Source organism: Micromonospora sp. NPDC048986 (assembly GCF_040649335.1).
GTDB lineage: Bacteria > Actinomycetota > Actinomycetes > Mycobacteriales > Micromonosporaceae > Micromonospora > Micromonospora alfalfae.
In genome coordinates this window covers 56,226-170,993 of record NZ_JBEZFJ010000012.1, presented here as the reverse complement: position 1 = coordinate 170,993, position 114,768 = coordinate 56,226, and the positions used below count along the sequence as shown (strand labels likewise).

At 71.4% G+C, this 114,768-nt stretch carries 99 protein-coding genes and 1 pseudogene (2 of these 100 running past the window's edge); 61 read left to right on the top strand and 39 right to left on the bottom strand.

All coding sequences use genetic code 11. From position 1 onward, the window contains the following. The 3 genes from AB0B94_RS23980 to AB0B94_RS23970 form a co-directional block, all read left to right on the top strand. Window positions 1–312: the 3' portion of a hemolysin family protein gene (locus AB0B94_RS23980; protein WP_357284236.1), read on the top strand. 1,044 nt of this gene lie to the left of the window's left edge; only the last 312 of its 1,356 coding nucleotides appear in the window; its start codon lies off the left edge, out of view; its stop codon occupies window positions 310–312. Continuing rightward, window positions 309–1,373 (top strand): hemolysin family protein, encoded by a 1,065-nt coding sequence (locus AB0B94_RS23975; RefSeq protein ID WP_238671794.1) that lies wholly within the window; start codon window positions 309–311, stop codon window positions 1,371–1,373. Before AB0B94_RS23980 ends, AB0B94_RS23975 begins: the two co-directional genes overlap by 4 nt. Before the next feature lie 132 nt (window positions 1,374–1,505). Then, window positions 1,506–2,435, top strand: coding sequence for a sporulation protein (locus tag AB0B94_RS23970; RefSeq protein WP_357284231.1), 930 nt, complete (start codon window positions 1,506–1,508; stop codon window positions 2,433–2,435). Window positions 2,436–2,664: 229 nt separating this feature from the next. Here the strand turns inward: AB0B94_RS23970 and leuE are convergent, their stop codons facing one another. Both leuE and AB0B94_RS23960 read right to left on the bottom strand, forming a co-directional pair. Then, window positions 2,665–3,336, bottom strand: a complete 672-nt coding sequence (gene leuE / locus AB0B94_RS23965) for a leucine efflux protein LeuE (protein ID WP_357284228.1) — start codon at window positions 3,334–3,336, stop codon at window positions 2,665–2,667. After that, complete coding sequence (locus AB0B94_RS23960; protein ID WP_357284225.1) at window positions 3,336–4,580, bottom strand: bifunctional pyridoxamine 5'-phosphate oxidase family protein/GNAT family N-acetyltransferase; 1,245 nt, start codon at window positions 4,578–4,580, stop codon at window positions 3,336–3,338. Before AB0B94_RS23960 ends, leuE begins: the two co-directional genes overlap by 1 nt. A gap of 36 nt (window positions 4,581–4,616) precedes the next feature. On the opposite strand from AB0B94_RS23960, the gene AB0B94_RS23955 reads away from it, so the two are divergent. The 9 genes from AB0B94_RS23955 (at window position 4,617) to rny (ending at window position 14,392) form a co-directional block, all read left to right on the top strand. Continuing rightward, window positions 4,617–5,957 carry an aminotransferase class I/II-fold pyridoxal phosphate-dependent enzyme gene (locus AB0B94_RS23955; RefSeq protein ID WP_357284222.1) on the top strand — a complete coding sequence of 447 codons (1,341 nt, stop codon included), beginning with the start codon at window positions 4,617–4,619 and terminating at the stop codon, window positions 5,955–5,957. Between the two features lie 306 nt (window positions 5,958–6,263). Further along, window positions 6,264–6,968 carry a UdgX family uracil-DNA binding protein gene (locus tag AB0B94_RS23950; RefSeq protein ID WP_357284218.1) on the top strand — a complete coding sequence of 235 codons (705 nt, stop codon included), beginning with the start codon at window positions 6,264–6,266 and terminating at the stop codon, window positions 6,966–6,968. Between the two features lie 56 nt (window positions 6,969–7,024). Then, window positions 7,025–7,621 carry a hypothetical protein gene (locus tag AB0B94_RS23945; protein WP_357284215.1) on the top strand — a complete coding sequence of 199 codons (597 nt, stop codon included), beginning with the start codon at window positions 7,025–7,027 and terminating at the stop codon, window positions 7,619–7,621. A gap of 166 nt (window positions 7,622–7,787) precedes the next feature. Next, the gene (locus tag AB0B94_RS23940; RefSeq protein ID WP_357284211.1) at window positions 7,788–9,179 is read left to right on the top strand and encodes an MFS transporter; all 1,392 of its coding nucleotides are present in this window, start codon (window positions 7,788–7,790) and stop codon (window positions 9,177–9,179) included. Window positions 9,180–9,184: 5 nt separating this feature from the next. Further along, a complete protein-coding gene (locus AB0B94_RS23935; protein ID WP_030489422.1) occupies window positions 9,185–9,385 on the top strand; it encodes a DUF3046 domain-containing protein in 201 nt (66 codons plus the stop codon). A gap of 184 nt (window positions 9,386–9,569) precedes the next feature. Further along, window positions 9,570–10,616, top strand: coding sequence for a recombinase RecA (gene recA, locus AB0B94_RS23930; RefSeq protein ID WP_007456801.1), 1,047 nt, complete (start codon window positions 9,570–9,572; stop codon window positions 10,614–10,616). Between the two features lie 14 nt (window positions 10,617–10,630). Beyond that, complete coding sequence (locus AB0B94_RS23925) at window positions 10,631–11,329, top strand: regulatory protein RecX (RefSeq protein WP_357284206.1); 699 nt, start codon at window positions 10,631–10,633, stop codon at window positions 11,327–11,329. Window positions 11,330–11,366: 37 nt separating this feature from the next. Next, window positions 11,367–12,071, top strand: coding sequence for a 3-keto-5-aminohexanoate cleavage protein (locus tag AB0B94_RS23920; protein WP_357284203.1), 705 nt, complete (start codon window positions 11,367–11,369; stop codon window positions 12,069–12,071). A 554-nt stretch (window positions 12,072–12,625) separates the two neighbouring features. Beyond that, window positions 12,626–14,392, top strand: a complete 1,767-nt coding sequence (gene rny, locus AB0B94_RS23915) for a ribonuclease Y (protein ID WP_357284198.1) — start codon at window positions 12,626–12,628, stop codon at window positions 14,390–14,392. A 1,789-nt stretch (window positions 14,393–16,181) separates the two neighbouring features. Here the strand turns inward: rny and AB0B94_RS23910 are convergent. The 4 genes from AB0B94_RS23910 to AB0B94_RS23895 all read right to left on the bottom strand — a co-directional run bounded on the left by AB0B94_RS23910 (window position 16,182) and on the right by AB0B94_RS23895 (window position 19,582). Further along, window positions 16,182–17,063, bottom strand: a complete 882-nt coding sequence (locus AB0B94_RS23910; protein ID WP_357284194.1) for an amino acid ABC transporter permease — start codon at window positions 17,061–17,063, stop codon at window positions 16,182–16,184. A gap of 34 nt (window positions 17,064–17,097) precedes the next feature. After that, window positions 17,098–17,754 carry an amino acid ABC transporter permease gene (locus tag AB0B94_RS23905; RefSeq protein ID WP_357284191.1) on the bottom strand — a complete coding sequence of 219 codons (657 nt, stop codon included), beginning with the start codon at window positions 17,752–17,754 and terminating at the stop codon, window positions 17,098–17,100. A 79-nt stretch (window positions 17,755–17,833) separates the two neighbouring features. Further along, window positions 17,834–18,769 (bottom strand): glutamate ABC transporter substrate-binding protein, encoded by a 936-nt coding sequence (locus AB0B94_RS23900; RefSeq protein ID WP_238671806.1) that lies wholly within the window; start codon window positions 18,767–18,769, stop codon window positions 17,834–17,836. 57 nt (window positions 18,770–18,826) lie between these two features. Further along, window positions 18,827–19,582 carry an amino acid ABC transporter ATP-binding protein gene (locus AB0B94_RS23895; protein WP_238671807.1) on the bottom strand — a complete coding sequence of 252 codons (756 nt, stop codon included), beginning with the start codon at window positions 19,580–19,582 and terminating at the stop codon, window positions 18,827–18,829. Window positions 19,583–19,777: 195 nt separating this feature from the next. On the opposite strand from AB0B94_RS23895, the gene selD reads away from it, so the two are divergent. Together selD and AB0B94_RS23885 are read left to right on the top strand one after the other, a co-directional pair. Further along, on the top strand, window positions 19,778–20,767 hold the full coding sequence (selD, locus tag AB0B94_RS23890) for a selenide, water dikinase SelD (RefSeq protein ID WP_357284185.1): 990 nt from the start codon (window positions 19,778–19,780) through the stop codon (window positions 20,765–20,767). A gap of 230 nt (window positions 20,768–20,997) precedes the next feature. Continuing rightward, entirely contained in the window at window positions 20,998–21,477 is a 480-nt protein-coding gene (locus tag AB0B94_RS23885; protein WP_357284181.1) for a hypothetical protein, read from the top strand. A 48-nt stretch (window positions 21,478–21,525) separates the two neighbouring features. Here the strand turns inward: AB0B94_RS23885 and AB0B94_RS23880 are convergent, their stop codons facing one another. Next, window positions 21,526–21,774 carry a DUF2277 family protein gene (locus AB0B94_RS23880; RefSeq protein ID WP_112676127.1) on the bottom strand — a complete coding sequence of 83 codons (249 nt, stop codon included), beginning with the start codon at window positions 21,772–21,774 and terminating at the stop codon, window positions 21,526–21,528. Window positions 21,775–21,913: 139 nt separating this feature from the next. On the opposite strand from AB0B94_RS23880, the gene fxsA reads away from it, so the two are divergent. From fxsA to miaB, 8 genes are all read left to right on the top strand, one after another. Then, complete coding sequence (gene fxsA / locus AB0B94_RS23875; protein WP_357284177.1) at window positions 21,914–22,102, top strand: FxSxx-COOH cyclophane-containing RiPP peptide; 189 nt, start codon at window positions 21,914–21,916, stop codon at window positions 22,100–22,102. 63 nt (window positions 22,103–22,165) lie between these two features. Beyond that, a complete protein-coding gene (locus AB0B94_RS23870) occupies window positions 22,166–24,442 on the top strand; it encodes an FxsB family cyclophane-forming radical SAM/SPASM peptide maturase (protein ID WP_357284174.1) in 2,277 nt (758 codons plus the stop codon). Then, on the top strand, window positions 24,426–25,250 hold the full coding sequence (locus AB0B94_RS23865; RefSeq protein WP_357284170.1) for an AAC(3) family N-acetyltransferase: 825 nt from the start codon (window positions 24,426–24,428) through the stop codon (window positions 25,248–25,250). Before AB0B94_RS23870 ends, AB0B94_RS23865 begins: the two co-directional genes overlap by 17 nt. A gap of 311 nt (window positions 25,251–25,561) precedes the next feature. Continuing rightward, a complete protein-coding gene (locus tag AB0B94_RS23860; protein WP_357284167.1) occupies window positions 25,562–26,179 on the top strand; it encodes a TIR-like protein FxsC in 618 nt (205 codons plus the stop codon). Continuing rightward, window positions 26,176–27,420, top strand: a complete 1,245-nt coding sequence (locus tag AB0B94_RS23855; RefSeq protein ID WP_357284163.1) for a TIR-like protein FxsC — start codon at window positions 26,176–26,178, stop codon at window positions 27,418–27,420. The genes AB0B94_RS23860 and AB0B94_RS23855 overlap by 4 nt, the downstream gene beginning before the upstream one ends. Further along, window positions 27,410–31,273: an FxSxx-COOH system tetratricopeptide repeat protein gene (gene fxsT / locus AB0B94_RS23850; protein ID WP_357284159.1), complete on the top strand. Its 3,864-nt coding sequence runs from the start codon at window positions 27,410–27,412 to the stop codon at window positions 31,271–31,273. Before AB0B94_RS23855 ends, fxsT (AB0B94_RS23850) begins: the two co-directional genes overlap by 11 nt. A gap of 49 nt (window positions 31,274–31,322) precedes the next feature. After that, entirely contained in the window at window positions 31,323–35,183 is a 3,861-nt protein-coding gene (gene fxsT / locus AB0B94_RS23845; RefSeq protein ID WP_357284155.1) for an FxSxx-COOH system tetratricopeptide repeat protein, read from the top strand. A 157-nt stretch (window positions 35,184–35,340) separates the two neighbouring features. After that, on the top strand, window positions 35,341–36,834 hold the full coding sequence (gene miaB, locus AB0B94_RS23840) for a tRNA (N6-isopentenyl adenosine(37)-C2)-methylthiotransferase MiaB (protein WP_357284150.1): 1,494 nt from the start codon (window positions 35,341–35,343) through the stop codon (window positions 36,832–36,834). Window positions 36,835–36,875: 41 nt separating this feature from the next. On the opposite strand, the gene AB0B94_RS23835 is transcribed toward miaB, so the two are convergent. The 3 genes from AB0B94_RS23835 to AB0B94_RS23825 form a co-directional block, all read right to left on the bottom strand. Further along, entirely contained in the window at window positions 36,876–38,225 is a 1,350-nt protein-coding gene (locus AB0B94_RS23835; protein ID WP_357284146.1) for a cellulose binding domain-containing protein, read from the bottom strand. Between the two features lie 236 nt (window positions 38,226–38,461). Continuing rightward, the gene (locus AB0B94_RS23830) at window positions 38,462–40,069 is read right to left on the bottom strand and encodes a cellulase family glycosylhydrolase (RefSeq protein ID WP_357284516.1); all 1,608 of its coding nucleotides are present in this window, start codon (window positions 40,067–40,069) and stop codon (window positions 38,462–38,464) included. Window positions 40,070–40,699: 630 nt separating this feature from the next. Further along, a complete protein-coding gene (locus tag AB0B94_RS23825; protein WP_238671818.1) occupies window positions 40,700–41,908 on the bottom strand; it encodes a DUF349 domain-containing protein in 1,209 nt (402 codons plus the stop codon). A 150-nt stretch (window positions 41,909–42,058) separates the two neighbouring features. On the opposite strand from AB0B94_RS23825, the gene AB0B94_RS23820 reads away from it, so the two are divergent. From AB0B94_RS23820 to dapF, 3 genes are read left to right on the top strand one after another with little or no spacing between them, the layout of a single operon-like run. Continuing rightward, entirely contained in the window at window positions 42,059–42,826 is a 768-nt protein-coding gene (locus AB0B94_RS23820; protein ID WP_357284141.1) for a hypothetical protein, read from the top strand. Further along, window positions 42,823–43,734, top strand: coding sequence for a tRNA (adenosine(37)-N6)-dimethylallyltransferase MiaA (gene miaA / locus AB0B94_RS23815; protein ID WP_357284138.1), 912 nt, complete (start codon window positions 42,823–42,825; stop codon window positions 43,732–43,734). Before AB0B94_RS23820 ends, miaA begins: the two co-directional genes overlap by 4 nt. A 7-nt stretch (window positions 43,735–43,741) precedes the next feature. Then, window positions 43,742–44,587, top strand: a complete 846-nt coding sequence (gene dapF / locus AB0B94_RS23810; RefSeq protein ID WP_357284135.1) for a diaminopimelate epimerase — start codon at window positions 43,742–43,744, stop codon at window positions 44,585–44,587. A gap of 159 nt (window positions 44,588–44,746) precedes the next feature. Here dapF and AB0B94_RS23805 read toward each other — a convergent pair whose 3' ends face one another. Beyond that, window positions 44,747–46,213, bottom strand: a complete 1,467-nt coding sequence (locus AB0B94_RS23805) for an NAD-dependent malic enzyme (RefSeq protein WP_357284132.1) — start codon at window positions 46,211–46,213, stop codon at window positions 44,747–44,749. A 183-nt stretch (window positions 46,214–46,396) separates the two neighbouring features. Here AB0B94_RS23805 and hflX point away from each other — a divergent pair, with 183 nt between their 5' ends. Continuing rightward, window positions 46,397–47,851: a GTPase HflX gene (gene hflX, locus AB0B94_RS23800; RefSeq protein ID WP_357284129.1), complete on the top strand. Its 1,455-nt coding sequence runs from the start codon at window positions 46,397–46,399 to the stop codon at window positions 47,849–47,851. 50 nt (window positions 47,852–47,901) lie between these two features. Then, entirely contained in the window at window positions 47,902–49,644 is a 1,743-nt protein-coding gene (locus AB0B94_RS23795) for a hypothetical protein (RefSeq protein WP_357284125.1), read from the top strand. Window positions 49,645–49,717: 73 nt separating this feature from the next. On the opposite strand, the gene lexA is transcribed toward AB0B94_RS23795, so the two are convergent. After that, a complete protein-coding gene (lexA, locus tag AB0B94_RS23790) occupies window positions 49,718–50,503 on the bottom strand; it encodes a transcriptional repressor LexA (protein ID WP_121654997.1) in 786 nt (261 codons plus the stop codon). A gap of 539 nt (window positions 50,504–51,042) precedes the next feature. On the opposite strand from lexA, the gene nrdR reads away from it, so the two are divergent. Further along, a complete protein-coding gene (gene nrdR / locus AB0B94_RS23785) occupies window positions 51,043–51,543 on the top strand; it encodes a transcriptional regulator NrdR (RefSeq protein ID WP_238671825.1) in 501 nt (166 codons plus the stop codon). Between the two features lie 34 nt (window positions 51,544–51,577). Further along, window positions 51,578–54,475, top strand: a complete 2,898-nt coding sequence (locus AB0B94_RS23780; protein ID WP_357284118.1) for a vitamin B12-dependent ribonucleotide reductase — start codon at window positions 51,578–51,580, stop codon at window positions 54,473–54,475. 94 nt (window positions 54,476–54,569) lie between these two features. Here the strand turns inward: AB0B94_RS23780 and AB0B94_RS23775 are convergent. Then, window positions 54,570–54,791 (bottom strand): annotated as a pseudogene (locus AB0B94_RS23775) (DUF397 domain-containing protein); the annotation flags it as partial. A gap of 197 nt (window positions 54,792–54,988) precedes the next feature. Then, the gene (locus AB0B94_RS23770; protein ID WP_357284114.1) at window positions 54,989–55,888 is read right to left on the bottom strand and encodes a bifunctional 5,10-methylenetetrahydrofolate dehydrogenase/5,10-methenyltetrahydrofolate cyclohydrolase; all 900 of its coding nucleotides are present in this window, start codon (window positions 55,886–55,888) and stop codon (window positions 54,989–54,991) included. Window positions 55,889–56,115: 227 nt separating this feature from the next. Here AB0B94_RS23770 and AB0B94_RS23765 point away from each other — a divergent pair, with 227 nt between their 5' ends. Continuing rightward, window positions 56,116–56,685, top strand: coding sequence for a sigma-70 family RNA polymerase sigma factor (locus AB0B94_RS23765; RefSeq protein ID WP_357284111.1), 570 nt, complete (start codon window positions 56,116–56,118; stop codon window positions 56,683–56,685). 18 nt (window positions 56,686–56,703) lie between these two features. Continuing rightward, window positions 56,704–57,669: a CU044_5270 family protein gene (locus AB0B94_RS23760; protein WP_357284107.1), complete on the top strand. Its 966-nt coding sequence runs from the start codon at window positions 56,704–56,706 to the stop codon at window positions 57,667–57,669. A 49-nt stretch (window positions 57,670–57,718) separates the two neighbouring features. On the opposite strand, the gene AB0B94_RS23755 is transcribed toward AB0B94_RS23760, so the two are convergent. Continuing rightward, on the bottom strand, window positions 57,719–58,831 hold the full coding sequence (locus AB0B94_RS23755) for an FAD-dependent monooxygenase (RefSeq protein ID WP_357284104.1): 1,113 nt from the start codon (window positions 58,829–58,831) through the stop codon (window positions 57,719–57,721). 143 nt (window positions 58,832–58,974) lie between these two features. On the opposite strand from AB0B94_RS23755, the gene AB0B94_RS23750 reads away from it, so the two are divergent. Continuing rightward, window positions 58,975–59,910 carry a DUF2332 domain-containing protein gene (locus AB0B94_RS23750; RefSeq protein ID WP_357284100.1) on the top strand — a complete coding sequence of 312 codons (936 nt, stop codon included), beginning with the start codon at window positions 58,975–58,977 and terminating at the stop codon, window positions 59,908–59,910. A gap of 33 nt (window positions 59,911–59,943) precedes the next feature. Here the strand turns inward: AB0B94_RS23750 and AB0B94_RS23745 are convergent, their stop codons facing one another. Genes AB0B94_RS23745 through AB0B94_RS23735 form a run of 3 tightly spaced genes read right to left on the bottom strand, consistent with a single transcriptional unit; the run spans window position 59,944 to window position 62,343 of the window. Continuing rightward, window positions 59,944–60,885, bottom strand: a complete 942-nt coding sequence (locus tag AB0B94_RS23745; protein ID WP_357284096.1) for a MerR family transcriptional regulator — start codon at window positions 60,883–60,885, stop codon at window positions 59,944–59,946. A 33-nt stretch (window positions 60,886–60,918) separates the two neighbouring features. Then, a complete protein-coding gene (locus AB0B94_RS23740; RefSeq protein ID WP_357284091.1) occupies window positions 60,919–61,776 on the bottom strand; it encodes an alpha/beta hydrolase in 858 nt (285 codons plus the stop codon). A 3-nt stretch (window positions 61,777–61,779) separates the two neighbouring features. Next, on the bottom strand, window positions 61,780–62,343 hold the full coding sequence (locus AB0B94_RS23735; RefSeq protein WP_357284086.1) for a dihydrofolate reductase family protein: 564 nt from the start codon (window positions 62,341–62,343) through the stop codon (window positions 61,780–61,782). A gap of 148 nt (window positions 62,344–62,491) precedes the next feature. Between AB0B94_RS23735 and AB0B94_RS23730 the strand changes: the two genes are divergently transcribed. Both AB0B94_RS23730 and AB0B94_RS23725 read left to right on the top strand, forming a co-directional pair. Further along, window positions 62,492–62,752, top strand: coding sequence for a DUF5522 domain-containing protein (locus AB0B94_RS23730; protein WP_357284083.1), 261 nt, complete (start codon window positions 62,492–62,494; stop codon window positions 62,750–62,752). Between the two features lie 92 nt (window positions 62,753–62,844). Further along, a complete protein-coding gene (locus AB0B94_RS23725) occupies window positions 62,845–63,393 on the top strand; it encodes a hypothetical protein (protein WP_357284078.1) in 549 nt (182 codons plus the stop codon). A 19-nt stretch (window positions 63,394–63,412) separates the two neighbouring features. Here the strand turns inward: AB0B94_RS23725 and AB0B94_RS23720 are convergent, their stop codons facing one another. Further along, window positions 63,413–64,102, bottom strand: coding sequence for a metal-dependent transcriptional regulator (locus AB0B94_RS23720; protein ID WP_091400569.1), 690 nt, complete (start codon window positions 64,100–64,102; stop codon window positions 63,413–63,415). Between the two features lie 100 nt (window positions 64,103–64,202). On the opposite strand from AB0B94_RS23720, the gene AB0B94_RS23715 reads away from it, so the two are divergent. From AB0B94_RS23715 to AB0B94_RS23705, 3 genes are read left to right on the top strand one after another with little or no spacing between them, the layout of a single operon-like run. After that, on the top strand, window positions 64,203–65,063 hold the full coding sequence (locus AB0B94_RS23715; protein WP_357284073.1) for a sulfurtransferase: 861 nt from the start codon (window positions 64,203–64,205) through the stop codon (window positions 65,061–65,063). Window positions 65,064–65,111: 48 nt separating this feature from the next. After that, a complete protein-coding gene (locus tag AB0B94_RS23710; protein WP_357284070.1) occupies window positions 65,112–66,293 on the top strand; it encodes an acetoin utilization protein AcuC in 1,182 nt (393 codons plus the stop codon). Between the two features lie 23 nt (window positions 66,294–66,316). Beyond that, complete coding sequence (locus AB0B94_RS23705) at window positions 66,317–68,872, top strand: GNAT family N-acetyltransferase (RefSeq protein WP_357284067.1); 2,556 nt, start codon at window positions 66,317–66,319, stop codon at window positions 68,870–68,872. 11 nt (window positions 68,873–68,883) lie between these two features. Here AB0B94_RS23705 and AB0B94_RS23700 read toward each other — a convergent pair whose 3' ends face one another. Both AB0B94_RS23700 and sigB read right to left on the bottom strand, forming a co-directional pair. After that, on the bottom strand, window positions 68,884–69,291 hold the full coding sequence (locus AB0B94_RS23700; protein ID WP_357284064.1) for a VOC family protein: 408 nt from the start codon (window positions 69,289–69,291) through the stop codon (window positions 68,884–68,886). Window positions 69,292–69,395: 104 nt separating this feature from the next. Continuing rightward, window positions 69,396–70,400, bottom strand: a complete 1,005-nt coding sequence (gene sigB / locus AB0B94_RS23695) for an RNA polymerase sigma factor SigB (RefSeq protein ID WP_357284060.1) — start codon at window positions 70,398–70,400, stop codon at window positions 69,396–69,398. A gap of 244 nt (window positions 70,401–70,644) precedes the next feature. On the opposite strand from sigB, the gene AB0B94_RS23690 reads away from it, so the two are divergent. Further along, a complete protein-coding gene (locus tag AB0B94_RS23690; RefSeq protein WP_357284513.1) occupies window positions 70,645–71,433 on the top strand; it encodes a sporulation protein in 789 nt (262 codons plus the stop codon). 117 nt (window positions 71,434–71,550) lie between these two features. Here AB0B94_RS23690 and dtd read toward each other — a convergent pair whose 3' ends face one another. Both dtd and AB0B94_RS23680 read right to left on the bottom strand, forming a co-directional pair. Continuing rightward, window positions 71,551–71,973: a D-aminoacyl-tRNA deacylase gene (dtd, locus tag AB0B94_RS23685; RefSeq protein WP_357284057.1), complete on the bottom strand. Its 423-nt coding sequence runs from the start codon at window positions 71,971–71,973 to the stop codon at window positions 71,551–71,553. After that, complete coding sequence (locus AB0B94_RS23680) at window positions 71,973–73,457, bottom strand: methyltransferase (RefSeq protein ID WP_357284053.1); 1,485 nt, start codon at window positions 73,455–73,457, stop codon at window positions 71,973–71,975. Before AB0B94_RS23680 ends, dtd begins: the two co-directional genes overlap by 1 nt. A gap of 95 nt (window positions 73,458–73,552) precedes the next feature. Here AB0B94_RS23680 and AB0B94_RS23675 point away from each other — a divergent pair, with 95 nt between their 5' ends. Continuing rightward, a complete protein-coding gene (locus AB0B94_RS23675; RefSeq protein ID WP_357284510.1) occupies window positions 73,553–74,143 on the top strand; it encodes an HhH-GPD-type base excision DNA repair protein in 591 nt (196 codons plus the stop codon). An 11-nt stretch (window positions 74,144–74,154) separates the two neighbouring features. On the opposite strand, the gene AB0B94_RS23670 is transcribed toward AB0B94_RS23675, so the two are convergent. Together AB0B94_RS23670 and AB0B94_RS23665 are read right to left on the bottom strand one after the other, a co-directional pair. After that, window positions 74,155–74,466 carry a hypothetical protein gene (locus AB0B94_RS23670; protein ID WP_124858894.1) on the bottom strand — a complete coding sequence of 104 codons (312 nt, stop codon included), beginning with the start codon at window positions 74,464–74,466 and terminating at the stop codon, window positions 74,155–74,157. A 13-nt stretch (window positions 74,467–74,479) separates the two neighbouring features. Then, on the bottom strand, window positions 74,480–74,767 hold the full coding sequence (locus tag AB0B94_RS23665) for a hypothetical protein (protein ID WP_124771959.1): 288 nt from the start codon (window positions 74,765–74,767) through the stop codon (window positions 74,480–74,482). A 104-nt stretch (window positions 74,768–74,871) separates the two neighbouring features. On the opposite strand from AB0B94_RS23665, the gene AB0B94_RS23660 reads away from it, so the two are divergent. Further along, window positions 74,872–75,231 carry a DUF3099 domain-containing protein gene (locus tag AB0B94_RS23660; RefSeq protein WP_030337423.1) on the top strand — a complete coding sequence of 120 codons (360 nt, stop codon included), beginning with the start codon at window positions 74,872–74,874 and terminating at the stop codon, window positions 75,229–75,231. A 65-nt stretch (window positions 75,232–75,296) separates the two neighbouring features. Here AB0B94_RS23660 and AB0B94_RS23655 read toward each other — a convergent pair whose 3' ends face one another. Both AB0B94_RS23655 and AB0B94_RS23650 read right to left on the bottom strand, forming a co-directional pair. Further along, the gene (locus tag AB0B94_RS23655; RefSeq protein ID WP_357284049.1) at window positions 75,297–76,196 is read right to left on the bottom strand and encodes a PfkB family carbohydrate kinase; all 900 of its coding nucleotides are present in this window, start codon (window positions 76,194–76,196) and stop codon (window positions 75,297–75,299) included. Beyond that, a complete protein-coding gene (locus tag AB0B94_RS23650; protein WP_357284046.1) occupies window positions 76,193–77,128 on the bottom strand; it encodes a pseudouridine-5'-phosphate glycosidase in 936 nt (311 codons plus the stop codon). The genes AB0B94_RS23655 and AB0B94_RS23650 overlap by 4 nt, the downstream gene beginning before the upstream one ends. An 88-nt stretch (window positions 77,129–77,216) precedes the next feature. On the opposite strand from AB0B94_RS23650, the gene AB0B94_RS23645 reads away from it, so the two are divergent. From AB0B94_RS23645 to AB0B94_RS23635, 3 genes are all read left to right on the top strand, one after another. Next, complete coding sequence (locus tag AB0B94_RS23645; protein WP_007456912.1) at window positions 77,217–77,435, top strand: DUF3039 domain-containing protein; 219 nt, start codon at window positions 77,217–77,219, stop codon at window positions 77,433–77,435. A gap of 40 nt (window positions 77,436–77,475) precedes the next feature. Beyond that, on the top strand, window positions 77,476–78,138 hold the full coding sequence (locus AB0B94_RS23640) for a trimeric intracellular cation channel family protein (RefSeq protein ID WP_357284041.1): 663 nt from the start codon (window positions 77,476–77,478) through the stop codon (window positions 78,136–78,138). A 190-nt stretch (window positions 78,139–78,328) separates the two neighbouring features. Then, window positions 78,329–80,062 carry a DEAD/DEAH box helicase gene (locus AB0B94_RS23635; protein ID WP_357284038.1) on the top strand — a complete coding sequence of 578 codons (1,734 nt, stop codon included), beginning with the start codon at window positions 78,329–78,331 and terminating at the stop codon, window positions 80,060–80,062. A gap of 818 nt (window positions 80,063–80,880) precedes the next feature. Here the strand turns inward: AB0B94_RS23635 and AB0B94_RS23630 are convergent. Continuing rightward, entirely contained in the window at window positions 80,881–81,114 is a 234-nt protein-coding gene (locus AB0B94_RS23630) for a hypothetical protein (RefSeq protein ID WP_091402071.1), read from the bottom strand. A gap of 245 nt (window positions 81,115–81,359) precedes the next feature. Next, a complete protein-coding gene (locus tag AB0B94_RS23625; RefSeq protein WP_238671847.1) occupies window positions 81,360–82,958 on the bottom strand; it encodes an RNA polymerase sigma factor in 1,599 nt (532 codons plus the stop codon). Window positions 82,959–83,625: 667 nt separating this feature from the next. Here AB0B94_RS23625 and AB0B94_RS23620 point away from each other — a divergent pair. Beyond that, a complete protein-coding gene (locus AB0B94_RS23620) occupies window positions 83,626–84,444 on the top strand; it encodes an inositol monophosphatase family protein (protein ID WP_357284035.1) in 819 nt (272 codons plus the stop codon). A 207-nt stretch (window positions 84,445–84,651) separates the two neighbouring features. On the opposite strand, the gene AB0B94_RS23615 is transcribed toward AB0B94_RS23620, so the two are convergent. Continuing rightward, complete coding sequence (locus AB0B94_RS23615) at window positions 84,652–85,164, bottom strand: LytR C-terminal domain-containing protein (protein ID WP_357284507.1); 513 nt, start codon at window positions 85,162–85,164, stop codon at window positions 84,652–84,654. Between the two features lie 432 nt (window positions 85,165–85,596). Here AB0B94_RS23615 and AB0B94_RS23610 point away from each other — a divergent pair, with 432 nt between their 5' ends. Both AB0B94_RS23610 and AB0B94_RS23605 read left to right on the top strand, forming a co-directional pair. Beyond that, entirely contained in the window at window positions 85,597–85,893 is a 297-nt protein-coding gene (locus AB0B94_RS23610) for a DUF4193 domain-containing protein (protein ID WP_007075406.1), read from the top strand. Window positions 85,894–86,012: 119 nt separating this feature from the next. Beyond that, a complete protein-coding gene (locus AB0B94_RS23605; protein WP_357284031.1) occupies window positions 86,013–86,891 on the top strand; it encodes a hypothetical protein in 879 nt (292 codons plus the stop codon). 112 nt (window positions 86,892–87,003) lie between these two features. Here AB0B94_RS23605 and AB0B94_RS23600 read toward each other — a convergent pair whose 3' ends face one another. Beyond that, on the bottom strand, window positions 87,004–87,531 hold the full coding sequence (locus tag AB0B94_RS23600; RefSeq protein ID WP_357284028.1) for a DUF3093 domain-containing protein: 528 nt from the start codon (window positions 87,529–87,531) through the stop codon (window positions 87,004–87,006). A gap of 90 nt (window positions 87,532–87,621) precedes the next feature. Between AB0B94_RS23600 and dut the strand changes: the two genes are divergently transcribed. The 4 genes from dut (at window position 87,622) to AB0B94_RS23580 (ending at window position 90,050) form a co-directional block, all read left to right on the top strand. Further along, window positions 87,622–88,158 (top strand): dUTP diphosphatase, encoded by a 537-nt coding sequence (dut, locus tag AB0B94_RS23595; protein ID WP_357284025.1) that lies wholly within the window; start codon window positions 87,622–87,624, stop codon window positions 88,156–88,158. Window positions 88,159–88,183: 25 nt separating this feature from the next. Further along, window positions 88,184–88,846 carry a DUF3710 domain-containing protein gene (locus AB0B94_RS23590; protein WP_357284021.1) on the top strand — a complete coding sequence of 221 codons (663 nt, stop codon included), beginning with the start codon at window positions 88,184–88,186 and terminating at the stop codon, window positions 88,844–88,846. A gap of 114 nt (window positions 88,847–88,960) precedes the next feature. Continuing rightward, window positions 88,961–89,341, top strand: coding sequence for an OB-fold nucleic acid binding domain-containing protein (locus tag AB0B94_RS23585; RefSeq protein ID WP_124816055.1), 381 nt, complete (start codon window positions 88,961–88,963; stop codon window positions 89,339–89,341). A gap of 25 nt (window positions 89,342–89,366) precedes the next feature. After that, entirely contained in the window at window positions 89,367–90,050 is a 684-nt protein-coding gene (locus AB0B94_RS23580) for a DUF3159 domain-containing protein (RefSeq protein ID WP_357284018.1), read from the top strand. A 41-nt stretch (window positions 90,051–90,091) separates the two neighbouring features. On the opposite strand, the gene AB0B94_RS23575 is transcribed toward AB0B94_RS23580, so the two are convergent. After that, window positions 90,092–90,781, bottom strand: a complete 690-nt coding sequence (locus AB0B94_RS23575; protein WP_238671855.1) for a TrkA family potassium uptake protein — start codon at window positions 90,779–90,781, stop codon at window positions 90,092–90,094. Window positions 90,782–90,784: 3 nt separating this feature from the next. Beyond that, on the bottom strand, window positions 90,785–91,450 hold the full coding sequence (locus AB0B94_RS23570) for a TrkA family potassium uptake protein (protein ID WP_112586756.1): 666 nt from the start codon (window positions 91,448–91,450) through the stop codon (window positions 90,785–90,787). Window positions 91,451–91,613: 163 nt separating this feature from the next. Between AB0B94_RS23570 and AB0B94_RS23565 the strand changes: the two genes are divergently transcribed. From AB0B94_RS23565 to dxs, 3 genes are all read left to right on the top strand, one after another. Then, entirely contained in the window at window positions 91,614–93,698 is a 2,085-nt protein-coding gene (locus tag AB0B94_RS23565) for an APC family permease (RefSeq protein ID WP_357284011.1), read from the top strand. A gap of 70 nt (window positions 93,699–93,768) precedes the next feature. Then, entirely contained in the window at window positions 93,769–95,010 is a 1,242-nt protein-coding gene (locus tag AB0B94_RS23560; RefSeq protein WP_357284504.1) for a TRAM domain-containing protein, read from the top strand. Between the two features lie 93 nt (window positions 95,011–95,103). Further along, complete coding sequence (gene dxs / locus AB0B94_RS23555; RefSeq protein ID WP_357284005.1) at window positions 95,104–97,050, top strand: 1-deoxy-D-xylulose-5-phosphate synthase; 1,947 nt, start codon at window positions 95,104–95,106, stop codon at window positions 97,048–97,050. 439 nt (window positions 97,051–97,489) lie between these two features. On the opposite strand, the gene AB0B94_RS23550 is transcribed toward dxs, so the two are convergent. Further along, window positions 97,490–98,656 (bottom strand): hypothetical protein, encoded by a 1,167-nt coding sequence (locus AB0B94_RS23550; protein ID WP_357284501.1) that lies wholly within the window; start codon window positions 98,654–98,656, stop codon window positions 97,490–97,492. A gap of 389 nt (window positions 98,657–99,045) precedes the next feature. Here AB0B94_RS23550 and AB0B94_RS23545 point away from each other — a divergent pair, with 389 nt between their 5' ends. Both AB0B94_RS23545 and AB0B94_RS23540 read left to right on the top strand, forming a co-directional pair. After that, the gene (locus tag AB0B94_RS23545; protein WP_357284498.1) at window positions 99,046–100,809 is read left to right on the top strand and encodes a hypothetical protein; all 1,764 of its coding nucleotides are present in this window, start codon (window positions 99,046–99,048) and stop codon (window positions 100,807–100,809) included. Beyond that, window positions 100,809–102,605 (top strand): hypothetical protein, encoded by a 1,797-nt coding sequence (locus AB0B94_RS23540; RefSeq protein ID WP_357284002.1) that lies wholly within the window; start codon window positions 100,809–100,811, stop codon window positions 102,603–102,605. Before AB0B94_RS23545 ends, AB0B94_RS23540 begins: the two co-directional genes overlap by 1 nt. Here the strand turns inward: AB0B94_RS23540 and AB0B94_RS23535 are convergent, their stop codons facing one another. Continuing rightward, a complete protein-coding gene (locus tag AB0B94_RS23535) occupies window positions 102,606–104,492 on the bottom strand; it encodes a hypothetical protein (protein ID WP_357284495.1) in 1,887 nt (628 codons plus the stop codon). Window positions 104,493–104,601: 109 nt separating this feature from the next. On the opposite strand from AB0B94_RS23535, the gene AB0B94_RS23530 reads away from it, so the two are divergent. Further along, window positions 104,602–105,900: a PQQ-binding-like beta-propeller repeat protein gene (locus AB0B94_RS23530; protein ID WP_357283999.1), complete on the top strand. Its 1,299-nt coding sequence runs from the start codon at window positions 104,602–104,604 to the stop codon at window positions 105,898–105,900. Further along, window positions 105,897–107,180 carry a PQQ-binding-like beta-propeller repeat protein gene (locus tag AB0B94_RS23525; RefSeq protein WP_357283996.1) on the top strand — a complete coding sequence of 428 codons (1,284 nt, stop codon included), beginning with the start codon at window positions 105,897–105,899 and terminating at the stop codon, window positions 107,178–107,180. Before AB0B94_RS23530 ends, AB0B94_RS23525 begins: the two co-directional genes overlap by 4 nt. On the opposite strand, the gene AB0B94_RS23520 is transcribed toward AB0B94_RS23525, so the two are convergent. Beyond that, window positions 107,181–108,332, bottom strand: a complete 1,152-nt coding sequence (locus AB0B94_RS23520; protein WP_357283993.1) for a peptidase C39 family protein — start codon at window positions 108,330–108,332, stop codon at window positions 107,181–107,183. Window positions 108,333–108,474: 142 nt separating this feature from the next. Here AB0B94_RS23520 and AB0B94_RS23515 point away from each other — a divergent pair, with 142 nt between their 5' ends. The 4 genes from AB0B94_RS23515 (at window position 108,475) to AB0B94_RS23500 (ending at window position 111,298) form a co-directional block, all read left to right on the top strand. Next, window positions 108,475–109,143 carry a response regulator transcription factor gene (locus tag AB0B94_RS23515; protein ID WP_357283989.1) on the top strand — a complete coding sequence of 223 codons (669 nt, stop codon included), beginning with the start codon at window positions 108,475–108,477 and terminating at the stop codon, window positions 109,141–109,143. Then, the gene (locus AB0B94_RS23510) at window positions 109,140–110,315 is read left to right on the top strand and encodes a HAMP domain-containing sensor histidine kinase (RefSeq protein ID WP_357283985.1); all 1,176 of its coding nucleotides are present in this window, start codon (window positions 109,140–109,142) and stop codon (window positions 110,313–110,315) included. Before AB0B94_RS23515 ends, AB0B94_RS23510 begins: the two co-directional genes overlap by 4 nt. Before the next feature lie 147 nt (window positions 110,316–110,462). After that, entirely contained in the window at window positions 110,463–110,882 is a 420-nt protein-coding gene (locus AB0B94_RS23505; protein WP_357283980.1) for a VOC family protein, read from the top strand. Next, entirely contained in the window at window positions 110,879–111,298 is a 420-nt protein-coding gene (locus AB0B94_RS23500) for a VOC family protein (RefSeq protein ID WP_357283977.1), read from the top strand. Before AB0B94_RS23505 ends, AB0B94_RS23500 begins: the two co-directional genes overlap by 4 nt. A gap of 161 nt (window positions 111,299–111,459) precedes the next feature. Here the strand turns inward: AB0B94_RS23500 and AB0B94_RS23495 are convergent, their stop codons facing one another. The 3 genes from AB0B94_RS23495 to AB0B94_RS23485 form a co-directional block, all read right to left on the bottom strand. Beyond that, window positions 111,460–112,278: a hypothetical protein gene (locus tag AB0B94_RS23495; protein ID WP_357283972.1), complete on the bottom strand. Its 819-nt coding sequence runs from the start codon at window positions 112,276–112,278 to the stop codon at window positions 111,460–111,462. A gap of 171 nt (window positions 112,279–112,449) precedes the next feature. After that, on the bottom strand, window positions 112,450–114,510 hold the full coding sequence (locus AB0B94_RS23490; RefSeq protein WP_357283969.1) for a 3-hydroxyacyl-CoA dehydrogenase NAD-binding domain-containing protein: 2,061 nt from the start codon (window positions 114,508–114,510) through the stop codon (window positions 112,450–112,452). Next, window positions 114,507–114,768, bottom strand: the end of a protein-coding gene (locus AB0B94_RS23485) for a thiolase family protein (protein WP_357283965.1). 935 nt of this gene lie beyond the right edge of the window; the window shows 262 of its 1,197 coding nt (coding positions 936–1,197); its start codon lies beyond the right edge, outside the window; its stop codon occupies window positions 114,507–114,509. Before AB0B94_RS23485 ends, AB0B94_RS23490 begins: the two co-directional genes overlap by 4 nt.

Here is a 114,768-nt window from a genome sequence, read left to right as displayed (position 1 = left end):
CGGGCACCGGCCCGGCAGGACGACGGGTCCTGGGTGGTGCCGGCCCGCTGGCGGATCGACGAGGTCGCCGACAGCACCGGCATCGCCCTGCCCGAGGCCCCCGAGTACGACACCCTGTCCGGGTTGGTGATGCGGGAGCTGGGCCGGGTGCCCGAGGTCGGTGACCGGCTGGAGATCAGCCTGCAGCCCGAGGGTGCGGACGGCGAGGACAACGAGATGGAGCCCCGGGCGTTGGTCGAGGTGCTGGCCGTGGACCGGCACGTGGCCGACTCGGTGCGGTTGCAGCTGACCAAACCCGAGGTGACCTCATGAGCCCCGGGATCGCACTGTTCAGTTCGGTGATCCTGCTGGCGCTGAACGGGTTCTTCGTGGCCGCCGAGTTCGCCCTGGTGGCCAGCAAGCGCTACCGCCTGGAGCAGGCGGCGGCGAACGGTGGCCGGGCGGCACGCGCCGCGCTGGACGGCGTCCGCGAGTTGTCGCTGATGCTGGCCGGCGCGCAGCTCGGCATCACGTTGTGCACACTGGGTCTCGGCGCGCTGGCCGAGCCGGCGATCGAGCACCTGCTCAGCCCCCTGCTGCACGCGGTGGGCATACCGGACGCGGCCAGTCACCTGATCGCCCTGGTCTTCGCCCTCGGGGTGGTGACCTTCCTGCACCTGGTGGTGGGGGAGATGGCACCGAAGTCGTGGGCGATCACCGACGCGGAGCGCTCGGCGACGCTGCTCGCGTTGCCGTTCCGCGCCTTCGCCCGGGTTTCCCGGCCTGTGCTCTCCGCGCTGAACGCCCTGGCCAACGCGATCCTGCGGCTGTTCGGCGTCAATCAGCAGGACCAGCTCGCCCAGGTGCACGGCCCGGACGAGCTGCGGATCCTGCTGGAGCAGTCCCGAGAGCACGGGCTGCTCGGCGCCGAGCAGCACCAACTGCTGACCAGCATGCTGGAGTTGCAGGGCACCTCGGTGGCGCAGGTGATGGAACCGTTCTCGACCATGGTCACCGTCCGCCGGGACGACCCGGCCGAGCGGATCGAAGAGGTCAGCCGGGGCAGCGGCCGATCCCGGCTCGCGGTACTCGACGAGGCGGGCGACGTGTGCGGGCTCGTGCACGTGCGGGAGGCGGTACGGGTGGTGACCACCGGCCGGGTCGCCACCGCCGGGGAGCTGATGACCCCCGCGTTCACCCTGCCGGCGACGTCCTCGGTCACCGAGGCGGTGGCGGCGATGCGGGCCCGGCAGTCGCAGCTCGCGCTGGTCCGCAATGGCGGTGGCCCGGCCCGGCCGATCGGGTTCGTGGCCCTGGAGGACCTCCTCGAGGAGGTCATCGGGGAGTTCGACGACGAGACCGACACGGTTCCGCGCGGGCGTCGGTTGCGCTGACCTGCCGACCCGGCCGCACTGATGAAGTGCGGCCGGGTCAACGCTCGGCCCGGCGGCGGGCTTGAGCCGACCCCGACCGGGTAGGCGCGCCTGGTGGGGCCGGCGGGGCCCCGTCCCGGGAGGGGGCGCGCGGTGCGGCTGACGGGAGTGTCCCCGCAATCCGGTGGCACCGGGCTCTCCGTGCAGACCACGCTGCCCAACCCGAGTACCCGCCCGGGCCTTCGCCTGCCGGGGCGGGTGACCCTCGCGGCCGGCCCGGAGGACGTGCTGGTGCGGCACATCCGACTTGGCCTCGTCACCACTGTCGAGCCGGACGATCCGGCCGCGGCCCGACGTCTCGTGCAGTTTCACCACCTGCCGATCGCTGGCCGGTTCGTCGTACCGGCCGGTCGGCGGCGGGCTGTCGACTTCGCGTTCCCGCTGCCGTGGGAGACCCCGCTGACCACCTTCGGTGGGGTGCCGCTGCTGAGCCTGCGGATGGGCCTGCGGACCGAGGTGTCACTCGACCCCGACCTCGACCAGGGGGCCATGGTGCCGGTGTTCGTGCATCCGATCCCCACCCAGCAGCACGTGCTGGCGGCGCTGGACACGCTGGGCTTCATGATCCGCCAGTCCGGGTTGCAGGAGGGCGGGTTGCCGGGGGTGGAGCACACCCTGCCGTTGCACCAACGCTGGGGCTACTGGGTGGGGCCGCTCTACGCCGGCCCGATCACCGAGCTGGAAGTGATCTTCGTGACCAACTCGGCGGGCCTGGAGGCGATCCTCTGGATGGATCGCCGGCTGGCGCTGGCCGGAATCACCCACCAGAGCATCAGCCGGTTCCGGATCTGGCACGAGGACGCCGACCGGCGGGACTGGGTCGCCACCGTCGACGGCTGGATCCGCCAGGCGATCAACCGGCACGCCGCCGCGGCCGCGCACGCCGACTGGTCCGCGCAGATCGCGGGGTCGGCCCACGTCAGCCGCCATCCCGACGAGCCGATCCGCCCAGGCTACGGCCTAGGCGGCACCGCCGGCGGCGCGGGCGTGGGAGGCGGCGGCTCCGGCGGCGACGGCACCTGACCCCCCACCCCGCAGCACCCTCCCCCCGCCCACCCTGCGCGCCCCCGCCCTCCCGCCCGCCCCCGCGCCCCCGCCCTCCCACCCCCGCGCCCCCGCCCTCCCGCCCCCGCGATCTTGCAGTTTCTGCGGCGACGAACCGGCTTAGAGCGCGCGTTTCGACGACCGAAAGTGCAAGATCGCGGGGGTGGGAGGGGTGGCGGTGGCGGGCTGGTCGGTGCTGACGGGCGGGTTAGCCGGCGTTGGCGGTGGCCAGCTTGAGGCTGAAGGCCAGGAACAGGGCTGCCACGGCCGTGGTGCCGCCCGCCGCCAGGCGGCGGCGTTGGCGGAACTGGGCGGCCAGGAAGGTGCCCGCGAAGATCAACGCGGTCAGGTAGAGCGCGCTGGTCACCTGCGCAATCAGCCCGAGCAGCAGGAACGACAGCGCCGGCCAGGCGTAGCCGGGGTCGACGAACTGGATGAAGAACGAGATGAAGAACAGGATCGCCTTCGGGTTCAGCAGGCTGATCACCAGCGCCTTGCGGAACGGGCTGCGCATCGCCGCCGGCTCCGCGGCGTCGATGAGCCGCGGCGTACTCGGGTCGTTGCGGTCGCGCCAGCGCCGCACGGCGCCGAGCAGCATGGTCACCCCTACATAACCGAGGTACGCGGCACCGGCGTACTTGATCACCATGAACAGCGGCGGGTAAGCCTTGAGCAGCGACGCCACCCCGGCGGCGGAGAGGAACATCAGCACCCCATCGCCGACGAACACGCCACCGGCGGCCCGGTAGCCGACCGCGACGCCCCGCTTGGCCGCCGTGGAGAGCACGAAGAGTGAGTTCGGCCCGGGCAGCAGGATGATGGCCACTGTGCCCAGCACGTACGTCCAGATGTCGGTGATCCCCAGCACGCCCGCCATCATCACGCCACCGGTGCCGTCCGCAGAAGTCTTTCTCGCAGCCTGGCCTGTGCGTTCGGCCACTCGTCGACTGTCATCGCGTACTGCACGGTGTCCCGCCAGGAGCCGTCCGGGCGTTGCCGGTGCATCCGCAGCACCCCTTCCCGGGTCGCGCCGAGCCGTTCGATGGCCGCCTGGGAGCGGACGTTGCGGATGTCGGTGTGCCAGGCGACCCGTACCGCGCCCAGGTCGTCGAAGGCCCGGCTGAGCAGCAGCAGCTTGGCCTCGGTGTTGATTCCGGTACGCCACCACTGCCGGCCGAGGAAGGTGTGGCCGATGGCCACCGCCCGCCGCTCCGGGTCGATGTCGTAGTAGGAGGTGCTGCCCACCACCGACCCGGTCGTGGCGCACCGCTGCACCCAGGCCACCCGTTCGCCCCGGTGCTGGGCGGCCAGGGCCGCGCCGATCACCTCGGCCGTTTCGGCGGGGGCGGTGGGCGGCGCGACGCTGAGGTGCCGCCACACCACGGGGTCGGCTGTGGCGGCGTGCAACTCGTCGGTGTGGGCCAGCTCCAGCGGCTCCAGCCGAACGTGTTCGCCGTGCAGCGGCACCGGGTCGTGCCAGGGCGTGCGGGGCGTGCGCAGGTACGCCGGCAGCGGCGCGGTGACTCCGGCGTCCGGCTCGGGTGCCCCGGCGGTCAGTCGCAGCGGCAGTACGCCGGCCCAGTGCGGCAGGTCCAGGTCGGTCTCGTCCTCGCGGACGCCGCCGGTGCGGGCCCGGACGGACACCTCGCGCAGTGGCAGCGCCAGTACGGCGGTCTCGGCCAGTTCGCGACGGCTGGGCGGACGGGTGGCGGTGCTGCGTCCCGCGCCGACCTTCTCGACCAGCGCGGTGAGCATGGCGAGCTTCTCCCGCTCGTCGGTGACCAGTCGGGCGGTGCCGTGCGCGACGACCGAGCGGTAGTTGGCGCTGTGGTGGAACTGGGAGCGGGCGTAGACGAGCCCGTCGAGCAGTGTCACCGCGACGCAGACCGGCAACCCGTCGTCGCCGCGGGCGGCGAGCAGCGGCCGACTGCCGGTGGAGCCGTGCAGGTAGAGCGTGTCGCCGATGCGGACGTGCAGGGTGGGCAGCACCCGTGGCTGGCCGTCGACTGTGAAGCTGAGCGCGCAGTCGTACGCCTCGTCGAGCACGGCGTGGGCGGCGGCCTGGTCGTAGCTCATCTTGTCGCGGGAGCGGTGGGGTGTGGTCCGGGCGGTGGGTGGATACATGCGCGCGCCCCTTTGTTCTAGTACAATCTCTTGTTTGTGTCAGCACGCTATCAGCTCACCGGTACGACAGCCGTCGAGATTTCGGCCAGCATCGAGTCGGGCATCCGTACCGGCGCCCTGCCACCGGGGGCCGCGCTGCCGCCCGTGCGGGCACTCGCCGCCGAGTTGGGGGTCAGCCCCGCCACCGTCGCCCGCGCCTACCAGGAGTTGCGCCAGCGCGGCCTGCTCGCCACCGCCGGTCGGCACGGCACCCGGGTACGCCCCCGCCCGCCGGTGGCCGCCCGCCGCTCCGCGCTGCGCCCCCCACCGTTGCCCGGCGCCCGAGACCTGTCCCGGGGTGAACCCGACCCCCGTCTGCTGCCCCCGCTGGGCCCGCACCTGGCGGCGCTCGCCATCGAGAACGGCCCGTCGGTCGGTTACTCCGATGCCGGAGTGCTGCCCGAACTGGCCGAGGTGGCCCGTGCCCGGCTGCGCGCCGACGGCGTACCGGCCGGGGAGTTGACGCTCACCGGCGGTGCGCTGGACGGCATCGAACGGTTGCTCGGCGCCCACCTGCGCCCCGGCGACGCGGTGGCGGTCGAGGACCCGGGCTGGGCCAATCTGCTCGACCTGGTCGCCGCGCTGGGCCTGCGCCCGATCGGCGTACCACTGGACGACGAGGGGCCGCTGGTCGCCGGGGTGGCCGCGGCGCTCGCCGCCGGAGCGCGGGCGCTGATCGTCACCAGCCGGGCGCAGAATCCGACCGGCGCCGCCGTCTCCGCGGCCCGCGCCGAGGCGCTGCGGACACTGCTCGCCGGCCGACGGGACCTGCTGCTGATCGAGGACGACCACGCTGCCGAACTGGCCCGGGTACCCCTGCACCCGCTCGCCGGTGCGACAGCGAGTTGGGCCTTCCTCCGTTCGGTGAGCAAGCCCTTCGGCCCGGACCTGCGGATGGCGGTGCTGGTCGGCGACGAGACGACAGTGGCCCGGGTGAGCGGCCGTACCCGGGTCGGCGCCGGCTGGGTCTCCACGGTGCTGCAACGCCTGGTACTCGCCCTGTGGCGGGACCCGGCGGTCACCGAGTTGGTGCGGCGGGCGGCACAGAGCTACGAGCAGCGCCGCGATGGCTTGCTCGCCGCGCTGGCCGAGCACGGCCTGACCGCACACGGTCGCAGCGGCATCAACGTCTGGCTGCCGGTCGCGGACGAGACCAGCACTGTGACAGCGCTCCGCGACGCGGGTTGGGCGGTGGCCCCCGGCGCGCTCTACCGGATCGCCGCCCCGCCGGCCCTGCGCATCACCGTCAGCTCCCTGGACGCCGCCGACCTGGCCCCGCTGGCCGCCGCCCTGGCCCGTGCCGAAAACCCACCCCAATTCCAGGGCTTTCCCGCCTGATCCCGCGATCTTGCGGGTTGTGGTGGCGAAATGTCGGGCCTGTCCCAGGTTGGCTGGCGCAGAAAGTGCACGATCGCGAGGATTCGGGGCGGCGGGGACGGGTATGCGGGCGCCCGGAGGTGGGGGACATGGCGTCTGGTGGGGCTCGTAAGGGGATCTGGATCGCGGTGGCGGTGGCGATCATCATCGTCATCATCGTGCTGATCGCGATCGCGTCCGGCGGCGACGGAGGCGGAAACGGGTACTGACGCGTAGCGGCCGGGGCGTATCCGGCGGCGAGCATCGAACGGGTATATAACAGTCGGCATGGCCGAGCAGACCGGGAGCGCTCCGGGCGCCCAGCGGTTCATCCCGCCCGACGCCGACACCATCGACGACCTGCGTACCGCCGCCGGCGCCTGCCGGGGCTGCGAGCTGTACCGGGACGCCTCGCAGACGGTCTTCGGTCGCGGCGACGAGAGCGCCCGCGTGGTGCTGGTCGGCGAGCAGCCCGGCGACATGGAGGATCAGAAGGGGCTGCCCTTCGTCGGCCCGGCCGGACGCCTGCTGCGCCGCGCGGTCGACGACGCCGGGCTGGACCCGGGTCACCTCTACCTCACAAATGCCGTAAAACACTTCCGTTTTGAGCTGCGCGGCAAGCGGCGGATCCACCAGACCCCGGACCAGGTGCACATCACCGCCTGCCGCCCCTGGTTGGTCGCCGAGTTCGCCCGGCTGCGTCCGGAGGTCGTGGTGGTGCTCGGCGCTACCGCCGCCAAGGCGCTGCTCGGCCCGTCCTTCCGGGTCACCCGGCAGCGGGGCGAGCTGCTGCCCTGGCCGGAGTCGGCCCAACATCCCGCGGACTTCGAACAGGTGCCGGTGGACAACGCCGGAAAGCGGGCCGACGCGCCGCAGGCTCGGCTGCTGGCCACCATCCACCCGTCCGCCGTCCTGCGGGCCGACGACCAGGACAAGGCGTACGAGGGCCTGGTCGCCGACCTCACCGTCGTCACCCGCGCCCTGCCCGGCTGACCGGCGACCGCCAGCGACAGTGCGTCGCGGATCGCGTGCGTGGGTAACGGGGGTCGATGGGCGTAGACAATGTGGAGCGTCGTGCGGATGTGCCGGCAGTGGCCGCCGCCGGGCATCGCGGAAGAGGGAAGCGGTTCTTCGAGCGGGCGACCGGCTTGCAGCTCATGGCCGTGTACTGGGTGCCGATGACGGTGCTCATCGGGCTGCCGGTGCGCTGGCTCTTCGACCGACAGGAGTCACTTGTCGAGGCCGTACTGGGCGCCGCTCTGAACACCGTCTGGATCGGCCCCTCGATCTATCTGGGGCAGCGCGTGGTGGGCGAGGCCCGGCAGGATCCCGAGGGGTACCCGCTACGCCAGGCAGTGCGCACCGGCACCGTGCCCGAGGACGACGCGGTACGGGCCGACCTGCCCGGCTATCTCGCCGGGCAGCGGCGGGCCACCTGGGCGGCGCTGCTGTCCGTCCTGGGCATCTCCCTCGGGCTGATCCTGCTGGCTCTGCTCGCCGCCGACAACGAGGGCTTCGCGGTGATCTTCGGCGCGGTCGCCGCCGTCAGTGCGGCCGTCGCCGCGCTCACACTGACTCGGATCGGTCGACTGGCATCCCTGCTGGACGCTCCCGACCCACCGGAAACACCAGGATCGCGTGGGTAGGACGGCTCAGCCGCTCGCCGTGATCCCGCTGAACACGTCCTTGACGGTGATCAACAGTGCCGCTCACCCGGCACATCGGTGTGGGTGACCCCGTTCCGGCGAAACCCACTGCCGCTGGTCGGTGTGGGTGCGCGAGGATGAGGCACCCCTTCCGACAGGAGCGCCGATGGCGACCGACCTGACCGCGCCGCGTACCGCAGCCCGACCCGACGTCGCGTCGATCCAGCGGCGTACCCTGCGGCTGCTCTTCACCACCCAGATCATCGGCGGAGTCGGTGTGACCATCGGCATCGCCGTGGGCGCGCTGCTCGCGGCCCGGATCGCCGGGACCGCGGTGGCCGGTGTCGCGCAGAGCGCCGGGGTGGTCGGCGCCGCGCTGCTCGCCGTCCCGGTCACCCGGATCATGGCGCGGCACGGCCGCCGGCCGGGTCTGGTGCTGGCGTACGCGGTAGGCGCCGTCGGTGGCCTGCTGGTGGTGCTGGCCGCTGCCACCCGCTGGGTGCCGCTGCTCTTCCTCGGCATGCTGCTCTTCGGCGGGGGCACCGCAGCGAATCTCCAGGCCCGCTACACGGCGGTGGATCTCGCCGAGCCGGCCCGCCGGGGGCGGCAGCTCTCCCTGATCGTCTGGGCCACCACCATCGGTGCGGTGGCCGCGCCGAACTTCGCCGCGCTGGCCGACCGGGTCACCACCGGCTGGGGGTTGCCCCCGCTGGCCGGACCGTTCGCGTTCAGCGCGGCAGCGTTCGTGCTGGCTGCCGTCGTACTCCTCGGGTTGCTCCGGCCCGACCCGTTGCTCACGGCGCGGCGGCTCGCGGCGGCCGACGCACCGGCCGCCGATCTGCCGCCGGCCGCCGACGCGACGGCGACAGCGGTGGCAGCCGAGGCGCCGGCGACAGGTGGCGGCGCGACCCCGGCCGCCGCGCCGGTCACTGTGCGCGCGCCGCGCGGCGCCGGGATGCGTGCGGCCTGGTCGGTGGTACGCGGACAGCCCGCCGCCCGACTCGGCATCGCCGCCGTGGCGGTGGGTCACCTGGTGATGGTGGCGGTGATGGCGATGACTCCGGTCCGGCTCGGTGAGTCGCACGCCGACGCCGACGTGTTGCGGCTGGTCGGCATCGTGCTGAGCCTGCACATCGCCGGCATGTACGCGTTCTCCCCGGTGGTCGGTTGGCTCACCGACCGGCTCGGTCGACGGACGGTGATCCTCGGTGGGGTCGGGCTGCTGCTGGCCGCCTGCGCTGTCGCCGGCACCGCCGGGCACCACACGCCTCGGCTCTCGGTCGGTCTGGTTCTGCTCGGGTTGGGCTGGTCGGGGACGATGGTGGCCGGCTCGACCCTGCTGTCCGAGTCGGTGGCGGCGGAGGTGCGCCCGAGCGTCCAGGGGCTGTCCGACCTGATCATGGGGCTGGCCGGGGCCGGCGCCGCAGTGGTCAGCGGGTTTGTCATGCAGTTCGCCGGATATCCCGTGCTCACCCTGCTCGCGGCGGTCGCGGCGGCGCCCCTGGTGGCGCTAGCGTTGCGCCCGGTGCCGACCGGGGCACCGGACGAGGAGGGCTGATCACTGTGCGGCTGACCGACTTCTGGACGCGGCTGGACGAGGCGTTCGGGCCCGGCTATGCGGCCAGCATCGCCCGCGATCAGGTGCTGTCCCAGCTCGGTGGGCGGACCATCGAGCAGGCCCTGGCATCGGGGGAGCAGACGCACGTGGTGTGGCGGGCGGTGTGTGCCGCGTACCCCGACCGAGTGCCCGCTCGACTACGCTGAGCAGCCTTTTCGCCGGTTCCGCGTGTCGCTTGTCCAGTCGTACACCTGTTCGGCTATTGTCCACAGCGGGGTGCTCGTCCACAGCTCGCGGCCCGTCGGCTGGTTTTCTGTCGGACCTAGCGCCTAGCGTGTCCGCGTGACGCGAAGCTCAGCAAAGACGCCGGCGAAGGCAGGGGTGGCAACCATGGCAGCAGGGCCTGACCGGGAGAAGGCACTCGACCTTGCTCTCGCTCAGATTGACAAGCAATTCGGCAAGGGCTCGGTGATGCGGCTGGGTGACCGGCCGGTCGTCCAGACCGCAATCATTCCGACCGGCTCGATCGCGCTCGACGTGGCCCTCGGCATTGGCGGCCTGCCCCGTGGCCGGGTGGTCGAGATCTACGGCCCCGAGTCCAGCGGTAAGACCACCGTGGCACTGCACGCGGTGGCCAACGCCCAGCGCAACGGCGGCATCGCCGCCTTCATCGACGCCGAGCACGCGCTCGACCCGGAGTACGCGAAGGCCCTCGGCGTCGACACCGACGCGATGCTGGTCTCCCAGCCGGACACCGGCGAGCAGGCGCTGGAGATCGCGGACATGCTGATCCGCTCCGGCGCTCTGGACATCATCGTGATCGACTCGGTGGCGGCCCTGGTGCCACGCGCCGAGATCGAGGGCGAGATGGGCGACAGCCACGTGGGCCTCCAGGCCCGGCTGATGAGCCAGGCACTTCGGAAGATCACCGGTGTGCTCAGCAACACCGGCACCACGGCGATCTTCATCAACCAGCTGCGGGAAAAGATCGGCGTCATGTTCGGCAGCCCGGAGACCACCACCGGTGGTCGGGCGCTGAAGTTCTACGCCTCGGTCCGGCTCGACGTGCGACGCATCGAGAGCCTCAAGGACGGCACCGACGTGGTCGGTAACCGCACCCGGGTCAAGGTCGTGAAGAACAAGGTCGCCGCGCCGTTCAAGCAGGCCGAGTTCGACATCATGTACGGCAAGGGCATCTCGCGTGAGGGCTCGCTGATCGACGTCGGCGTGGAGCAGGCGATCATCCGCAAGTCCGGAGCGTGGTACACGTACGACGGCGACCAGCTCGGCCAGGGCAAGGAGAAGGCCCGGGAGTTCCTGAAGGAAAACCCGGACGTGGCCGCCGAGATCGAGAAGAAGATCCTGGAGAAGCTCGGCGTCGGGGTCGGCGCGGGTGACGCCGCCGGTGGCCCGGAGCTGCCGCCGGTCGACTTCTGACCGGTCGCTGACCCATGGCAGGACGACGCGCTCGTACGGGGCGGGGCTGGGATGCCAGTCCGCCTCGTACGGGCGACGCCACCGATGCGCCCCGCCCTCGGCGAGGCCGCCGGGGTCGGTCCGAGGAGGCCGACACCGTCGAGTCTCCGGCCCCTCCGCGCGACGAGTCCGAGCTGGCCCGCGAGATCTGCCTGCGCCAGCTTGCCGTCCGGCCCCGCACCCGGGCCGAGCTGGCCGGGGCGTTGGCCAAGCGGGGCATCTCCGAGGAGGTCTCGGCCGAGGTGCTCGACCGGTATGACGAGGTCGGCATCATCGACGACGCCGCGTTCGCCCGGGCCTGGGTGTCCAGCCGGCACGCCGGGCGCGGCCTCGCTCGTCGGGCGCTCGCCAACGAGCTGCGCCGCAAGGGCGTGGACGGCGAGGTGGCCACCGAGGCGTTGGATGAGCTGGACGAGGAGACCGAGGCGGACACCGCCCGTGCCCTGGTGGAGCGCAAGCTGCGCACCGCCCGGGGCGAGCCGGACGCGGTCTTCCGCCGACTGGTGGGCATGCTGGCCCGCAAGGGCTACCCGCCCGGTGTGGCCATCCGGGCGGTGAAGGACGCCCTCGCCGCGCAGAGCGCCGAGGCGGCCGAGTTCGCCGAGCAGATCGACGCCGACGCGCTCGCCGACGCCGAGGGCGAGTTGGAGCGCGACAACCGTCTGGTCGAGTGAGCGGTCCGCTGCGACTCCCGATGGAGGTGCGGGCCCGATGTTGAAGGCATGTCTGAACGGTGGGCACGGCCGGGAGGCCCATCCGGCAGTGCCGCTCACGGCGGCGGAGTTGGCCGCCGATGCGGCCCGCTGCGCGACGCTCGGCGTCGCGGCCGTGCACGTCCATCCCCGGGACGAGGCCGGCGCCGAGTCGCTGCGGCCGGCGGTGATCGCCGACGCGCTGACCGCGATCCGTGCCGCCCGGCCGGGGCTGCCGGTCGGGGTGAGCACCGGCGCCTGGATCATGCCGGATCCGGCTGCCCGCGTGGCCGCCGTCCGGGCCTGGCCGGTGCTGCCCGACTTCGCTTCGGTCAACGCGCACGAGCCCGGTGCCGAGGCGGTCGCGGCCGCCCTGCACGAGCGCGGCGTGCTCGTCGAGGCAGGGCTGTGGACGCTCGACGCGGTAGCGGCGTACCGGCGGTGGCGGGTGCCAGCCGGGCGGGTTCTGGTCGAGTGCATGGCCGAGGACGTGGCTGTCGCGTTGGCGGACGCCTCCCGGATTCTCGCCGCGCTGCCGGCGGGCGCGCCGCCGGTGCTGTTGCACGGCGAGGGTCCGGCGACCTGGCCGGTCCTCGCCGAGGCGGTACGCCGGGGTCTGGGCACCCGAATCGGGCTTGAGGACACTCTGTGCCTGCCGGACGGCTCACCCGCCGCGGACAACGCGGCGCTGGTCGCGGCGGCGGTGGCGGTCGGAGCCAGCTGACCTCTGGTGAGACGGATCAGTCACACCTTGCTCGGTCGTCGCAGTGTCTGACAGCCGCCTGAACGGCGCTGAGCAGGCCCGACACGTCCAGCGGGCGGCACACCTCGCGGAGTTTGTCCCTTCCTGTCCGGCGTGATATCAGCACGCGGTGACTGTTCAACTTCTCTCCGTTCGGGGGGTTTGATCATGAGTCCTTGACCAGAGCACCCCCGGCGACCTAGCCTCGCCATACAGGCTCACATTGCCCGACCAGCGCAGGCTAAGCGCACAACATAGATCGCGTAACAGAACAGCATCACTTTGGCCGACTCCGCGGCCTTTGGCGGCAGATCCGGACTGGCCGGTCCGGAACGCTGCGACAACTGCACCCGGTCGCCGACGCTGCCCACGGGCACCGCCGGCGGAGAAAGCTACCCACGGCCAGCCGCTCCGGTCGGGCGTCCACAGCCGCAGGAGTGTGCCCCCGGCACGGTCGCTGCGGTCTCGACGTTAGGGGAGGCGGCCATGGCGGGGCGGCGGCACAGGTTCATCGGTAGACCCGACGGGGTCCCGGCATGAACGCGTTCGACGTCGTGCTCCTCGCGGCCGTCCTCGTCCTCGCCGTGGTGGTGATCGGGGCCGTGCTGGTCGGCATCCGGACACTGCGCCGGGTGGGCGCCGCGCCGGCTCCGGAGGATCCCGCCTTCATCGCCGAGAAGGACCGCCAGGAGCAGTCCCTCGCCGCCCTGCGGACCGCGGCCGACGAGGCGAACAGCACCATCGACGTGGCGAAGTCAGCGGCCGCAGCGGCCCGTACCGAGGCGGCGGCGGCGAAGGCCGAGGCGAAGGCGGCCCGCGCCGAGGCGCGTCGGGTCCTCGACGACGCCCGGGCCGAGGCGGACACCGTTCTGGAACGCGCCCACAAGCAGGCCGAGGCGGACGCCGAACAGTTGCGGACGGCAGCTCGGCGCAGCGGCGAGCGGGAGGTCGCGGTGCTCGCCGCCACCACCCGGGAGCAGGCCGCCGAGGTGGAACGTCGGGCCGCTCGGATGGACGAGCGGGAGCGGATGCACACCGAGGAGGTGGAGCGGTTCGCCGAGCGGGAACGGCAGCTCACCGCCGCGAAGGCCGCCCTCGCCGCCCGGGAGGCCGCGCTCGCCCAGCGGGAGGCCGAGCTGACCGAGTCGGAGGAGCTGCGCCGCCGGGAGCTGGAGCGGGTCGCCGGGCTCACCGCCGACTCCGCCCGACTGGAGCTTGTCGAGGCCATCGAGACGTCTGCCAAGCGGGAAGCGGCGCTGCTCGTGCGGGACATCGAGTCCGACGCGCGCAACACCGCCGAGCAACGGGCCCGACACATAGTGGTGGACGCGATCCAGCGGGTCGCCAGCGAACAGACCGCGGAGAGCGTGGTCAGCGTCCTGCACCTGCCCGGTGACGAGATGAAGGGGCGGATCATCGGCCGGGAGGGGCGCAACATCCGCGCCTTCGAGTCGGTGACCGGCGTCAACCTGATCATCGACGACACCCCCGAGGCGGTGCTGCTCTCCTGCTTCGACCCGGTCCGTCGCGAGGTGGGCCGGGTGACCCTGGAGAAGCTGGTCCTGGACGGGCGCATCCACCCGCACCGGATCGAGGAGGTCTACGACCTGGCCCGGCAGGAGGTGGAGCAGCTCTGCCTCCGCGCCGCCGAGGACGCCCTGGTCGAGGTCGGCATCACCGAGATCCACCCGGAGCTGGTGACCCTGCTCGGCCGGCTGCGCTACCGCACCTCGTACGGACAGAACGTGCTCAAGCACCTGGTCGAGACCGCCCACATCGCCGGCATCATGGCCGCTGAGCTGCGGTTGGACGTGCCCATCATCAAACGGTCGGCGTTCCTGCACGACATCGGCAAGGCGCTCACCCACGAGGTGGAGGGCAGCCACGCCATCATCGGCGCGGACCTGGCCCGCAAGTACGGCGAGCACGAGGACGTGGTGCACGCCATCGAGGCGCACCACAACGAGGTGCCCCCGCAGACCATCGAGGCCGTGCTCACCCAGGCTTCCGACGCCTGCTCGGGTGGGCGGCCGGGCGCGCGCCGGGAGAGCCTGGAGGCGTACGTCAAGCGGCTGGAGCGGATCGAGGAGATCGCCGCCAGCAAGCTCGGCGTGGACAAGGTCTTCGCCATGCAGGCCGGCCGTGAGATCCGGGTGATGGTCAAGCCGGACGACGTGGACGACATCGGGGCGGCAGTGCTGGCCCGGGACGTGGCCAAGCAGATCGAGGAGGAGCTGACCTACCCGGGTCAGATCCGGGTCACAGTGGTCCGCGAGTCCCGGGTCACCGAGATCGCCCGCTGACCGACCGCGTGTGAGGGCTTAGTGCAGCTCTTACCTGTCTTGCAGGCGCGACGTGAACTCTTAGCCGCACCCGCACCCCTATCGGCGACGGCGCCGCCTGGGCGACGATAACGCTGGCCGCAGCCGGTCGCGGCGCTCCTGCTAGGGCGCGCAGCAGATGTAGCTGAGCAGTGTCGCCGTCAACAGCGCCACCGACGGTCCTCCCGCCCAGACGCAGTGTCGGCGTGTCGACGGCACCGAGGGCAGGCTGGGCCGTTCTCTGATTACGTGGTCTAGTACCTCGGCGCCGGAATCGGTGCAGGACCACCAGATCGTCGACCGTGGCGGGCGTACGGCGAGCTTCGTCCGACCCGCTTGTGCAGACCGTTCAGGGCTTCGGTCGCAACGTCAGCGACCACCGTCGCGATGGTCTCGAGCGCTCGTGCTCGAAAAATGCGGTCACTCGTTGACATCGATTCACATGATCCTTAGACTTTCAGAGCCGGCAAGATCAAACGTTCAAATGGATTCAACTGGAATCCATGAACCGCGCGGAACGTCTACCCAATCGTCCACAAGCATGACTGGGGAACGAGTATGTCCTTCGGAAAGAAGAGTGCAGTCGCGGGTGCCTTTGCCGCGCTGAGTATTGCAACAACCGGAGTAGTGGGAATTGCCACCGCAGTGCCGGCAAGCGCAGCTCCGGAATGCTATACGTATGATCAGACGAACGACCGCGAAGTGTGGGGTCAGTGCGCTCCGGGCACTGTCATTAGCCAGTACCGAATAGTCGTCAGGTGCGAGGAGAACAACGGGAGCCGCTACAGCAGGTACGGCGGTTGGGTCAACGCGCCCGCTATCTCCAAAGCGACCTGCGCCGAAGGCTCGTGGTGGGTGGATCGCTGGATCGAGTTCCGCTGATCGATTTAGGGGCGTTGCCTCGAAGGTCGAACGGATGCAGTAGTCCTTTCCCGGCTCTGCTCCTGGGTCTTTGATCCCCCTGCTGCTGGCGCAGCGGTGGCAGCCGTTCGGTCTGACTGCCCAGAAGAGGTCGTCCGGCAGGTCTTGAGACGCAGGGCAGCAGCGGGGCTAGTTCGGTCGTCTGCGAAGAGCCGAACAGGAGCGGGAGCGCACCGAGAAACTGGATGAGTAGACCAAGCAGGTCTGCCTCATCGCTCGGTGCGACCCCGCTCCTGTGATCGTTGAAAGTCAGTGTGGCAATGGGGAATGGTCTCGACGTGATCGTGGTGCCTAATGGGGGCGCAGCAAGAGTTGGCGATGCAGCGCAGAGCCGTCCGAGCCGAGTTCTTCACTTAGCCGTCTGCAGATTCAGCCCGGTTCTTCCCCCTTACCGTCGGATTCGGCGGCGGTTTACGGCAGGTCGTGGTAGCACTGCCTCGGCAGGATCGCGTAAGTCGCTAACGGTTGACAGAGCTCGCCGCAGCCGCAGTAGTCGGCAGATGCGGAGCGCCATGCTGCCGAAGCTGGCCAATGACCGTGACAAGTCTTCGGATGCAGGGGAAGTAGTCATCCTGAACTTCGTAATCGAGGCCGTCCAAAAGGCCCGGGTGATGGCATACATACCGGGCGACGTGGACGGCATCGGGGCGTCCGTGCTGGCCCACGACGTGGCCAAACAGATCGATGGGGAACTGACCTGCCAGGTCACCATGTCCCGCGAGTCCCGGGGGGTACCGAGATCGCCAGCTGACCAGTTTGGTCACCACGGAATTAGCAATATCGGGGTGTTTCGTCCTTGGGACACCCCGATATCACGAAAATCGAATCGATCACGCGCCCAGCGGGCCGGTCAGATCATCCGAGCAGAATCCTCGCCGACGCTCTGGGCGGGCAGCACCTTCGCCGCTGTCCGCCGGCTACGGCCCATGCGCTTCTGCAGCCACCAGGCCAGGACCGACAGCGCACCACAGATGGCGATGTAGATCGCCGCCACGATCAGGTACGTCGGCACGTACGGCAGCCCGAACGGCAACCGGCCACCGATCTGCTTACCCACGAAGAGCAGCTCGGGGTACGTGATGATGAAGCCGAGCGCGGTGTCCTTGAGCAGTACGACGAGCTGGCTGACGATCGCGGGGAGCATCGACCGGACCGCCTGCGGTAGCAGGATCAGTCGCAGCACCTGGTTCTTCCGCATACCGATCGCGTACGCGCCCTCGGTCTGCCCGTACGGCACCGCGTTGATGCCGGCCCGGAAGATCTCCGCGAGCACCGATCCGTTGTAGAGCATCAGCCCGATGACCAGCGCCCACAGCTTGTCGATCGACCAGCCGTACTGCAACGGAACGTAGTACCCGAAGAAGATCAGGATGAGCAGCGGGATCGCCCGGAACAGCTCGACCACGAAGGTCGCCGGGCTACGCAGGTACCACTTGTCGCTCAGTCGGGCACTGGCGAAGAACGCGCCGAAGATCAGCGCCAGGACTGCGGCGATGCCGGCCGCCTTGAGCGTTGCCCCCAGGCCCCCGAGCAGTTCGCGTTGCACCGAGGCGTACTGGAACTGCTCCCACTTGCGGGCCTCGAACTGACCGGTGTCGGCGAACTTGTAGCCGATGAAGGCGATGAGAGCGATGATGCCGACCGTGGAGGCGACGCCCAGGATCGCGTTACGCCGCTTGGCCCGAGGCCCGGGCAGGTCGTAGAGGATCGACGCCTGGCTCAACTCAGCCACCTTCCGTTCGCGACCGTGGGGTTCGCATGCTCGTTCATCGGGCGACCCTCCACTTGCGCTCCAGGAACCGCTGCAACGCCACCAGCGGCAGGATCAAGATCAGGAAGCCGATGGTGATCCAGAGCAGGACGGCGAACTGCGGCTCGCCTCGTTCGGCCATGTACGCGGGGATCGCGCCGGCCTCCAGCACCGAGAAACCGGCGGCGATCGTGGTGTTCTTCAGCATGGCGATGAACACGCTCATCATCGGCGGGACCATCGCCCGCAGCGCCTGCGGCAGCACAATGAGCGTGAGCACCTGACCGAAGGTCATGCCCAGCGCGCGTGCGGCCTCGGCCTGCCCCGCGGCGACGGTGTTCACGCCGGAGCGGATCACCTCGCACACGAAGGCGGAGGTGTAGACGGTCAGCGCGACGGCAGCGCTGGAGAAGTACTCGATGTTGACGTCGAGCTTCGGCACCGCGAACACGAGGAACGCGAAGACCAGCGTCAGAGGGGTGTTGCGCACCAGGTTGACGTACGTGGCGCCGAACGCGCGCAGCGCTGGCACGGGGGAGACCCGCATCGCGCCGAGCAGCGTGCCGAGGACGAGGCTGCCGACCGCGGCGATCAGGAAAAGTTTGACGGTGTTGGTGAACCCCTCAACGAACAGTTGCCCGTTGTCCGTCAGTACGCGGAAGAACTCGCCCATGCCTCGCTCTCAGTCCTCGGACGGGCGCCGGACGGGGACGAGCCCCGCCCGGCGCCGCAACTCGTTTCGAGCCGGTCGGTCAGTACCGCTCGAGGGCGGGCGGGGTGCCCGCCGAGCCGGACAGGCCGAGCGTGCCGTCGTAGATCTTCTGCCAGGTGCCGTTGCTGAACGACGCCTCGATCTGGTTGTTGACGTAGTCGCGCAGCGCCTTGTCGTCCTTGGGCAGGCCGATGCCGTACTTCTCGGTGCTGAACGGCTGGCCGACCACCTTCAGCTCGGTCGGACTCTGCGCCGCGTAGCCCTTGAGGATGGCGTCGTCGGTGGTGACGGCGTCGACCTTCTTGTCGAGCAACTGCGAGACGCACTCGGAGTAGGTCTTGAACTCGACGATGTTGTCCGGCTCGGTCAGACCCTCGTCGCGGATCTTCTGGATCGGGGTCGAGCCGGTGGCCGAGCAGACCTTCTTGCCCTTGAGGGTGTCCTTGCCGGTGATCGACGACTCGTCCTTACGGACCAGCAGGTCCTGGCCGGCAACGAAGTACGGGCCAGCGAACGAGATGTCGTTCTTGCGCTTGTCGGTGATCGAGTAGGTGCCGACGTAGTAGTCGACCTCACCACCCTTGATCGCGGTCTCCCGGTTGGCCGACGCGATCTCCTTGTACTCGATCTTCGCCGGGTCGATGCCCAGCGTGCTCGCCACGTACTGGGCGATCTCGATGTCGAAGCCGCACCGCTTGCCCTGGGCGTCCTTGTAGCCGAGGTTCGGCTGGTCGAACTTGACGCCGATGGAGACCTTGCCGGCCGCCTTGATCTTCTCGAAGGTCGGGCTGCCAGCGACGGCGGCGTCCGTCTTCGGGGTGAAGGTCGCGCCGGAGCTCTTGCAGTTGTCCCCTTGGGCGGCACCGGAGGCACTGCCGCCCGCGCTCGGGGTCGGCTCACCCTCCTTGCCGCACGCGGCGGCCGACAGGGCGAGGGAGGCCATCATGGCGACCGCCGCCACGCTCTTCATACGCATACTCTTCTCCTTCTTCAACGGAGCCCACCGAGGTGCGGCACGCTCCACTACGGACGCCTAGTGCGTGAGGATCTTGGAGAGGAAGTCCTTCGCCCGATCGCTGCGTGGGTTGTCGAAGAACTCCGCCGGGGAGGCGTCCTCGACGAGCTTGCCGTCGGCCATGAAGATGACCCGGTTGGCCGCGTGCCGGGCGAAGCCCATCTCGTGGGTGACCACGACCATCGTCATGCCATCGCTGGCCAGCGACGTCATCACGTCGAGCACCTCGCCGACCATCTCCGGGTCCAGCGCGCTGGTCGGCTCGTCGAAGAGCATCGCCTTGGGCTGCATGGCCAGGGCCCGGGCGATGGCCGCCCGCTGCTGCTGGCCGCCGGAGAGCTGGGCCGGGAACTTGTCCGCCTGGTTGGCGATGCCGACCCGGTCGAGTAGGGCCAGACCACGCTCGCGGGCGGCGGCCGGCTTCTCCTTGCGGACCTTGATCGGGCCGAGGGTGACGTTCTCCAGGATGGTCTTGTGCGCGAAGAGGTTGAAGGACTGGAACACCATGCCCACCTCGCTGCGCAGCTTCGCGAGGGGCTTGCCCTCGGCCGGCAGCGGCTGACCGTCGAAGGTGATGGTGCCCGAGTTGATCGGTTCCAGTCGGTTGATCGCGCGGCACAGCGTCGACTTGCCGGAGCCGGACGGGCCGATCACCACGACCACCTCGCCCCGACCCACCGACAGTGAGACGTCGTCCAGCACGTGCAGCGGCCCGAACCACTTGTTGACCGCGTCCAGCACGATGAGCGGTTCGCCCGTCGTCACGTCGTCCACCGTCCCCTGTCGTCTCCCGGATCGGGGTCGGTTGACCCCCGGTGCGGCCACTGTAGGCGGCCTGATGTGGCAGAACGCAACCCAGCGGGTCACGGAGCGGTAACACCGGTCACGATCGTTCGGGTGCGTCCGATTTTGGTCACCGGATGGGTGGTGACGGTGGTGATCGTGGCGCGTTGTCGAGATCATGGGTGGATGACCGAACCCGTACGGTTGACCAAGTACGCCCGCGGCGGTGGCTGCGCGTGCAAGATTCCCCCGGGCGAGCTGGAGATCATGGTGGCCGGTCTCGGCCCGGCGACCGGCACTGCGGAGTTGCTGGTCGGGCTGGACCACGGCGACGACGCGGCGGTGGTGCGCCTTGACGAGCGCACCGGCCTGGTCAGCACCGCCGACTTCTTCACCCCGGTGGTCGACGACGCGTACGACTGGGGTCGGATCGCCGCGGCCAACGCGCTCTCCGACGTGTACGCGATGGGCGGCACCCCGCTGGTGGCGCTCAACCTGCTCTGTTGGCCTCGGGACGTGCTGCCGCTCGAGTTGGCCCGTGAGGTGCTGCGTGGCGGCCAGGACGTGGCGCGGGAGGCCGGCTGTCACCTGGCCGGCGGGCACAGCGTGGACGACGACGGCCCGAAGTACGGTCTCGCGGTCACCGGCACGGTCCGGCCGGACGAGCTGATCACTCTCGACGCCGGACGGGCCGGGGTGCCGTTGTCGCTGACCAAACCGCTCGGGGTGGGTGTGCTGAACACCCGGCACAAGGCGACCGGGGAGAGCTTCCCGGAAGCGGTGGCCACGATGAGCGCGCTCAATCGGGAGGCCGCCCACGCGGCGGTCGCCGCCGGCATTCGGTGCGGCACCGACGTGACCGGGTTCGGGCTGCTCGGGCACGCCTCGAAGCTGGCCCGGGCCAGCCAGGTCACTGTGGCCATCGACACCGCCCGGGTGCCCTATCTGTCCGGCGCCCGGGAGGCGCTGCGCGACGGGTTCGTCAGCGGTGGCAGCCGACGCAACCTGGAGTGGGTGACCCAGTGGACCGACTTCGGCGCGGCGGACGAGGCGGAGCGGCTGCTGCTGGCCGACGCGCAGACCTCCGGTGGCCTGCTGGTCGCCGGCGAAGTGCCCGGCGCTGCGGTGGTGGGCGAGCTGCTGCCCCGCGGGGAGCACCTGGTCGTCCTGCGCTGACCGGGGGCGGCCGACGGGCGGCGGAACACGCGGTGGCGGTGGTGGGGATGGCGCACGGTACCCGATAAACTGTCACCTTCCCGCTACTCCGAGCAATGCCGCTCAGGGAAATTTTGCCCGGAATGGTCACAGACCGGTAACTTGCCCCCGGCTGGGGTCAAATGCCCCCCACCATCGTGTGTAAGGCCCGATCCGGAGGCCGGTGGGGACGAACGCAGCGAGGAGGCGGAATGACCGAGCTGTGGAACTGGAGAATCGACGGGGCTCAACCCGTGGAGGTCTACCCGGCGCTGGCGGAGGCGCTTGGTCGGGTGGTGATGCCGCTGGCGGTGGCCGACCCGGCGCGGCTGCCGTCGTACGCGGTGGTGTGTGACGTCTGGCAGGCGCCGGGCGAATTCGCGACGGTGGTGGACTGCTACGGAGTGCCCGAGGAGCTCTCCGAGCACGCGAGCATCGCCGCACTGGCCCGATTGCTGGGCCGCAACTGCCTGTTGCGCGACGACACGCTCGACGCGGGCCGGCACCTGCTCGTCGCTCCGGACGGCACGGTCCGTCCGGTGCACTTCGACGTGCGGGACACCGAGGACGGTGAGGTGCTCAGCAGGCTGCGCCTCTGCTCGCTGGGTGACCCGGGTTGCCGGGGCTGGTCGCAGTGCCACCGCTCACGTTGGGCGCCCGACACTGTCGCTCCGGCGCTCGCCGCGGCCTGACCCTCTCCAGGGTCAGGCCCGGCCGGGTGCCGTACCGGTCAGCGACGATCAGCTGGCGGCGGTGGCCGACCGGTCGGTGGTGCCCGATCCGGCGCCCCGCACCACCAGTTGGTCGAGCAGGGTGCGCGTCGCCTCGGCCACTGCTGCCACTGCGGCGTCGAACGCGGCAGCGTTGTGCGCGGCGGGCGCCCGGAAACCAGAGATCTTCCGGACGTACTGCAACGCTGCCGCCTCGACGTCCGCGTCGGTCACCTGCGGGGTGAACGGCTCACGCAGCGTCTTGATGCTCCGGCACATGTGAGTTCCTCCTCGGTTGGTGCGCTACTTGACCAACGATGACATCGTTGGGGCTGTTGCCTATTCTGGTGGCGCGTCAGGGCCCTCGGGCCGTCCATCACACCTCCCGTGGCGCGTCCGCGGGACCCGGAGAATCATTGTGGACAACGCACCCACCCGCCCATCCCGTCCGGGCCTGGCCGATCTCACCCGTAGCCTGCACACTCCGCTGGAACGGATCGCCGTCGAGCACGCCGATCTGGTCGAGGCGGTCCGGCGGCATGTCGTCGCGGATGAGCCGGTGCCCTCCGGCACGGTGCCCGTAGCCGCGTTCAACTCGGCCATCTGAATGGCGGGCTGTCGGTGCGGTCCCTCCGCAGCGGGCGGGTCATGCCGACGGATCAGCCAGTTCGTGCTGAAGGTTCACAGCCGGTGCGACCTCAGCTGCGACCACTGCTACGTCTACCAGCACGCCGACCAGACCTGGCGTGGTCGACCGGTGCGGATGCCGCTGGCCACGGTTCGGGCCGTCGCGCAGCGGATCGCCGAGCATGCCCGCGAGCACGAGTTGCCGGTCGTGCACGTGGTGCTGCACGGAGGTGAGCCGTTGCTGCTGGGGGCCGCGGGACTACGGGAGGTGATGGCCGAACTGCGCGCGACGATCACCCAGTGGACGCGCCTCGACCTGCGTATGCAGACCAACGGCGTGCTGCTCGACGAGGAGCTGTGCCGGCTGTTCGTCGAGTACGACGTGCGGGTCGGTGTGTCCTTCGACGGCGACCGGGCAGCGAACGACCGCCACCGGGTCTTCGCCCACGGCGGGAGCAGCCACGACCACGTCCGCCGGGCGCTGGCCCTGCTCCGACGGCCGGAACACCGCGCCAGCTACGCCGGCATCCTCTGCACGATCGACGTCCGCAACGATCCCGACCTGGTGTACGAGGCGCTGCTGGCCGAGAGCCCGCCCCGCGTCGACCTGTTGCTGCCCCACGCCACCTGGGACCATCCGCCGGAGCGTCCAGGCCCCGAACCCACCCCGTACGCGGACTGGCTGGGGCGGATCCACCGGCGCTGGGTGGACGACGGGCGGCCGGTGTCGATCCGGATGTTCGAGGCGCTGCGCCCAGGCGGTGGGGGCACCGAGGCGTTCGGCCTCGCGCCAGCCGATGTACTGGTCGTCGAGGCGGACGGGAGTTGGGAGCAGGTCGACTCACTGAAGACCGCGTACCACGGCGCGGCCGACACCGGTTTCGACGTGTTCGACCACTCGGTGGACGAGGTCACACGGCACCCCGGGGTCGCTGTCCGGCAGGACGGCGTGGCCGGGCTCTGCGGGACCTGTCGGGCCTGCCCGGTGGTCGACCGGTGCGGCGGCGGCCTGTACGCCCACCGGTGGCGCACCGGCTCCGGCTTCGACAACCCCTCGGTGTACTGCGCCGACCTGCTCCGCCTGATCGACACGGTGGACGCCTACCCGCCGCCCACCCCGCCCCCGTCGGGTGAAGTGTCGAGCACCTCGCCAGTCGACGAGTTGCTGGACGACCTGGCGACCGGGCCCGGGTCGGCGTCGACGCTGGACCTGCTCGCCGCCACCCAGCTCTCCATCACCCGGGCTCTGCTGGCGGCCTGCCGGGACGGATCCGGCACCACGCAGGCCTGGGAACTGCTCGTCCACCTCGACCAGGCGGCACCGGAGGCGGTCCGAGCGATACTGGCACATCCCTTCGTCCGGCCCGGGCTGGTGCATCGCCTCCACTCGTCGGCCCCGCCCGGCCTCGGCGCGGCAGTCGACCCACTGCCGGCCCTCGCCATCGCCGCGGCGCTGCGGGCCGGCGTCCCGGCCGCGTTGCACGTCCCGGTGCGGGCCGACACGATCACGTTCCCCGCGCTTGGCAGCCTGGTGCTGCCCGGCCTGGGGGAGAGCGCCGAGGTCACCGTCCGACCCGGCGAGTTCCAGGTCCGGGGTGGGTCGGTCGAGCAGACGGTGCTCCTCGATCCGATGGCGCCGCCGTCACCCGGATGGTTTCCGACCCGCGACGTGTCGGTGCCCGGTGGCCGACTGCTCCTTGAGGACGGTGACCCGTACCGCGACTGCTACGGCCAGCCGGTCGAGTCCCGCCTGGACGGTCCGGCGGAGCGGTCGTTGGGCCGTACCCTGGCGGAGGCCTGGCGGGTCGTGCACCGGGACGTGCCGGCGCACGCGGCGGCGCTCGACGGCGGCCTGCGTGCCGTCGTTCCATTGGCGCCCGACCCGGCGCGACCCCTGCGAAGTGCCACCGCCCGGCACGCGTTCGGCGCTGTCGCCGTCACCCCCCACCCCGACCCGGAGACGATGGCGGTGCTGCTCGTGCACGAGTGGCAGCACGCGAAGCTGGGTGCGGTTCTCGACCTGTACGACCTTGTCGAACCGGGCCAGGGCGCCCAGATCCGGGTGCCCTGGCGCCCCGACCCGCGGCCACCGGAGGGCGTCCTGCAGGGCGTCTACGCCCACCTCGCCGTCACCCAGGTCTGGCAGTCCCGGGCGGCCGCCGACCCCGGCGACGCGTCGGCGAACGCGGCCCACTTCCTGGCGTGGACCCGGGACGGTGCGGAGGCGCTGCTGGCCAGCCGGTCGCTCACCGCGGCGGGTGAGCGGTTCGTCGGCCAGCTGCGCCACGCACTGGAGGAGACCCGTGCAGGGTCCGGATGAGCGCCAACCGTCCGCACTGGGCCGTCTCCGCCTCGCCGATGACCTGCGGGCATTGGGCGTCCGCCCGGGTGCGTGCCTGCTGGTGCACTGTGCCCTCCGCCGGGTGGGCCCGTTGACGAACGGCCCCGCGACTCTCGCCGGTGCCCTGCGGGACGTCCTCGGCCCGGCTGGCACGCTCCTGGTGCCCACCCAGACCGACGGCAACTCGACCACCTCCCGGGCCCATTTGGCGGCGACCGCCGGTATGGACCGTGCGCAGCGCGAGCGGTACGAGGCGGCGCTGCCGGGCTGGGACCGCCGGACCACCCCGTCGCAGCGGATGGGGGCGCTTGCCGAGTACGTCCGGTGTGCCCCCGGTGCCGTGCGTAGCGACCATCCCCAGACTTCGTTCGCCGCGCTCGGCCCGCAGGCCCGGCAGCTCACCGACAACCATGACCTCACCTGCCACCTGGGAGAACGCTCACCAATGGGCGAGCTCTACGCGGCGGACGGGCAGGTCCTGCTGCTTGGCCTCGGCTACGAGGCGTGCACCGCACTGCACCTGGCCGAGTACCGGCTGCCGGTGCCGCCGCCCGTGCGCGACTACCAGTGCTTCCGGCTTGTCGACGGGCGGCGGGTCCGCCTCGACTTCCGGGCTCTCGACCTGGACGACCGGGACTTCCCGGAGGTGGGTGCCACGCTCGACGAGACGCCGTTGGTGCGCCACGGTCGGGTGGGGCGGGCGAGCGCGCGCCTGCTGCCAGTGCGTGCCACCGTGGACTTCGCGATCGACTGGTTCAACGTGCACCGTCTTGCGGTGCGCCGGTGAACCAGGAGGGCGGCACCGCTGAGCGCCGCAGAGCCTGCCCTGGACCCTTACCTGGGCGCACAGCCGCCAGTTGGTCGGATGTACGACACCAGCGGTCTCGTCCGATTCCTCGGACTCGGCAGAGACCCGTGCGGCGTGCTGCCGATACCCGCCACAGTGGCCTTCGTCGTAGAGTGACGAGGCGGCAACCGGCTCTGTCCTGAGCATTGACGAACGCCTTAGGCTGAAACTCCGGTCGCTTTCCGGACGGCGGAGGAACGACGGTGAGCGAAGCGGTAGTAGTCGCTGATACGCGAACCCCGCTGTTCTTCGTGAGCTATTCACGTCCGCAGATCCGGCGCGCCGGTAACACCCCCCAGGAATACCTCTCGCGGTTCTTCGACGACCTCTCCACCCATGTCAGCGAGCTGGTCGGCCTGCCGACCGGGGTCGACCCCGGATTCATGGACAGCTCACTGGGCGGCGGTGAGCGTTGGACCCCCGAGTTGTTGCGCGCCGCCGGCACCTGCCAGGTGTTCATTCCGTTGGTGTCCAGCTCGTTCATCAGCAGCACCTGGTGTGCCATGGAATGGCATGCCTTCGCGCGGCGTCAGATCGAACCACGCGTCCCGGGCAGCTCCGCGCACGAGACGGCGATCGTGCCCGTCAACTGGTCACCGACCACCGAGGCGTCGCTGCCGCCGAGCATTCGTGCCATCCAACGGTTCTCGCCGACCGCGTTACCTGATGACAACACCGTCGCGCGCCAGTACGAGCAGGAAGGGGTCTACGGCTTGCTGACCATGCAACGGGAGCAGGCGTACCGCGCGGTGGTGTGGCGTCTCGCCCAGCGGGTGGTGGCGATCCATCGGGCCTATCACGTCCACCCGCTGGTGCCCGCGGGCACCGATGAGCTGCGCACGCTCTTCACCGAGGAGGCAGCCGCATGACGCCGCTCACCGCCGAGGGGCGGGCGCCGACTCGCCAGACCTACTTCTTCCTGAGTTACGCGCATTCGGCGCCGCTGCTGGGTGCCCGCACCGACACCGACGTCTGGGTCGACCGATTTTTCGCGGATCTGTCGGGTGAGGTGGGTCGGCTGGTGTCCCCGCGGCCGGGCGTGGAGATCGGTTTCATCGACCAGTCCATCCCACCGGGCGCCGACGTGAAGGCGGCCCTGGCGGACGCCATCGGCGCGGCCCAGGTGTTCGTGCCGCTCTACTCGCCGGGCTACTTCAGCAGATCATGGGCGCTGGGCGAGCAGGAGTCCTTCCTGACTCGGCTGCTGCGCGCGGCCGGGGAGCCGGCGTCCCCCGTCGTGCCGGCCGACCACGTGGTGCCGGTCCTCTGGATCCCGGTGCCCAGTTGGGAGGAGCATCCCGAACTCGACGCGGCGCTGGATCTGGGTCGGGACGTGCCCGAGTACGCCGAGAACGGCATGCGTGCGCTCTGCATGCTCGGCGCGTACCAGCAGCAGTACCAGATCCTGCTCGGGCGGCTGGCCCGGCGGATCGTGGAGCCCACCCAACGCGTCTGGCTGCGTCCGTCCCGGGCGCCGACGCTCGACGTGTCGCGGCGGATCGCGGCCAACCCGGACTTCGTGGTGACGGTGCTGGCACCCACCCGGGACCGGCCGCCCGAGGGTCGGGAGGCGTCCTGGTACGCGGAGCGCAGCCGGCTCTGGCGTCCCTTCGGGGCCCGGCAGGAGCTTCCGGTGGCCGAGTACGCCGCGAGCATCGCCGAGCGGCTCGGACTGTCGGTGCACACGAGTGACTTCGCCGACGCCGGGGACCTGCTCGAGATCCGCCCCGGCGCCCTTCTGATCGACCCGTGGTTCACCGAGCTTTCCGGCGGTGTACCCGCTCTGCGGGCCGCCGCGCGGGCGCTGCCGCCGTGGGTGGTGCCGCTCGTGGTGACCGACGCCGACGACCCGCGCGACGCGCACCGCGGCGCCGACCTGGCGCGGCTGGTCCTGGGCGTGCTGCAGGACGCGGGCGCGACGCGAGCGCGGTGGGTCGGGCGGACGGACGAGTTCGCGGGTCTGATGCCGACAGTGGTGACCGAGGCCCGGCGGCTCTACCTGAAGCACGGCGCGGTGTTCCCGGCACCGGGGCCTGCTACCCGGCCGCCCAGCCTTCGCAACCCGGCCCCGTCATCGTTCGAAGCCCCGGAGATGCCCGATGAGCACTGAGCGCGACGGTCAGATAGTCACCTTCTACTCGTTCAAGGGCGGAACGGGCCGGACGATGGCGCTGGCCAACGTCGCGTGGATCCTCGCTGCCAACGGCAAGCGGGTGCTGGTCACCGACTGGGACCTGGAATCGCCAGGGCTGCACCGCTTCTTCCACCCCTTCCTGGACGTGTCGACGATCGGCGGCACGGCCGGCGTCGTCGACCTGATCCGGGACTACGAGTCGCAGACCATCCGCGAGGCGGTACGGCCGGAGGGCTGGGTGGAGCAGTTCGCCCGGGTCAACCGGTACGCCTTCTCCCTGGCCTGGGAGTTTCCCGGCGGCGGCGGGTTGAACTTCCTCTCCGCTGGCCGGCAGAACGACGATTACGCCGTTTCGGTGAACGGGCTGGACTGGGACACCTTCTACCACCGGTTGGGCGGTGCGCAGTTCTTCGAGGCCCTCCGCGAGGACATGAAGCGCGAGTACGACTACACCTTGATCGACAGCCGGACGGGGCTCAGCGACGTCGCCGACATCTGCACCCTGCACCTGCCGGACACCCTTGTCGACTGCTTCACCCTCAGCGACCAGGGCATCGAGGGTGCCGCTCAGGTCGCCAGAACCGTCGCCGTGCACCCCTCGCGCCGCGGCATTCGGATCCTGCCGGTGCCGATGCGGGTCGACCAGGCGGAGAAGGAGAAAGCCGACGCCGGGCGTGCCCTCGCGATGCACCGCTTCGCCGGTCTGCCCACCGGGATGACGGAGGAGGATCGGCGCCGCTACTGGGCGGCGGTGGAGGTGCCGTACCGGCCCTTCTACGCGTACGAGGAGACGTTGGCGACCTTCGGCGACACGCCGGGCTCGCCCACATCGCTGCTGGCGGCGTTCGAGACGCTGACCGCGCAGTTGACCAACGGCGAGGTGCACGCGATGCCGCCGATGGACGAGTCGGTGCGCGAGCGGGAGAAGGCCCGCTTCCGGCGTCGCCACAAGCTCCCCGGCGACGACCTCATGCTCCGCTACGCACCGGAGGACGCGGTCTGGGCGGAGTGGATCGAGAAAGTGCTCAGCTCGGCGCAGATTCGCGTCGTCGACGGAACCCAGCCGATCGAGAGCGGCGCCCGCCCGCCGGCCCGTACGCTGACCATTCTCTCCCCTGCCTACGTGGCCCTGCCCCCAGCCGCGTTGCCTCCGCGGGACCCGACCGTCGACACCACTCCGCTCGCGGTCTACGTGAGCGATCTGCGGCCACTCGCGGAGTTCGCGGTGGCCTCCTCGACCCAACTGGCCAACATCACCGCGGCGACCGCCGCTGAGCGGCTACTGCGGCTGGTGGGGGGCCCGTTACCGCTCCGACTCGAGGGCCAGGTGGACGGCGGCCTGCGTTTCCCGGCCGCCGAGCCGGCCGTCTTCGAGGCCCCGAACCGCAACGCGCGGTTCACCGGTCGGGAGAATGAGCTGGCGCTCCTGCGCCGACGCCTGACCGGACCGGTTGCCGTGCCGGTCGCATTGCAGGGGATGGGTGGGGTCGGCAAGACCGAGCTGGCCCTGGAATACGCGCATCGGTTCAAGTCCGCCTACGACGCGGTGCTGTGGATTTCCGCTGGCGCTACGGAGTCGATCGGCGCCGACGTGGAGAAGTCGCTGGCGGCCTTCGCCGACCGGCTCGGCGTCGGTGGCAACCCGGACCAGGCGGACAACGCACGCGCGGTGCTGGAGGCGTTGGGGCGGGGTGAGCCCGGGCGTTGGCTGTTGGTGATCGACAACGCCGAGGAGATCGACCCGTTCAAGCGATTCCTGCCGCGCGGCGGGCACGTGTTGCTCACCTCGCGCAACCAGGGTTGGGGGGAGCGGGCCACGCTGATCCAGGTCGACGTCTTCGCCCGTAAGGAGAGCGTCGCCCACCTGCAACGTCGGGTGCCCACCCTCACCGAGCAGGAGGCGGACCGGATCGCCGACGCGCTCGGGGACCTGGCGGTGGCGGTGGCCACGGCCGGCGCCTACCTGGCAGACACCGGTACCTCGGTCGACGCGTACCTGGAGCAGATCGAGCGGCAAGGTCCCAGCGCCCTCTCCGTGGAGGCCACCTGGGATCTTTCGTTGGCGCGGCTGCGCGGCCAGTTCCCGGCGGCGTACCGGCTGTTGCAGCTCTGCTCGGTGCTGGCCCCCGAGATAGACCTGGGTCTGCTCTACAACGACGAGATGGTGAAGACGTTGGCGCCGTTCGATCCCGCGGTGTCGGAGCCCATGATGATCGGGCGGCTGGTCCAGCGGATCAACCGGTCGGCGCTCCTCACGATGAACATGTCCGAGCAACGGATCCTGGTGCACCGGTTGCTCCAGGCGGTGGTCCGGGGCGGAATGACCCCGGACGAGATCGCCGACACCCGACACCGGGCGCACCTGGTGCTGGGCAAGGCGTGGCCCGGCGGTGATGCCGACGATCCGCGTACCTGGGACAGGTTCCGCAGGCTCTGGCCGCACATCGAGGCCTCGGGCGCGATGGGCAGCAAGGACGAGTCGGTCCGGGAGCTGATGATCGACCGGGTGCGGTATCTCTGGCGTCAGGGAGAACTCGACGCGGCGAACGCGTTCGCCAAGGAGGTCGACGCGGTCTGGTCGAAGCGGCGGGATCGCCTCTACGGCACCGAGGAACTCGCCACGTTGCGTCGGCAGTTGCTGCACCTGCGCTTCAACCGTGCGAACGTGCTGCGGGCGCTCGCCCACTACGTCGAGGCCTACGACCTGGACCAGGAGACTCACGAAGCGCAGCGGGCGCTGCTGGGTGACAGGCATTCGCACACCCTGATGACCGCCGGCAGCCTGGGTGCCGACCTGCGGGCCCTCGGCCGCTACACCGACGCGATCGAGCGTGATCAGGAAACCTACGACGCGTGGAGTGAGGAGTTCGGCGAATACCATCCACGCACGCTCTTCGCGGCCAACAACCTCGCACACTCCTATCGCCTGGTGGGCGACTTCCGCTCGGCGCGCCGTCGGGACGAGGCGGTGTTCCAGCTCCGCCGGCAGGTGCTCGGCCCGGAACATCCGTACACAGTGCACTCGGCCGCCCAGCTGGCACGCGACCTGCGGGAGGCCGGTGAGTACGCCAACTCGGCCAAGATGCTGCGCACGGTGCACGAACAACTCGCCAGCCTGAAGGAGATCGGCAGCGAGGCGGGGGACACGCTGAACGCTCAGGTCAGTCTCGCGGTGTCGCTGCGGAGCGCGGGCCAGTTGGCGGAGGCAGCCGCACTGCTCGACGCGGCGTACCCGGTGCTCGAGGAGAAGTTCGGTCGGGACAATCCCGAAACGTTGATCTGCCAGGCGGCGCTGGTCGCGAATCTGCTGGCACTCGGCGAGACCGAACGCGCGGTGGCCGAGGCGACGCAGGTGGCAAGGATCTACGAGCAGCGGCTAGGGGCCACCCATCCGCACACCCTCGGTGCGTTCAGCAACCTCGCCGTGGCGCAGCGGGCCGTGGGCCGGGTTGCCGAGGCTCGCGCGACTGCCGAACGGGCGGCCGTTGCCCTGCGCGAGGTGCTCGGCCCGGACCACCCGCACACCCTCGCCGCTGAGGAGAACCTCGGGATCTGCCTCGCCGAGGAGGGGGACCGGGACGCCGCGCTCGATCACCTCCGCGCAACCGCCGAGCGTTGGCTGGCCGCGTCCGGTTCCCGCCATCCGGACGCCCTGCGGTGCCAGGCGAACCTGGCGCTCGTCGTGCGCGAGAACGTGGGCGACCGGCCGCCGACGGCCACCGCCCCGGTCGTCTCGTTGGGTGAGGTCGTCGGGGCCGACCACCCTGGCGTGCGGGCGCTGCGGGACGGGCGCCTGGTCGCCCGGATCATCGATCCTCATCCGTTCTGAGCCCGTACGACACCAGGCCGGGCCCACCGCGTCCCCACGGAGCATGCCGATGAACAACGATCGCGAAGGCCAGGTCGTCACCTTCTACTCGTTCAAGGGGGGAACGGGTCGGACGATGGCGCTGGCCAACGTGGCCTGGATCCTGGCGGCCAGCGGCCGGCGGGTGCTCGTCGCCGACTGGGACCTCGAGTCCCCCGGTCTGCACCGCTTCTTCCATCCGTTCCTCGACGCCGAGGCGATCCAGGGCGCCAGCGGCGTGATCGACATGATCCGTGACTACGAGTGGGAGACCACCCGGGTCGACGACCGGCCGGACCGCTGGATGGAGCAGTACGCCCGGCTCGGGCGGCACACGTTCCCGCTGCGCTGGAACTTCCCCGGCGACGGCGGTCTCGACTTCCTCTCCGCTGGCCGGCAGAACAGCGACTACGCCGTCTCGGTGAGCGGGCTGGATTGGGACAACTTCTACAACCGGCTGGGCGGGGCGCAGTTCTTCGAGGCGATGCGGGCGGACATGAAGCGCCAGTACGACTTCACCCTGATCGACAGCCGGACGGGGCTCAGCGACGTCGCCGACATCTGCACCCTGCACCTGCCGGACACCCTTGTCGACTGCTTCACCCTCAGCGACCAGGGCATCGACGGCGCGGCCCGGGTGGCGCACTCGGTCCGGGACCGGTACCGGCGGCGCGACATCCGGGTCCTGCCGGTGCCGATGCGGGTCGACCAGGCCGAGAAGGAGCGGGCGGAGGCGGGTCGCCTGCTGGCCATGCGGCGGTTCGCCGGGTTGCCGGCCGGCATGACCGAGGCGGAACGGCGGCGTTACTGGACCGCGGTGGAGGTGCCGTACCGACCGTTCTACGCGTACGAGGAGAAGCTGGCGACTTTTTGTGATCCGCCCGGCGCGCCGACGTCACTGCTGGCCGCGTACGAGACGTTGACCGGGATTCTCACCGACGGCGCGGTGACCGCGCTGCCGCTGATGGACGAGTCGGTGCGGGAGCGGGGGGAGGCCCGTTTCCGCCGCCGCACCGAGGCGATCGACGACGAGATCATGCTCCGGTACGCACCGGAGGACGCCATCTGGGCCGAGTGGCTGGAGCGGGTGCTCAACTCGGCCGGGCTGCGGGTGGTGGAGCCCACGGCCAGCGTCGACGTCCCCGCCCCGCGCACGCTGACAGTGGTCTCGCCGGCCTACGTGGCGACGCCGTCCGGCGGTCTGCCTGACCGGGACACGAGCACCGGTGCCACCGCCCTGGCCGTGTACGTCGCCGACCTTCGTCCGCTGGCGGAATTCCAGTCGCAGAATTCCACCAACCTGGTCAACGTGAGCGCCACGACCGCCGTGGAGCGTGTGTTGCGGCTGTTCGGCCGGCCGGTGCCGCCCTCAGCGGACGGCCCGGCGGGCGGGAATGTCCGCTACCCCGCCACCGAGCCGTTGGTCTTCAACGCCCCCAACCGGAACGCGCGCTTCACCGGCAGGGAGGACGACCTGGCGCGGCTGCGCGCGCAGTTGCGCAGCGGCGGTACGGCGGTGGTGCTGCCGGTCGCTCTGCAGGGCATGGGTGGCGTCGGTAAGACGCAGGTGGCTCTGGAATACGTCCACCGGTTCAAGGCCGCGTACGACGTGGTCTGGTGGATCGCGGCGGACCCGCCGCAGTTCGTCGACACCGCCCTCGCCGACCTCGCCGCTCGTCTCGGCATCCTCGCCGGGCCGACACTGCCCGACACGGTCCGGTCAATGCTCCAGGTGCTCGGGCGCGGTGAGCCGTACGAGCGGTGGCTCATCGTGTTCGACAACGCCGAAGAGGTCGACCAGATCGAGCCCTTCCTGCCGCAGGGCCCCGGGCACGTCCTGCTGACCTCCCGCAACCGCGCCTGGGGTGACCGGGCGAACTCGATCCAGGTGGACGTCTTCGACCGCACCGAGAGCGTGGCGCACCTCGCCCAGCGGGTGCCCACTATCAGCGCCGAGGAGGCGGACCGGGTGGCCGAGGCGCTCGGCGACCTGCCGATCGCGGTGGCCGCGGCGGGGGCCTGGCTCGCCGACACCGGCACGTCGGTCGCAGACTACCTGCGGCAGATCGAACGGCACGGTCCCACCGCCCTCTCCATCGAGGCGACCTGGGACCTGGCCCTGAACCGGCTGCTGAACCAGGCGCCCGCCGCGTACCGGCTGCTGCAGCTCTGCTCGGTGCTGGCCCCGGAGATCGCCCTCGAACTCATCTACAGCGACGAGATGGCGGCTGCTCTCGTGCCGTTCGACCCATCGGTGTCGGAGCGGCTCGTACGCGGCGCCCTGGTTCAGCAGATCAACCGCCTGGCACTGCTGAAACTGGACGTTCAGGGCGGTCGGATCCAGGTGCACCGGCTGTTGCAGGCGGTGGTCCGCGACCGGATGACCGACGACGAGATCACCGCTGCCCGACACCAGGTGCACCTGGTGCTGGCCGCGTCCCGACCTCGTGGCGACGTGGACGACCCGACCACCTGGGCTCGGCTGCGCATGCTCTGGCCGCACCTGGAGGTTTCCGAGGCGCTGACCTGCCCGGACGAGTCGGTGTGTCAGCTGCTGATCGACCGGGTTCGTTATCTGTGGCAGCGCGGCGGTCTGGAGCAGGCCGACGCCTTGAGTCAGGAGGTGGACGAGACCTGGTCCGCTCGGCTCGGCGACACGGACGACGAGGTCGAGGCGTCGGTGCTGGGCCGCCAACTGCTGCACCTGCGGTTCAACCGGGCGAACATCCTGCGCAGCCTGGGCCGGTTCGACGAGGCCCGGGACCTGGACGAGGCGGTGCTGGCCGAGCAGAACCGGCTGTTGGGTCCGCTGCACCCGCACAGCCTGATAACCGCCGGCGGCCTCGGCGCTGACCTGCGGGCGCTCGGCCGCTACGCCGAGGCGTTGGAACGGGACCGAAACACCTACGGCTCCTGGCTCCAGGTGTTCGGCGAGGACCACCCCCGGACGTTGAGTGCGGCCAACGACCTCGCCGTCTCGTACCGGCTGGTCGGTGACTACCGGTCAGCCCGCCGCTGGGACGACGAGGTGTACCAGCGGCGCCGGCTGGTGCTCGGCCCGACCCACCCGGGCACCCTTGCCTCCGCCGTGCGGTTGGGCAGCGACCTGCGGGAAGCGGGCGACTACGAGGGGTCGACCCTCCTGCTCCGCACGACGTACGAGGCGTACTGCGAGGTGCTCGGGCCGGACGACGGCCAGACTCTCGCCGCCCGGGTCAGCCTGGCGGTGTCGCTGGGCGCGGCCGGTAGGGGCAGCGATGCCGTGCCGTTGTTCGAGACGGCCCACCGTGAACTCGGCGAACGCTTCGGGCCGGACAACCCGGCCACCGTGGCGTGCCGGGCGAGCCGGGCGGTGAATCTGCTGGCCGTCGGCGACGCGGCCCGGGCGCTGACCGAGATGCTCGCTGTCACCGAGGCGTATGAGGAGGGCCTCCGGCTCGGCCCGGAGCACCCGTACACCCTGGCGACGGTGAACAACATCGCCGTGGCCGAGCGCGCGCTCGGCCGCCGGTCGCAGGCCCGCGCGTCGGCTGCCCGGGCGGCCACCGAGTTGCGCAAGGTGCTCGGCCCCGACCACCCGCACACCCTCGCCGCCGAGGTGAACCACGCGGTGTGTCTCGCCGAGGAGGATGACCGGGTGTCGGCGTCGGACCGGCTGCGGGAGACGGCCGCGCGGCTGTCGGCGGTGCTCGGCGCGGATCACCCCGACACGCTGCGCTGCCTCGGTGATCTCGCGCTGGTGTCGACGCACGTCGGCGGCGGCGCTGCCGTGGCGGAACTGGGGGCGGTGGCGGGCCGGCTGGCCGAGGTCATCGGCGAGGAGCACCCCAGCGTGCAGACCCTGCGCGAAGGGCGGCTCATCGTTCGGGTGATCGACCCGCAGCTGTTCTGATCGAAGGCGCCAGTTCGGGTGAGGGTCTCCGGCCCGGGCCGGAGACCCTCAACCACGGCTCGCCGGGTCGACGCCGCAGGACCGGACAAAGCCGGTCGGAGGTCGCCCCGGACCGGGCCGCTACCCTGGTAGCCCGAGGGGAAGGGGCACCAACAGGGTGGCTAGGACCTACAACGTCGTCACGTACGGCTGCCAGATGAACGTGCACGACTCCGAACGCATCTCCGGCCTGCTTGAGCAGGCGGGATACGAGCGTGCACAGGCTGGCGACGACACCCCGGACATCGTGGTCTTCAACACCTGCGCGGTGCGGGAAAACGCTGACAACCGGCTCTACGGCAACCTCGGGCGGCTGCGCCCGGTGAAGGACAAGCACCCCGGGATGCAGATCGCGGTCGGTGGCTGCCTCGCCCAGAAGGATCGGGGCGACATCGTCCGCAAGGCCCCCTGGGTGGACGTGGTCTTCGGCACCCACAACATCGGCGCGCTGCCGGTGCTGTTGGAGCGGGCCCGGCACAACGCCGCGGCCGAGGTGGAGATCCTGGAATCCCTCGACGTCTTCCCGTCCACGCTGCCCACCCGCCGCGAGTCGACGTACGCCGGCTGGGTGTCGATCTCGGTGGGGTGCAACAACACCTGCACGTTCTGCATCGTGCCGGCGCTGCGCGGCAAGGAGAAGGACCGACGCCCCGGCGACATCCTCTCCGAGGTGCGCGCGCTCGTCGACGAGGGCGTGCTGGAGGTGACCCTGCTCGGGCAGAACGTCAACTCGTACGGCGTGGAGTTCGGCGACCGGTACGCGTTCGGCAAGCTGCTGCGGGCCTGCGGCGACATCGACGGGTTGGAGCGCGTGCGCTTCACCAGTCCGCACCCGAAGGACTTCACCGACGACGTGATCGCCGCGATGGCCGAGACGCCGAACGTCTGCCACTCGCTGCACATGCCGTTGCAGTCCGGCTCCGACGACGTGCTCCGGGCGATGCGCCGCTCCTACCGCTCCGAGCGCTACCTGGGGATCATCGAGAAGGTCCGCGCGGCGATGCCGGACGCGGCGATCACCACCGACATCATCGTCGGCTTCCCCGGTGAGACCGAGGCCGACTTCCAGCGCACCCTGGACGTGGTCCGGGAGGCCCGGTTCTCCTCGGCCTTCACCTTCCAGTACTCGAAGCGGCCCGGCACCCCCGCCGCGACAATGGACGACCAGTTGCCCAAGCAGGTCGTGCAGGAGCGCTACGAGCGGTTGATCGCCTGCGTCGAGGAGATCACCTGGGCGGAGAACAAGCGCCTCGTCGGTGAGACCGTCGAGGTGCTGGTCGCTGTCGGCGAGGGCCGCAAGGACGAGCGGACCGGCCGGATGTCCGGTCGGGCCCGCGACGGTCGACTGGTGCACTTCGCGACCGAGACCGCCGACGGGGAGTCCCTCGCTGGGCAGATCCGGCCGGGGGACATCGTGCACACCACTGTCACGTACGCCGCGCCGCACCACCTGAACGCCGACGGACCGCCGGTGGCGCACCGTCGCACCCGGGCCGGTGACGCGGCCGAGGCGGGTCGCTCCCCGCGTACCCCCGGGGTGTTGCTCGGTCTGCCGACGATCGGCGCACCGGCGGTCGCGCCGGCCCCCGCCGCGGGCTGCGCCGCGCACTGACCGCACGGCGGGGCCCCTCGACGAGGGGCCCCGCCGTGCGGTCAGACGGTGATCTTGCCGGCGCCGGCGCCCGCCGTCACGATGGACTTGACGTTGCTCGCGGTGTCCAGCTGGTAGGAGTACGGGATGCTGGCCACGCTGCCGCCGGCCTGGCCGGTGGGTGAGTTGACGAAGTGGTTGTTGCGGGCGACCAGGCGGCCGGGCCCGGAATCCCCCTCACCGAGGTGGTACGGGTCGTCGACGTTCTCGAAGTAGTTGCCCTCGACGAGCACGCCGGCGTTCTCGGTGGACGCCACGCCGTAGCCGCCGTTGGCCCGGTAGTAGTTGTTGTAGACGTGCACCGGGTTGCCGAAGCGCACCCGGGGGTTGCGCTGGTTGCTGCCGTCGAACCAGTTGTGGTGGTAGCTCACCCGCAGGTGACCGACGTCCTGGCTGGCGTTGTCGTCGCTGTGACCGAGCAGCATTGTCTTGTCGTGGCTGAAGACCCGGTTCCACGAGACGGTGACGAAGTCCGAGCCGCGCTTGATGTCGACGGCGCCGTCGTACCCGTTGCTGAAGCTGTTGTGGTCGATCCAGATGTTGGTGGCCGACTCCTGCACGTTGATCGCGTCGTCGTTCCAGTTGCGGAAGGTCAGGTTGCGGATGATCACGTTGCGGTCACCGCTGACGTTGAGCCCGCAGCCGACGATGGTCGCGCCGTAGTTGCCGAGGATGGTCTTGTTGGACCGGACCCGCAGCATGCCCGAGCAGGTGATCGTTCCGGACACCCGGATCACCGCGGCGCCGGTCGCGTTCAGCGCGCTGGTCAGCGCGGAGGCCGTGGTGACTGTGGTGGTGCCGGCGTTGCCGCCGCCGGTGGTGCCGCCGTTCTGGGTGGCCCAGCCGACCAGTGTCGACGGCGGCTGCGTGCTGGGCGGGGGAGTGCTCGACGGTGGCGGGTCGGTCGGCGGCGGCGTGGTCGGCGTGGTGCTGCCGGTGCAGGCGACGTTGTTCAGGCTGAAGCTGCTCGGAGCCGGGTTGCTGGAGCTGTTCCAACTCGCGTTGAAGCCGAACGTGGCGCTGGCGTTTGTCGCCAGGTTGCCGTTGTAGTCGACGTTGGTGGCGGAGACCTGGCTGCCGCTCTGCGAGGCGGTGGCGCCCCACGCCTGGCTGACCTGCTGCCCGGCCCCGTAGGACCAGCGCAGCGTCCACCCGGAGATTGGGTCGCCGAGGTTGGTGACGGTGACGTTGCCGGTGAATCCGCCCGGCCACTGGCTGGCGACCGAGTAGGCCACCTGGCAGCCGGCGGCCGCCTGGGCGGACACGGAGGTCAACAGCCCGGCGGTGACCAGTGTGGCGGTGGCTGCGGCCGTGGTGGCGATCAGCGTCATTCGACGCTGCCCTGTGCGCATGCTGCTTCCTTTCGGTGAGGCGGGCGGAGGTGTCGCGACGCCCATGCCCGTGGGCGGCGAATCTCGGCCGGGACCAGTGGTCCTCGGGCCCGCCAGTGCAGGTTCGTGAAGGAAAGCGGCTCCCGCGCTCGCACCCACCAACAAAGAGGCAAGCGCTTTCCCGATACAAACATAGAAGACCCTGAATGTAAATGGCCGGGACGGCCGATGCGCAGCGCACCGGCCGTCCCGGTGGATCAGCAGCCGGTGCCGCTGAGTTTCACAGTGCCCGGCGCGCTGGCCGTGCCGTTGGCGGTGAAGCCCACGGTGACCGATCCGCCCGCCGGCAGGGACGGGGCGTGACTCGGAGCCGCCGCCGTGACAGTCGTACCGGACTGCGTGACTGTGGCGTTCCAGCCACTGCCCAACGTCACCCCGGACGGCCAACTCCAGGTGACCGACCACGGGTTCACAGCGCCCGAGCCGGTGTTCTTCACCGTCAACTCGCCCTGGAAGCCGCCCTGCCAGGCGTTGACCTGCCGGTAGGTGGCCGTGCAGGCGCCCGTCGGCGGGTCCGTCGGCGGGTCCGTCGGCGGGTCCGTCGGCCCACCGGTCGGCGGCCCGCTGGTGCCACCACCGGACGGCGCGATCAGGTACGGCTGGAGGATCGCCTGCTTGGCGGTGTTGACATTGGTCCAGTCGTCAAGCGCGATACCGCCGGTGTCACCCGAGTTGGGGTTCCACGACCAGTAGGTGAAGGACATCCCGGTCACCCCGGTCCCGGTGTAGGCCATCAGCTTCTCCAGCCACACCTTGTCCTTCGGGTCGACAAGGGTGCTGCCGAACTCGCCCATCATGATCGGTGCGATGTTCTGCTTGTAGAGGTAACCGAAGTACTTGTCCCAGATGGCCGGCATGTTCGCCGGGTAGTCCGGGGCGTCGAACCAGGTCTGCCGGTACACCGAGGTGGCGTACTCGTGCGGCGAGTAGACCAGCCGGTTCGCCACGCTCAGCCGGACCGGGAACTGACCCGCCTTCGACAGGTTGCCGCCCCACCAACCGCAGTCCTCGTCGTTGCTGGTGTCGCCGTCCCAGACGTTGGAGAGGCCACCACTCGGGCAGCTCACCCCCTCCACGAAGATCAACCAGTTGGGCTGGACACCGAGGATGGCGTTCCCGGCCCGCTCGGCGGCGAGCCGCCAGTCCCGGGTGGTGTCGCCACAGCCCCAGCACGCACCGGTGGCCGCCGGGTTGGTGCCCTCCGCGTGCGGCTCGTTGTGCAGGTCGGCGCCGATCACCGTCGGGTTGCCCGCGTACCGTTGGGCGAGCATCTTCCAGTCGTTGATCCAGGTCGCCTCGGAAACAGTCGACGTGTACCAGAGCGGCGACTGCCCGGCGGCCGTCGGCCGGTGCCGGTCCAGGATGATCCGCATGCCCTTGCTGCCGGCATAGTTGATCACCTTGTCCAGGATCTGCAACGGCGACAGCCCGATCAGGTCCGGGTTGACGAAGTCGTTGATCCCACTGGCCGTCGCACCCGACTTCAGCGCGTCGTTCGAGTACGGCACCCGCAACGTGTTGTAACCCAACCGGGCCATCGTGTCGAGCTGCCCCCGCCACGGGTTGTTCGACCACAGCCCGTGGAAGGTCTTGTTGTCGGTCTCCATGCCGAACCAGTTGATGCCGGTCAACCGGACAGTCGCACCGGTGCTGTCAACGATCTGGTTGCCGCTGGTGTGCAGATAACCCGTACCGGTACCGGCGGCGACGGCCGGGCTGGTGCTGACGGCGGCGGCGAGGAACACGCCAGCCGCGACGGTGACGAGCGCGGTGAGCGCGCCGCCGAGAGCTTTAGGACGGAACAATTCGAGCTCCACTTCGGAGGTCCGACGTCGTCCAGAAACGACGCCGGCGGGCGGCCGTCGGCACGTCACGGTCCCCCAGGGGTACGCGGACAGCACACGACGGCCCATGTCACGCGGACGTGCTCACTCGCGGAAGCTCACCGGCGACCCTCGACGGCGGATGTTCCGCCTTCGTCGCCCTCGCGCCGGTGGCCCTACCTGGCTCCGTCGCTCATTCTGATCAGCCCACGTCAATGCGTCAACCTGGCCCTCGCTGCGCCCCTGCCGTCCGGGTCCTGCCGCTCGCCCGCGCGCCTGGTGTGGTCCCCGCTCGCCCGCGCGCCTGGTGTGTGGTCGCCGCTCGCCCGCGCGCCTGGTGCGGTCCCCGCTCGCCCGCGCGCCTGGCGTCGCGTGCGCCCTCCATGATCGCGCTGGAACATTGATGTAGTGGTCTGTAGGCGTGCTGATGCCACTACATCCAGGATCGAGCATGACCTTGACGGGCGCGGGTACGGGCGCGGTGGCGCGGGACGCGATGGTGCGAGGCCGCGGGCTCGGCGGGGGCGCCTCGAGGCGGGCGCGGAGGGCTGAGGCCGGACACGCGGGAGCCCCCGGTCCCGCTGGGGACCGAGGGCTCCGGACGTGGTCAGCTCAGCCGGCCTGCTCGGCGAGTTGGAGGAACTGCCGCTTGGAGGCGAGGGCCTGCTCAGCCTCCTTGATCCGGCGTGCGTCCCCGGCGCTCTGCGCCCGGGCCAACCGGTCCTCGGCCTCCGCCACCTGCGCCCGCATCTGGGCGAGCAGCGGGTTGTCCTCCTTGGTGGTGCGGCGCCACGCCGAGTCCATCACGTCACGGACCTTGTCGTCGATGACCCGCAGTCGACGCTCCAGCCCGGCGGCCGCCTCGCGGGGCACCCGGCCGGCCTCGTGCCACTGGGCCTGGATCTCCCGCAGCTTGGCCTGGGCGCCCTTCGGGTCGGCGTCGATGTCCAACGCCTCGGCCTCGGCGAGCAGGGCCTGCTTGCGCTCAAGGTTGCCGCGCTGCTCGTTGTCCCGTGCGGAGAAGACCTCGCTGCGCCGGCTGAAGAAGGCGTCCTGCGCACCCCGGAATCGTTCCCAGAGCTTCTGCTCGGCCTCCTTGGAGGCGCGCGGAGCGGCCTTCCACTGGGTCATCAGGTCCTTGAGCTGGTTGGCGGTGGCGGCCCAGTCGGTGGAGTCCGAGAGCTTCTCCGCTTCGGCGACCAGCTCCTCCTTGGCGGTCTGGGCCTGCTTGCGCTGGGAGTCGAGGGAGGCGAAGTGGGCGCCGCGGCGGCGGGTGAAGCCATCCCGGGCGGCGGCGAACCGCTTCCACAGCTCGCCGTCGGCCTTCTTGTCGACCCCGCGGATGGTCTTCCACTCGTCGAGGATCTCCTTGAGCCGATCCCCGGCGGTCTTCCACCCGGTGGATTCGGCGGCCAGCTTCTCGGCCTCCTCGACCAGCGCGGTCTTGCGGGCCAGGGCCTCGCCGCGAGCGGCGTCCCGGGCGGCGCGCGCTTCGCCGGCCTTCTCCTCGGCGAGGGTCGCCAGCTTGTCCAGGCGGGTGGCCAGCGCGTCGATGTCGCCGACCACGTTGGCCTCGGGCAGCGTGGCACGGATCCGCCGGATCGTGCTCAACGAGTGCCCGGCGTCCGCCGCACCCGACTTGAGTCGCGCCTCGGTCAGGTCCACCTCGGTCACCAGGTCGGCGAAGCGACGCGCGAAGTGTGCCAGGCCCTCCTCCGGTGCTCCCGCCTGCCAGGATCCGACCACCCGCTCTCCCTCGGTGGTCTTGACGTACACGGTGCCGTCCGCGTCCACCCGTCCGAAGGCAGTCCAGTCGCTCATGTGCCCATCCTCGTTCTCCCGGCGTCGAGGGATCGATCCCCCGTCGCCGCCACGGCGCAGCCAAGTTGCTTCCGGCATTCTCACAGGTCCGACCCGGTCCGCGTCGAGCGCCTATCGCCGACCGTGACCATACGGTGTCCTAGGGGCCGAATGACCGGATCGGCGCGGAGACGCACCGGGGATTCCCGCTACGGTGGACCGGTGCCACTGGTCGCCGCCGCCGTCTGCCCGCATCCGCCCCTGCTCGTGCCCGATGTGGCCGGCTCCGCAGCCCCGGAGTTGGACGACCTGCGGGCGGCCTGCGACACCGCCGTACGCCGGCTGTTGGCCACCGATCCGGACGTCGTGGTGCTGTTGGGCACCGGCCCGGTGACCGGCCCGATCCGCACCCCGGCGACCGGTTCCCTCCAGCCCTGGGGTGTCGACCTGGACGTGCCGTTGGTGCCGGGCCAACCGGACCGGGGCGCGGTGCTGCCGTTGAGCCTGACCATCGGCGCGTGGTTGCTGGCCCGTCATGACACCCGACCGCCGGTGACCGCCGTGCAGGTGGCCGCCGACCCCGGTCCGGCCGAGCTGGCCGCGCTCGCCGACGAGGTCGGCGCCGCTGGTGACCGGGTGGCGTCGCTGGTGCTCGGCGACGGGTCGGCCTGCCGGGGAGAGAAAGCACCCGGGTACGACGACGCGCGCGCTCTTGCGTACGACCAGAGGGTTGCCGCGGCGCTGGCCGACGCGGACCTGGGCGCCCTGCTCGACCTCGACCCGGTGGTGTCGACGGAGCTGAAGGCCGCCGGCCGCGCCCCGTGGCAGGTGCTCGCCGGCGCGGCCCGCGCGGCCGGTGGTGGGTGGCGCGGCGAGTTGCTGCACGACTCCGCCCCCTACGGGGTGGCCTACTTCGTGGCGTCCTGGGAGCGGGTGTGACAGGGCTGGTAGTGGCTGTGGTCGGCCCGACCGCGGCCGGCAAGTCCGCGCTGAGCATCGCGTTGGCGCATGCCCTGGACGGGGAGGTGGTCAACGCCGACTCGATGCAGCTCTACCGGGGCATGGACATCGGCACCGCCAAGCTGACAGTCGCCGAGCGGGACGGGGTGCCGCATCACCTGCTGGACATCTGGGAGGTCACCGAGCCGGCGAGCGTCGCGGAGTACCAGCGGCTGGCCCGTGCGGCGGTGGACGACATCCTGTCCCGGGGGCGGGTGCCGCTGCTGGTCGGTGGCTCCGGGCTGTACGTACGGGCGGTGCTGGAGCGCTTCGAGTTCCCGGGCACCGATGCGGCGCTGCGGGAGCGGCTGGAACGGGAGTTGGCCGAGGCCGGCCCGGCCCCGCTGTACGCGCGGCTGCGCGCCGCCGACCCGGCCGCCGCCGAGAGCATCCTGCCCGGCAACGGGCGGCGGATCGTGCGGGCCCTGGAGGTGATCGAGTTGACCGGCGCGCCGTTCGCCGCCTCGCTGCCGCAACCCACGCCGTACTACCCGTCGGTGCAGCTCGGCGTGGACCTGGACACCGGCCTGCTGGACGAGCGGATCGCGCTGCGGGTCGACCGGATGTGGGCCGACGGCCTGGTGCCGGAGACCCGTGAGCTGGTCGGGCGCGGGCTGCCCGAGGGGCGGACGGCGAGTCGGGCGCTGGGCTACCAGCAGGTGCTGCGCCTGCTCGCCGGTGAGCTGACCGAGGCGCAGGCGCACGACGAGACGGTCCGGGCGACCCGGCGCTTCGTCCGCCGGCAGCGGTCCTGGTTCCGCCGTGACCCGCGGATCCACTGGTTGGACTCGACGACCCCGGACCTGATCGGGGCCGCCCTGCGTCTGGTGCCGGCGGCTGCGCGATGATGGGGCTGTGGAGTTCACCAAGGGCCACGGCACCGGCAACGACTTCGTCCTCCTTCCCGACCCGGACGGTCAGCTCGATCTGACCCCGGGGCTGGTCGCGGCGCTCTGCGACAGGCGTCGGGGCATCGGCGCGGACGGCGTGCTGCGGGTGGTCCGCGCGGCCAAGCACCCGGACGGCGCGGGTTTGGCCGGCGAGGCCGAGTGGTTCATGGACTACTGGAACGCCGACGGCTCGTTCGCCGAGATGTGCGGCAACGGCGCCCGGGTCTTCGTGCGCTACCTGCTCGACACCGGGTTGGCCACGCCCGCCGGCGCGGCGCTGCCGGTGGCCACCCGGGCCGGCGTCGTGCGTGCGCTGGTCGAGGGCGACGCCGTGTCCGTCGAGATGCGCCGACCCCGGGTGTACGACAGTTCGACGGCCACCCTCGGCGGGCTGACAGTGACCGGTGCGGTGGTGGACGTCGGTAACCCGCACCTGGTCTGTGTCCTGCCGGCCGGTGTGGAGCTGTCGGCGCTGGACCTGACGCTCGCGCCCGGGTTCGACCCGACGGTCTTCCCGAGCGGGGTGAACGTCGAGTTCATCGTGGCGGGCGACCCGGTCGACGGCACCGACGAGCACTCAGTGATGCGGGTGTACGAGCGGGGCAGCGCCGAGACGCTGTCCTGCGGCACCGGTGCCTGCGCGGTGGGTGCGGTGGCGCTGCGCGACGCCGGCCGGGACACCGGCGTGGTAGCGGTCGACGTGCCCGGTGGCCGCCTGACGGTGACCGTCACGGAGAACTCCTGCTGGCTCTCCGGCCCCGCCGTCCTGGTAGCCACCGGCGAGCTGGACCCCACCACGCTCCACCCCTGACCCCACCCCACCCCCCACCCCCCCGGGTGCACCGCGTCGATCATGAAGTTATTGCCAGCCAGCTCGGCGTGTCACGGCAATAACTTCATGATCGACGGGGAGAGGGCGGGGGTGGGGGCGGGGGCCTGGGTGGGGTGGGGGGAGGGGAGGGGAGGGCGGTTACGGGGTGGCGCTGGCGGTTGCCGCGATCTCGGGGAGGTCCGCGGGGCCGGGGTCGGCGGCCGGGAGCGGGCTGGGGTTGTGCGCGGCGGCGCGCACGGCGGCGGCGACCGCCGGGGCGACCCGGGAGTCGAAGACGCTCGGCACGATCACCGTCGGGTTGATCTTCTCTTCGCCGACCACGTCAGCGATGGCCCGGGCGGCCGCGATGGCCATCTCCTCGGTGAACTCCTCGGCGTGCGCGTCCAGCATGCCGCGGAACACCCCGGGGAACGCGAGCACGTTGTTGATCTGGTTCGGTTGGTCGGAACGACCGGTGGCGACAACGGCGGCGTGCTTGCGCGCCTCGCGCGGGTCGACCTCCGGGTCCGGGTTGGCGAGGGCGAAGACGATCGAGTCCTTCGCCATCTGTGCGATGTCGTCGCCGGTGAGCAGGTTCGGCGCGCTGACCCCGATGAACACGTCGGCGCCACGGATCGCGCCGGGCAGGTCGCCGGAGTAGTTGTCCTTGTTGGTGTTCTCCGCCAGCCACTGCCACGCCGAGTTGAGCCCGGTGAGGCCGCGGTGCAGGGCGCCCTCCCGGTCGTACGCGATGATGTCGCCGACGCCCTGGCGCAGCAGCAGCTTCATGATCGCGGTGCCGGCCGCGCCGGCTCCGGAGACGACCACCCGGACGTCCTCGAGCCGCTTGCCCACCACCCGCAGCGCGTTGGTCAGCGCGGCCAGCACGCAGATCGCGGTGCCGTGCTGGTCGTCGTGGAAGACCGGGATGTCCAGCGCCTCGCGCAGCCGGGCCTCGATCTCGAAGCAGCGCGGCGCGGCGATGTCCTCCAGGTTGATGCCGCCGTAGGCCGGCGCGATGGCCTTGACGATCTGCACGATCTCGTCGGTGTCCTGGGTGTCCAGCACCACCGGCCAGGCGTCCACCCCGCCGAAGCGCTTGAACAGCGCGGCCTTGCCCTCCATCACCGGCAGCGACGCGGCCGGGCCGAGGTTGCCCAGGCCGAGCACCGCCGAGCCGTCGCTGACCACAGCGACAGTGTTGCGCTTGATGGTCAGTCGCCGGGCGTCGGCCGGGTTCTCGGCGATCGCCATGCAGACCCGGGCCACCCCCGGGGTGTACGCGCGGGACAGTTCGTCGCGGTTGCGCAGCGCGACCTTCGAGGTCACCTCGATCTTGCCGCCGAGGTGCAGCAGGAAGGTCCGGTCCGACACCTTGCGCACGTCCACGCCGTCCAGCGCGGTCAGCGCGTCGACCACCTGGTCGGCGTGGCCGGCGTCGGCGGTGTCGCAGGTCAGGTCGACGATCACGTGGGTCGGGTCCGAGTCCACCACGTCCAGCGCCGTGACGATCGCCCCGGCCTCGCCGACGGAGGTGGTGAGCCGGCCGATCGAGGAGGCGTCCGCGGTCACGGCGATCCGGATGGTGATCGAAAATCCGGCGCTGGGCATTCGGGTGATGGCCACGGGATCCCTCCGTAACGGCTGTGCGGCCGATCGGCCGCCGCCCGCATTTCTACCGGGTTGTCGCGGCCGACCAGCATTCGCCCCCACTTTTGGCGACCTTCACCATGGGCATATAGCAGGTGCGTTCGGCGTTGTGTCATGTCAGGATTACGTTCTACTTATCAAAACGGACAGGAGAACCGCTTGCGAGACCAGGAGAGCTTTGTCCCCGTCGAGGACGAGCTCGACGACGTCACCACCGGCGAGATGGAGCTGTCGGAGCGGCAGTCCCTCCGACGCGTCCCGGGCCTGTCAACCGAGCTCACCGACGTCACCGAGGTGGAATACCGCCAGCTGCGGCTGGAGCGGGTCGTCCTGGTGGGCGTCTGGACCGAAGGCACCGTCACCGACGCCGAAAACTCGCTGACCGAGCTCGCCGCGCTGGCCGAGACCGCCGGTTCGCAGGTGCTCGAAGGGCTCATCCAGCGTCGTACCCGACCCGACCCGGCCACGTACATCGGCCGCGGCAAGGTCGACGATCTGGGCGCGGTGGTGCTCTCCACCGGCGCCGACACGGTCATCTGTGACGGTGAGCTGTCCCCGTCGCAGCTGCGCAACCTGGAGCAGCGCACCAAGGTCAAGGTCGTCGACCGCACCGCGCTGATCCTCGACATCTTCGCCCAGCACGCCAAGAGCAAGGAAGGTAAGGCGCAGGTCGAGCTGGCCCAGCTCGAATACCTGCTGCCCCGACTGCGCGGTTGGGGTGAGACGCTCTCCCGGCAGAGCGGTGGTTCCGGTCGGGGCGGCGGCGCCGGCGGCGGTGTGGGTGTTCGTGGTCCCGGTGAGACCAAGCTGGAGACCGACCGGCGGCGCATCCGTCACCGCATCTCCCGGCTGCGTCGAGAGATCAAGAGCATGAAGACGGTACGCGTGACCAAGCGCGCCCGGCGTTCCCGCAACGCCGTTCCCGCGGTCGCCATCGCCGGCTACACCAACGCCGGTAAGTCCAGCCTGCTCAACCGCCTGACCGGCGCGGGCGTGCTGGTGGAGAACGCGCTGTTCGCCACGCTGGACCCGACGACCCGCAAGGCCACCACCTCGGACGGGCGGCTCTACACCCTCTCCGACACCGTCGGCTTCGTCCGACACCTTCCGCACCAGATCGTCGAGGCGTTCCGCTCGACGCTGGAGGAGGTCGCGGAGGCCGATCTGGTGGTGCACGTCGTGGACGGCACCCACCCGGATCCGGAGGAGCAGGTCCGGGCGGTGCACGCGGTGCTTGCCGAGGTCAGCGCGGACCGGCTCCCCGAGCTGCTGGTGGTCAACAAGACCGACGCGGCCGACGAGGACACGCTGCTGCGGCTCAAGCGGCTCTGGCCGGACGCGATCTTCGTGTCCGCGTACTCCGGGCGGGGCATGGACGAGCTGCGCGCGGCGATCGAGGAGCGGCTGCCGAGCCCGGCCGTGGAGGTCCGGGCCGTGCTGCCGTACGACCGGGGCGACCTGGTCGCTCGGGCGCACCGCACGGGAGAGGTGCTCAGCACGTCGCACCTGCCGGAGGGCACCCTGCTGCACGTCCGCGTCGGTGCGGAGCTGGCGGCGGAGCTGACGGCCTTCGACGTGGAGCGGCAGGGGCAGGCGGCCGGCAGCCGGTCCTGAGCGGCCACGGCGTCATCCACCGGAAACGCGCGGCATGCGACACTGGCCGAATGCGCCGCGTTGTTTCCTCGGTCACGGTTGCCCTCGGCCTGCTCGGGGCAACCGTGGCGCTCGCCGGAGTCGCCGTAGCGGCTCCCGCCCCTGGGGCGTCCGGGCCGCCCGCCGCGAACCCTGGCCAGAAGCGATGCACGATCACCGACGAGCGCCTACGGGAGCTGTCCGGGTTGGTCGCCACCAAGAGTGGCTACATCGTCATCAACGACGGCACCGACGTCGCGGCGCGCAAGCGGGTGTTCTTCCTCGACAGCAAGTGCAAGATCTCGAAGGAGCCGGTCCACTACTCGGGGCAGGGTCCGTTCGACACTGAGGATCTCGCCCTGTCCAAGGACGGCCGCACCCTCTGGATCGCCGACACCGGTGACAACCCCGACTCGAAGGAGCGCCGCAGCCGCGTCGCGCTCTGGTCGATGTCTGTCACCGGTTCCAAGCAGCCGACGCTGCACCGGCTCTCTTACCCCGAGGGCAAGCCGCACGACGCTGAGGCGTTGCTCATCGGCGACGACGGGAAACCGCTGATCATCACCAAGGTGACCAGCGGCAAGGCGGAGATCTACACGCCGTCGGCGGCCCTCAAGAGCGGCGACACCGACCCGGTGCCGATGCGTAAGGCCGGCGAGCTCACGCTGCCGAAGACCCAGACGGAGAACACCCTCAACACGTTCGGCCGGATCGCCATCACCGGCGCGTCCCGGGCGCCGGACGGCTCCCGGGTGGTCCTGCGCACGTACGCGGACGCGTTCGAGTTCGACGTGACCGATGGCGACATCGTGGGCGCGCTCACCACCGGCAAGCCGCGGGTGACGCCGCTGGCCGACCCGTTCGGCGAGGCCATCAGCTACACCTCGGACGGAAAGTCGTTCGTCACCGTCTCCGACGCGGGCCGGTTCACCGAGGACGAGCCGCTCGACATCCTCGGCTACACCCCGTCCACGTCGACAGCCGTGCATCTGACCGCCGAGGACGGCGCAAAGCCGGCCGCCTCGAAGTCCTGGACCGACGGGTTGAGCCTCGACGACATCACGTACCTGGTCGGGGCGGTCGGGCTGATCGGCCTGCTGCTGGTCGCCGCCGGGATCTTCGGCATCGTTCGCGCCCGCCGTCGGCCGCCGACCGCTGACGAGTCCGACCTGTCGGATCCGGATGGTGAGCCGTTCGGCCCGCGCGGGGGCCGTGCCGTCGACGGTTTTCCGGCCGACGATGATCGCCGGGGTGGTGTCTACGGGGGCGGCGCGCCGGCCGGTGGCGCGGTCTACGGCGGTGGTGCGGGTCGTGGTGGCCCGGCCCCGGCGGGTGGTGCGGGTCGTGGTGGCCCGGCCCCGGCGGGTGGTGCCGTGTACGGCGGTGCCCGCCGGCCGGCTCCGGCTGATGGTGGCTACGGTGCGCCGCGACCGGACGGCGGCGGTGCTGGCGTTTACGGCGGCGGTGGTCGTCCCCCGGCCAGTGGTGGCGGTCGTCCCCCGGCTGGCGGTGGTGGTCGTCCCCCGGCTGGTGGTGGTGGTCGTCCCCCGGCTGGTGGTGGTGGTCGTCCGCAGGGCGGCGGCGGCCGTTCTGGCGGTGGTGTGTACGGCGGCGACGGCGGTCAGCCTGGTCGGGCGGAGCCGCCCCGGCGCGGCGGGCAGGAGCCCGACTACCGGGGCCAGCGGCCCGGCCGGCGACGTGACGACGACGCGCCCGTCGACCCGTACGGGCAGTATCCCGGGGGCGGTCGCGGTCCCCGAGGCGACCGTTACTGATCGGACGCTGAGGCGCTCATTCGCCCTGACGAGTGGTGCGGGTGAGCGCCGTTGGCACCCACCCGCCGACCGGTCAGATCCGGCGTAGCACCGCCACGACCCGGCCCATGATGGTGGCGTCATCGCCGGGAATCGGGTCGAAGGCCGGGTTCTGCGGCATCAGCCAGACGTGCCCGTCGCGCCGCCGGTAGGTCTTCACTGTCGCCTCGCCGTCGAGCATGGCGGCCACGATCTCGCCGGAGTCAGCGGTCGGCTGCTGCCGGACGACCACCCAGTCGCCGTCGCAGATCGCCGCGTCGAGCATTGAATCGCCCTTGACCTGGAGCATGAAGACCTCGCCCTCACCCACCAGCTCGCGGGGGAGCGGGAAGATGTCCTCCACGGCCTGCTCGGCGAGGATCGGCCCACCGGCGGCGATCCGACCGAGCATCGGCACGTACGCCGGGGTCGGCCGCTGTGCCCTCGACAGCTCGTCGTCGATCGCCTCGCTGGGGGCGCGCACATCGACCGCACGCGGCCGGTTCGGGTCGCGGCGCAGGAAGCCCTTCTTCTCCAGCTCCTTGAGCTGGTAGGCGACGCTGGACGGCGACACCAGGCCGACCGCCTCGCCGATCTCGCGGACGCTCGGCGGGTAGCCGTGGCGCTCCACCCAGGTGCGGATGAACTCCAGGATGCGCCGTTGGCGGGCGGTCAGGTCGACTGTCGCCGGGTCGGGGAAGGTGCTGACCACCGGGGTGACCGGGCGCACGGCGGGCTGGCCCGTCCGGCTGCGGGCGGCGCTGCGGCGTCGGGTGGCCGGCGGGCCCGCCTCGGTGATCTGCTGCGGGCTCTTCGGCCGGCTGGCCCGGTCCTCGGTCACGTCCGTCCTCCCTGGTCGGCGCTGGGTGCCTCGTCGGCTCGTGGTGCGTGCGGTGGTGCCACGTTGTTCATGACCGTATAGGTGAGATCAGTCATTTTCAAACATCTGTACGACCTCTCACCGGCGTGTCGGGGTGAAAAAGCGCTCCGGTCGTACGGATGTTCTGATAAATGGTACGTCAGGTAGCACTGGTGTTCGATCCTGGAGCATTTTCCGGCCGTGTTCGGCCGGCCGGCCGGTAACCCGGCTGGCATCGTGACGTTGGGTCTTCGGGCGCTGTGCGGTGTGTGGGTGACCGGATGGTCAGTGACGCGCCGGACACGCCGGCCAACTTGACCCGGCTTCCGCGGCGACATACGGTCGACCCCTAGATGTAGTAGTGACACGGGCGTAAGTTGCCTACAGGTTGGGTCTGACTACCGACCGCACTCCCGTAACGTCGATCACGGCGGCGTCATCCGAGGATGGCACCGTCGCGGTGGGTCGTGCCCGGGGGTGTCCGGTGTGCTCGCAGTTGATCATTATTGGGAGGTTGGCGAATGCGCTGTCCGTACTGCCGGCACGCTGACTCCCGGGTGGTCGACTCGCGGGAGGCCGACGACGGCCAGCTCATCCGACGGCGGCGGTCCTGCCCGGAGTGCGGCAAACGGTTCACCACCGTCGAGGAGGCGGTCCTCGCGGTCGTCAAGCGCAGCGGGGTGACCGAGCCGTTCAGTCGCACGAAGATCATCGGCGGGGTGCGTAAGGCGTGCCAGGGCCGGCCGGTGGACGACGACTCACTCGCGCTGCTCGCGCAGCGGGTGGAGGAGACGGTCCGGGCCAAGGGGGCCGCCGAGATCCCCAGCCACGACGTGGGCCTGGCGATCCTGGGTCCGCTACGCGACCTGGACGAGATCGCCTACCTGCGGTTCGCCAGTGTCTACCGCTCGTTCGACTCGCTCGCCGACTTCGAGCGCGAGATCGAGACGTTGCGGGCCGCGGCGCAAGCGCGGGAGCAGGGCCGGGCCGGTGCGGTTGAGGCCGCCGGCCGTACCAGCTGAGTCTTCACGGTTTTTCAAGAGATTGGGACGCGCGGTGGGTGACCGCGCAGACGAGGGGGGCGACGGCGTGACAACTAGCCGTTCACGAAGCAAGGCAGGCGCGGGGCTGAAGATCGAGCGGGTGTGGACGACCGAGGGGGTCCACCCGTACGACGAGGTCTCCTGGGAGCGCCGTGACGTCGTGATGACGAACTGGCGGGACGGCTCGATCAACTTCGAGCAGCGTGGGGTGGAGTTCCCGGAGTCGTGGAGCGTCAACGCGGCCAACATCGTGACCACCAAGTACTTCCGGGGTGCGGTGGGGACCCCGGAGCGGGAGTGGTCGCTCAAGCAGTTGATCGACCGGGTGGTCACCACCTACCGCACCGCGGGTGAGGAGTACGGCTACTTCGCCGACCCGGCCGACGCCGAGGTCTTCGCGCACGAGCTGACCTGGATGCTGCTGCACCAGGTGTTCAGCTTCAACTCGCCGGTCTGGTTCAACGTCGGCACGCCGTCGCCGCAGCAGGTCAGCGCCTGCTTCATCCTGGCCGTCGACGACTCGATGGACTCGATCCTCGACTGGTACAAGGAGGAGGGGCTGATCTTCAAGGGCGGCTCCGGCTCCGGGGTCAACCTGTCGCGCATCCGCTCGTCCCGTGAGCTGCTCTCCTCCGGCGGCACCGCCTCCGGCCCGGTCAGCTTCATGCGCGGCGCTGACGCCTCGGCCGGCACCATCAAGTCCGGCGGCGCGACCCGCCGGGCGGCCAAGATGGTCATCATCGACGTGGACCACCCGGACATCGAGGAGTTCGTGGTCACGAAGGCGCGCGAGGAGGACAAGATCCGCGCCCTGCGTGACGCCGGGTTCGACATGGACCTCGGCGGCTCCGACATCGTCAGCGTGCAGTACCAGAACGCCAACAACTCGGTCCGCGTCTCCGACGAGTTCATGTCCGCGGTCGAGAACGGCAAGGGCTTCGACCTGCGCGGCCGGCTCGACGGCTCGGTGATCGACACCGTCGACGCCAAGAAGCTGTTCCGCACCATCTCCCAGGCCGCCTGGGAGTGCGCCGACCCGGGCCTGCAGTACGACGACACGATCAACGACTGGCACACCTGCCCGGAGACCGGGCGGATCACCGCGTCGAACCCGTGCTCGGAGTACCTGCACCTGGACAACTCCTCGTGCAACCTGGCCTCGCTCAACCTGATGAAGTTCCTCCGCGCCGACGGTGGCTTCGAGGTGGAGAAGTTCGTCAAGTCCGTCGAGTTCGTCATCACCGCGATGGACATCTCGATCTGCTTCGCGGACTTCCCGACCGAGAAGATCGGTGAGACGTCCCGCGCCTACCGGCAGCTCGGCATCGGCTACGCCAACCTCGGTGCCCTGCTGATGGCCACCGGCCTGCCGTACGACTCGGACCAGGGCCGCTCGGTCGCCGCGGCGATCACCTCGCTGATGACCGGCACCGCGTACCGCCGCTCGGCCGAGCTGGCCGGCGTCGTCGGCCCGTACGACGGCTACGCCCGCAACGCCGAGCCGCACAAGCGGGTCATGCGCAAGCACGCCGCCGCCAACGACGAGATCAAGCCGACCAGCCCGGTGGCCACCGCTATCGTCCGCGAGGCGACCAGGCAGTGGACCCAGGGCAACAAGATCGGCGACAAGTTCGGTTGGCGCAACGCGCAGGCCAGCGTCCTCGCCCCGACCGGCACCATCGGCTTCATGATGGACTGCGACACGACCGGCGTGGAGCCGGACCTGGCGCTGGTCAAGTTCAAGAAGCTGGTCGGCGGCGGCTCGATGCAGATCGTCAACCAGACGGTGCCGCGCGCCCTGCGCAGCCTCGGCTACCCCGAGGAGCAGGTCGAGGCGATCGTCGAGCACATCGCCGACCACGGCCACGTGGTGGACGCCCCCGGCCTCAAGCCGGAGCACTACCCGGTCTTCGACTGCGCCATGGGCGAGCGGTCGATCGCCCCGATGGGTCACGTGCGGATGATGGCGGCCATCCAGCCGTTCGTCTCCGGCGCCATCTCCAAGACGGTCAACATGCCGGAGGCGGCCACCGTCGAGGACATCGAGAAGATCTACTTCGAGGGCTGGAAGCTCGGCCTCAAGGCGCTGGCGATCTACCGGGACAACTGCAAGGTCGGCCAGCCGCTCTCGGTGGGCAAGTCCAACAAGGCCACCGAGCCGGCCGCCGTCGAGACCGCGCCGGCCGCGGTCGAGAAGGTCATCGAGTACCGGCCGGTGCGCAAGCGCCTGCCGAAGAAGCGCCCGTCCGAGACGGTCAGCTTCTCCGTCGGTGGCGCCGAGGGTTACCTGACCGCGTCGTCCTACCCGGACGACGGCCTCGGTGAGGTCTTCCTGAAGATGTCCAAGCAGGGCTCCACCCTGGCCGGCGTGATGGACGCCTTCTCGGTGGCCATCAGCATCGGCCTCCAGTACGGCGTGCCGCTGGAGACGTTCGTCAGCAAGTTCACCAACATGCGCTTCGAGCCGGCCGGCATGACCGACGACCCGGACGTGCGGATGGCAGCCTCGGTGATGGACTACATCTTCCGTCGCCTGGCGCTGGACTTCCTGCCCTACGAGCGCCGCGCCGAGCTGGGCATCTTCACCGCCTCGGAGCGGGCCGCGCAACTGCGGGCCGAGGCCGACGCGGAGGCCGCCGGCGTCACCGGCGCCGAGCTCACCGCGATGGCGTCGTCCGCACCGGTGGAGACCCCGGCCAAGCCGGAGGCTGTCGCCCAGCCGGCCCAGGAGATGGCCAACGTGGCCGCCGCCAAGCCGGCTCCGAGCGTGGGTTCCAGCACCGAACTGCTGGAGGCCGTGATCGGCAAGGCCGCCGACGCGCCGCTCTGCTTCACCTGCGGTACGAAGATGCGCCCCGCCGGTAGCTGCTACGTCTGCGAGGGCTGCGGCTCCACCAGCGGCTGCAGCTGACGTACGCATAATCGGCGCTGCCCCGGTCTCCCACGGCGGAGGTCGGGGCAGCGCCCGTTCAGTCCACTGTCATGATCAAGTGATGAGAAGTAGGTCAGAGATGGCCCCGGCACCTACTTCTCATCACTTGATCATGACTCGGGATTGGGCCGCAGCTAATCCTCTTGTCGTGGACCTCAGTAGGTCGACGGGCGCAGCTGGGCTCGACGTAGGTGAAGCGAAGGGTCGAGCCACGCGAGTTCTTGCCGTCGCGCACCAGGATGCTCGTATCCAGCTCGGCTATCTCGACACAGGCGCCGCCGTTGTTGCCGCTGTGGCTCGACTCGCGTCAGACCAGGCGATCCGTGATCTCCATGATCACTCTCTCAGGTCTGTTGCCGCTCCACGCCGTCCGCATCCTCAGGATGAGCTTGCGCGACTCTACCGGCCCGAGAGCAGTCGAGTGGAGGCGCGCAGGACGCACCTGTGTCGTCGGGCCTCTACCTGGGGTCCTCCCTGATCTCGGCGGCCGGGTTACTGGCTGGCGCGTTCGGCGGCGCGCACCGCGTTGCGGAACAGCATCGCGACTGTGGTCGGGCCGACCCCGCCGACGCGGGGCGTGATGGCGCCGGCGACCTCGGCGCACGCTTCGTCCACGTCCGGCAGGAGGCGCCGGCCTTCGTAGCGGACGCCGGCGCCGATGACGACGGCGCCGGGCTTGACGTGCTCCGGCTGCACGATCCGGGGTACGCCGGCGGCGGCGACGAGGATGTCGGCGCGGCGGGTGTAGCGGGCCCAGTCGGGCACGCCGGTGTGCACGACGGTGACGGCGGCGTTGGCGGTGGGGCGTTTCTGGGCGAGCAGCATGGCCAGGGGGCGACCGAGGGTGGCGCCCCGGCCGAGGATGACTACCTCACGACCGGCGACGGGGATCTCGTAGTACGCCAGGAGGGCTTCGATGCCGGCGGGGGTGCACGGCAGCGGGCCGGGCAGGCCGACGGCGAGACGGCCCATGTTCAGTGGATGCATGCCGTCGACGTCCTTGTCCGGGTCGATGGTCTGCAACGCCGCGTCGTAGTCCAGGTGCCCCGGAACCGGGTACTGCACGAGCAGCCCGTGTACGGCCGGATCGTTGTTGAACCGGGCGATGGTCTGGTGCAGTTCGGCCTGGGTGGCGGTGGCGGGCAGGTGCGCGTGCGGGGAGTCGAACCCGAGCGCGGCGGCCTGCCGCTGCTTGATGGCGATGTAACCGGCGCTGGCGTCGTCGTCGCCGACGAGGATGGTGGCGAGGCTCGGTGTGATCCCGCGGCTGCGCAGCTGGGCGGCTGCGGCGGCGGTCTCGGCCAGGACGGCTTCGGCGACGGGTGCACCCGGCAGGAGCCGGGCGGTGCCGGACGGGGTGTGGTGCTCGGCGGATGCGCTGGTTGTGGTCATGACGGTCCCTCGACGCAGGCGCCCAGGCGGTCGACGCCCGCGAGAGGCTCCCCGATGGTTTGACCATCCCCGTGCCGCCAGTCGCCGGTGATCCGATGATGCCGCATCAGCAGGGCGATTGCCCAGTTGGGCCAGCAGCGCCGGCAGACTCGCGCCGGGGTGGTTCGGTAACACTCGTGCTCCGCCTGACGAAGAAGGGGTGTGAGGGCTACGAGGGAGGACGGCCTGTGAATGAGCCGAGCCGAGCCGATGACGACATTTCCGGCATTGGAGCCGATCCGGTGGCCTTCGAGGTCTTCTACCGGCGGCACCTGGAGGCGGTGGGCCGGTTCGTGGCGCGGCGGGTCGACGACCCGCACCTCGCCGCCGACCTGACCGCCGACGTGTTCCTGGCGGTGATCGAGTCGGCGGCCGGCTACCGGCCGGAGCGGGGGAGTCAGATCGGCTGGCTGTACGGGGTGGCCCGCAACGTCATCGGCGACGAGCGGCGTCGGGCGGCTCAACGGCTGCGGGTGACCGGCCGACTGGCCGGGCGACGGGACCTGAGCCCCGACGACATCGCCCGCATTGAGGAACGGATCGACGCCGAGCAGGCGGCCCGCCGCACCTATCGGGCGCTCAGCGAGCTACCCGAGGGCACCAGAACGCTCGTCGAACTCGTCGCCGTGGACGGCCTCACCGTTGCGGAGGCGGCGGCAGCGCTCGGGGTGTCACCTGTCGCCGCTCGGGTCCGCCTGCATCGTGCCCGCCGCGTCGTCCGCGCCGTGCTCGCCCGCCCGGTCACCACCCTCGCCTGATGAGACGGAGATGACGCCATGAACAAGACCGAACCGTCGCCGCAGGGTTTCGAGGAGCAGCTCCTGCGGGATCTGACCGCACACGTGGCCCAACGGGCCGAGGCGGCGTCGGAGGCCCGTCCCGCCGGACGCCGTGCCCGGTTCCTGCGCGGTTGGCGCCTCGCCGGAGCGTTCGGGCTGGCGGTGACGCTGACCGCCGGTGCGCTGGTGGTGCAGACGATCAGGGTGGGCGACCAGCCCCCGCCGACTGCCAGCGCGTCGGAGATCTTCCATCTGGCGGCCGAAGCAGCCCGGCAGCAGCCGGAGCTCACCGCCCGACCCGATCAGTACGTCTTCACGGAAAGCCTGGCGACGATCCGGGACCTGCCGGCCAGCGGGCCTTACCAGACCATTCGGAACCAACTGTGGCAGTCGGCCGGCGGAGTCGCGTACACGCAGGGACGCTACCGACCGGAGAGCGACCCGAACGGGTGGGGCGAGCTGCGGGAGCTCCGGATCAGCGACGCCGCCGATCCCACGAAGGATCTCGACGCGTTCCAGCCGCCGGCGTACCACGGCGACCTGCCCACCGACCCGGACGAGCTGCTTCGATACCTTCGGGAAAACCCGGTCGACCTGCACCTCCCCGAAGGCGCCGATGAGGAGGCCGTCTACGGGGACGAGAGCATGGCGTACACCACCGCGCGGTCGATGCTCCAGGGCTACGTGCCACCCCGGGCGCTGGCGGCGCTGTTCGAACTGTTGGCACGGGAGCCCGGGGCTGTCGTCATATCGGCCGACGTGGTGGACGCCGCCGGTCGGCATGGGGTGGCGATCCGGATGCCCGGTGTGATCGGTGGCAACGAGGACCTGCTCTTCGACCGCGACACCCACGTCTTCCTCGGCCGCCGTGGGTCGGTGGTGCGCGACGGCAAGGAGTCCCTGCACACGGCTGTCGCGCTACTCCGCATCGCAATCGTCGACCGGCCCGGCCAGCTGCCCTGAGCGGCGGTGGCACCGCCCCAGCCCCGGCCGGCCGGTCACGTCGGACCGGTCAGGGCTGGGCGAACAGCGGGCCGTAGTTCGAGCGGAACATCTGCTCGCCGAGGCGGCGCATCACCAGGTCGCGCAGCGCGGCCGGGAGCCCGGTGGCCTTGTCGCGGCGGTGCGTCTGGCTGAGCACCCAGTCGGTACGCGGGCGGCGTCGCGCCTCGTACCCGCGCAGGGCCTCGGCAACGGACCCGGCAGCGGCCAACGAGGAGGCGAGCACGACCGCGTCCTCCAGGGCCATCGCCGCGCCCTGAGCCATGTTCGGCGAGGTGGCGTGGGCGGCGTCGCCGATCAGCAGCACCGGGCCCCGGGACCAGGAGTCGAGCACGACCTCCTGGTTCGGCCCGGCGTGCAGGGTGCTGTCGTCGTAGTCGAGGGCCTTGAGCATGGTGGCCACCGGCTCGGTGAACGTCGCGGCCAGCTCGTCGCGCCAGCCGGGCCGGTCGGCCACCGGGCCGTCGTTGTAGTAGCAGTACGTCTGCTCGGCGCTGATCGGGATGGTCAGGAACTGCCGACCGCGCCCCAACTGCACCGACCAGACCGGCTCGTCGTCGACGCGGGGTGCGACCCACCGGTACGCGTACTGGCCGAGGTCGCGGGCCGCCTGACCGTCGAAGGCGAGCCGGCGGACCGTCGAGTTCACCCCGTCCGCGCCGAGCACCAGGTCGTACCGTGCGGTGCTGTCGTCGTCGAACTCGACGGCGACCTGGTCGCCCTCCGCATGCAGCGCTACCGGTCGGCGGCCCCAGCGGATCGGGGTGTCGCCGACGCCGGCGAGCAGCGCCCGGTGCAGGTGCGCCCGGGGCAGCGACACGCACGGCCCGACGCCCCGCCACAGCGCGGCCACGTCGATGTCGAAGAGGCGACGCCCGCGCTGGTTGGTGCTGCGCTGCCGGGTGATCTCCACAGCGACGTCGGCGACCGGCTCGGCCAGACCGAGTACGTCGAGCATCCGGGTCGCGTTGCCAGTCAGGTAGATGCCGGTGCCGGAGTCGGTCGGCCCGGATGCCCGCTCGACCACGTCGACAGTGGCACCCCACTCGCGTAGCGCGGCCACCGTCGCCAGTCCGGCGACACCTCCGCCGACGATCAGTACCCGGACACCGTCACCCCGCACGACACTTTCCTCCCCGTTGCCCCTGCGCGACCCCGCTGAGCTGCTGCTCAACGGTTCAGCCGTCGCAGCACCCTACGAGGCGGGTGAGCCAGCGCACGGGAACGGGGGCTGAAATACCGAGGAATGGGCTGCGACGATGAGGCATGACGACAGCTGAGACGTACGCCGAGTTCGGCAGCCGCGAGGCGCGCGGGGTGTCACCCACGTATGAGCGCCTGTCGCAGGCCGTCGCCAACGACGACGACCTGCTCACAGTGCTCGACGGGCTGCCGCCGGCCAAGCGCCAGCCGAATCTGCTGTTCGGCGTCGTCCGCTGGCTCGGTGGCCCGGTCGACGACCCGACCGCGTTCCACGACTACGTGATGACGCACTGGCCGGCCATCGAGACGCAGATGCTCACCCGGGCCACCCAGACGAACGAGGCCGGTCGGTGCGCGGTCCTGCTGCCGGTGCTCGCCGCGTTGCCGCAGCCCCTCGCCCTGCTGGAGGTCGGTGCGTCGGCCGGGCTCTGCCTCTACCCCGACCGGTACGCGTACCGCTACGGCGAGCATCGGGTCGGCTCCGGTGAGCTGATCCTCGACTGCGCGGCCGACGGGTTGGTGCCGCCGGCCCGCGTACCCCAGGTGGTGTGGCGGGCCGGCCTGGACCTCAACCCGCTCGACGTGACCGACAGCGACGACGTGTCCTGGTTGGACGCCCTGATCTGGCCGGAGCACGCCCACCGGCGGGCCCGGCTGCGCGCCGCGGCGGCGGTCGCCGCGGCCGACCCGCCGCTGCTGGTCCGCGGCGACCTGGTTGACGACCTGCCGGCGCTGGCCGCGCGGGCGCCGACCGACGCGACGCTGGTGGTCTTCCACACGTCGGTGCTCTACCAGGTGCCGCCCCCGCGCCGGGACGCGTTCGTCCGGTTGGTCCGCGAGCTGCCGGGGCACTGGGTGGCGAACGAGGGGCCGGAGGTGCTCCGGTACGACGGGTTGCCCGCCCCGCCGAACGACGTGCTGCACAACGTCCTCGCGCTCGACGGAAAGCCGCTGGCCTGGGCCAGAGGTCACGGCCAGGCGCTGACCTGGTTCGGCTGACGTCACCAGGCCGCTGGTTGGACGCCGGTCAGCTCAACGAGCCGGTTCGGGCATCCGGGCGCGCAGGGCTCGGAGGAACCAGTCCACCGCAGGCGCCGTCGCGTCGCCGGTCGACCAGCCGTTGAGCACCGCCAACAGGTCGAGGTAGCGGTCCCGGCGGGGGTCGTTGGCCGGTTCCAGCCGATCGAGCAGCCGCCGACGCACGTCGGCGTCGTCGGAGTGATGGTGCAGGCTCGCGTACCGGTTGGTGACGGCTGTGACCACCGGATCGGCCTCCGGGCCGGCCGGGTCGAGACCGGCCGCGAGGGCGGGGGCCACCGCGTCCCGGACCACGGCGACGGCGTCCGGGCGGGGCAGCCCCGGGACGTCGTTGTCGGCGGCGTGCTGCCGCACCAGCCGTCGCATCCGGGCCCGGAACTCCGGCTCCCGGCACAGCTCGGCCAGCTCCAGCCATGCCTCGACCTGCGCGGTGTCGGGGTCGTCGGGAAGCTCCGGTGTCAACGAGACGACCGCACCCCGGTACGCGGGTTGGTCGCCGAGGCCGGCGAAGACGCCGTCCAGGAAGTCCGCCACCAACTGCCCGCGTTCGTGGGCGGTGAGCTGGGCCAGTCGGTGCAGCTCGTCCACCTCGGTCGGGCCCGACCCGCGCCTCGCCGCGACGGTGAGCACCGCCTGGCGCAGCCGCAGCACCCGGATCTGCACTGCCAACGCCTCGGCGTGTGCGGCGGCCACCTCGGGCAGGGATACCTCCTGGTCCACCACCCGCCGGATGGTGGCCAGGTCCAGGCCGAGGTCACGCAGCGTCCGGACCAGCTCCAACCGGGCCACTGCCGCACTGCCGTACCGCCGGTAGCCGGCCGGGCTCCGATCCGTCGGCGGCACCACCCCGCTGTCGGCGTAGTACCGGATGGTCTTGACGCTCAGGCCGGTCCGTCGGGCCAGGTCGCCGATCGTGTGAAACGTCTGCCCGCTCATGCCCCCACCCTCGCGTCTCCCCCCGGTGGAGACTCAAGCACCATCCGGGCCGGCGAGGAACGCCGCGACCGTCGCGGTGAACGCCTCGGCGTCGTCGAGCCACGGGTAGTGCCCGGCGCCCGGCTGGACGACCAGCTCGGCGCGCGGACTCAGCTCGGCGAACTGGGCCACCAGGCCCGGCGGTGCGGCCAGGTCGACAGCGCCGGCGAGCAGCAGCACCGGGCCTCGATGGGCGGAGAGCGCCGCACGGGTGGCCGGCGGATCGAAGGCGCCTTCGGAGCTGAAGATCCCCGCCAACTCCTCGTTGCGTTGGCCGGACTCGGCGGCCTGGTGGACCTGAGCGGCAGTGTCCCACCGGCCATACAGGAACGGTGCGATCTCCTGCTGGGAGGCGGGCCCGGCCCGGCCCGCGAGGACGGACTCCACCGCCGCGGCTGCCACCGGAAACCACGGCTCGCCGGCCCGGGCATCGGTGACCTCCTGGCGCTGCGCGTCGGTCACCTGCAGCCCTACCGCTCGGATGCTCGGGTTCACCAGCGCGAGTCGGCCCACCCGATCGGGGTGCCGGGTCAGGTACCGCAGAGCCAGGTTGGTACCGGCTGAGTGCCCGAGCAGATCCAGCCGGCCGAGGCCCAGGTGGCCGCGCAGCGCCTCCACATCGTCGACCATTCGGTCGCAGCGGCAGGTCGAGACGTCAGCCGGGACCGCGGAGCGACCGGTGCCCCGCGGATCGAGGATGACCAGCGTCCGGTGCGCGCCCAGGCCACCGAGGTCACCGAGGTACGCGGAGTCACGCATCGGCCCGCCCGGCAGGCAGACCAGCGGATCCCCAACCCCGACCGTCCGGTACGCGAGGATGGTCCCGTCGATCGCGTCGAATGTGGTGGCCATCGGTCAGCGGACCCGCTGGTGGCGGAGCAGAACCACCCCGTTGCCGAAGACCCGGCTCTCCACCAGCCGCAGACCGGTCGGAGTCTCGGCGTCGGGGAAGAGTCGGCGGCCCCTACCGACCAGCACCGGGTGAACGTAGATCCGGTACTCGTCGATCAGGTCGTGTCGGGCGAACGTCGCGGCCAGGTCGGCCCCGCCGAGCGCCAGGTCGCCGCCCGGTTCGGCGGTGAGCTTGCGGACCTGCTCGACGTCGACCTCGCGCGCGATTGTGGCGTTCCAGTCGGCGTGGTCGAGGGTGCGCGAGTAGACGATCTTCGGCATGTCCCGCCAGATCCGGGCGAACTCGCGCTCCGGGCCGCTGGCGGTCGGGTCCTGATCGGCGGTGGGCCAGTAGGAGGCCATCAGCTCGTGGCTGACCCGGCCGCTGAGGAACCCGCCCATCGGGGCGATCACGTCGTTGAAGTGCTGGTGCAACTCCTCGTCGACCTGGTGCCAGCCGATGTCGCCACCCGGGCCCTCGAAGAACCCGTCCAACGACAGGCTCATCTGCACAACGATCTTCCGCATCGTGTCTTCTCCCTATGCGTCGATGGATGTCGAACCCGATCGTCGTCGGACCGTACGACGAAACGACCGCTCGCCGCGACGACGCAGGGGCATGTCGGTCATCCGGGCAGTGGAAGGTTGACCACGACCGGTTCCCTAGACTGCTGCGGTGACCGGAGAGCGACCACCCCTGGCCGACCGGCCGCTCACCGAGCCGCACCCGTCCCGGCTGCCGTCCGAACACCCCGACCGGGCCCGGATCCTCGCCGCGCACACCGCCGCGTTGGCCGCCGGTGAGGCCGGTTACCTGGACCCGGCGAGCGGGCTGTTCGTGCTCAGCGCCGGTTTCCTGGCCCGCCGTGGAACGTGCTGCGGGCGCGGCTGCCGGCACTGTCCGTACGTGGACGATCCACCCTCGGAACAGGCGTGAACGAGGACTTCCGTGCGACACCGACACCCCGTACGGTGTCCGACGGACACTCGGCGGGCACCTTCCGCCGTCGGTCGGCGAGAGGGTGGAGTGTGCGCGGGCGGATCGTGGTCGCCGGGCTGGCCGGGCTGCTGGTGAGTGGCTGCGCCGACGAGGCGGAACCGGCGGCGGTTCCGCCGCCGGTGCCGATAGCTGTCGACGTGGCGGCTGCCTCCTCGGGCGGCGCCTGCCGCCTGCTGGACTTCGCGGTGATCGAGCAGACGGTGAAGGTCCGCTTCGACGTGGCGGCGGCCAGTGAACAGGGCGACACCCACACCTGTGTGGTCCGGGCCGCGGGTGCCACCCTGCCGGAGTTGACGCTCACCGTGACCGAGACCACGATCGACAAAACCAGCTTCGGCGCGGACGTGGTGCCGGACGAGGCGGCGAAGGTCACCGGGCTGGGTCAGCAGGCGTACAAGCGGACCACCGCCGCGGCGAGCGGGCACGGGCCGGTCGCCGAGGTGGGCTGGCTGGCCGGTGACGGACGGCTGGCCACTGTGAGTTGGACCACGGCCCGTGGCAGCGCGCGTTCGGCGGTGGAGAAGCTGACCGGCGACCTGACCACGTTGGCCAAAAAGGTGGACACCCGGGCGTTGTGACGCCCGGGTGCCCGGTTGGTCAGTTGGCGGCGACGAAGACCCGGGAAGCGACCTCGCGGGGCAGCCGCACCCGGTCACCGGAGCGGTCGATCGACACCCCGTCGCGTTCCTGGGCCACTGTCACTGTGGCACCCGGGTCGACACCGGCGGCGTGGAGTTGGCGCAACACGTCGGCGTCCTTCTGCACGCTCTCGCAGATCCGGCGGACCACTACCGACCCGGAGAGGCCGGGGAAGGCCAGGTTGCGCTCGCCCTCGGCGGCCTCGGTGGTCTCCGCCGCCGGCGAACCCAGCTCCTGGAGCCCGGGGATCGGGTTGCCGTACGGGGAACGGGTCGGCCGGTTGAGCAGGTCGTAGACCCGCTTCTCCACTGCGTCGCTCATCACGTGCTCCCAGCGGCAGGCCTCCTCGTGGGCCTCCTCGTAGGGCATCCCGATGACGTTGACCAGCAGCAGCTCGGCGAGGCGGTGCTTGCGCATCACCGACACGGCGCTGCCGCGACCCAGGGCGGTGAGCGTCAGGTGCCGGTCTCCCTCGACTGTGAGCAGGCCGTCGCGCTCCATCCGGGCGACGGTCTGGCTCACGGTGGGGCCACTCTGCTGCAGCCTCTCGGCGATCCGGGCACGCAGCGGTGGCACCCCCTCTTCTTCCAGCTCGAGGATCGTGCGCAGGTACATTTCGGTCGTGTCGACCAGGTCGTGAGACTTCATAAGGTCAGCGGCCCTCCGGTGCACGATGTTACCTCGGAGAACGGCTCGTGACCTTCGCCGAACCGCGTGCCGCCCACGCGAATGGTGTTGGATGGTCGCCATGTCCGGTACCCAGGAGCCGTTGGTCGAGGTCGATCGGCTCGTCGCCGAACTCGACCAAGCCGATCCGCCCACCCTGCTCGACGTCCGCTGGCGGCTCGTCGGCCCGCCCGGGCGCGACGACTACCTCGCCGGCCACCTGCCCGGGGCGGTCTTCGTCGACCTGGACACCGCGCTCTGTGGGGTGCCGGGCGCTGGCGGCCGGCACCCGTTGCCCCACCCGGCCGCGTTGCAGGCCGCGCTGCGAGCCGCCGGCGTCCGTGCCGGTCACCCGGTGGTGGTGTACGACGGCGGCGACGGCATGGCCGCCGCACGGGCCTGGTGGACGCTGCGCTGGGCGGGTCACCGGCCGGTACGCCTGCTGCACGGCGGCTACCCGGCCTGGGTGGCCGCCGGCCGGCCCGTCTGCACCGACGCGCCCGCCCCACCCCCCGGTGACGTCGTGGTGCGCCCCGGTGATCTCCCGGTGCTCGACGCCGGGCAGGCCGCCGCGCTGGCCGCCGCGGACGACGCCACGCTGCTCGACGTACGGGCCGCGCCCCGCTACCGGGGCGAGGTCGAGCCGATCGACCCGGTCGCCGGGCACGTGCCGGGAGCGGCGAACCTGCCCGCCGGGGAGTACGTCGGGCCGGACGGCCGTTTCCTGGCCGCCGACGTGTTGAGGGAGCGGTTCGCCGCCGCCGGGGTGACCGAGGGGCGGGCCATCGGGGCGTACTGCGGCTCGGGGGTGACCGCCGCCCAGGCGGTGCTCGCGCTGCACCTGGCCGGCCGCACGGACGCCGCGCTCTACGTTGGATCGTGGAGCAACTGGGTCGCGGACCCGGCCCGACCGGTCGCCTCCGGGCCGATACCTGGCCGCTGACCAGCGCGTGCGGTGGGCCGGCGCCGATCCTCGTGCGACGATGGGCTCATGTCCGACGACACTGTTGTGGTGTGGGACGAGTCGCTGCTCGCCTACGACATGGGTGACCATCCACTCGACCCGGTCCGGGTGGAGCTGACCATCGCGCTCGCCCGCGAGCTGGGCATCCTCGATCGGCCAGGGGTGCGGGTGATCAAGCCGGAGCCCGCCGACGATGCAGTGCTCACCCGGGTGCACGCGCCGGCCTACCTCGCCGCGGTGCGCAACGCGCCGCGCGACCCGCTCTTCGCCGGGTACGGGCTGGGCACCTCCGACAACCCGGTCTTCGAGGGGATGCACGAGTCCAGCGCGCTGATCGCCGGCGCGACGGTGGCCGCCGCCGAGGCGGTCTGGCGCGGCGACGCCCGGCGGGCGGTGAACGTGGCCGGTGGGCTGCACCATGCGATGTCCGCCCGAGCCTCCGGCTTCTGCGTCTACAACGACCCGGCGGTGGCCATCGCCCGCCTGCTCGACCTCGGCGCCGAGCGGGTGGCGTACGTGGACGTCGACGTGCACCACGGCGACGGGGTGCAGGACATCTTCTGGAACGACCCGCGGGTGCTGACGGTCAGCCTGCACGAGACCCCGCTGGCGCTCTTCCCGGGCACGGGTTTCCCGGACGAGACGGGTGGGCCGGGTGCGCAGGGCACCGCTGTCAACATGCCGTTGCCGCCCGGTGTCGACGACAGCGGCTGGCAGCGCGCGTTCCACGCGATAGTGCCGTCGGTGCTGCGCGCGTTCCGGCCGCAGGTGCTGGTCAGCCAGTGCGGCGCGGACGGGCACCGGCTGGATCCGCTCGCCGACCTGAACCTGACGGTGGACGGGCAGCGGGCCACCTACCAGGCGATGCGGGCGCTCGCCGACGAGTTGTGCGACGGCCGGTGGGTGGCCACCGGCGGCGGCGGGTACGCGCTCGTCGAGGTGGTGCCCCGGGCCTGGAGTCACCTGCTGGCCGTGGCCACCGGTGACCCGATCGACCCGGCCACGCTCACCCCACCCGCGTGGCGGGACCTGGTCGTCTCCCGCCGTCTGGGCCGGGAGGTGCCGCTGCGGATGACCGACGACGCCGACCCGTCGTACGAGCCGTGGCAGCCGACCGGCGAGCCGAACGCGGTGGACCGGGCGATCGCGGCCACCCGCAAGACGGTCTTCCCGCTGCTCGGGCTCGACCCGCACGATCCACGGGACTGAGCCGGGCCGGGGAGGGCGTTCCGGTGCCGACGGTGGACCAACCGGTCGACGTGCTGCTCAGTGATGGCAGCACGGTCCAGTTGCGCCCGATCGACCCGGCCGACGCGCCGGGCATCGTGGCGATGCACAGCCGGTTCTCCGAGCGCACCCGCTACCTGCGGTACTTCTCGCCGTACCCGCGCATCCCGGAGCGGGATCTGATCCGTTTCGTCACAGTGGACCACCACGACCGGGAGGCGTTCGTGGTGCTGGCCGCCGACCGGATCGTCGCGGTCGGCCGGTACGAGCGGCTCGGCCCGCAGGCCCCCGAGGCGGAGGTGGCCTTCGTGGTGGAGGACGCCTACCAGGGGCGGGGCATCGGCTCGGTGCTGATGGAGCACCTGGCCGACGCGGCCCGCCGCAACGACATCATGAGCTTCGTCGCGGAGGTGCTGCCGGCCAACGGGACGATGCTGCGGGTCTTCGCCGACTTCGGCTACCAGGTCCAGCGCGAGTACGCCGACGGCGTGGTCCACCTGAGCTTCCCCATCGCGCCCACCGAGGCCAGCCTGGAGGTGCAGCGCGGCCGGGAGCACCGCACCGAGGCCCGCTCGATCGCCCGGCTGCTCGCCCCGCGCGGCATCGTCGTCTACGGTGCCAGCGCCACCGGCCAGGGCGTCGGCGCGGCGGTGCTCGGGCACCTGCGCGACGGCGGATTCACCGGTGCGGTGGTGCCGGTGCATCCGAGCGCGTCGACAGTGGCGGGCCTCCCCGCGTACCCCTCGGCGGTTGATGCCGGAACGCCGGTGGACCTGGCGGTGGTGGCGGTCCCACCGGAGGCGGCGACCGCCGTGGTCGCCGACGCCGCCGCCGCGGGGGTGCACGGCCTGGTGGTCATCTCGGCCGGCTTCGCCGAGGCCGGCGGCGAGGGCGCGGCCACCCAGCGGGCACTGGTCCGGGCGGCGCACGCGGCCGGGATGCGGGTCGTCGGCCCGAACTGCCTCGGCGTGGCCAACACCGACCCGACGGTACGCCTCAACGCCACCCTCGCCCCGGCGTTGCCGCCGGCCGGCCGGGTCGGCATCTTCAGTCAGTCCGGTGCGTTCGGGGTGGCGCTGCTCGCCGAGGCGGACCGGCGGGGCCTCGGGCTGTCCAGCTTCGTCTCGGCCGGCAACCGGGCCGACGTATCCGGCAACGACCTCCTGCAGTACTGGCAGGACGACAGCGCCACCGACGTGATCATGCTCTACCTGGAGACCTTCGGGAACCCGCGCAAGTTCGCCCGGCTGGCCCGGCGGATCGGCCGCGCCAAACCGGTCGTCGCGCTCGCCTCGCCGGCCCGCCCGCCTGGGGTCGGTGACGCCGCCGGGCCGGACGAGGTGGCGGTGGCGGCGCTCTTCGCCCAGTCCGGGGTGATTCGGGTGGACACCGTGCCGGAGTTGCTCGACGTGGGTGTGCTGCTGGCCAACCAGCCGTTGCCGGCCGGCGGCCGGGTCGGTGTGGTCGGCAACTCCTCGGCCCTCACCGGGCTCGCCGCGACTGCCTGCGTCGGGCACGGCCTGAGCGTGGCCGACGGTTATCCCCGCGACGTCGGGCCGAGCGCCGGTGCCGCCACGTTCGCCGCCGCGCTCGCCGAGACGGCCGCTGACGAACGGGTGGACGCCCTGGTGGTGGTGTTTGCGCCGCCGCTACCCGGCCAGCTGACCGCTGTGGACGCCGACGTGACCGCCGCGCTGCCGTCCGCCCTCGCGCTGGGCAAGCCGACAGTGGCGACGTTCCTGGTCGGCCGGCTGCCACCGGGGGTGCCGGCGTACGGCGGCGTGGAGGAGGCGGTCCGCGCGCTCGCCCGCGCGCACCGGTACGCCGAGTGGCTTCGCCGCCCACCCGGGGTGGCACCGGAGCTGCCCGACCTCGATCGGGCTGCCGCGCAGGCCGCGCTCCGGGCCGACGGCACCGACCCGGGCGCGCTGCTGGCCGCGTACGGCATCGACGTGGTGGCCTCGGTGTCCGTCGACTCGGTCGACGCTGCTGTCGACGCGGCGGCGCGGCTGGGTTTCCCGGTTGCGCTCAAGGCGGCCGCTCCCGGGCTGCGGCACCGACTCGACCTCGGCGCGGTCCGGCTGGACCTGCCCGACGAGCCGACCCTGCGCCGGGCGTACGCCGACCTGGCGGCGACCTTCGGCGCGGACGCGCTGGTTCAGCCGATGGTCCCGCCCGGCGTGGCCTGCGTGGTGGAGGTGGTGGAAGACCCCGCGTTCGGGCCGGTGGTCGGCTTCGGCCTGGGCGGGGTCGCCACCGAGCTGCTCGGCGATCGGGCTTGGCGGGCGGTGCCGCTGACCGACCGGGACGCGGCCGAGCTGGTCGACGAGCCCCGGGCGGCGCCGCTGCTGCGCGGGCACCGGGGGGCCGCGCCGGTCGACCGGGCGGCCCTGGCCGATCTGCTGCTACGGGTGGGTCAGCTCGCCGACGAACAGCCTCGGGTGCGCTCGCTGACTCTCAACCCGGTGCTCGCCCGCCCCGATGGCATCTCGATCCTGCACGCCCAGGTAGGGGTGGGTGGCGTGGTTCCGCGCCCGGACACCGGCCCCCGTCGCCTGTGAGCGGGGCCCGGTCAGGCGCGGCCGGAGATCTGCTGGACGCCCCAGGTGTTGCCGTCCGGGTCGGCGAAGAAGACGAAGCCGACGTTGTCCAGTGGATCCGGCACCGGCCGGGGGTTGCGACCCACCACCTGGATCTCGCTGACCTCCACGCCACGCCCGACCAGTTCCTCGTGGGCCCGCTTCAGGTCGGGCACCACCAGTTGCAGGCCCTTGAGCGAGCCGGGCGGCATCTCCGGGACGACGCCCCTGCCGATCACGATCGAGCAGCCCGAGCCGGGTGGCGTCAGCTGGACGATGCGCGCGTCGTCACTGATCACCGTGTCGTGGTCCACAGTGAAGCCGAGTTGGTCGGCGTAGAACTTCTTCGCCCGGTCCACGTCGGAGACCGGCACGATCACCACTTCCAGCGTCCAGTTCATCGTCGCTTCCCTTCGTGGTCCAGCGGACGGTGTCCCAGTCAAGCACCCCGACAACACGGAAGGCCCCGGCGAACCGCCGGGGCCTTCCGTGGGAACCGGATGCGTCAGCAGGCGTACGCCTCCAGGCGCTGGGCCCGCTCCGGGGCGCGCAGCTTCAGCAGCGTCACCTTCTCGATCTGCCGGATCCGCTCCCGGGACAGGCCGAACTCCCGGCCGACCTCGTCCAGGGTGCGCTGGCGGCCGTCGTCCAGGCCGAACCGGAGGCGAATGACCGCCTGCTCCCGCTGGGACAGGGTGGAGAGCACGATGCTGACCTCGTTGCGCAGCTCGCCCTGGGCGGCCGCGTCGCCCGGCTCGGTGCGCGGGTCCACCGAGGCCACGAAGTCGCCGAGCGCGCTCTCACCGTCGTCGCCGACGGCCTGGTCCAGGCTGACCGGTTCCCGGTCGTAGGAGATCAGCTCGATGACCTGGATCTCGGGGATCTCCAGCGCGCGGGCCACCTCGGCGACAGTCGGTTCGCGGCCCAGCGTCACCGCCAGTTCGCGGCGGGCCCGGACCATCCGGTTGACCTGCTCGACCATGTGCACGGGGATGCGGATGGTGCGGGCCTGGTCGGCCATGGCGCGGGTGATGGCCTGTCGGATCCACCAGGTGGCGTACGTGGAGAACTTGTAGCCCTTGGCGTAGTCGAACTTCTCCACGGCCCGGATCAGACCGAGGTTGCCCTCCTGGATCAGGTCGAGAAACGCCATGCCGCGGCCGGTGTAGCGCTTGGCGATGCTGACCACCAGCCGCAGGTTCGCCTCCAACAGGTGGTCCTTGGCTGCCCGACCCTGGGCGACGATCAGCTCCAGGTCGGCTCGCAGCTCCGCGGAGACCGGGGTGCAGGTGGCCAGTTTCTCGTCGGCGAACAGGCCGGCCTCGATGCGCCGGGCCAGGTCGACCTCCTGCGCGGCGGTCAGCAGCTTCGTCCGGCCGATACCGTTGAGGTAGGCCCGGACCAGGTCGGTGGAGATGCCGCGCTCGTCGGTGGCGTCCAGGTCGACGAGGGCTTCGGGGGCCCCGTCAGTGTCGGTCGTGGTGGCCGGGCGCGTCCGGTGTTCCGTCATCTGAAGGACCATCTCTGTCTCTCCCCGTTTCCACGTCGGTGCCGTGTGCCCGGCCCAGTGGTGCCGGTGTGACAACAGCTTGGCGGGCGGCGCGTAAAACGGGAGTGAGGCGATCGGGCACCCGACAGGAATCGCGTCGGATCGCTGGTGCGGTGTGTCGTCGGAGTGTGTGGTTGCCCGCCCCGGCTACGTTGCGGACGGCCGGCCATCGCTGGTCGGCCGGAAACGACAGTTGGAGGACGGTGTGGTCTTCAAGCGGCTCATGAAGGCGATGGGCGTCGGTGGTCCGTCGGTGGAGACGGTGCTGGCCAACGCGAACTGCCGTCCGGGCGGCCAGTTGGAGGGCCGGATCCAGGTGCTGGGCGGCGATCACCAGGTCGACATCGACCACGTCGCCCTCGGCCTTATCACCCGGGTCGAGGTGGAGAGCGGCGACAACGACTACGACACCACTCAGGTGTTCCACCGCCAGCAGGTCACCGGTTCGTTCCGGCTGGAGCCCGGGCAGCGTTACGACCTCCCGTTCCGCTTCGAGGTGCCGTGGGAGACGCCGGTCACCGAGCTGTACGGGCAGCACCTGCACGGGATGACGATGGGCCTGCGTACCGAGCTGGAGGTCGCCCGCGCCGTCGACAAGGGGGACCTGGACGCCGTGTCGGTGCACCCGCTGCCGGCGCAGGAGCGACTGCTGGACGCGCTGCTGCGGTTGGGCTTCCGGTTCGCCCGCGCCGATGTGGAACGTGGCCACATCTACGGCGTACACCAGACGTTGCCGTTCTACCAGGAGATCGAGTTCAGCCCGGCACCGCAGTACGCCCGCTCGATCAACCAGTTGGAGGTCACCTTCATCGCCGACGCGCAGCAGATGCAGGTGGTGCTGGAGGTCGACAAGCGCGGCGGTGTCTTCACCGAGGGTCGGGACGCCTTCGGTCGGTTCACCGTCGACCACGCCACGGCCGACCGCACCGACTGGACCGCCGAACTGGACAACTGGCTCCGCCAGTCCCTGACCCGCCGAGGCCTCTTCTCCTAACCCCCGCCCCACCCCCACCCTCTTCGTCCGTTGATCATGAAGTTATTGCCAGGACACGCCGAGGCGGCGGGCAATAACTTCATGATCAACAGGGACGGTGGGTGGGGTGGGGTGGGGTTATAGGTCTAGGAGGAGGGTGTGGGGGCCTACGTTTGTGCTCTCGACCAGCATGTGGGTGCGGAAGCGGCCGGTCTCGACCTTGGCGCCCCGTTGGCGCAGCGCGTCGACCACGGCTGTCACCAGTGGTTCGGCGACCTCGGCGGGAGCGGCGGCGGTCCAGCTCGGGCGGCGGCCCTTGCGGACGTCGCCGTAGAGGGTGAACTGGCTGACCACCAGGATCGGCGCGTTGGTGTCGGCGGCGGACCGTTCACCGTCCAGGATCCGTACCTCGTGCACCTTGCGGGCCATCGTCTGAGCGGTCTCCGCGGTGTCGGTGTGGGTCACCCCGAGCAGCACCAGCAGGCCGCTGCCGATGGCACCGACCACCTCGCCGTCCACCGTCACACTGGCCCGACCGACGGTCTGCACCACCGCCCGCATCAGGCGCCCACCGGCTCGATGAAGCCGCGTTCCACCAGGTGCGCCACGATCGGGCCGGCGGCCTCGGCCATCTCGTCGGGCTCGACGTCGTGCGCGGCGGCGAGCAGGGCGAGCTGGTCGCGCAGCGGCAGCCGGCCGTCGGCGCCACCGACCAGCGCCAGCACCAACGGATCGATCTCCTCGGTCCAGCGCAGGCCGTGCGGCATCGCGAGGACCTGCCGGTCCACCCCCCAGCCCTCGTCGCCCATGGTGGCCTCCTGCCGCAGCTGGAGGCCCTCGGCGGCCCGGTAGCGCTCGGCGAGCAACGCCTCGGTGTCGCGTACCCGGAGAAAGTCCTGGCGGTCGAACCAGGCGGCGACGTGCTCGCCCAGCGGTGGCTGCACCCGCTGGCGCAGATCCTCCACCCGCACCACCGGGTCGGCGTGCCCGCCCCGACGCACTGACACGATGCCGAAGCCGATGCCCTCCACCTTGTGCGCGTCGAACCAGTCCAGCCAGGCGGCCATCCGCTGCGGGTCGGCGGTCTCACCGACGTCGGTCAGCCACAGGTCGACGTACGCCATCGGGTCGGCCACCTCGCGCTGGATCACCCAGGCGTCCAGGCCGGTCCCGGCGAACCAGCCGGCCACCCGCTCGTCCCACTCCTCGCCGGCGACGTGCACCCAGTTCGCCAGGTACTGCATGGTGCCGCCCTCGGTGAGCAGACCCGGGGCGGCGGCGGCCAGTTCGGCGCCGATCGCGTCACCGACCCGGCCGGAGTCGCGGTACACGTGCGTGGTCGTGCCGGGGCCGACCACGAACGGTGGGTTGCTCACCACCAGGTCGAACCGCCGACCGGCCACCGGGGCGACCAGGTCGCCGCGCAGCAGTTCCCAGTCCTGACCGTTGAGGGCGGCGGTGGTCGCGGCGAAGCGCAGCGCCCGCTCGGACAGGTCGGTGGCGGTCACGGACCGGGCGTGGGTGCCCAGGTGCAGGGCCTGGATGCCGGAGCCGGTGCCCAGGTCCAGTGCGGTGTCGACCGGCCGGCGCATGGTCGCGCCGATCAGGGTGTGGGTCGCCCCGCCGACGCCGAGGACGTGCTCGGCGTGCAACGGGCGACCCGGGCGGGCGCTGGCCGGCACGTCGGCGAGCACCCACCAGTCCTCGCCGTACGGCTCGAGGTCGATGCCGGCACGCAGGCCGTCGCCGTAGCGCTCGACCAGCCCGCCCGCGAGGGCCTCGGCCAGGCTCAGCGGCGCCAGCGCAGCGGTCACCGCCGCCTCCGACTCGGTCTGGGCGCAGATGAACAGCCGGATCAGGGTGCCGAGCGGGTCGCCCTCCTCGGTGGCGCGCAGCGCGGCCCGGTAGTCGTTGCGGGCGACCGCCGCGGTCGCCTGGGCGCCCAGCCGCTCGGCGATGCCGTGGCTGGTGAATCCGGTCCGGGTCAGTGCGCTGCGCAGCGCGTCGACGCCGGCGGGGGAGAGCAGCATGTCGTGTTCGTCCACCCCGACATCCTGCCTCCCGTTGCGTCCCGGGTCAGGGTCACCCGCCGGATGGTGTCGGAGCGTCGGTGTCCGCCCCGATCGGCGCGCCGGGCAGGATGGTCGGCATGACGCTCGTTCTGCCCATCGACCCGGAGGCCAACCGGTTGCTGGAGCGCAGCCCGTTGGCCCTGCTCCTCGGCATGGTTCTTGATCAACAAGTGCCGATGGAGAAGGCGTTCTCGTCGCCGTACGTGCTGGCGCAGCGGCTCGGCCACGACCTGGACGCGGCGGAGCTGGCCGGGTACGACCCGCAGGCCCTGCTCGCGCTCTTCGCCCAGCCGCCCGCACTGCACCGGTTCCCGAAGGCGATGGCGGCTCGGGTGCAGGAGGTCTGCCAGGTGCTGGTGGAGCGCTACCACGGTGAAGCGGCGCTGCTCTGGGCCGAGGTCGCCGACGGGCCGGAGCTGCTGCGCCGGGTCGCCGCGCTGCCTGGTTTCGGCAAGCAGAAGGCGCAGATCTTCGTGGCTCTGCTCGGCAAGCGGTTCGGGGTGACCCCGCAGGACTGGCGGAAGGCGGCCGGGGACTACGGCGACCCGGGCGCGTACCGGTCGGTGGCCGACGTCACCGACGCCGATTCGCTGCGTCGGGTGCGGGAGTTCAAGCAGCAGATGAAGGCGGCGGCAAAGGCGAAGACGACCGGCGGCTGAGCTGTCTGCTCTCAGGCGGCGGTGGGGTGCGCCAGCGAGGCCAGCGCGCGCCGGACGTCGGCCAGCGAGACGGTCGCCGAGTCGTCCAGGTCGGCCAGGCCGGCCTCGATCCACTGGCGCATCAGTGTGGTGACCCCGATGCCCCGGGCGTCGGCGGCGGCGCGGACCCGCTCGTAGGTGTCCAGTGGCAGCCGCACCGAGCGGCTCACCATCGGCACGTCGCTGTCGGGGGTGGGCAGCTCCGCCGCCGGGCTCTCGTCGATCAGCTCGGCGATTCGTTCGCCGCCGCCGTGGAACTGCTTGGTCGCGTCGTTACGGTGCATCGTCACGGCCTCCTCATCGGCGGTCTCTCCGCACGGCCTCGTCGTAGCGCTTGGACTCGACGTCGCTCAGCTCGCGGGCGGAGAGGATGTCCCAGTCGTTGTCGGTGCCATCGGCCTCGGCGAGCAGCACCGCCAGCCGGCGGCCCCGACGGGCGGCGGCGTAGACCACCATCACGTCGTCACCCAGATGACGGATGACCCGTCGGGCGCTGTGCAGCGCCTCCCAGACTTCCCCGGGTGTGACGTCGTAGACCCTCAGGTTGGCCAACGCCTCGTCGGTGAAGCTGAACCTGCTGCCCACATCGCGGAGCGTACCACGGACGTAACACGCGCCGGGAAGAGTCGAAGTTCGCTGATCACGGACCTGCGGTGACAGGATGAGGCGTAACCCCCTCGAGGAGGTCCATGGTGAAGCGTCAGGCGTACCAGCCGATTCTGATCACCGACGCCTCGCGCAGCCAGGACGATCAGCTCAACAGTCGCCAGCGCCGCTATGTCCTGATGATGGGCATCCGGGTGCTGTGCATCATCGTCGGCGCGATCCTGGTCGGTGCGAACGCCCCACTGCTCTGGCTCTGGCTGCCGCTGTGCGGCCTCGGCATGGTGCTCATCCCCTGGCTGGCCGTGCTGCTGGCCAACGACCGGCCGCCGAAGGAAGAGCACCGGCTGGCCAACCGGTTCCACCCCCGCCAACAGGACGACACCCCGCCGATGAGCCTCACCGCCGAGGAACGCCCACACAAGGTCATCGACGTCGAACCCTGACCCGCGAACGGGCCAGGGTTCGAGCGGTCAGGGCAGCGCCGTGCCCGGTGGCCGTGCGCCGGCCGCTACGACTGTGGCCGCGCGCCGGCCGTGGAGACGGCCAGCGCGCCCAGGTCGGTGGCCCGACTCAGCGCCGCGGTCGGGGTGGCACCGGCGAGCCACGCGGTGAGCAGACCGGCCGCGAAGGCGTCGCCCGCGCCCGTGACGTCCACCACCGCCACCCGCCGTGCCTCGGCCACGCAGACCGGCGTGGTGCGGTCCACCCAGACCGCGCCGGCCGCGCCGCGCTTCACCACCACCCGCCGAGCCGTCGCCGACAGCACCCGCCCCTGCGCCGCCGGGTCCAGCCCGCCGGCCAGCACCGTGGCCTCATCCGCGTTGACCAGGAGCAGATCGATGTCGCGTACCCAACTCAGGAACGCCGCCGCGCCGACCCGCCGCAACGGCGCCGCGGAGGCCGCGTCGACGCTGATGGTGAGCCCGCGCTGGCGGGCGGCGGCCAACGCCCGCAGCCCCGCGCCGCGCGACTCCGCGTCCAACAGGGTGTACGCGGACAGGTGCAGATGCCCAGCGCCGGACGCCGCCGCGAGGGCCTGCTCGACGTGCGCGGCGCTCAGCCGCAGGTTCGCGCCCCGCTGGCTGACCATGGTGCGCTCGTCGTCGGCGGCCAACACGATGACAGTGCCGGTCGGGGCGCCCTCGACCTGCTCGATGGCGCAGTCGACGCCGGCCCGTTCCAGCTCGGCGACCCGGTCCCGCCCGGCGTCGTCGTCACCGACGGCCCCGACGAGCGTGACGTCCACCCGCTGCGCGGCGATCCAGGCGGCGGTGTTGGCCGCCTGACCGCCGCCGCCGAGACTGATCGCGGCCCCGGTGTCCGAGCCGGCCGCGAGCGGCCCGGACAACACGGCGACCACGTCGGTGATCACGTCCCCGACGACGACCACGCGGGCCGGTCGGGTCATGCCGCGACGGCGGTGCCGCGGGCCACCGAGGCGACCGCGATCCGCGCGGCCAGGTCGGCGTTGCGCAGGATGATCCGCACGTTCACCGCCAGGCTCGCGCCCTCGGTGGCGGAGTGGAAGTGCGCGAGCAGGTAAGGCGTGACGGCCTTTCCGGTGATCCCGTCCCGCTCCAGCAGGGCCAGGCCCTCGGTGAGAGTCCGGTCGTGCAGCTCCGGGTCGAGTTGCTCGTCGACCGGCAGCGGGTTGGCGATCAGCAGCCCGCCGGTGTGCACGGCGTGCTCGTCCCGGGCGGCGAGCACGGCGGCGACCTGCTCCGGTGAGTCCACCGACCAGTCCAGGTCGAAGCCGGCGTCGGTCAGGTAGAAGCCGGGGAACCGACGGGTGCGGTAACCGACCACGGCGACCCCGAGGGTCTCCAGCCGCTCCAACGTCGCGCCCACGTCGAGGATCGACTTGACCCCGGCGCAGACCACCGCGATCGGGGTCTGCGCCAGGGTGACCAGGTCCGCCGACTCGTCGAAGGTGTGCTGGGCCTCCCGGTGCACCCCGCCCAGCCCGCCGGTGGCGAAGACGCCGATGCCGGCGGCGGCGGCCACCGCGCTGGTCGCGGCCACGGTGGTAGCGCCGTCCGCACCGGTCGCGGCGGCGACCGCGAGGTCGCGGACGGAGAGCTTGGTCACGCCGTCGACAGTGGCCAGCCGGGTCAGCTGCGCGTCGTCCAGGCCGACCACCAGCTCACCGGCGATCATGCCGATCGTCGCCGGAACGGCCCCGGCGTCCCGAACCGTCCGCTCGATCTCCCTGGCCACGCGTAGGTTCTCCGGTCGGGGCAGACCGTGCGAGACGATGGTGCTCTCCAGGGCGACGACGGGCCGGCCGTCGCGCTGGGCTTCGGCCACCTCGGTGCCGTAGCTGATGCGAAAGTCAGTCACACGGGCACCGTACGGGGTGGGGCCTCGGCCGGCCTCAAGTGGACCCGGCCATGATGACCTGCCAAACTTGTCGGTTGGAGGTGCAGACGTGAGCACAGAGGTTCTCGAGCGTCCGGAGCTGAAGGACGCCGACACCGGTCCCGAGATGTTCCATTACGTCCGCAAGGAGAAGATCGCCGAGAGCGCCGTCATGGGCACTTTCGTCGTCGCTCTCTGCGGCGAGACCTTCCCGGTCACCAAGGCGGCCAAGCCGGGTTCGCCGGTCTGCCCCAAGTGCAAGGAGATCTACGACTCGTACCGTGAGTGAACCTCGGCCGGTGCTCCGGCCGGCGACGTAGCCTGCGGCGGTGACCACCTCCACCGCCCTGCTCCTCGCCGACCTGAGCGGGGTGGCGGTGTTCGCCGCCTCCGGGGCCTCGGCGGCGGTGGCCAAGCGACTGGACCTGTTCGGTGTCGCGTTCGTCGGCTTCGTGGCCGCCCTCGGCGGTGGGATCTTCCGGGACCTGGTCATCGACGAGGTGCCGCCGCTGGCCTTCGCCGACTGGCGGTACGCGGCCACTGCCGCGATCACCGCGCTCGCCGTCTTCTGGCTGCACCCGCAACTGGCCCGACTGCGCACCACAGTGCTGGTGCTGGACGCGGCCGGTCTGGCACTGTTCACCGTCACCGGCACGCTCAAGGCGCTCGACGCCCGGGTGCCGGCGGTAGGGGCCTGCCTGATCGGCATGCTCACCGCGATCGGCGGCGGGCTCGGCCGCGACCTGCTCACCGCCGAGATCCCGGTCGTGCTGCGCCGGGAGATCTACGCGCTGGCCGCACTGGCCGGTTCGGTCCTGGTGGTGCTGCTGTACGTCACCGGGCAGACCGGGCCCCTGCCGCTCACCGCCGCCGCCGTCCTGGTCTTCGGACTACGCCTGATCGCGCTGCGTCGACGCTGGTCCGCGCCGGTGGCCACGCTGCGCCCGCCGCGTGCCGACGGGTCGGATCCCCGCACCGACCGGGAGTGGTGAGACGGTCGGGCCGCTGTTCGATCGGGTGCGGGATTGTGACCAGCGTGGCGTCGCCTGGGCCCGACGGCCCGTGCTGGTTATGCTGAGTCGGCCTTCGCGGCAGCTTCTGCGCGGAGGCGTTTTCATGGGCGGCGGATCCTCGTGGCCCTCGCCCGGGGTCCGCCATCGTGCGGTCGGAGAGGAGCTTCGCGTGGCAGCCCGGACGCCGGTGCTCGAGACGTTCCCGGCGCTGCGCGCCTGGCAGCGCAAGGCGCTGGTGGAATACCTGCGTCGCCGCAGCGACGACTTCACAGCGGTCGCCACGCCCGGCGCCGGCAAGACCACCTTCGCCCTGCGGATCGCGGCCGAACTGCTCGGTGACGGCACCGTGGAGGCGGTCACCGTGGTCGCCCCGACCGAGCACCTCAAGAACCAGTGGGCAGACGCCGCGGCCCGGGTGGGCATCCAACTCGACGCCGCCTTCCGCAACGCCGACCTGCACTCCGCGGCCGACTTCCACGGCGCGGTGGTCACCTACGCGCAGGTGGGGATGGCCCCGCAGGTGCACCGGCGACGCACCATGACTCGACGCACCCTGGTCATCCTCGACGAGATCCACCACGCCGGCGACTCTCGGTCCTGGGGCGACGGGGTGAAGAACGCCTTCGAACCCGCCGTACGCCGACTGATGCTCACCGGAACGCCGTTCCGCTCCGACGACAACCCGATCCCGTTCGTCAGCTACGAGCGGGGCGGGGACGGGCTGCTGCGCTCCCGCGCCGACTCCGTGTACGGCTACTCCGACGCGCTGCGCGACGGCGTGGTCCGGCCGGTGCTCTTCCTGGCGTACTCCGGGGAGACCCGCTGGCGTACCAACGCGGGCGAGGAACTGGCGGCCCGGCTGGGTGAGCCGATGACCCAGGACCTGGTCGCCCAGGCGTGGCGTACCGCCCTGGACCCGGCCGGCGACTGGATGCCGCAGGTGCTGCGCGCCGCCGACGCCCGACTCACAGTGCTGCGCAACGCGGGCATGGCCGACGCCGGTGGTCTGATCATCGCCACCGACCAGCAGACCGCCCGCTCGTACGCCAAGCTGATCGAGCAGGTGACCGGCGAGAAGGCCGCCGTGGTGCTCTCCGACGACCAGGGCGCGTCCGCCCGGATCGCGACGTTCGCGGCGTCCGACCAGCGGTGGTTGGTGGCGGTGCGGATGGTGTCCGAGGGGGTCGACATCCCGCGACTGGCAGTCGGGGTCTACGCCACCAGCGCCAGCACGCCGCTCTACTTCGCCCAGGCGATCGGCCGGTTCGTGCGGGCCCGCCGGCCCGGGGAGACCGCCTCGGTGTTCCTGCCCAGCGTGCCGCACCTGCTCGGGTTGGCCAGCGAGATGGAGACCGAGCGCGATCACGTACTCGGTAAACCCAAGGAAGCCGACGGTTTCGACGACGACCTGCTGGAACGCGCGCAGCGCGGCGACCAGGCCAGCGGGGAGTTGGAGAAGCGGTTCGCGGCGCTCTCGGCCACCGCCGAGCTGGATCAGGTGATCTTCGACGGCGCGTCGTTCGGCACCGCGGCCCAGGCCGGCACTCCCGAAGAAGAGGAATATCTCGGCCTGCCCGGTCTGCTCACCGCCGACCAGGTTTCGCTGCTGCTGACCAAACGGCAGGCCGCACAGCTCGCCGCCCAACGCCGCCGTACGGCCGACGGGGCCGCTCAGCCGGCCGCTGCGGCCACGGCAGCGCCACCCGCACCCATGAGCGCCGCTCAGCGTCGCGTGGCCCTCCGGCGCCAACTGAACGCTCTGGTGGCCGCCCGACACCATCGCACCGGCCAGCCGCACGGCAAGATCCATGCCGAGCTGCGCCGGCTCTGCGGCGGACCGCCGAGCGCCCAGGCCACCATCGAGCAGCTTGAGGAGCGCATCGCCACCGTGCAGACCCTCTAGACCGGTCCGGAGCCCTGGCGGACTGCGCCGTGTCGGCCGTGTCGGTTCGTGTCGGCCGTGTCGGTTCGTGTCGGCCGTGTCGGTTCGTGTCGGCCGTGTCGGTTCGTGTCGGCCGTGTCGGTTGTCTGGGTTGTGCCGGGTGTGCCGGTTGCGTGGACGATCAGGTCAGGCGTCATCGTCACTGCCGTGCCCGTTGTCACCGGCCAGCAGCACTGACGCTCGGGCGACCACCGCCCTCGGTGTCTGGCGGACGTGTCGCCTTGGGCCGTGACCCTGTGGCGGGGCCGCGTGTTACCGGCGGCGTGGCGCGCTCCCGTGGTGGCTGTCCCTGCGTGCGTGTGGTCGGTGTCAGTGCTTGCGCCGTTATCCACTCGGCTTCCTTGACGACGCGATGTTCGAGCGAGGTGGAAAGCGCGACTTCCATGAACCCGAGTGGATCAACGGGCCCGGGGCGGTGCTGCGGCTTACCTGCCCGGAACGGCGATGGATGCCCCTGTGGAGGGCGTCCCGATCCCAAGATCGCGCACCATCCTGGTTCTAGTGGTGTCGGTGAGTCGGGGAGGCCACTACATCCTGCTTCGAGCGTGACCTTGACGATCGGTGGCGCCCAGACCTCGCTCCGGGCCTGCCGGAGGTCGGTGTGGTCGTGAAGATCCGCGCAGGATCACTGATGGTGCTGTCTCCGGCATGGCGGAGGCAGCACCATCAGGGGAGTTGCTCGGATCTTGGCGCGGGGCGCGGGGCGGATCGCTCGGGCAGAAAAAGTTGACCGGAGGCACCCTCGGGGTGCCTCCGGTCAGCTATGTCGGTTTGCGGATTTAGTTCGCCATCAGATCGGCGCCACGCCAGCTGAAATCGGGCTCCGTCGCGAACCGCTCGGTGATCTTCACGAGATCCTCCGCGTACTTGTTCGCGTGGTGCCCGCAGAACACCAGCTCGCTCCCACCCGCCAGAGTGATCCGGAGCTTCCCGGCAGCATTGCAGCGGTCGCACCGTTCATCGGCGGCTGGGGGAGCCGCCGTCACGGGCGGCGGCGTGAGGGTCGGGGTCATCGCCTTCCTCCTCTGGTCGTCACCGATGAACAATCTCTTCGGTCGTTGCTCACCTATCGTGCAACACCCTTACTAGGCACTGCCTTCCCTGTGTGCCCGCGGGGGACCGAGGTCACACCTGGAAGGGACAGTGTGCCGTGCACCAAGGGTGCCACGTCAACGATCACATTCGTGCATCCGGACGATCACCATCTGGTGTTGCACACCAGGTGGTCAAAACGACACGTTCGGTTGACGAAACCCGCTCAGTCCAGGTAATCCCGGAGGACTTGCGACCGGGACGGGTGACGCAGCTTCGACATCGTCTTGGACTCGATCTGCCGGATCCGCTCCCGGGTCACCCCGTAGACCTGGCCGATCTCGTCGAGCGTCCGCGGCTGGCCGTCGGTCAGGCCGAAACGCAGCCGTACCACACCCGCCTCACGCTCGGAGAGCGTCTGCAGCACCTGCTGGAGCTGGTCCTGCAGGAGCGAGAACGAGACCGCGTCGACCGCGACCACGGCCTCGGAATCCTCGATGAAGTCGCCGAGCTGGCTGTCGCCCTCGTCGCCGATGGTCTGGTCCAGTGAGATGGGCTCCCGAGCGTACTGCTGGATCTCCAGCACCTTCTCGGGTGTGATGTCCATCTCCTTGGCCAGCTCCTCGGGAGTGGGCTCGCGGCCCAGGTCCTGGAGCAGCTCACGCTGTATGCGGCCAAGCTTGTTGATGACCTCGACCATGTGCACCGGAATGCGGATGGTGCGGGCCTGGTCGGCCATGGCGCGGGTGATGGCCTGTCGGATCCACCAGGTGGCGTACGTGGAGAACTTGTAGCCCTTGGTGTAGTCGAACTTCTCCACGGCCCGGATCAGACCGAGGTTGCCCTCCTGGATCAGGTCGAGGAAGGCCATGCCACGGCCGGTGTAGCGCTTGGCCAGCGAGACCACCAGTCGGAGGTTCGCCTCCAGGAGGTGGTTCTTGGCCCGCTCGCCGTCGCGGGAGATCCAGCCCAGGTCCCGGACCATCTCCCGGACGAGCTTCTCCTCGCCCTCGTCGGCAGCCCGCAGTCGCTCGGCGGCGTAGAGCCCGGCCTCGATCCGCTTGGCCAGCTCCACCTCCTGCTCGGCGTTGAGCAGCGGAACCTTGCCGATCTGCTTCAGGTACGCGCGGACGGAGTCGGCGGAGGCGGTCAGCTCGGCGTCGCGTCGCGCCTGCTTGAGGGCCTCGGACTCCTCGTCGTCCCACTCGAAGTCGTTGTCGGTCGCCGAGGCGGCGGCGTCGGTCTCGGCGGCCTGGGCCAGCTCGGCCGGCTCCTCGACCACCACGTCCTCGATCGCGGCGGCCAGCTCCTCCGGGTCGATCTCACCCTCGGCGCCCTCGCCCTTGGCCTTGCCGCCAGCCTTGGTCGGCTTGGCTCCGGCAGCCGCTGCCACCGTCGCCTTGGTGGCTCGGGTCGACTTGGTCGCCTTCGTCGGCGTCGCGGCCTCCGCGCCGGTCGCCTTGCGAGCGGCCACCTTGCGCGGGGCCGACGTCGCCGGGGCGTCGTCGCCGGCGGGCGCCTGCTTCGGGGCCGGCGCGGCGGCCTTCTTGGTGGTCTTTGCGGTGGTGGCCCGGGACGCTGGCGTGGTCGAGCGGGCCGCGGCGACGCGGCGGCGGGTGCTCGCCGAGCCATCCACCACGACGGTCACTCCCGCCTCGGAGAGCGCCCGCAGGATCTTCTTGGCCTGGGCCGGAGTCACCTCGGCGGACTCGACGGTGCGCGCGAGCTGAGCCGACGTGAGCTGACCACCGGCGCTCTGGGCGTGGGCGATCAGGGTGTCGGTGAGCGAGCGAACGTCGGCGCCGGGCTGGCGGGGTTCTGTCACGAATGACCTTCCGGAGGCGAAGAGCGGGCACGGCGGGTTCGTCCAGCGCAGCGAGGGTTACCGTGCCGGGCGATGTGGTTGAGGGACCCTCGTGTCACGGTCCGGCCGGTGGTCGGCGGTCCGTGCCGCGTGGGCAGGGGTGAATTGTAACGCCGTCTGCGGCGATCATCCTGCTCCGCACCGCGTACCGCCGGTGGGGACCGTCGGTGCGGCGGAGATATGGGCTTCGCGGTAATGATAGCCGCGCTGCCGGCGAAGGGCTTCCGTCGTCGAGGCCGGTGGCGCGCAGATCGTGTCCGAACTGCCGTTTGAGCAGGCGGTACGAGGTCAACGTGGCGATTGCGAGAGTGCGCGTGTGGATCACCGAGGTCGCTGTCGGTTCGGCCGGTGGCGTCCCCACCAGGTCGCGGTTGGGCAACGGTTGTGAGCCGAGCATGGACGGGGCGGTAAGCATTTAAGCGACATTACCAACCTAAAGGGGCATATTGCCGGAGGTCGGCCGCTCAAGCTGCGACGGCGGTGCGGGTGCGGCCACCGCAGAGCGGATCCCAGGCGCCAAAGATCCTGGTCTGGTGCCGTCGTACGGCGTCGGGAACGATGATCTTCGGAAGCCGGGTCGGTAGTTTCACCCACCCACATGCACCCGGAGTGCGGAAAGAGGCGAATCATGACCAACTCGGCCACGACACCGTCGGAGCTGCTGACCATCGCGGTGAAGGTGGCTCGGGACGCGGCGGACACCGCGTACCGGATGCGCGCCGAGGGGGTCGTCGTCGCCGCCACCAAGAGCACCGTCACCGACGTGGTCACCGCCGCCGACCGGGCGGTCGAACGGCAGATCCTCGACGCGTTGGCCGCGCTGCGCCCCGACGACTCGGTGCTGGGCGAGGAGTACGGCGAGGGAGCTTCCAGCGCGACTCGCAGCGGTGTGCGCTGGATCGTCGACCCGATCGACGGCACTGTGAACTACCTGTACGGACTGCCGTACTCCGCGGTCTCGCTGGCCGCCGAGGTGGACGGGGTGGTGGTCGCCGGAGTGGTGCGCAACGTGAGCACCGGCGAGGAATGGACCGCCACGGCCGGCGGTGGGGCCTGGCGCGACGGTGTCCGGCTGCGTTGCTCCAGCGAGGTCGATCTGGGGCAGGCGCTGGTCGGCACCGGCTTCGGCTACGACGCCGGCCGTCGGGCGCACCAGGCGCAGGTGGTGGCCGGTCTGATCGCGCACGTACGCGACATTCGCCGGCTCGGCGCCGCGGCGCTGGACCTCTGCCTGGTCGCCGAGGGGCGGCTCGACGCGTACTTCGAGAAGGGTCTTGCGGCCTGGGACCTGGCGGCCGGCGGGCTGGTGGCCGCCGAGGCGGGGGCTCGGGTCGCCGGCCTGGCCGGACAGCCGCCAGGGCCGGACCTGGTGGTCGCGGCCCCGCCCGCGCTCTTCGCGCCGTTGCACGACCGGTTGGCCGCGCTGGACGCCTCCGGCGGTCCCTGACCGGCGAACCGGGTCGGCCGGCTGTGAGTGGCCGGCCCCGGCCTTCCGGCAGCCGGCCCCGGCCTTCTGGCGGTCAGCTCTGGCCGGCGGGCCGGACCTGGCGGGCCAGAGCCGGTGAGCCAGGTAGCGGGCCAGGTCGGTGAGCCAGGTAGCGGGCCAGGTCGGTGCTGGGCGCCGACCTGGCGCTGCGGTGGGCCGGTTACGCCGTCACTTGGCGGGTGGGGACGGGCACGAGCCCTTGGGAGCCTCCGGCGGACCCGAGTCGCCGAGCGACTGGTTGACCTCGGTGGTGGTGGCGAGCTGCTGGAAGCCGTTGCCCAGCACCACGTCCACGGTGTCGTCGGCGCGCTTCGGGTCGTAGCCCGGCACGGCGTTGTTGAGGAAGTACGCCTGGAGCAGGTGCGCGGAACCGACGCCCTTCGGGCCGTACCGCAGCACCGCGACGCTGTTGACCTTCTTCTCGTTTCCGGTCTTCTTGACCTGGAACTGTCGATTGCTGAACTCGTCGGCGACGGTGTGGGCGAGACCGGGCTGATCCGTGGCGTTGAACACGTTGATCTTGACGTCCTTGCGCTCGCGCAGGGTCAGATCCGCCAGAGGCCAGCCCTCGGGGCAACCCGCTGCGGTGCCCACGTTGCCCTGGCTGTCGCGGACCACGGCCACGACGACGAAGACCAGGGCGATGATCGCCAGCAGGCCGACGACGACGAGTGCTCGCACGCGCGCAAAACTCATCAGGGCACTCCCCGGACCTCAGTGGGTGGTGGCGGCCGGGAACGATCGCTCAGGCCGCCGGCCGTCGAATACGCCGCTGAGGTTAACGGTTGTCCGGCCGTCGCGTGGAAACAGCCCGACATGCCGGCGCGCCGACCGCGAACCGGGTACTACTACCCCTATCTTCGTGTCGCCTGAATCACATTGGGAACAACTTCGCGTGCGGGGGCGTACATCTCAGCCGCAAGGGCGGTATACATGCCTCGCCCAAGGGGGGGTAAGGTTCCGCGCTCGCAGGGGAGTCGCCCCGGCGAGCTCGACCCGTTCGGTCCTCGGGTCGGGTCCCCGACACAAGTGGTGGCCGGCCAGCGGAACCGAAACAGCGTCGTCCGGCGTTACAACCGGAAGCGACAACATCGATATGGGAGAGTGAAACCGATGGCCACCGACTACGACGCCCCGCGTCGCGACGAGGTCGACCTCGGCGAGGACAGCCTGGAAGAGCTCAAGGCACGGCGCGTCGACTCACAGTCGGGCGCGGTGGACGTCGACGAGGCCGAGGTGGCCGAGAGCTTTGAGCTGCCCGGTGCCGATCTGGCCGACGAGGAGCTCACGGTCAAGGTGCTTCCGATGCAGCAGGACGAGTTCCGGTGCGCCCGCTGCTTCCTGGTCCACCACCGTAGCCAGCTGGCGGTCGAGCGTAACGGCGAGCTGATCTGCCGCGAGTGCGTCTGACAAGCACGACAACACCGGCGGCGGCCTCCTGAACGGGGTCGCCGCTGCCGGTGTAGGCATGCGGCAGCTCTGGGTACCTGCTTGACTCGTAGCGGGTAGCCACAGCACCGGGAGGTCCGATGAGCGATCGAGGCGGCACCACCGATGGCGGCGCTGACGGCCTCGGCGTCACCAGTGGCACTGACGACCTCGGTGCCAACGGTGGCACTGATGACCTTGGTGCCAACGGTGGCACCGATGACCTCGGCGCCACCGTCGCGGCGTTGACCGCCGATGACATCGCGCCGGCCCGACGCCGTCAACTGCTGACCCGGATGGTCGGGCAGGCCCGTGCGCGGGGCATCTCCGACCTGTTCAAGCCCCGCGCCGCCGTGCGGTGGATGGTCGACGCCGTCGCCGAGGTCGCTCCGCACGTCCCGGTACGAGACCTGGACACGCTGCGGCGGCACTTCCCCGGCCTGGACGACGCCGCCCTGGCCGACCGGCTCATCCGCAACGCGTCGAGGACCACCGCCGCGATCGGCGCGGCCGGCGGGGGCGTCGCCGCCGTCGAGTGGGCGGTTGCCCCGACCCTGCTCTCCGCGCCGGTGCTGCTCGCCGCCGAGACCGTGGCCGTGGTGGCGGTGGAGCTGAAACTCGTCGGCGAGCTGCACGAGATCCACGGCGTGGCACTACCGGCCGCCGGCAGCCAACGGGCGGTCGCGCTGGTGCACTCCTGGGCCACTCAACGCGGCGTCAACCCGATGGTGCCCGGCGTGGGAGTGGGAGCGGTGCTCGGCACCGCCGCCCGCAAGGAGTTGCGGGAGATGCTGCTGCGGCGTTTCGGTCGCAACCTCACCACGCTCGGGCCGTTCCTGACCGGCGCGGCGGTGGCCAGCTTCCTCAACCGCCGGGCCACCCAGCAGATGGCCGAGCAACTGCAGGTCGACCTGCGTCGGCGGGGCATCGCCCGGCCCGCGCCACCGGCGGCCCTCCCGGGTCCTCCCACCGGCACCTGAGCGGTTCCCCGCCGTTCGGGCCGGCATCTGAGCGGACCCATGCCGCTCGGGCCGGCTCCTGAGCGGGCCCTCGCCGTCGGAGCGGCTCCTGAGCGGGGCCTTCGGCGTCGGGTCAGCCCGGCTCGCCCGCCGTCGGGTGGGTAGCCGCCAGGGCGTTCCGGGCGGTCAGCACCGCCTCGGCCAGCTCGACCGGGTGGCGGGTGCTCACCACCCAGAACGGGGTCGGATCCGCGGGATCGTCGAGGATCACCTGCACGGCGCCGCCGATCCACGGTCGCTGCACCACGAAGGCGAGCGGGTCCGCGCCGACGCCGAGCACCTCACGTCGGCCGGCCACGTCCAGCGGCACCACGTCGGCCACGAAACGGACCGGCAGGCGGGCGTCGTCCACCCGCAGCTCGGCGTCGGCCACCCCGACCCGGATCCGGCCCAGCCACCACAACCCGACAGCGGCGAGCGGCACCAGCACGGCGAACGGCAGCCAGGCGCGGACGCCGGCGGCGCCCATCCAGATCTCGACGGCCAGCAACGCGGCGGCCACCAGCCCGGCCAGCCACAGCCACCAGGGCAGATCCAGCCGCTCGCTGTACGCCGCGCGGGCGGCGACCGGCGGCTGATCGGCGGACGAGGAGGGCGACATGCTCACTCCTGCGAGGGTACGGCGCACGACGGCTCGACGAACCGGCAGGATGGCAGGGTCACCCCGCGAACCGGACGGAAGAGGGGACCCGTGACCGACGTCGTACCCGTGCCTGTGCAACTGCTCGACCCGGAGCTGCCGTTGCCCACGTACGCCCATCCCGGCGATGCCGGGGCCGACCTGGTGGCGGCCGCGGACGTGGAGCTGCCACCCGGCGGCCGTGCCCTGGTGCCCACCGGCGTGGCCATCGCGCTGCCGGAGGGGTACGTGGGCCTGGTCCATCCCCGCTCCGGTCTGGCGGCCAGGCTCGGCGTGACGGTGCTCAACGCGCCCGGTACGGTCGACGCCGGCTACCGGGGTGAGATCCTGGTCAACCTGATCAATCATGATCGGGAGGTGCCGGCGAAGATCTCCCGCGGCGATCGGATCGCGCAGCTCGTGGTCCAGCAGGTCGCGCGGGCGCGGTTCGAGCCGGTGGTCGAGCTGCCCGCGTCCCGACGCGGGGCCGGTGGGCACGGGTCCACCGGTGGGCACGCCGGGTTGGTGCCGTCGCCGACGGGCCAGGACCGGGTCGAGCGGCGGCCGAGCGAGCCGGGCCGCGGGCAGACGGAAGAGGTGGCAGGGTGAGTGTGAACAGCGGAGGGCAGGCGCAGTGATCTTCTCCCGGAAGCGGGCCGATGCGGAGCGGCAGACCCGTGGCGAGCGGGCTACCCAGGTCCCGGACCAGGGTGATGCGACGCCGACGTTGGAGCGCGGCCCCTACGACATCTCCGAGAGCTACGACGACGTGCAGCGACTCGACCTGGGCAGCCTGCACATCCCGGCGATCGCCGACGTCGAGGTGCGGGTGCAGGCCGACCCACAGGGTGTGATCCAGCAGGTGGTGCTGGTGCACGGTGACAACGCGCTCCAGTTGGGCGTCTTCGCCGCCCCCCGGTCCGAGGGCATCTGGGACGAGGTGCGCGAGGAGATCCGGCAGTCGCTGCTGCGCGACGGCGCGAGCGCGCAGGAGGTCGCCGGCGAGTACGGCCCGGAGCTGCACGCTCAGGTGAATACGCCGGACGGCGCGACGAACCTGCGGTTCGTCGGAATCGACGGGCCGCGTTGGATGGTCCGGGGCGTCTTCCAGGGCCCGGTGGCCACCGACCCGGCCATGGCCGGCCCGCTCGTCGAGTGCCTGGACGGCCTGGTGGTCGACCGTGGGCAGGAGGCGAAGCCGGTCCGCGAGCCCCTGCCGCTGCGGTTGCCTCGGGAGATCGCCGACCAGACCGAGGCCGAGGCGGGCGACGCCGCCGCCGCGCCGCGTCAGGTCTGACCGGCGCGCACCGGCCCGCCGGAACCAGCCCCGTCGGCGTACGCTGGCGGCACGGTTCCGGCGCCGCCGGGGCCGGCCGGGGACGGCGAGCGTGGAGAGGGTGACGCGGAGGTCATGACGACCGACGAGGGCCGGGTGTCGCTGCGGCGCATCCTGCAGAGGTTCACCGCCAGCGAGGCCGAGATCGACGCGCAGGAGCTGCGTCGGGAGAGCGCCGAGTGCGGCGGGATCCCCGCCCAGCAGTGCTCCCGGGGTCAGCTGGTCTCGGTCGCCGGTCGGTTGCGCACCGTGGTCTACACGCCGCGCACCAATCTGCCCACCCTTGAGGCCGACCTGTACGACGGCAGTGACGTGGTCACCCTGGTCTGGCTGGGTCGACGGCACATCGCCGGGATCGAGCCGGGCCGGCATCTGACCGCCCGCGGCCGGGTGGCCGTGCGCGACGACCGCAAGGTCATCTACAACCCCTACTACGAGCTGGACTCGCCCAAGTGACGGCACTGCGGACGGAAGGCCGGCGATGACGACGGGACAGGACCGGGCGGCACAGCCGGAGACCGACCCTCAGGACGAGGAGCCGCTGCCGACGATCGCCGAGCAGATGGCCGACCAGCTCGGCGGCTGGCGCGGGCTGGTCGAGTCGAGCATCCCGGTAGTGGTGTTCGTCGTCGCCAACGTGATCGGCGAGCTGCGGCCGGCGGTGATCGCGTCGATCGCGGTGGCAGTGCTGATCGCGGGGCTGCGGCTGGCCCAGCGTCGGCCGGTCCGGCACGCCGTCAACGGGCTCTTCGGCGTCGGCGTCGGCGCGGCCATCGCGTGGCGTACCGGCGACGAGCGTGACTTCTACCTCCCCGGCATCCTCTACGGCATCGGCTACGGCGTCGCCCTGCTGATCTCGGCGGCGATCCGGCAGCCGCTGGTGGGCTGGATCTGGTCGGTGTTGGTGGCCAAGGGCCGTTCGGAATGGCGGTCCGACCCGAAGCTGGTGCGCACCTTCACCCAGCTGACAGTGCTCTGGGGCGTGGTCTGGCTGGCCAAGGTGGGCGTGCAGGCCGGGCTCTACCTGGCCCACCAGGACACCGCCCTGGGTGTGGCCCGGCTGGCGCTGGGCTACCCGCCGTACGCGCTGCTGTTGCTGATCACGGTCTGGACGGTGCGCCGGGTCACCCGGGAGTCGCCGCCGGCCCCGCTGCCCAGCGCCTGAGCGACGCCGGGCGACCGGACCGCTCAGCGCGCCCGTCGGGGTCAGCGTGAGCTGCGGGTCCGCTCGACGCTGTCCGGTCCGAGGATCACCGCGCGGACCGCGTCCTCCACCTCCGCGGTGCACACGAAGATCAGCTCGTCGCCGGCCTCGATCGGATCGTCCGGGCTGGGCACCAGGACCCGCTTGCCGCGCAGGATCGCCACCAGGGCGGAGTCGCGGGGCAACGGCACGGCGTGGATCGGTTGACCGACGTAGGGGGCGGTCGGCGGCAGGGTGATCTCGACGAGGTTCGCCTCGCCCTGTCGGAAGGTCATCAGCCGGACCAGGTCGCCGACGGTGACCGCCTCCTCGACGAGCGCGGCCATCACCCGCGGCTTGCTCACCGCGACGTCCACGCCCCACTGCTCGGTGAACAGCCACTCGTTCTCGGCCCGGTTGACCCGGGCGACCACCCGGGGCACCGCGAACTCGGTCTTGGCCAGCAGCGACAGCACCAGGTTGGTCTTGTCGTCGCCGGTCGCCGCGACCACCACGTCGCAGCCGGCGACGTCGGCCTCCTCCAGGCTGCTCAGCTCGCACGCGTCGGCCAGCACCCACTCGGCGGCCGGCACCCGGTCCGGGCGCAGCATCTTGGGTTGGCGCTCGATCAGCATCACCTGGTGGCCGTTGTCGATCAACTCCTGGGCGATCGAGCGGCCCACGTTGCCCGCGCCCGCGATGGCGACCCGCATGGCTCAGTGCCCTCCTTCCGGCGGCGTCGCCGCCACCGACGTGACCGTCGCCACAATGTCATCGCTGACCAGCATGAACACCTGGTCGCCCTCCTGCATGACGGTGGAGCCGGTGGGCAACGTGCCGATGCCGAAGCGGATCAGGTAGGCCACCCGCGCCCCGGTCGCGTCCTCCAGCGTCCGCACCGGTCGGCCGATCCAGTCCTTGTGTACGGGAACCTCGACGATCGACACGGTGCTCGTGGGGTCGCGGAAGATCTCCACGTTGCCCTCCGGCACCAGGTGTCGCAGCATCCGGTCCGCCGTCCACCGCACTGTCGCCACTGTGGGGATGCCCAACCGCTCGTAGACCTGCGCCCGGCGCTGGTCGTAGATGCGGGCGGCGACCCGGGACACGCCGAACGTCTCGCGGGCTAGCCGGGCCGAGATGATGTTGGAGTTGTCGCCGCTGGACACCGCCGCGAAGGCGTCCGCGCGCTCGATGCCGGCCTGCCGGAGCACCTCACCGTCGAAACCCGCCCCGGTCACCGTGATGCCGGCGAAGTCGGGGCCGAGCCGGCGGAAGGCGTCGGCGTCCTGGTCGATCACCGCCACCGAGTGCCCTCGGGACTCCAGGCTGTGGGCGAGGGTCGACCCGACCCGACCACATCCCATGATCACGACGTGCACGCTGTCCCTCCCAAGGTGCGTACCACTCCCGCTGCCGGCGGCCTTCGAGTGCGAGCCTGCCACGTCCCGGTCACCAGCGAGGACCGACCGTACCCCGCCGTCGCGAGCAGCGGTGATCGCCCACCCCCGCGCCCCCGCCGTGGTGGTCGTACTCTTGGCGTTCGTGGCCAGTCCCACCTCGCTGCTGAAGCGGCTTCTTCTCGGTCGACCGTTCCGGTCCGACCGGCTCCAGCACACCCTGTTGCCGAAGCGCATCGCGCTGCCCGTGTTCGCCTCCGACGCGCTGTCCAGCGTCGCGTACGCGCCCGACGAGATCCTGCTGACCCTCTCCATCGCCGGCGCCTCCGCGTACGTCTTCTCGCCATGGATCGCGCTGGCCGTGGTCGTGGTCATGCTCACCGTGGTGGCGAGCTACCGGCAGAACGTGCACGCCTACCCGTCCGGTGGCGGCGACTACGAGGTGGCCACCGTCAACCTGGGACCGAAGTTCGGCGTCGGGGTGGCCAGCGCGTTGCTTGTCGACTACGTGCTCACGGTGGCGGTGTCGGTCTCCTCCGGGGTGGCCAACCTGGGCTCGGTGGTCCCGTTCGTGGCCACCCACAAGGTCCTGATCGCGGTGAGCGCGGTGATCCTGCTGAGCGCTGTCAACCTGCGTGGGCTGCGCGAGTCGGGCACGGCGTTCGCCATCCCCACCTACGGCTTCGTGATCGTGATGGGCGGGATGCTACTCACCGGGCTGTTCCGGGTCTTCGTCATGGGTGACGAGCTGCGCGCGCCGAGCGCCGACCTGGTGATCCAGGCCGAGCACAGCGTGACCGGTTTCGCGCTCATCTTCCTGCTGCTGCGGACGTTCAGCTCGGGCGCCGCCGCGCTCACCGGTGTCGAGGCGATCTCCAACGGGGTGCCGGCGTTCAAGGCGCCGAAGAGCCGCAACGCCGCCACCACCCTGCTGCTGCTCGGCGGCATCTCGGTGAGCATGCTGGTCGGGATCATCTGGCTGTCCCGGCTGACCCACCTCCAGTTCGTCGAGGACCCGGGCCTGCAGATCGTCTCCGGCCCCGAGGGGTACGTGCAGAAGACGGTCACCACCCAGCTCGGCGAGACGGTCTTCGGTTCCGGGTCGATCCTGCTCTACGTGGTGGCCGGAATGACCGCCCTGATCCTCTTCCTGGCCGCGAACACCGCGTTCAACGGCTTCCCGGTGCTCGGCTCGATCCTCGCCCAGGACCGCTACCTGCCCCGCCAGTTCCACACCCGGGGCGACCGGCTGGCGTTCTCCAACGGCATCGTCTTCCTGGCCCTCTTCGCGATCGTGCTGATCGTCGGCTTCCAGGCCGAGGTGACCCGACTCATCCAGCTCTACATCGTCGGGGTCTTCGTCTCGTTCACCGTGTCCCAGGCCGGCATGATCCGGCACTGGAACCGGCACCTGCGCACCGAGCGGGACCCGGAGGCGCGCCGCCGGATGCACCGCTCCCGTGCCATCAACACGTTCGGCGCGGGCCTGACCGGCGCGGTGCTGGTGATCGTCCTGATCACCAAGTTCCTGCTCGGCGCCTGGATCGCGATCGCCGCGATGGCGGTGATCTACGTACTGATGCTGGCGATCCGCCGGCACTACGACCGGATCGCCGTCGAGCTGACCCCGCCGGACGAGGGCCGGGCCGTGCTGCCCGCCCGCAACCACGCGATCGTGCTGGTCAGCAAGCTGCACCAGCCGACGCTGCGGGCCATCGCCTACGCCCGCGCCACCCGGCCGGACACGCTCACAGCGGTGACCGTCAACGTGGACGAGAAGGACACCCGGGACCTGCAGGCCGACTGGGAGCGACGGGAGATGGCGATCCCGCTCACCGTGATCGACTCTCCGTACCGGGAGATCACCCGCCCGATCCTGGACTTCGTCGCGTCCACCCGCCGCAAGTCGCCCCGGGACGTGGTCACCGTGTTCATCCCGGAGTACGTGGTCGGCCGGTGGTGGGAGAACCTGCTGCACAACCAGAGCGCCCTGCGCCTCAAGGGCCGGCTCCTCTTCGAACCAGGGGTGATGGTGGTCAGCGTGCCGTGGCAGCTCGCGTCGACAGCGAGCAAGAACCTGGACCGGCTGGACGCCACGCTGTCCCGGACACCGGCGCGTGGGCCACGGAGCGCCGCACCGCCGCTGGTCGCCGCGCCGCCGGTGGCCAGCGCGCCGCCCGGCGACGGCGGGCCCGAGAACAGCGACACGATGGGGAACACTCGTGACTGAGTCGGGCGGTCCGCGGACCGCGACACCCGGGACACCGACGGCGTCGGCCTCAACGACGTTCGAGCGGGGCCTGGCCGAGACGGACCGGGTCGAGCTGACCGTCGACGCGGTCGCCCCCGGCGGGCACTGTGTCGCCCGGGTGGACGGGCAGGTGGTCTTCGTCCGGCACGCGCTGCCGGGTGAGCGGGTCATCGCCGAGGTCACCGAGGTGCACCGGGGGTTCGTCCGGGCCGACGCGGTGACAGTGCTGGAGCCCTCACCGGACCGGGTGGAGCCGCCCTGCCCGTACGCGAAGCCGGGTGCCTGCGGGGGCTGCGACCTCCAGCACGTCGCACCGGCCGCGCAGCTGGCCTGGAAGACCGCGGTGGTCCGCGAGCAACTGGTCCGCCTCGGCGGGCTGACCGACGTCGAGCTGGACCGGCTCGGCGTCCGGGTCGAGGCGCTGCCCGGTGGGCTGCTCGGCTGGCGCTCCCGGGTCCGTTACGCGGTCGACGCCGCCGACCGGGCCGGCCTGCTCAAGCACCGCTCACACGAGGTGGTGCCGATCGACCGCTGCCGGATCGCCCACCCGGCCATCCAGCAGCTGCCGGTGCTCAGCCCCACCGGTGCGCGCTGGCCGGCCGCCGAGGCGGTGGAGACCGTCGCCAGCACCGGCGGGGACGTGACCGTCACGGAGATCCGCAACGGGGTGCCCACCCCGGTCAGTGGCCCGACCGAGGTCCGCGAGGTCGCCGCCGGACGGGACTGGACGCTGCCCGTGTCCGCGTTCTGGCAGGTGCACCCGGCCGCCGCAGACGCCCTCTCCACCGCAGTGCTGGAGTTGCTGGACCCGCAGCCGGGCGAGGTCGCCTGGGACCTCTACGGCGGCGCTGGGCTGTTCGCCGCCGGGCTGGCCGCACGGGTCGGCGCGACCGGCCGGGTGACACTCGTCGAAGCGGCCGCGCAGGGTGTCGCCGCCGCCCGGGAGAACCTCGCCGACCTGCCCAGCGTCGAGGTGGTGTCGGCCCGGGTGGAGACCGCGCTGGCCCGCCGACGAATCACCGGCCCGGTCGACGTGGTGGTGCTCGACCCGCCGCGCTCCGGGGCCGGAGCCCAGGTGGTCCGCGCGCTGGCCGCCGCCGGTCCGCGGGCGGTCGCGTACGTGGCCTGTGACCCGGCCGCCTTCGCCCGGGACGTGCGGACTTTCGCCGACCTCGGTTGGCGGCTGGCGGCGCTACGGGGCTTCGACCTCTTCCCGATGACGCAGCACGTCGAGCAGGTCGGGCTGCTGCTTCCCCCGGACGCGCCGGAGAACACCCCGGGCGGCGCCTGACCGGGTGCTCAGCTGCCCACTCCTGGCCCGGTGCGGGTGCGTGGGGCTCGGGCCAGGCTGCGGAGTACCGCAGGGCCGATAGACTCTCCGGTCATGAGTGTTGAAGAGGACACGGCCAACCACGGCCGGCTGCTGGGGACGGTTCGCGGTCCGCAGGACGTCAAGCGGATGTCCGGCGAGGAACTGGACGTCCTCGCCGCCGAGATCCGGGACTTCCTGATCACCAAGGTCTCCCGTACCGGCGGGCACGTCGGGCCCAACCTCGGTGTGGTCGAGCTGACGCTCGCCATGCATCGCGTCTTCGACTCCCCCCGGGACCGGCTCCTGTTCGACACCGGCCACCAGGCGTACGTACACAAGATCCTCACCGGGCGTCAGGCCGGCTTCGACAAGCTCCGCCAGCGCGGTGGCCTCTCCGGCTACCCCAGCCAGGCGGAGAGCGAGCACGACCTCATCGAGAACTCGCACGCTTCCACAGCGCTGTCCTACGCCGACGGCCTCGCCAAGGCGTACGCCCTGCGGGGCGAGGCACGCAGCGTCGTGGCAGTCGTCGGCGACGGCGCGCTGACCGGCGGCATGTGCTGGGAGGCGCTGAACAACATCGCCACCGCCGGCAACTCCCTCGTGATCGTGGTCAACGACAACGGCCGGTCCTACTCGCCGACGATCGGCGGGCTGGCCGACCACCTCTCCTCGCTGCGGCTCAACCCCGGCTACGAGAAGGTCCTCGACACCGTCAAGGACGCCCTCGGCTCCACGCCGCTCGTCGGCAAGCCGATGTACGAGGTGCTGCACGCGGTCAAGAAGGGCATCAAGGACGCGGTCGCCCCGCAGGCCATGTTCGAGGACCTCGGCATCAAGTACGTGGGCCCGGTGGACGGGCACGACGTGGTCGCTGTCGAGTCGGCGCTGCGCGCGGCGAAGAACTTCGGCGGCCCGGTCATCGTGCACGCCGTCACCCGCAAGGGCTACGGCTACCGTCCCGCCGAGGAGGACGAGGCGGACTGCCTGCACGGCCCGAGCAGCGCCTTCGACGTCGAGACCGGCGCGCTGCTGGCCGCCCCGTCGGTGAAGTGGACGCACGTCTTCGCCGACGAGCTGCTGGCCGTCGCCGACGAGCGCCCGGACGTGGTGGGCATCACCGCCGCCATGGCCGAGCCGACAGGCATCGCCAAGCTGGCCCGCAAGTACCCCGAGCGGGTGTACGACGTGGGCATCGCCGAGCAGCACGCGGCCACCTCGGCCGCCGGGTTGGCGCTCGGTGGCCTGCACCCGGTGGTCGCGGTCTACGCCACCTTCCTCAACCGCGCCTTCGACCAGGTCCTGCTGGACGTGGCGATGCACAAGCTGCCGGTGACCTTCGTGCTGGACCGGGCGGGCATCACCGGCCCGGACGGGCCCAGCCACTACGGCATCTGGGACATGTCGGTCTTCGGGGTGGTGCCGGGGCTGCGGATCGCCGCTCCCCGCGACGCCGCCACCCTGCGGGAGGAGTTGCGCGAGGCGGTGGCCGTCGACAACGGCCCGACAGTGGTGCGCTTCCCGACCGGTGCGGTCGCCGCGGACCTGCCGGCGCTGCGCCGGGTCGGCACTGTCGACGTGCTGGCCGAGTCCGCCCGTACCGACGTGCTGCTCGTCGCCGTCGGCTCCTTCGGCCAGTTGGGCATGGAGGTGGCCGCCCGGGTCGCCGAGCAGGGCTACGGCGTCACAGTCGTCGACCCCCGCTGGGTGCGTCCGGTCCCGGCGGAGCTTGTCGACCTGGCCGCCCGCCACCGGCTCGTGGTCAGCGTCGAGGACGGCGTCCGGGTCGGCGGGGTGGGCGACGCGCTCGCCCAGGCGATGCGCGACGCCGACGTCCGGGTGCCGCTCAGGGACCTGGGTGTGCCGGCCGACTGGCACCCGCACGGCACCCGCGCGCAGATCCTCGCCGACCTGGGTCTGACCGCTCAGGACGTGGCCCGCAACGTCACCGGTTGGATCTCCGGCCTGGATGCCACCCCGGACCGCCTCACCCCGAGCGACGCAGCCGCACAGAACTGACCGCAGGTAACACGAGGCGGCGGGCCCCCTTCGAGGGGTGCCCGCCGCCTCGCTCAATCCCGCCCCACGTCACCCCGCCCCACGTCACCCCACCCCACGTCACCCCACCCCACCCACCCCACCCGCCGCACCGCGCCCGCCCCGCCCCGCCGCACCCCCGCCATCCCGGGTCGATCAAGGACTAATGGTGGGCGGATATTGATGATTCGCGACTTTTGTGGGGCACCACAACTCCATGATCGACCGAGTGAGGGGCGCCGTGCGGTGGTGCGAGCACTCCGTTCCGCCACTCCGCTCGCCGATCTTGCACTTTTGGTCGACGGAATGCCCCTTGATTGGCGATTTGTCGGGGCAGAAAGTGCAAGATCGCGGGAGGGAGGGGGAGGGAGGGAGGGAGGGAGGGAGGGAGGGGGCGGGGCGCTTGGTGGGGAGGCGGGGGTTAGCGGGGGGAGATTGAGCGGTAGTGGGTTTTGTCGCTGTTGGCGAGGCTGTAGGTCTGGGAGCGCGACGGGCTGGGGATGACCGCCAGGCCGGGGCGCTCGACCAACAGGGGAGTGCCCGGCGGAACGGACAGGGAGCTGTCCCGGGTGGGCCGCCAGCTCAGCACCACCAGCGGCTGACCGGGCACCGGCAGTTGGTACGCCTGCAACGGGGTGGCCCGGTCGGCTGGTGAGACGACGGGCGCGCTCCCGTCGGCCGGTCGATAGATAACCGCCGTCATCGCGCCGGCGTCGGTGTCCCAGCTGAGCTGCTGCAACTCGGCCGCCTCGCCGCCGCCAAGGGCGACTTCGCCGAGCGAGCGTACGGTCAGCTTCGCCATCGGCCAGGACGTCGGCACCGAGCGTGGGGCGTCCCGGTCCCCGATCCGGCGGGGGATGCTGCCGAAGGGGCCCCGATCGCCGGACAGCACACAGGTGTCCAGGCCGTTGAGCGCCCGCCGGCCCGTGCCGGACTCGTCGCGGACCAACGGGTAGCGCGGGTCGACGGTGCCGGTGCCCAGGTCGAGCAGCCGGTCGGCGGCCCGCCCACGGGGGAGCGACTCGGTGGTCCGCAGCGTCGCGGTAACGCCGACGGCGGTGCAGGACGGCACGTCGACCGGTGCGCTGAGACCGTCCGCGATGGTCAACGTCCGGTCCTGTGGCCCGAGGAGGCTCTGCACCCGGGCCGAGACCAGGTACCGCCGGCCGCCGGTCGTCTGCACCGGCAGCACGTCGGAGTAGACGAGGTAACCCGGATCGGTGTACTCGGTGGCGCGGGTCACCGCGTACCGGTCGCCCTCGCGGGTCAGTTGCAGCAGCCAGGACGCGCTTTCGCCGGGTACGTCGGCGGCCACCAGCGCCACCGGGGCGCCGTCCACCCGACCGGAGAAGAGGATGCCCGAGGAGGGCAGGTGCGCCCGGTCGTCGGCCGGCGACCGCCAGCCCCGGACCGCAGCGGTGACCGCCGCCGTCGCCGTGGCGTCCCCGGAGAGGTCACCCCGGGGCGGCCACACCGCGAGGGTGCCGTCCAGGCTGTCGTACCCGACCCGGAGGTCCTGCGGCTTCCGTTCGGCTACCGGGCCGCAGGCCGTGCCGGCCAGCAGCGCGCTCAGCAGGACGGGAAGCACCCTGCCGTACCGACGGCCTGGAGTCACCTGATCCGCCCCCGATCGCCTCGCCGTCGCTGTCGGAAAGCGCCATAGTACGAGATGTCCGATGCGGCACCTCAGTTGGCCGGCATCCGAACCACCACAATGGACAGCACCGGGGGTTTAGGGCGTTTTGGTTGCTCCGGTAGACTCCGCCGACTGTGACGCCTGCCGAGTCCCGCGCCCTGCCCGCGCCGCACCCGGAGGCGGCAGCCGACTCCGCCGAGCTGGTGAGCTACCGCACACCGGCGGGTCTCTTCGCCGGCCCGCCCGCGCTGACCGCCCCCACCACAGCGCCGGCCGAGCCCGGAGCGCCGGCCGCCCCCACCACAGCGCCGGCCGAGCCCGAAACGCCGACGAAGAGCGCGGTGCCGACGCGGGCGTGGTGGCGACGGTGGACCCGGCGTCGGCAGCACCTGGCGGTGGGTGGACTGTTCCTGCTCGCCGCGCTCTGGGTGACCAGCCGGATCTGGCTGGACCCCTCCGGTCGGGTGGCCTCGCTCTACACCGGTGACCCGGCGCAGGTGCAGTTCTTCCTCGCCCACTCGGTACGCGTGGTGCTGCACGGCGAGTACCCGTTCTACACCGAGCAGTTCAACTACCCCGACGGCGTCAACCTGATGGCCAACACGGCGGTGCTGGCGCTGGGCATCCCGATGGTCCCGGTGACGCTGCTCTTCGGGCCGGCGGTCTCCTTCGTGGTGCTGGTAACGCTCGGCCTCGCCGGCACCGCCATGGCCTGGTACCTGATGCTCTCCCGCCACCTGGTGCGTACCCCGCTCGCGGCGGCGGTCGGCGGCTGGTTCTGCGGGTTCTCGCCCGCGATGCTCTCGCACGCCAGTTGGCACCCGAACATCATCAGCCAGTTCCTGCTGCCGTTCATCGTGTGGCGGGTGCTGGTGCTCACCCGGTCGGTAAAGCCGGTGCGGGACGGGGCCCTGCTCGCCCTGCTGGTCACCGTGCAGGCGTTCATCAACGAGGAGATCCTGCTCTTCACGGCGCTGGCCTGCGGCGTCTTCCTGCTGGCGGTGCTCGCCCAGGAGCCGGCCCGGTGGCGGGCGGCGTGGCGACCCCTGGGCGTCGGCGTGGTGACCTGCGCGCTGCTGGCGGGAGCGCTGCTGGCGTACCCGCTCTACGTGCAGTTCGCCGGGCCGATGGCGTACCACGGGCTCAGTGACGCGGTGAAGGACTACGGCAACGACATCGCCGCCTTCTTCGCCCCCGGCTCGCCCACCCTCGGCGGCAACCAGCGAGCCAACATCAATCTGGCGCCGAACTACTCCGAGGAGAATGCCTTCTTCGGCTGGAGCCTGTCGATGCTGGCCATCGGCATCGTGGTCTGGCTGCGCCGGGAGTTGATCGTTCGGGCGCTCGCGGTGACCGGCGTGTTCTTCGCCGTGCTCTCACTCGGCGAGGGGGTCTCCTGGTGGGACCGCGAGCTGATCACCGGGCCGTGGCAGTGGTTGGTCCACCTGCCGCTGCTGGACGCGGTGGTGCCGACCCGGTTCGGGCTCATCACCAGCGTGGTGATCGGCCTGCTGCTGGCACTCGCCGTCGAACGGGCCTGGGCGCTACGCCCGGCCGACCGTCGTACCGTCCACGTGCTCACCGCTGCGGGCCTGGCCTTCGCGCTGCTGCCGATCGCGCCGATGCCGCTGCGGATGGTCTCCCGGCCGCCGGTGCCGGACTTCATCACGGCGGACCGGTGGCGGGCGTACGTCGGGCCGGACCAGACGCTGGTGCCGATCCCGGTGCCCAGCATGGGCAACACGCACGGCATGCGCTGGGCGGCGGCCACCAACCTCGACTTCAAGATCCCCGGCGGTTACTTCCTCGCGCCCCGCAACGGCAACACCGGTGACGCGGGCCGGTTCGGCGGCCGTCCCAGCGGGGTGGGGCAGATGCTGGAGGAGGTGGCGACCACCGGTCGTACGCCAAAGCTGGACGATCGGCAGCGTCGCCGCTTCACCGACGAGCTGCGGCACTGGCGGGCGGCGATCCTGGTGCTGCCGGTGCGGCAGCAGAACGCCGAGCCACTGCGACGTACCGTCGAGGAGCTGGTCGGTCCGGGCCGCCAGGAGTTGGACGTCTGGGTCTGGGACGTCCGGACGATCAGCGACCGTTCGGTCTGATGACCACCGGGACGACGTCCCCGAACATCTCGCCCCCGGCGACGGTCGGCGCGTCCCGCTCGGCCTGGCTGCGGGACGCGCTGGTGGTGGCCGGCTATCTGGGCCTCGCCGTGCTGGTGGCCGGCGGGCAGTGGGGTCACCAGTGGCTGCTGTTCCACCAGGCGGGTGACCAGATCCTCTTCGAGTGGATGCTGGCCCACGCGGCGCACGCGGTGCTCGAGGGGGAGAACCCGCTCTTCAGCACCGTGTTGAACGCGCCCGACGGGGTCAACCTGATGGCGAACACCTCGGTGCTCGGCCTGGGTGTCCCGCTCACCCCGGTCACAGTGCTCTTCGGCTCACAGGTGGCGTTCTGCGTGGCGGTCGTCTGCTGCCTCGCCGGCACGGCCGTCGCCTGGTACGTGCTGTTGCGTCGCCGGCTGGTCGGCGGCCGGGCCCCGGCCGCGGTGGGTGGGCTGATCTGTGGCTTCGCCCCGGGCATGATCGCCCAAGCGGGCGCCCACCTGCACATCGCCGCCCAGTTCCTGGTGCCCGCGATCCTCGCCCTGGTGTTCCGGCCGGCCGCGGAGACGACGCGAGACGGCGTGTGGCGGCCCGGCGTCGGCCTGGGGCTGCTGCTCGTCTGGCAGGTCTTCATCGGCGAGGAGGTGCTGGTCTTCCTGGTGCTCGCGGCCGGCGTCTTCGCGCTGGGTTACGCGCTCGCCGACCGGGTGGCCGCACGGCGGTTGGCACCGGCCCTCTTCGGTCGTCTGGCGGTGGCGGCCGGCGTGGCGGCGGTGCCGCTGGCGTACCCGCTGTGGTTCCAGTTCCACGGCCCGCAGCACTACTCCGGGATGGCGTTCGCCACGCAGGGCTTCCAACTGGACGTCGCCTCGTTCACCGCGTCGGCCCGGCAGACGGTGCTGGGTGACGACTGGTTGCCGGGGCTGCTTTCGCCGAATCCGACAGAGGAGAACTCGTTCTTCGGCCCGGGCCTGCTGGTGCTCGCCGTGGTGATCGTGATCTGGCAGTGGCGGCGACCACTGGTGCGGGCACTGGCCGTCTGCGGCGTGGTCTTCGCCCTGCTCTCGCTCGGCGACGAGTTGCGGGTGGACGGTGCGGCCATCGGCATTGCGGGGCCGTACCGGCTGGTCGGCGGGCTGCCGTTGCTCGATCTCGCGGTGCCGGCCCGGTTCGCGCTGGTCTGCGTTCCGGTGCTGGGTGTGCTGGTGGCGCTGTCAGTGGACCGGGTCCGGGCCGCGCGGAGGCCGAACGTGGCGGCGGGTCTACCGGTGCGGCTGCTGTGGGCCGGCGCGGTCGCCGCCGCGTTGCTGCCCCTGTTTCCGACTCCGATCCGCGTGGTGCCGGTCGCGCCGGTGCCGGCGTTTCTCGCCGCTGGGGGCTGGCGTCCGCTGGTGCCGCCCGGTCGGACGGTGGTCGCGGTGCCCCCGGTCACCGGTGCCGGGCGCAGCCCGGTGATGCTCTGGTCCGCCCGTACCGGACTGGGGTTCGCCGCGCCGGGCGGTTACTTCATCGGCCCCAGCGGCCCCGACGACCCGGCGGCCCGCTGGGGCGCGCCGGACCGGCCCACGTCGGTGCTGCTGCGGCAGGTGGCCGAGACCGGAGCGGTGCCGGTGCTCACCGACGCCGACCGCCGCCGGGCCGTCGAGGACCTGCGGCACTGGCGTGCCGCGGTGGTCGTACTCGGGCACCTGGAGCACTCTGACCCGGTCCGCCGGACCGTCGACGACCTGCTCGGCCCGGGCCGACCGGTCGACGGCGGTTGGTTGTGGGACGTCCGGGACCGGGTCGGCTGACTAACCCACCAGGGCCCGCACGTCCCAGACCCAGACGTCGTCGACCCGCTGCGGTGACCCGAGCAGGGCGGTGACCAGCTCACGCAGCACCGCCTCGCGGGGGTGCGCCCCGAGCACCACCACCGACGCCCGCCAGAACCGCAGGTCCTCGACGGCCTGCCGGCGGTTCTCGTCGGTCAGCGCCGGAAGCGTGCCGCTGTCCATCGTGGCGTAGATGAGGGAGCTGGTCGGTCGGTTCGGCGCACCGAAGACTCCCTCACCCAGTTCGTTCGGGCCGATGAAGTAGCCGCCCGGAACGGGGAACTCCTGCCCGGTCAGCGCACTCCACCGCAGCGTCGGCAGACCGTGCACGTTGCTCGGGATCGGCACCGGCACCAGGGTTCGACCCGCCGGCACGTACGGCCGCCAGCCGCCCGCGGTGATGAAGTGCGGCGGCGGGTCGATCTGCTGGGCGGGCAGCGGGCGGGGGAAGAGTGGCAGCACGGCGAGCGCGACCGCCGCGTACCCCACCGGGCGCAGCCACCGGCGGCGCGTGGCGGCTGGCGCGGCCGGCTCGTCGTCGGACGTCGCCGACGTCGTCTCGGGCACCCGCTGGGCCGGCAGCCGCGGCCGGTCGGCCACCGCGCGCCCCTGGCGGTGCGCGGCGTCCCAGGTCAACGCGAGCAGTACGCCCACCGCGGCGGCGACCACCAGCGTCAACCGGGTCGGCATCATCATCTCGACCAGCGGCAGGTCGTCCGACACGTACGACCACGGGCCGCGCACGCCCGTCTCCACACCGTTGAACCGCACGAACGGCCCGATCGCGGCAACGCTGAACACCACGATGAGCACCGCGGCGATCCGGGCGGCCAGCGAGCGGCGTACGAGCAGCACCAGAGCCACCACCGAGAGCAGCACCAGCGGCCAACCGAACCAGGTGTTCTGCTCGGTCAGACCGATCGTCTTCTCCACGGCCGGGTCACCGGCCCAGGTGTCCCGGGCGAAGGTGACGAAGGCGACCAGGTCCTCGCCCCAGTTGTGGAACACGCCGCCCTGCAGGCCCCGGTAGGACTGCGGGCCGTTGAACTGGAACCAGATCGGGTACGCGGTGAGCACCAGGGCCAGCCCACCGGCGACGCCGAGCCCGGCCAGGAACGTGCCGGCCGCGGCCCGGGTGGCCTGCGGCCGCTGCACGGCGTACGCCAGCACGATGACCAGGCAGGCCAGCGCGGTGAGCAGCAGCATCTCCTCGTTGATGAAGATCTGGTACGCCACCAGCGCACCGAGCACGAGCCCGTTGCGTCGCCACCGGCCCGGCTCACCCAGGGTCAACACCCGCACCACGATCAGCGGGAGCAGGAAGTTGGAAACGAAGTTCGGTTGGCCGTTGGCGTGGTGGATGATTCCCGGCGCGAAGCCGAGGAACGCGCCGCCGACGAACGCCGCCGCCCGGGAGCGCACCAGGTGGCGGGAGAGCATCCAGTATCCGGTGCCGGCGGTGGCCGCCAGCGCCGCGCCCAGGTAGAGCGCGTACATCACCTGGGGGCCGAGCAGCATGGTCAGCGGGGCCAGCGGCAGGGTCACCCCGAGCAGCGAGGTGTTGGCCATCATGTTCACCCCGTCCGGGGCGTTCTGACGGGCCGTGAACAGCGGGTTCTCCAGGTGCCGCACCGAGTACTCGCCGTGCGCGAACAGCCACTCGAACCAACTGTGATCGGTGGGCAGGTGGGAGGAGACCCGACCGTTGACGTCACCCCAGTAGTTGAGGCAGACGAAGACACCCAGCAGCACATAGGCTCCGAGGGCCAACAGGTCGGCTCGGGCCGGACGGCGTCGAGGCCGCCGTGTCGACTCGACCTCGGCCGGGTCGGCGTCGGTCACGGGAATCAGCGAAGGGTCTACCACCGGCACAGCCACGACGCGCCATCGTACAGGCGGGGTTCCGTCGCTTTTGCCGGGCCGGTGCGCTGACTGTCGGTTTGCCGGATGGTGACCCGTCGGCCAGCCTTACCTGGTGACGGAGGAACGGTCGTTGTCGATCATCGAGCTGGGCGAGATGCGCGACGAGCCCGTGTCGGCATCTCCGGTTCGCCGCCCGCGCGCCGTTGGTCGCCCGCTGCGCAGCGCGACTGTGCTGTTTCTCAGCCTGGTGGTGCTGGCCGGCGCCGCGCCGTCGACGCAGCGAACGGTGAGCGTGGTGCCGGCGTCGCGGACGGCCACCGCGTACCTGGCCGGGGACGGCGTCTTCGTCGTCGATCCGCCCGCGCCCGACGGGGCCCGGTACCTGACCGCGTACGCCCAGCCGACACCGACCGGCGCCGGGGTGCGGCGGCGGTGGCGGGCGCCGCTGGCCCGCACCGGCAACTACCTCGACGTCCGGGTCGAGCAGGGTCTGGTGCTGGCGTTGGCGGTCGGCGCCCCGAACAGGCGGTTCCAGACCACCGCCTTCGACACCGCGACGGGCCGGCAACGCTGGCAGCACCCCGGCGCTCCCCAGCCGACGCCCGGCGGTGGCCTGCTGGTGACCAATGGCCGGGAGGACGGGTCGGGCGCGATGAGCGGCGTTGCGCCGGACACCGGCCTGGTGCTCTGGTCGGTGCCGCTCCCGCCGGCCGCCAGCCCGGCCTACCACCTGAACCCCGAGGGGCAGGTCGATTGGTTCGTGCTCCTGCAACCGACCGGCGAGGTGCAGGTGCACGACGCCGGCACTGGCCAACTGCTGCGCAGCATCGACACGCTGCCCGGTGACCGGTCGGCGTACCAGCGGGTGCAGATCGTCGACGACCTGCTGCTGCTCGTCCCGCCGGGCAGCACCCGACTGGTGAGCTTCGGGCTGGCCGAGCTGGAGCCACTGTGGACCTCGGAGGTGACACTGGTGTCGCATGTGCTCGGATGCGGCGGTCTGCTCTGCGCGGTGCCGCAGACCGGCGGCCTCCAGGTGCTCGACCCGGGCACCGGCGCAGTGCGGTGGTCGGAACCGGGCCAGGACGTCCTGGCCGACGTCCGGTACGGTCGGCTCCTGATGGCCAGACCGGGCCAGGGGTACGCGGTGCGGGACGCGGCCACCGGGCAGACGCGGACCGAGCTGGGCGCGTGGAGTCTGATGCCGGTGCTGCGGCCTGACGACCCGCTGGTCGGTGTGCGGCGGGGTGACGACGGTCGGATGGTCGTCGCCGAACTGGACCTGGTAGCCGGCCGAACGCGCATCGTCGACGTGCTGCCGGGCATCGCCGGCAGTTGCCAGGCGTCCCTGCCGGTCCTGCTCTGCCAACGCCTCGACGGCACTACCGCTCTGTGGAGGTTGACGCGGTGACCGACTCGGTGATCGACCTCGGCGAGCTGCGGGACGACAGGGACCCGGAGTCGACGCCCCGCCCACCTCGCGCTCACGGTCGCCCGCTGCGCTCTGCGCTGGTCATGGTGCTGGCGCTGGTCACGCTCGCCGCGTCCGCCGTCGTACCGCCCCGGCGGGCCCCGGTGACGCTGCCGGGCCGACCCGGGTCCGATGTCATGATCGATGGTGACCTGCTCCTGGTCATGGAGCCGGCCAGCACCGAAGCGCGGCAGGCGCGGCTGGCCGCGTATCGGCTGCCCGGCGTCGAGCCGGTCTGGCAGGTGACGCTGCCGGCGCAGGCTCGGTACTGGGGGATGATTCCGCTGGCCGGGATGCTGCTGGCCACCGGGTACGAGATCGGCCCGGAGGGTCGGGACACACTCACCGTCGCACTGGACCGGGCGACCGGGGCGTACCGGTGGCAGCAGCCGGGCGCCGTCTCCAAACTGACCGACGGCAACCTGCTGCTGCGCAACGGCGGCGAGACCGAACCGTCCAGTTTGCGCGCTGTGGATCCGTGCTGCGGCACCGTGCGCTGGGAGCTGTCCGGCCTCAGCCCCGACATGAGGGTGCGGGACACCGGGCTCGGGGTGGACCGGGTGGTGCTCAACCAGTTGGACGGGCCGGTCGAGGTACGCGACGCGAACACCGGCGCGGTGCTGGCCCGCGCCGACCTGCGCCCACCCGACGGCGGTCGGATCGGACTGGACCTGACGAACGACCTGCTGCTGGCCCTCGACAGAGGCTCGGGCACCGTCACCGCGTACGAGCTGGACCAGCTCAAGCCGCGCTGGACCCGCGCCAGGGTGCACATCGACTTCGCGCTGGACTGTGGACCCGTCCTGTGTCTGCGCACCGGCAACAACGAGCTACAGGCGCTCGACCCGGCGACCGGCGAGGTGCGCTGGCGCAGCAGCCAGTGGGGGTGGGCCTGGCCGACCGACGGCCGACTGATGGCCAACATCAGCGGCGTCGGTCCGTCGGAGCAGTACGTCGTGCTCGATGCGCTGACCGGCCAGCAGTTGGCCGACCTGGGCCGGTGGGAGCTGTACCAGCTCGGTGTTGGCGGCCGGTTGCTCGGCCTGCGCCGGCATCCCGACGGAGGGGTGCTCGTCGGCGAGCTGGACATCGCCGCCGGAAAGGTGCACATCGTGGACGTGCTGCCCGATGTCACCGGCGGGTGTCAGGCGGTCACCGGCTACCTGGTGTGCGTCGCCACCACCACCGGCTCGTACCAGCTCTGGAAACTGGCCGGCTGATCACCAGTTCGCCTGGGTGGGGGGCGGGGGCAGCGGCGCCGACGCGGGCCGCAGCACGTACGCCACCCCGCCGCTGCCGCGTTGCCAGACCGCCTCGAACCCCTGCCGGGGCACGGTGCGACGGACCGCGTCGTCGTCCGGGGCGTACGGGTCGTTGAGCACCGGATCGCCGTCGGCGGTGAAGCCGACAAGCACCATCAGGTGCCCTCCGGTGTCGTACCCGAGCCCCGGCACCTCGTCGGCCCGGAACGCGGCGGAGACGATCAGGGGGATGCCGGCGGCGAGAAACGCCTCCGCCTCGACCAGCGACCGCAGCCGGGTGACGAACGCGTCCACCCCGTGCAGCCCGGCGTACGCGGTGTTGAACGGCCAGTTGCCGGCCCCGGCGTACGCGTGGTCGTAGCAGTGTCGGGCGGCGTGCACGACCACCGGACGCGGGCCGGACGGCTCCACCCAGGCGTAGCGGTCCGGCGTCGGCCCGGCGCCCCAGTAGGCGAGCACCATCGAGGTGCAGGTGGGGCTGCACCAGGAGTCCCCGCCACCGCCCCACTGCGGGTACTGGCCGGCGTGCAGCCGCTGCGAGTAGCGGGGCACGTCCAACACCCGGCCCCAGGCAGCGGACGGGACGGGCTCTGCCGCGTACCCCTGGTGAGCCGTCGTGGGGCCGGTGGCGACCGCGCCGATGCTGCGCAGCACCGGGCCGGTCGGGCTGCCGGCGGGCCGGCACAAGGTCACCCGCGCCTGCCAACCGGTGACCGTCGCTCCGGTCACGATCAGGGTGTCGGTGTCGACCCGGGCGGCGCTGTCGCGCTGTCCGGGCAGCGAGGTGCGCCGTACCGTGTGGTCGTCGGCGGCCCAGTGGGCCAGGCGGTACCAGTCGGTGCTGGGTGCGTCGTCGTGCCAGCCGCGCAGGTCGACAGCGATCCAGCAGCCGTGCGGGGTGTCGGCCGTCCAGGACGGCACCAGCTCGGCGACGGCGAAGCCGACAGGTACCGGCGGCGACGTCCAGGTGCCCTGCGGGGCGACGCCGTCGAGGGTGAGCCCTCGACCGCTGGCGTGCAGGCCGTCGCCGCTGCCGCTGGTCGTGTCGGCCGGCAGGTGGAAACCCCGGTAGGCGATGTCTCGCCGGGTGGGTGGTGCCGCAGTGGTCATGCCAGGTCCGTCCGTCGCTCGATACCGCCGGCCAGCATCGCGTACGCCGCGGTGGCCCGCAACGCCGGCCGGCGCGCACGGCGAGGGACGATGGTTGCCGGCCGGCACTAGGTTGTCGGTGGTCAGCAGCGAGGAGGCCGGGATGCGGGTACTGGTGGTCGAGGACGAGCGCAACCTCGCCGACGCGATCGCACGGGGGTTGCGCAAGCGGGGGATGGCGGTCGACGTGGCGTACGACGGCGACGCCGGCCACGAGGCGGCGTTCATCACCAGGTACGACGTGGTGGTGCTCGACCGCGACCTGCCGGGTGTGCACGGCGACCAGATCTGCGCCGACCTGGCGGCCTCCGGCGCGTTGACCCGGGTGCTGATGCTCACCGCCAGCGGCACTGTGGCCGACCGGGTGGAGGGGTTGCAGCTCGGCGCGGACGACTACCTGCCCAAACCGTTCGCCTTCGACGAGCTGGTCGCCCGGGTGCAGGCGCTGGGCCGGCGGGCCACCCCGGCCGCGCCGCCGGTGCTCGAACTGGCCGACCTGGTGCTCGATCCGGCCCGCCGGGTGGCCACCCGCGCGGGGGTGCCGGTGGACCTCACCAACAAGGAGTTCGGTGTGCTCAGCGAACTGCTCAAGGCGCGGGGCGCGGTGGTTTCCAGCGAGGAGCTGCTGGAACGGGTCTGGGACGCGAACACCGACCCGTTCACCACCATCGTCCGGGTCACGGTGATGACGCTCCGTAAGAAGCTCGGTGACCCGCCGTTGATCGAGACGGTGGTCGGCGCGGGCTACCGCACCGCCGAGGCGAGCGCATGAGCCGGCGGTTGCGACCCACCCTGCGGTTGCGGCTGACACTGCTCAACGGGGTGCTGCTGATCGGGGCCGGAGCGATCCTGGTGTTGCTGGCCTGGTTGCTGGTCCGCGACGCGTTGCGACCCACCGACGAGTTGGTGCCCGGCACGATGGTGCTGCTCTCCGACGGCCGGCAGATGGACGCCGCCCAGTGGCAGCGGCAGTTGGTCGATGCCGCCTCCGGGGAGCTGCTGGCCAAGGGCCTGGTCGCGCTGCTGGCGATCAGCGTGGTCGGGGTGGCCGGCGCGTACGCGGTGGCCGGTCGGGCGTTACGCCCACTGCACCAGGTCACGGCGACCGCCCAGCGGCTCGGTGAGGCGACCCTGGACCAGCGGATCGGTTACTCGGGCGCCGACGACGAGGTGGCCGAGCTGGCCAAGACGTTCGACGCCATGCTGGACCGGATCGCGTCCGCCTTCGAGGCCCAGAAGCGCTTCGTGGCGAACGCGTCGCACGAGCTGCGTACCCCGCTCGCCGTGATGCGGACGGAAATTGACGTGACGCTCAGCGACGACGACGCGGACACCGCCGAGTACCGACGGATGGCGACAGTGGTCCGCGACGCCTCCGAGCGGGCCAACGGCCTGGTGGACGCGCTGCTGGTGCTGGCCCGCAGCGAGGCGCAGGCTGGGCGGCAACTGGGCCGGCGTACCGAGTGTGACCTCGCCGCGGGCACCGCCAACGCACTGTCGGCGATGCGCCGCGAGGTGGAACGGATCGGCCTGCGGGTGCAGACGTCGCTGGAGTCGGCGCCGGTCGTCGGCGACCCGGGGCTGCTCGACCGGCTGGCCGGAAACCTGATCGAGAACGCGGTCCGCTACAACCACCTGCACGGGCGGCTCTGGGTGCGTACCGGCACCGACGGTGACCGGTCCTGGCTGGTGGTGGGGAACACCGGTTTCGAGGTGGACCAGGCCGACGTGCCGGGGCTGTTCGAGCCGTTCCGCCGTGGTGGCCGGGAACGCACCGGAGCTCGTGGCTCCGGCCTGGGGCTGTCCATCGTCCGGGCGGTCTGCACCGCGCACGGCGGCGCCGTACGGGTGGTCGCGCAGCCCGGCGGTGGCCTTGAGGTGACTGTCACCCTGCCGTCGTCGGATGCCCCGGCCGTGCCCGCAACGGTGTCGGTCGCCGGCTGATCGGGGTTGCGCGCCCCGCGCGGCCGGTGGCAAGATCGCCGGGTCAGCTCGGAGAGTGGAAGGGGGTGCGCGATGTCCATCAGTCAAGGCTCCGCACCCCGGGTCCTCGCAGGCTGACCCCCGGCGGCGGAGCGTCCCCATCCGAAGATGGAGAGACCACCCGTGCATCCACGGATCCGCAACATCAGTTTCGACTGCCACGACACGTACACCCTGGCCGGCTTCTGGTCGGCGGTGCTCGGCTACGCCCGGCTCCCGCAGGACGTTCCGGGTGACCCGGAAGCTGCCCTGCTGCCGCCGGACGGTGCCACGCCGAACATGTTCTTCCAAGCGGTGCCCGAGGACAAGGTGACCAAGAACCGGGTCCACATCTGCCTGGAACCGGTCGACCGGACCCGCGACGAGGAAGTCGAGCGGGTGCTCGGCCTCGGGGCCACGATGGTCGCCGACCAGCGGCGCACCGACGGGACGGGCTGGGCGGTTCTCGCCGACCCGGAGGGGAACGAGTTCTGCGTGCTCCGCAGCGCCGGGGAGCGGGTCGACACCACTGTGGAGGACCAGGCATGAGTTCGACGATTCACAACATCAGCATTGACTGTCACGACACGTACGCCCTCGCCGGCTTCTGGTCGCAGGTCTTCGACTGCCCCCGGCAGCCCGACGACTTCCCCGGCGACCCGGAGGCGATGCTCCTGCCGCCGGGCGGCCCGGAGGTGCTGTTCATCGCGGTGCCCGAGGGCAAGTCGGTGAAGAACCGGCTGCACCTGGACCTGCAACCCGCCGACCGCACCCGGGCCGAGGAGGTCGAGCGGCTGCTCGGCATCGGCGCGAGGCTCGTCGCCGACCACGTCGGCCCGACCGGCGGTGGTTGGGTGGTGCTCGCCGACCCGGAGGGCAACGAGTTCTGCGTGCTCGGCAACGCCGCCGAGCGGGCCGCAGCGGCAGCGGCGCGGGCGGCGGCGGCGGGTGCCGAACCGGCCTGACAGTCGACGTACGCGGCACCGGGCGTCGGCCACCTTCGCGTGGCCGGCGCCCGGTGCCACGCTAGTGGCCGCCGTGCCAACTGCGGCCGGTCGGCGCGCTTCAGCAGAGCAACAGAGGCCCCGGCCACCCGAGGGTGGCCGGGGCCCCGGTCTCGCACGGATCAGGACTGCTGCTCGACCTGGCCCCGGATCGTGGTGAACTCGGCCTTCGCCTGGTCGGCGGACTTGAAGTACATCACCACCATGCCCAGGCTGCCCCGGTCGGCCCAGACGCAGATGCCCAGCGGCACGGTCGCGGCCTTGCCGTCGCCGCAGCGCGCCTCGCCGCCGAGCGGGCCGGCGTCGACTGCCGTCATCGTGTCCACGGTCAGTTGCTTGGACAGGCCGTCCACATAGGCGTCGAGTTCCTTCTTCGGGTCCGACAGCAGCCCGGAGACGCCCGCGATCATGACGAGGTCCTGCTTGGTCGGGTCGCCGTAGAAGGCGGCGATGGTGCTCGTCTCGTTCCCCGCCGCCGTCTTCATCCCGGCGACCGCCTGCTCGGCAGCACTCTGGAGCTCCGGGTTGGTCAGCTTCGGCCGGCCGGCGAGGGTGGCCGGCGCGACCACCCGGGTCTTGCTGGCGTCCACCACGGCGCCCACGTCGTCCTTGACGACGAGCCAGGTGATCGCCGCGCCGCCGACGCAGAGCACCAGCACCACCGCCAACACGATCAGCACGATCTTGCCGACGTTCGACTTCTTCGCCGGGGGCGGGCCGCCGGCCAGGTTCGGGTCACCGTACGGCTGACCCGGTTGCGCGGGCGGGAAACCGGGCTGCGCGGGCGGGAAGCCCGGCTGCGCGGGTGGGTAGCCAGCGGGCTGCTGCGGCTGTCCCTGCTGCTGCGGCGGCGGCCAGCCACCAGGCTGCTGGCCCGGCTGCTGCGACGGGTCGGGGGAATCGTGCGGCGGGCCGTAGGGATTGGCCGGCGGCTGGGACATCAGTCAGCTCCAAGATGGGGGTGCAAAACGCGTGATCCCAACCCGGCGCGGCGCCCCCCGTCGTACCCGCGAAAACCGCACCCAGCAGTTCTCTGATCACAAACGGTCGCGGTGGCCGGGTCCGTCCACCAGGGACGGTCCGACCACCGCGACTGTGGTGCTGCGATCTCGTCAGGCCGGCAGGCTCGCCGCACCGGCCGGCAGGAACCGCTGGCCGGTGACCCGCTCGGAGGTGCCGGTCCGGTCCAGGTACGGCGTGACGCCGCCCAGGTGGAACGGCCAGCCAGCGCCCAGGATCATGCACAGGTCGATGTCCTGCGCCTCGGCGACCACACCCTCGTCCAGCATCAGCCGGATCTCCTGCGCGAGCGCGTCGAGGGCGTTCTGGCGTACCTGCTCTGCGGTCAGCGGCTGGTCACCGACCACGAGCAGCTTGGCGACCTCCTCGTTGACCTGGTCGTCGACCACGATCGGCTGCCCGGAGTCGGCGATCCGCTTGAGGTTCTCGCTGACCCCGAACCGGTCCGGATACGCGGCGTGCAGGGTGCCGCCCACGTGGTACGCAACGGCCGGCCCGACCAACTGGAGCAGGGCGAGCGGACGCATCGGCAGGCCCAGCGGGTCCAGTGCGCTGTTCGCCACGTCCAGCGGAGTGCCCGCGTCGACGGCGGCGAAGACGGTGCCCAAAAAGCGGGTGAGCAGCCGGTTCACCACGAACGCCGGAGCGTCCTTGACCAGCACGCTCGACTTCTTGAGCTGCTTGCCCACGGCGAACGCGGTCGCCAGGGTGACGTCGTCGGTGCGCTCGCCCCGAACGATCTCCAACAGCGGCAGCACCGCCACCGGGTTGAAGAAGTGGAAACCGACCACCCGCTCCGGGTGCTCCAACTCGGCGGCCATCTCGGTGATCGACAGCGAGCTGGTGTTGGTGGCGAGCACCGCCTCCGGAGAAACGATCTTCTCCAACTCGGCCCAGACCTGCTTCTTGACGCCCAGGTCCTCGAAGACCGCCTCGATGACGAAGTCCGCGTCGGCGAAGGCGCTCTTGTCGACAACGCCGCTGACCAGGCCGTACAGCTTGGCGGCGGTGCCCTTGTCCATCCGGCCCTTGGTGACGGCCTTCTCGATCTGGGTGTGCACGTAGCCGACGCCCTTGTCCACCCGGGACTGGTCGAGGTCGGTCATCACCACCGGCACCTGGAGGCGGCGGGCGAACAGCAGCGCCAGCTGGCTGGCCATCAGACCCGCGCCGACGATGCCGACCTTGGTGATCGTGCGAGCCAGGCCCTTGTCCGGTGCGCCGGCCGGGCGCTTGGCCCGCCGCTGCACCAGGTCGAACGCGTACAGGCCGCTGCGTAGCTCCTCGGAGAAGACCAGGTCGGCCAGGGCCTCGTCCTCGGCGGCGGTGCCGGCGGCGAAGTCGCCGTCCTTCGCCGTCTCCAGCAGGTCGAGCGCCTTGTACGCGGCCGGGACCGCGCCGTGCAGCCGCTGGTTCAGCGTCTCCCGGGCGAAGTAGAGCACGCCCGCCCACATGTCCTTGTCGACGGCGGGTCGGGTCACTGTGACCTGGCCCCGGACCACGCCGGCGGCCCACTCCAGGGACCGCTCCAGGAAGTCCGCCGGCTCCAGCAGGATGTCCGCGATGCCCAGCTCGGCAGCCTGCTTCGGCTTGAGCATCTTGTTCTGCATCAGCGGGTTCTGGATGATCACCTGGGTCGCCGCGGGGATGCCGATCAGGTTCGGCAGCAACTGGGTGCCGCCCCAGCCGGGCACCAGACCGAGGGAGACCTCGGGCAGCGCGAGGGCTGCCGCGCCGCCGGAGAGCGTCCGGTAGTGGCAGTGCAACGCCAGCTCCAGGCCACCGCCCATCGCCGCGCCATTGACGAACGCGAAGGTGGGGACGCTGCTGTCCTTGAGCCGGGCGAAGACCCGGTGGCCGAGCCGGCCGATCTCCAGCGCCTGCGCGCGATCGGCGAGCTGCGGCAGGCCGACGATGTCCGCGCCCACGCAGAAGATGTACGGCTTGCCGGTGACCGCGATGAACGCCGGGTCGGCGGCGAGCGCGGCGGTGATCGCCTCGTCCAGGCTGGCCAACCCACCCGGGCCGAAGGTGTTCGGCTTGGTGTGGTCGAAGCCGTTGTCCAGCGTGATCAGGGCGGCGGGCCGGTCCAGCCCCGGCACGTTCACCTGGCGCAGGAGCGCCCGGGTGACGACCTCGTTCGGTGCCTTCACTTGTTGCCACCCTCCCAGTGCGGGTTCTCCCAGATGACAGTGCCGCCCATGCCGATGCCGATGCACATCGCCGTGAGGCCGTACCGGACCTCGGGGTGCTCGGCGAACTGGCGGGCCAGCTGCGTCATCAGCCGCACGCCGGAGGAGGCCAGCGGGTGACCGATGGCGATAGCGCCGCCCCACGGGTTGACCCGCGCGTCGTCGTCGGCGATGCCGAAGTGGTCCAGGAAGGCGAGCACCTGCACCGCGAACGCCTCG

What these genes read in the sequence shown, in the direction of transcription:
- AB0B94_RS23655 (WP_357284049.1), bottom strand. Translation starts at nt 76,196, where the DNA reads ATGACCCGACCGGCCCGCGTGGTCGTCGTCGGGGACGTGATCACCGAC.
- AB0B94_RS23510 (WP_357283985.1), top strand. Translation starts at nt 109,140, where the DNA reads ATGAGCCGGCGGTTGCGACCCACCCTGCGGTTGCGGCTGACACTGCTC.
- AB0B94_RS23795 (WP_357284125.1), top strand. Translation starts at nt 47,902, where the DNA reads ATGCGCCGCGTTGTTTCCTCGGTCACGGTTGCCCTCGGCCTGCTCGGG.
- AB0B94_RS23905 (WP_357284191.1), bottom strand. Translation starts at nt 17,754, where the DNA reads ATGGGCGAGTTCTTCCGCGTACTGACGGACAACGGGCAACTGTTCGTT.
- AB0B94_RS23855 (WP_357284163.1), top strand. Translation starts at nt 26,176, where the DNA reads ATGACGCCGCTCACCGCCGAGGGGCGGGCGCCGACTCGCCAGACCTAC.
- AB0B94_RS23710 (WP_357284070.1), top strand. Translation starts at nt 65,112, where the DNA reads ATGTCCGACGACACTGTTGTGGTGTGGGACGAGTCGCTGCTCGCCTAC.
- sigB (WP_357284060.1), bottom strand. Translation starts at nt 70,400, where the DNA reads ATGACGGAACACCGGACGCGCCCGGCCACCACGACCGACACTGACGGG.
- AB0B94_RS23515 (WP_357283989.1), top strand. Translation starts at nt 108,475, where the DNA reads ATGCGGGTACTGGTGGTCGAGGACGAGCGCAACCTCGCCGACGCGATC.
- AB0B94_RS23585 (WP_124816055.1), top strand. Translation starts at nt 88,961, where the DNA reads ATGACGACCGACGAGGGCCGGGTGTCGCTGCGGCGCATCCTGCAGAGG.
- AB0B94_RS23770 (WP_357284114.1), bottom strand. Translation starts at nt 55,888, where the DNA reads ATGACCACAACCAGCGCATCCGCCGAGCACCACACCCCGTCCGGCACC.
- recA (WP_007456801.1), top strand. Translation starts at nt 9,570, where the DNA reads ATGGCAGCAGGGCCTGACCGGGAGAAGGCACTCGACCTTGCTCTCGCT.
- AB0B94_RS23880 (WP_112676127.1), bottom strand. Translation starts at nt 21,774, where the DNA reads ATGTGCCGGAGCATCAAGACGCTGCGTGAGCCGTTCACCCCGCAGGTG.
- AB0B94_RS23835 (WP_357284146.1), bottom strand. Translation starts at nt 38,225, where the DNA reads ATGCGCACAGGGCAGCGTCGAATGACGCTGATCGCCACCACGGCCGCA.
- AB0B94_RS23715 (WP_357284073.1), top strand. Translation starts at nt 64,203, where the DNA reads ATGTCCGGTACCCAGGAGCCGTTGGTCGAGGTCGATCGGCTCGTCGCC.
- dtd (WP_357284057.1), bottom strand. Translation starts at nt 71,973, where the DNA reads ATGCGGGCGGTGGTGCAGACCGTCGGTCGGGCCAGTGTGACGGTGGAC.
- rny (WP_357284198.1), top strand. Translation starts at nt 12,626, where the DNA reads ATGAACGCGTTCGACGTCGTGCTCCTCGCGGCCGTCCTCGTCCTCGCC.
- AB0B94_RS23620 (WP_357284035.1), top strand. Translation starts at nt 83,626, where the DNA reads ATGACCAACTCGGCCACGACACCGTCGGAGCTGCTGACCATCGCGGTG.
- dxs (WP_357284005.1), top strand. Translation starts at nt 95,104, where the DNA reads ATGAGTGTTGAAGAGGACACGGCCAACCACGGCCGGCTGCTGGGGACG.
- AB0B94_RS23925 (WP_357284206.1), top strand. Translation starts at nt 10,631, where the DNA reads ATGGCAGGACGACGCGCTCGTACGGGGCGGGGCTGGGATGCCAGTCCG.
- AB0B94_RS23750 (WP_357284100.1), top strand. Translation starts at nt 58,975, where the DNA reads ATGACGACAGCTGAGACGTACGCCGAGTTCGGCAGCCGCGAGGCGCGC.
- AB0B94_RS23920 (WP_357284203.1), top strand. Translation starts at nt 11,367, where the DNA reads ATGTTGAAGGCATGTCTGAACGGTGGGCACGGCCGGGAGGCCCATCCG.
- AB0B94_RS23940 (WP_357284211.1), top strand. Translation starts at nt 7,788, where the DNA reads ATGGCGACCGACCTGACCGCGCCGCGTACCGCAGCCCGACCCGACGTC.
- AB0B94_RS23605 (WP_357284031.1), top strand. Translation starts at nt 86,013, where the DNA reads ATGAGCGATCGAGGCGGCACCACCGATGGCGGCGCTGACGGCCTCGGC.
- AB0B94_RS23720 (WP_091400569.1), bottom strand. Translation starts at nt 64,102, where the DNA reads ATGAAGTCTCACGACCTGGTCGACACGACCGAAATGTACCTGCGCACG.
- AB0B94_RS23540 (WP_357284002.1), top strand. Translation starts at nt 100,809, where the DNA reads ATGACCACCGGGACGACGTCCCCGAACATCTCGCCCCCGGCGACGGTC.
- fxsT (WP_357284155.1), top strand. Translation starts at nt 31,323, where the DNA reads ATGAACAACGATCGCGAAGGCCAGGTCGTCACCTTCTACTCGTTCAAG.
- AB0B94_RS23945 (WP_357284215.1), top strand. Translation starts at nt 7,025, where the DNA reads ATGGGCGTAGACAATGTGGAGCGTCGTGCGGATGTGCCGGCAGTGGCC.
- AB0B94_RS23740 (WP_357284091.1), bottom strand. Translation starts at nt 61,776, where the DNA reads ATGGCCACCACATTCGACGCGATCGACGGGACCATCCTCGCGTACCGG.
- selD (WP_357284185.1), top strand. Translation starts at nt 19,778, where the DNA reads ATGACCGAACCCGTACGGTTGACCAAGTACGCCCGCGGCGGTGGCTGC.
- AB0B94_RS23745 (WP_357284096.1), bottom strand. Translation starts at nt 60,885, where the DNA reads ATGAGCGGGCAGACGTTTCACACGATCGGCGACCTGGCCCGACGGACC.
- AB0B94_RS23960 (WP_357284225.1), bottom strand. Translation starts at nt 4,580, where the DNA reads ATGTATCCACCCACCGCCCGGACCACACCCCACCGCTCCCGCGACAAG.
- AB0B94_RS23760 (WP_357284107.1), top strand. Translation starts at nt 56,704, where the DNA reads ATGAACAAGACCGAACCGTCGCCGCAGGGTTTCGAGGAGCAGCTCCTG.
- AB0B94_RS23885 (WP_357284181.1), top strand. Translation starts at nt 20,998, where the DNA reads ATGACCGAGCTGTGGAACTGGAGAATCGACGGGGCTCAACCCGTGGAG.
- AB0B94_RS23975 (WP_238671794.1), top strand. Translation starts at nt 309, where the DNA reads ATGAGCCCCGGGATCGCACTGTTCAGTTCGGTGATCCTGCTGGCGCTG.
- AB0B94_RS23675 (WP_357284510.1), top strand. Translation starts at nt 73,553, where the DNA reads ATGGTCGGCATGACGCTCGTTCTGCCCATCGACCCGGAGGCCAACCGG.
- nrdR (WP_238671825.1), top strand. Translation starts at nt 51,043, where the DNA reads ATGCGCTGTCCGTACTGCCGGCACGCTGACTCCCGGGTGGTCGACTCG.
- AB0B94_RS23670 (WP_124858894.1), bottom strand. Translation starts at nt 74,466, where the DNA reads ATGCACCGTAACGACGCGACCAAGCAGTTCCACGGCGGCGGCGAACGA.
- AB0B94_RS23735 (WP_357284086.1), bottom strand. Translation starts at nt 62,343, where the DNA reads ATGCGGAAGATCGTTGTGCAGATGAGCCTGTCGTTGGACGGGTTCTTC.
- AB0B94_RS23660 (WP_030337423.1), top strand. Translation starts at nt 74,872, where the DNA reads ATGGTGAAGCGTCAGGCGTACCAGCCGATTCTGATCACCGACGCCTCG.
- AB0B94_RS23950 (WP_357284218.1), top strand. Translation starts at nt 6,264, where the DNA reads ATGGCCGAGCAGACCGGGAGCGCTCCGGGCGCCCAGCGGTTCATCCCG.
- AB0B94_RS23900 (WP_238671806.1), bottom strand. Translation starts at nt 18,769, where the DNA reads ATGCGTATGAAGAGCGTGGCGGCGGTCGCCATGATGGCCTCCCTCGCC.
- AB0B94_RS23700 (WP_357284064.1), bottom strand. Translation starts at nt 69,291, where the DNA reads ATGAACTGGACGCTGGAAGTGGTGATCGTGCCGGTCTCCGACGTGGAC.
- AB0B94_RS23580 (WP_357284018.1), top strand. Translation starts at nt 89,367, where the DNA reads ATGACGACGGGACAGGACCGGGCGGCACAGCCGGAGACCGACCCTCAG.
- AB0B94_RS23820 (WP_357284141.1), top strand. Translation starts at nt 42,059, where the DNA reads ATGACCGGATCGGCGCGGAGACGCACCGGGGATTCCCGCTACGGTGGA.
- AB0B94_RS23575 (WP_238671855.1), bottom strand. Translation starts at nt 90,781, where the DNA reads ATGCGGGTCGCCATCGCGGGCGCGGGCAACGTGGGCCGCTCGATCGCC.
- AB0B94_RS23495 (WP_357283972.1), bottom strand. Translation starts at nt 112,278, where the DNA reads ATGTCCCAGCCGCCGGCCAATCCCTACGGCCCGCCGCACGATTCCCCC.
- AB0B94_RS23630 (WP_091402071.1), bottom strand. Translation starts at nt 81,114, where the DNA reads ATGACCCCGACCCTCACGCCGCCGCCCGTGACGGCGGCTCCCCCAGCC.
- AB0B94_RS23600 (WP_357284028.1), bottom strand. Translation starts at nt 87,531, where the DNA reads ATGTCGCCCTCCTCGTCCGCCGATCAGCCGCCGGTCGCCGCCCGCGCG.
- AB0B94_RS23505 (WP_357283980.1), top strand. Translation starts at nt 110,463, where the DNA reads ATGGAGAGACCACCCGTGCATCCACGGATCCGCAACATCAGTTTCGAC.
- AB0B94_RS23825 (WP_238671818.1), bottom strand. Translation starts at nt 41,908, where the DNA reads ATGAGCGACTGGACTGCCTTCGGACGGGTGGACGCGGACGGCACCGTG.
- AB0B94_RS23520 (WP_357283993.1), bottom strand. Translation starts at nt 108,332, where the DNA reads ATGACCACTGCGGCACCACCCACCCGGCGAGACATCGCCTACCGGGGT.
- leuE (WP_357284228.1), bottom strand. Translation starts at nt 3,336, where the DNA reads ATGATGGCGGGCGTGCTGGGGATCACCGACATCTGGACGTACGTGCTG.
- AB0B94_RS23610 (WP_007075406.1), top strand. Translation starts at nt 85,597, where the DNA reads ATGGCCACCGACTACGACGCCCCGCGTCGCGACGAGGTCGACCTCGGC.
- AB0B94_RS23500 (WP_357283977.1), top strand. Translation starts at nt 110,879, where the DNA reads ATGAGTTCGACGATTCACAACATCAGCATTGACTGTCACGACACGTAC.
- fxsT (WP_357284159.1), top strand. Translation starts at nt 27,410, where the DNA reads ATGAGCACTGAGCGCGACGGTCAGATAGTCACCTTCTACTCGTTCAAG.